102 protein-coding genes, 3 tRNA genes and 14 pseudogenes (2 of these 119 running past the window's edge) are annotated in these 115,343 nt (G+C 35.6%); 59 read left to right on the top strand and 60 right to left on the bottom strand.

Annotated features, from left to right (window positions below; translation table 11 throughout):
• The 22 genes and pseudogenes from AAGD91_RS04875 to AAGD91_RS04980 all read right to left on the bottom strand — a co-directional run.
• Nucleotides 1–582 carry the beginning of an ankyrin repeat domain-containing protein gene (locus AAGD91_RS04875; RefSeq protein ID WP_341820827.1) on the bottom strand. The gene continues 1,026 nt to the left of window position 1, outside the view, so 582 of the gene's 1,608 nt are visible here — the first part of the coding sequence; it begins with the start codon at nt 580–582; its stop codon lies off the left edge, out of view.
• 195 nt (nt 583–777) lie between these two features.
• Nucleotides 778–2,691, bottom strand: coding sequence for an excinuclease ABC subunit UvrB (uvrB, locus tag AAGD91_RS04880; protein WP_341820828.1), 1,914 nt, complete (start codon nt 2,689–2,691; stop codon nt 778–780).
• Nucleotides 2,692–2,975: 284 nt separating this feature from the next.
• Nucleotides 2,976–3,200: a hypothetical protein gene (locus tag AAGD91_RS04885; protein WP_341820829.1), complete on the bottom strand. Its 225-nt coding sequence runs from the start codon at nt 3,198–3,200 to the stop codon at nt 2,976–2,978.
• Nucleotides 3,201–3,412: 212 nt separating this feature from the next.
• Nucleotides 3,413–3,967, bottom strand: a complete 555-nt coding sequence (locus tag AAGD91_RS04890; RefSeq protein WP_341820830.1) for an ankyrin repeat domain-containing protein — start codon at nt 3,965–3,967, stop codon at nt 3,413–3,415.
• Between the two features lie 194 nt (nt 3,968–4,161).
• The gene (locus AAGD91_RS04895; protein WP_341820831.1) at nt 4,162–5,322 is read right to left on the bottom strand and encodes a phage tail protein; all 1,161 of its coding nucleotides are present in this window, start codon (nt 5,320–5,322) and stop codon (nt 4,162–4,164) included.
• Nucleotides 5,322–6,113: a baseplate J/gp47 family protein gene (locus AAGD91_RS04900; protein ID WP_341820832.1), complete on the bottom strand. Its 792-nt coding sequence runs from the start codon at nt 6,111–6,113 to the stop codon at nt 5,322–5,324. The genes AAGD91_RS04895 and AAGD91_RS04900 overlap by 1 nt, the downstream gene beginning before the upstream one ends.
• Nucleotides 6,114–6,115: 2 nt before the next feature.
• The gene (locus AAGD91_RS04905; protein WP_341820833.1) at nt 6,116–6,451 is read right to left on the bottom strand and encodes a GPW/gp25 family protein; all 336 of its coding nucleotides are present in this window, start codon (nt 6,449–6,451) and stop codon (nt 6,116–6,118) included.
• Nucleotides 6,452–6,455: 4 nt separating this feature from the next.
• Nucleotides 6,456–6,710, bottom strand: a complete 255-nt coding sequence (locus tag AAGD91_RS04910; RefSeq protein WP_341820834.1) for a PAAR domain-containing protein — start codon at nt 6,708–6,710, stop codon at nt 6,456–6,458.
• A gap of 8 nt (nt 6,711–6,718) precedes the next feature.
• Nucleotides 6,719–7,182 (bottom strand): annotated as a pseudogene (locus AAGD91_RS04915) (phage baseplate assembly protein V).
• A complete protein-coding gene (locus tag AAGD91_RS04920) occupies nt 7,169–7,642 on the bottom strand; it encodes a hypothetical protein (protein WP_341820835.1) in 474 nt (157 codons plus the stop codon). Before AAGD91_RS04920 ends, AAGD91_RS04915 begins: the two are co-directional and overlap by 14 nt.
• 20 nt (nt 7,643–7,662) lie before the next feature.
• Nucleotides 7,663–8,133, bottom strand: coding sequence for a phage tail protein (locus AAGD91_RS04925; RefSeq protein ID WP_341820836.1), 471 nt, complete (start codon nt 8,131–8,133; stop codon nt 7,663–7,665).
• Entirely contained in the window at nt 8,134–8,439 is a 306-nt protein-coding gene (locus AAGD91_RS04930) for a hypothetical protein (RefSeq protein WP_341820837.1), read from the bottom strand.
• A gap of 102 nt (nt 8,440–8,541) precedes the next feature.
• A pseudogene (locus AAGD91_RS04935) lies at nt 8,542–9,537 on the bottom strand (major capsid protein).
• Nucleotides 9,538–9,596: 59 nt separating this feature from the next.
• A pseudogene (locus AAGD91_RS04940) lies at nt 9,597–9,955 on the bottom strand (head decoration protein).
• A 109-nt stretch (nt 9,956–10,064) separates the two neighbouring features.
• Nucleotides 10,065–11,150 carry a S49 family peptidase gene (locus tag AAGD91_RS04945; RefSeq protein ID WP_341820838.1) on the bottom strand — a complete coding sequence of 362 codons (1,086 nt, stop codon included), beginning with the start codon at nt 11,148–11,150 and terminating at the stop codon, nt 10,065–10,067.
• The gene (locus AAGD91_RS04950; RefSeq protein ID WP_341820700.1) at nt 11,147–12,574 is read right to left on the bottom strand and encodes a phage portal protein; all 1,428 of its coding nucleotides are present in this window, start codon (nt 12,572–12,574) and stop codon (nt 11,147–11,149) included. The genes AAGD91_RS04945 and AAGD91_RS04950 overlap by 4 nt, the downstream gene beginning before the upstream one ends.
• Complete coding sequence (locus AAGD91_RS04955) at nt 12,574–12,798, bottom strand: gpW family head-tail joining protein (RefSeq protein WP_341820699.1); 225 nt, start codon at nt 12,796–12,798, stop codon at nt 12,574–12,576. Before AAGD91_RS04955 ends, AAGD91_RS04950 begins: the two co-directional genes overlap by 1 nt.
• A pseudogene (locus AAGD91_RS04960) lies at nt 12,791–14,511 on the bottom strand (phage terminase large subunit family protein). Before AAGD91_RS04960 ends, AAGD91_RS04955 begins: the two are co-directional and overlap by 8 nt.
• A complete protein-coding gene (locus tag AAGD91_RS04965; protein ID WP_341820839.1) occupies nt 14,508–15,989 on the bottom strand; it encodes an ankyrin repeat domain-containing protein in 1,482 nt (493 codons plus the stop codon). The pseudogene AAGD91_RS04960 and the gene AAGD91_RS04965 overlap by 4 nt, the downstream one beginning before the upstream one ends.
• A gap of 3 nt (nt 15,990–15,992) precedes the next feature.
• A complete protein-coding gene (locus tag AAGD91_RS04970) occupies nt 15,993–16,466 on the bottom strand; it encodes a hypothetical protein (RefSeq protein ID WP_341820840.1) in 474 nt (157 codons plus the stop codon).
• 28 nt (nt 16,467–16,494) lie between these two features.
• A pseudogene (locus AAGD91_RS04975) lies at nt 16,495–17,707 on the bottom strand (DNA modification methylase).
• Between the two features lie 90 nt (nt 17,708–17,797).
• A complete protein-coding gene (locus AAGD91_RS04980; protein ID WP_341820841.1) occupies nt 17,798–18,253 on the bottom strand; it encodes a Holliday junction resolvase in 456 nt (151 codons plus the stop codon).
• Between the two features lie 1,065 nt (nt 18,254–19,318).
• On the opposite strand from AAGD91_RS04980, the gene AAGD91_RS04985 reads away from it, so the two are divergent.
• The 24 genes and pseudogenes from AAGD91_RS04985 to AAGD91_RS05100 all read left to right on the top strand — a co-directional run bounded on the left by AAGD91_RS04985 (nt 19,319) and on the right by AAGD91_RS05100 (nt 39,255).
• Entirely contained in the window at nt 19,319–21,349 is a 2,031-nt protein-coding gene (locus AAGD91_RS04985; RefSeq protein WP_341820842.1) for an AAA family ATPase, read from the top strand.
• Nucleotides 21,350–21,395: 46 nt separating this feature from the next.
• Nucleotides 21,396–21,914: a sigma-70 family RNA polymerase sigma factor gene (locus AAGD91_RS04990; RefSeq protein ID WP_341820843.1), complete on the top strand. Its 519-nt coding sequence runs from the start codon at nt 21,396–21,398 to the stop codon at nt 21,912–21,914.
• Between the two features lie 37 nt (nt 21,915–21,951).
• Nucleotides 21,952–22,761, top strand: a complete 810-nt coding sequence (locus AAGD91_RS04995; RefSeq protein WP_341820844.1) for an ATP-binding protein — start codon at nt 21,952–21,954, stop codon at nt 22,759–22,761.
• A 23-nt stretch (nt 22,762–22,784) separates the two neighbouring features.
• Nucleotides 22,785–23,594 carry an AAA family ATPase gene (locus AAGD91_RS05000; protein WP_341820845.1) on the top strand — a complete coding sequence of 270 codons (810 nt, stop codon included), beginning with the start codon at nt 22,785–22,787 and terminating at the stop codon, nt 23,592–23,594.
• 22 nt (nt 23,595–23,616) lie between these two features.
• Nucleotides 23,617–24,072 (top strand): hypothetical protein, encoded by a 456-nt coding sequence (locus AAGD91_RS05005; protein WP_341820846.1) that lies wholly within the window; start codon nt 23,617–23,619, stop codon nt 24,070–24,072.
• 281 nt (nt 24,073–24,353) lie between these two features.
• Nucleotides 24,354–25,034 (top strand): hypothetical protein, encoded by a 681-nt coding sequence (locus AAGD91_RS05010; RefSeq protein ID WP_341820847.1) that lies wholly within the window; start codon nt 24,354–24,356, stop codon nt 25,032–25,034.
• A 17-nt stretch (nt 25,035–25,051) separates the two neighbouring features.
• Nucleotides 25,052–26,989 (top strand): annotated as a pseudogene (locus tag AAGD91_RS05015) (DUF4815 domain-containing protein).
• A 13-nt stretch (nt 26,990–27,002) separates the two neighbouring features.
• Nucleotides 27,003–28,199, top strand: coding sequence for a hypothetical protein (locus tag AAGD91_RS05020; protein ID WP_341820848.1), 1,197 nt, complete (start codon nt 27,003–27,005; stop codon nt 28,197–28,199).
• A gap of 5 nt (nt 28,200–28,204) precedes the next feature.
• Nucleotides 28,205–28,399, top strand: coding sequence for a hypothetical protein (locus AAGD91_RS05025; protein ID WP_341820849.1), 195 nt, complete (start codon nt 28,205–28,207; stop codon nt 28,397–28,399).
• Nucleotides 28,396–29,823: a hypothetical protein gene (locus AAGD91_RS05030; RefSeq protein ID WP_341820850.1), complete on the top strand. Its 1,428-nt coding sequence runs from the start codon at nt 28,396–28,398 to the stop codon at nt 29,821–29,823. Before AAGD91_RS05025 ends, AAGD91_RS05030 begins: the two co-directional genes overlap by 4 nt.
• A gap of 9 nt (nt 29,824–29,832) precedes the next feature.
• Nucleotides 29,833–30,393: a hypothetical protein gene (locus AAGD91_RS05035; RefSeq protein ID WP_341820851.1), complete on the top strand. Its 561-nt coding sequence runs from the start codon at nt 29,833–29,835 to the stop codon at nt 30,391–30,393.
• Nucleotides 30,386–31,565, top strand: a pseudogene (locus tag AAGD91_RS05040) (phage tail sheath subtilisin-like domain-containing protein). The gene AAGD91_RS05035 and the pseudogene AAGD91_RS05040 overlap by 8 nt, the downstream one beginning before the upstream one ends.
• Nucleotides 31,566–31,576: 11 nt before the next feature.
• On the top strand, nt 31,577–32,083 hold the full coding sequence (locus AAGD91_RS05045; RefSeq protein ID WP_341820852.1) for a phage major tail tube protein: 507 nt from the start codon (nt 31,577–31,579) through the stop codon (nt 32,081–32,083).
• A 61-nt stretch (nt 32,084–32,144) separates the two neighbouring features.
• Entirely contained in the window at nt 32,145–32,345 is a 201-nt protein-coding gene (locus AAGD91_RS05050; protein ID WP_341820853.1) for a hypothetical protein, read from the top strand.
• The gene (locus AAGD91_RS05055) at nt 32,329–32,610 is read left to right on the top strand and encodes a type II toxin-antitoxin system RelE/ParE family toxin (RefSeq protein ID WP_341820854.1); all 282 of its coding nucleotides are present in this window, start codon (nt 32,329–32,331) and stop codon (nt 32,608–32,610) included. Before AAGD91_RS05050 ends, AAGD91_RS05055 begins: the two co-directional genes overlap by 17 nt.
• Nucleotides 32,611–32,700: 90 nt before the next feature.
• Nucleotides 32,701–32,958: a phage tail assembly protein gene (locus tag AAGD91_RS05060; RefSeq protein WP_341820855.1), complete on the top strand. Its 258-nt coding sequence runs from the start codon at nt 32,701–32,703 to the stop codon at nt 32,956–32,958.
• Between the two features lie 109 nt (nt 32,959–33,067).
• Nucleotides 33,068–35,374 (top strand): phage tail tape measure protein, encoded by a 2,307-nt coding sequence (locus AAGD91_RS05065; protein ID WP_341820856.1) that lies wholly within the window; start codon nt 33,068–33,070, stop codon nt 35,372–35,374.
• Between the two features lies 1 nt (nt 35,375).
• Nucleotides 35,376–35,723 (top strand): phage tail protein, encoded by a 348-nt coding sequence (locus AAGD91_RS05070; protein ID WP_341820857.1) that lies wholly within the window; start codon nt 35,376–35,378, stop codon nt 35,721–35,723.
• Nucleotides 35,720–35,929 (top strand): tail protein X, encoded by a 210-nt coding sequence (locus AAGD91_RS05075; RefSeq protein WP_410541912.1) that lies wholly within the window; start codon nt 35,720–35,722, stop codon nt 35,927–35,929. The genes AAGD91_RS05070 and AAGD91_RS05075 overlap by 4 nt, the downstream gene beginning before the upstream one ends.
• Nucleotides 35,930–36,880 (top strand): phage tail protein, encoded by a 951-nt coding sequence (locus AAGD91_RS05080; RefSeq protein WP_341820858.1) that lies wholly within the window; start codon nt 35,930–35,932, stop codon nt 36,878–36,880.
• Nucleotides 36,881–36,913: 33 nt separating this feature from the next.
• A complete protein-coding gene (locus tag AAGD91_RS05085; RefSeq protein ID WP_341820859.1) occupies nt 36,914–37,426 on the top strand; it encodes an ankyrin repeat domain-containing protein in 513 nt (170 codons plus the stop codon).
• A 47-nt stretch (nt 37,427–37,473) separates the two neighbouring features.
• Nucleotides 37,474–37,701 (top strand): hypothetical protein, encoded by a 228-nt coding sequence (locus AAGD91_RS05090; RefSeq protein WP_341820860.1) that lies wholly within the window; start codon nt 37,474–37,476, stop codon nt 37,699–37,701.
• Between the two features lie 27 nt (nt 37,702–37,728).
• Nucleotides 37,729–38,649, top strand: a complete 921-nt coding sequence (locus AAGD91_RS05095; RefSeq protein ID WP_341820861.1) for a patatin-like phospholipase family protein — start codon at nt 37,729–37,731, stop codon at nt 38,647–38,649.
• Nucleotides 38,650–38,652: 3 nt separating this feature from the next.
• A complete protein-coding gene (locus AAGD91_RS05100) occupies nt 38,653–39,255 on the top strand; it encodes a hypothetical protein (protein WP_341820862.1) in 603 nt (200 codons plus the stop codon).
• A gap of 94 nt (nt 39,256–39,349) precedes the next feature.
• Here the strand turns inward: AAGD91_RS05100 and AAGD91_RS05105 are convergent, their stop codons facing one another.
• From AAGD91_RS05105 to mutL, 6 genes and pseudogenes are all read right to left on the bottom strand, one after another.
• Complete coding sequence (locus tag AAGD91_RS05105; protein ID WP_341820863.1) at nt 39,350–40,333, bottom strand: helix-turn-helix domain-containing protein; 984 nt, start codon at nt 40,331–40,333, stop codon at nt 39,350–39,352.
• Nucleotides 40,334–40,394: 61 nt separating this feature from the next.
• Nucleotides 40,395–41,315, bottom strand: coding sequence for a helix-turn-helix domain-containing protein (locus tag AAGD91_RS05110; protein ID WP_341820864.1), 921 nt, complete (start codon nt 41,313–41,315; stop codon nt 40,395–40,397).
• 72 nt (nt 41,316–41,387) lie between these two features.
• Nucleotides 41,388–42,605, bottom strand: a pseudogene (locus AAGD91_RS05115) (hypothetical protein).
• Between the two features lie 177 nt (nt 42,606–42,782).
• Nucleotides 42,783–43,457 (bottom strand): annotated as a pseudogene (locus AAGD91_RS05120) (JAB domain-containing protein).
• Between the two features lie 169 nt (nt 43,458–43,626).
• Nucleotides 43,627–44,565 carry a helix-turn-helix transcriptional regulator gene (locus AAGD91_RS05125; protein ID WP_341820865.1) on the bottom strand — a complete coding sequence of 313 codons (939 nt, stop codon included), beginning with the start codon at nt 44,563–44,565 and terminating at the stop codon, nt 43,627–43,629.
• A gap of 68 nt (nt 44,566–44,633) precedes the next feature.
• Nucleotides 44,634–46,460: a DNA mismatch repair endonuclease MutL gene (gene mutL, locus AAGD91_RS05130; protein ID WP_341820866.1), complete on the bottom strand. Its 1,827-nt coding sequence runs from the start codon at nt 46,458–46,460 to the stop codon at nt 44,634–44,636.
• Nucleotides 46,461–47,202: 742 nt separating this feature from the next.
• Here mutL and AAGD91_RS05135 point away from each other — a divergent pair.
• From AAGD91_RS05135 to AAGD91_RS05150, 4 genes and pseudogenes are all read left to right on the top strand, one after another.
• Nucleotides 47,203–47,337, top strand: coding sequence for a hypothetical protein (locus tag AAGD91_RS05135; RefSeq protein WP_341820867.1), 135 nt, complete (start codon nt 47,203–47,205; stop codon nt 47,335–47,337).
• 29 nt (nt 47,338–47,366) lie between these two features.
• Nucleotides 47,367–48,133: pseudogene (locus AAGD91_RS05140) on the top strand (IS5 family transposase).
• Nucleotides 48,134–48,186: 53 nt separating this feature from the next.
• On the top strand, nt 48,187–48,606 hold the full coding sequence (locus AAGD91_RS05145; RefSeq protein WP_341821518.1) for a group II intron maturase-specific domain-containing protein: 420 nt from the start codon (nt 48,187–48,189) through the stop codon (nt 48,604–48,606).
• Nucleotides 48,603–48,760, top strand: a pseudogene (locus tag AAGD91_RS05150) (transposase); the annotation flags it as partial. The gene AAGD91_RS05145 and the pseudogene AAGD91_RS05150, both read left to right, overlap by 4 nt.
• Before the next feature lie 277 nt (nt 48,761–49,037).
• Here AAGD91_RS05150 and AAGD91_RS05155 read toward each other — a convergent pair.
• Nucleotides 49,038–49,616 carry an IS110 family transposase gene (locus AAGD91_RS05155; RefSeq protein WP_341820868.1) on the bottom strand — a complete coding sequence of 193 codons (579 nt, stop codon included), beginning with the start codon at nt 49,614–49,616 and terminating at the stop codon, nt 49,038–49,040.
• Between the two features lie 21 nt (nt 49,617–49,637).
• Nucleotides 49,638–50,054: an IS110 family transposase gene (locus AAGD91_RS05160; RefSeq protein WP_341820869.1), complete on the bottom strand. Its 417-nt coding sequence runs from the start codon at nt 50,052–50,054 to the stop codon at nt 49,638–49,640.
• Nucleotides 50,055–50,175: 121 nt separating this feature from the next.
• Between AAGD91_RS05160 and AAGD91_RS05165 the strand changes: the two are divergent.
• Nucleotides 50,176–50,838 (top strand): annotated as a pseudogene (locus tag AAGD91_RS05165) (Rpn family recombination-promoting nuclease/putative transposase); the annotation flags it as partial.
• Here AAGD91_RS05165 and AAGD91_RS05170 read toward each other — a convergent pair.
• From AAGD91_RS05170 to rpmE, 4 genes are all read right to left on the bottom strand, one after another.
• Nucleotides 50,835–52,634, bottom strand: coding sequence for a hypothetical protein (locus AAGD91_RS05170; protein WP_341820870.1), 1,800 nt, complete (start codon nt 52,632–52,634; stop codon nt 50,835–50,837). The pseudogene AAGD91_RS05165 and the gene AAGD91_RS05170 overlap by 4 nt on opposite strands.
• 876 nt (nt 52,635–53,510) lie before the next feature.
• Complete coding sequence (locus tag AAGD91_RS05175; RefSeq protein ID WP_341820871.1) at nt 53,511–54,878, bottom strand: hypothetical protein; 1,368 nt, start codon at nt 54,876–54,878, stop codon at nt 53,511–53,513.
• A 92-nt stretch (nt 54,879–54,970) separates the two neighbouring features.
• Nucleotides 54,971–55,765 carry an NAD kinase gene (locus tag AAGD91_RS05180; protein WP_341820872.1) on the bottom strand — a complete coding sequence of 265 codons (795 nt, stop codon included), beginning with the start codon at nt 55,763–55,765 and terminating at the stop codon, nt 54,971–54,973.
• A 38-nt stretch (nt 55,766–55,803) separates the two neighbouring features.
• Entirely contained in the window at nt 55,804–56,016 is a 213-nt protein-coding gene (gene rpmE / locus AAGD91_RS05185) for a 50S ribosomal protein L31 (RefSeq protein WP_265032789.1), read from the bottom strand.
• A gap of 128 nt (nt 56,017–56,144) precedes the next feature.
• Between rpmE and fabD the strand changes: the two genes are divergently transcribed.
• Nucleotides 56,145–57,125: an ACP S-malonyltransferase gene (fabD, locus tag AAGD91_RS05190; protein ID WP_341820873.1), complete on the top strand. Its 981-nt coding sequence runs from the start codon at nt 56,145–56,147 to the stop codon at nt 57,123–57,125.
• A gap of 47 nt (nt 57,126–57,172) precedes the next feature.
• Here the strand turns inward: fabD and gpmI are convergent, their stop codons facing one another.
• The 3 genes and pseudogenes from gpmI to AAGD91_RS05205 form a co-directional block, all read right to left on the bottom strand.
• Nucleotides 57,173–58,693 carry a 2,3-bisphosphoglycerate-independent phosphoglycerate mutase gene (gene gpmI / locus AAGD91_RS05195; RefSeq protein ID WP_341820874.1) on the bottom strand — a complete coding sequence of 507 codons (1,521 nt, stop codon included), beginning with the start codon at nt 58,691–58,693 and terminating at the stop codon, nt 57,173–57,175.
• 33 nt (nt 58,694–58,726) lie between these two features.
• Nucleotides 58,727–58,798: transfer RNA gene (locus AAGD91_RS05200), tRNA-Asn, on the bottom strand.
• A gap of 19 nt (nt 58,799–58,817) precedes the next feature.
• Nucleotides 58,818–59,172, bottom strand: a pseudogene (locus tag AAGD91_RS05205) (transposase); the annotation flags it as partial.
• 98 nt (nt 59,173–59,270) lie between these two features.
• Between AAGD91_RS05205 and gatA the strand changes: the two are divergent.
• Complete coding sequence (gene gatA, locus AAGD91_RS05210; RefSeq protein ID WP_341820875.1) at nt 59,271–60,740, top strand: Asp-tRNA(Asn)/Glu-tRNA(Gln) amidotransferase subunit GatA; 1,470 nt, start codon at nt 59,271–59,273, stop codon at nt 60,738–60,740.
• A gap of 826 nt (nt 60,741–61,566) precedes the next feature.
• Here gatA and alaS read toward each other — a convergent pair.
• Entirely contained in the window at nt 61,567–64,266 is a 2,700-nt protein-coding gene (gene alaS / locus AAGD91_RS05215; protein ID WP_341820876.1) for an alanine--tRNA ligase, read from the bottom strand.
• Nucleotides 64,267–64,440: 174 nt separating this feature from the next.
• Between alaS and AAGD91_RS05220 the strand changes: the two genes are divergently transcribed.
• The 5 genes from AAGD91_RS05220 to purH all read left to right on the top strand — a co-directional run bounded on the left by AAGD91_RS05220 (nt 64,441) and on the right by purH (nt 68,086).
• On the top strand, nt 64,441–64,884 hold the full coding sequence (locus AAGD91_RS05220; RefSeq protein ID WP_253309455.1) for a PAS domain-containing protein: 444 nt from the start codon (nt 64,441–64,443) through the stop codon (nt 64,882–64,884).
• A gap of 98 nt (nt 64,885–64,982) precedes the next feature.
• Nucleotides 64,983–65,189, top strand: a complete 207-nt coding sequence (gene rpmI / locus AAGD91_RS05225; protein WP_064125368.1) for a 50S ribosomal protein L35 — start codon at nt 64,983–64,985, stop codon at nt 65,187–65,189.
• A gap of 20 nt (nt 65,190–65,209) precedes the next feature.
• Nucleotides 65,210–65,575, top strand: a complete 366-nt coding sequence (rplT, locus tag AAGD91_RS05230; RefSeq protein ID WP_341820877.1) for a 50S ribosomal protein L20 — start codon at nt 65,210–65,212, stop codon at nt 65,573–65,575.
• 19 nt (nt 65,576–65,594) lie between these two features.
• Nucleotides 65,595–66,494 carry a methionyl-tRNA formyltransferase gene (gene fmt / locus AAGD91_RS05235; RefSeq protein WP_341820878.1) on the top strand — a complete coding sequence of 300 codons (900 nt, stop codon included), beginning with the start codon at nt 65,595–65,597 and terminating at the stop codon, nt 66,492–66,494.
• 80 nt (nt 66,495–66,574) lie between these two features.
• Entirely contained in the window at nt 66,575–68,086 is a 1,512-nt protein-coding gene (gene purH, locus AAGD91_RS05240; RefSeq protein ID WP_341820879.1) for a bifunctional phosphoribosylaminoimidazolecarboxamide formyltransferase/IMP cyclohydrolase, read from the top strand.
• A gap of 601 nt (nt 68,087–68,687) precedes the next feature.
• Here purH and gltX read toward each other — a convergent pair.
• On the bottom strand, nt 68,688–70,127 hold the full coding sequence (gene gltX / locus AAGD91_RS05245) for a glutamate--tRNA ligase (RefSeq protein WP_341820880.1): 1,440 nt from the start codon (nt 70,125–70,127) through the stop codon (nt 68,688–68,690).
• Between the two features lie 147 nt (nt 70,128–70,274).
• On the opposite strand from gltX, the gene AAGD91_RS05250 reads away from it, so the two are divergent.
• Both AAGD91_RS05250 and AAGD91_RS05255 read left to right on the top strand, forming a co-directional pair.
• Nucleotides 70,275–71,030: an ankyrin repeat domain-containing protein gene (locus AAGD91_RS05250; RefSeq protein WP_341820881.1), complete on the top strand. Its 756-nt coding sequence runs from the start codon at nt 70,275–70,277 to the stop codon at nt 71,028–71,030.
• Between the two features lie 80 nt (nt 71,031–71,110).
• The gene (locus tag AAGD91_RS05255) at nt 71,111–73,189 is read left to right on the top strand and encodes an acetyl-CoA carboxylase biotin carboxylase subunit (protein ID WP_341820882.1); all 2,079 of its coding nucleotides are present in this window, start codon (nt 71,111–71,113) and stop codon (nt 73,187–73,189) included.
• Here AAGD91_RS05255 and AAGD91_RS05260 read toward each other — a convergent pair.
• Genes AAGD91_RS05260 through AAGD91_RS05290 form a run of 7 tightly spaced genes read right to left on the bottom strand, consistent with a single transcriptional unit; the run spans nt 73,172 to nt 77,754 of the window.
• Nucleotides 73,172–74,203, bottom strand: coding sequence for a COX15/CtaA family protein (locus tag AAGD91_RS05260; protein WP_341820883.1), 1,032 nt, complete (start codon nt 74,201–74,203; stop codon nt 73,172–73,174). The two genes, AAGD91_RS05255 and AAGD91_RS05260, sit on opposite strands and share 18 nt — an antisense overlap.
• A complete protein-coding gene (locus tag AAGD91_RS05265; protein ID WP_341821519.1) occupies nt 74,152–75,573 on the bottom strand; it encodes a glycosyltransferase family 2 protein in 1,422 nt (473 codons plus the stop codon). The genes AAGD91_RS05260 and AAGD91_RS05265 overlap by 52 nt, the downstream gene beginning before the upstream one ends.
• Before the next feature lie 18 nt (nt 75,574–75,591).
• Nucleotides 75,592–75,768: a hypothetical protein gene (locus AAGD91_RS05270; protein ID WP_341820884.1), complete on the bottom strand. Its 177-nt coding sequence runs from the start codon at nt 75,766–75,768 to the stop codon at nt 75,592–75,594.
• Between the two features lie 5 nt (nt 75,769–75,773).
• A complete protein-coding gene (locus tag AAGD91_RS05275) occupies nt 75,774–76,250 on the bottom strand; it encodes a hypothetical protein (RefSeq protein WP_341820885.1) in 477 nt (158 codons plus the stop codon).
• A gap of 8 nt (nt 76,251–76,258) precedes the next feature.
• Nucleotides 76,259–76,738, bottom strand: a complete 480-nt coding sequence (locus AAGD91_RS05280) for a hypothetical protein (protein WP_341820886.1) — start codon at nt 76,736–76,738, stop codon at nt 76,259–76,261.
• 3 nt (nt 76,739–76,741) lie between these two features.
• Nucleotides 76,742–76,969 carry a F0F1 ATP synthase subunit C gene (locus tag AAGD91_RS05285; protein WP_250294934.1) on the bottom strand — a complete coding sequence of 76 codons (228 nt, stop codon included), beginning with the start codon at nt 76,967–76,969 and terminating at the stop codon, nt 76,742–76,744.
• Nucleotides 76,970–77,028: 59 nt separating this feature from the next.
• Nucleotides 77,029–77,754 carry a F0F1 ATP synthase subunit A gene (locus AAGD91_RS05290; RefSeq protein ID WP_341820887.1) on the bottom strand — a complete coding sequence of 242 codons (726 nt, stop codon included), beginning with the start codon at nt 77,752–77,754 and terminating at the stop codon, nt 77,029–77,031.
• 230 nt (nt 77,755–77,984) lie between these two features.
• On the opposite strand from AAGD91_RS05290, the gene AAGD91_RS05295 reads away from it, so the two are divergent.
• Entirely contained in the window at nt 77,985–78,272 is a 288-nt protein-coding gene (locus AAGD91_RS05295) for a hypothetical protein (protein ID WP_341820888.1), read from the top strand.
• Nucleotides 78,273–78,392: 120 nt separating this feature from the next.
• Nucleotides 78,393–80,789: a phenylalanine--tRNA ligase subunit beta gene (gene pheT, locus AAGD91_RS05300; protein WP_341820889.1), complete on the top strand. Its 2,397-nt coding sequence runs from the start codon at nt 78,393–78,395 to the stop codon at nt 80,787–80,789.
• On the opposite strand, the gene AAGD91_RS05305 is transcribed toward pheT, so the two are convergent.
• The 4 genes from AAGD91_RS05305 to hemJ form a co-directional block, all read right to left on the bottom strand.
• Nucleotides 80,786–83,470: a hypothetical protein gene (locus AAGD91_RS05305; RefSeq protein ID WP_341820890.1), complete on the bottom strand. Its 2,685-nt coding sequence runs from the start codon at nt 83,468–83,470 to the stop codon at nt 80,786–80,788. The genes pheT and AAGD91_RS05305 overlap by 4 nt on opposite strands.
• Before the next feature lie 68 nt (nt 83,471–83,538).
• A complete protein-coding gene (gene ileS, locus AAGD91_RS05310) occupies nt 83,539–86,865 on the bottom strand; it encodes an isoleucine--tRNA ligase (protein WP_341821520.1) in 3,327 nt (1,108 codons plus the stop codon).
• A gap of 72 nt (nt 86,866–86,937) precedes the next feature.
• Nucleotides 86,938–88,260 (bottom strand): tRNA (N6-isopentenyl adenosine(37)-C2)-methylthiotransferase MiaB, encoded by a 1,323-nt coding sequence (gene miaB / locus AAGD91_RS05315; RefSeq protein WP_341820891.1) that lies wholly within the window; start codon nt 88,258–88,260, stop codon nt 86,938–86,940.
• A 276-nt stretch (nt 88,261–88,536) separates the two neighbouring features.
• The gene (gene hemJ, locus AAGD91_RS05320; RefSeq protein WP_341820892.1) at nt 88,537–88,965 is read right to left on the bottom strand and encodes a protoporphyrinogen oxidase HemJ; all 429 of its coding nucleotides are present in this window, start codon (nt 88,963–88,965) and stop codon (nt 88,537–88,539) included.
• Nucleotides 88,966–89,030: 65 nt separating this feature from the next.
• Between hemJ and pdhA the strand changes: the two genes are divergently transcribed.
• On the top strand, nt 89,031–90,011 hold the full coding sequence (pdhA, locus tag AAGD91_RS05325; protein ID WP_341820893.1) for a pyruvate dehydrogenase (acetyl-transferring) E1 component subunit alpha: 981 nt from the start codon (nt 89,031–89,033) through the stop codon (nt 90,009–90,011).
• 87 nt (nt 90,012–90,098) lie between these two features.
• On the opposite strand, the gene AAGD91_RS05330 is transcribed toward pdhA, so the two are convergent.
• The gene (locus tag AAGD91_RS05330) at nt 90,099–90,245 is read right to left on the bottom strand and encodes a hypothetical protein (protein ID WP_341820894.1); all 147 of its coding nucleotides are present in this window, start codon (nt 90,243–90,245) and stop codon (nt 90,099–90,101) included.
• 149 nt (nt 90,246–90,394) lie between these two features.
• Between AAGD91_RS05330 and AAGD91_RS05335 the strand changes: the two genes are divergently transcribed.
• Entirely contained in the window at nt 90,395–90,688 is a 294-nt protein-coding gene (locus AAGD91_RS05335; protein ID WP_253309376.1) for a transposase, read from the top strand.
• Between the two features lie 158 nt (nt 90,689–90,846).
• Nucleotides 90,847–91,335, top strand: a complete 489-nt coding sequence (locus AAGD91_RS05340; RefSeq protein ID WP_341820774.1) for a transposase — start codon at nt 90,847–90,849, stop codon at nt 91,333–91,335.
• 180 nt (nt 91,336–91,515) lie between these two features.
• On the opposite strand, the gene AAGD91_RS05345 is transcribed toward AAGD91_RS05340, so the two are convergent.
• Together AAGD91_RS05345 and AAGD91_RS05350 are read right to left on the bottom strand one after the other, a co-directional pair.
• Nucleotides 91,516–92,271 carry an SDR family oxidoreductase gene (locus AAGD91_RS05345; protein ID WP_341820895.1) on the bottom strand — a complete coding sequence of 252 codons (756 nt, stop codon included), beginning with the start codon at nt 92,269–92,271 and terminating at the stop codon, nt 91,516–91,518.
• Nucleotides 92,258–93,073 (bottom strand): YihY/virulence factor BrkB family protein, encoded by an 816-nt coding sequence (locus AAGD91_RS05350; RefSeq protein ID WP_341820896.1) that lies wholly within the window; start codon nt 93,071–93,073, stop codon nt 92,258–92,260. The genes AAGD91_RS05345 and AAGD91_RS05350 overlap by 14 nt, the downstream gene beginning before the upstream one ends.
• 135 nt (nt 93,074–93,208) lie before the next feature.
• On the opposite strand from AAGD91_RS05350, the gene AAGD91_RS05355 reads away from it, so the two are divergent.
• Entirely contained in the window at nt 93,209–93,550 is a 342-nt protein-coding gene (locus AAGD91_RS05355; protein ID WP_341820897.1) for a TrbC/VirB2 family protein, read from the top strand.
• A 1,134-nt stretch (nt 93,551–94,684) separates the two neighbouring features.
• Here the strand turns inward: AAGD91_RS05355 and AAGD91_RS05360 are convergent.
• The 3 genes from AAGD91_RS05360 to AAGD91_RS05370 all read right to left on the bottom strand — a co-directional run bounded on the left by AAGD91_RS05360 (nt 94,685) and on the right by AAGD91_RS05370 (nt 98,946).
• Entirely contained in the window at nt 94,685–95,536 is an 852-nt protein-coding gene (locus AAGD91_RS05360) for a ParB/RepB/Spo0J family partition protein (protein ID WP_341820898.1), read from the bottom strand.
• A complete protein-coding gene (locus AAGD91_RS05365; protein ID WP_006280226.1) occupies nt 95,533–96,375 on the bottom strand; it encodes a ParA family protein in 843 nt (280 codons plus the stop codon). Before AAGD91_RS05365 ends, AAGD91_RS05360 begins: the two co-directional genes overlap by 4 nt.
• Nucleotides 96,376–96,465: 90 nt before the next feature.
• The gene (locus tag AAGD91_RS05370; RefSeq protein ID WP_341820899.1) at nt 96,466–98,946 is read right to left on the bottom strand and encodes a response regulator; all 2,481 of its coding nucleotides are present in this window, start codon (nt 98,944–98,946) and stop codon (nt 96,466–96,468) included.
• 160 nt (nt 98,947–99,106) lie between these two features.
• Here AAGD91_RS05370 and hemF point away from each other — a divergent pair, with 160 nt between their 5' ends.
• The 8 genes and pseudogenes from hemF (at nt 99,107) to sucD (ending at nt 104,856) form a co-directional block, all read left to right on the top strand.
• The gene (hemF, locus tag AAGD91_RS05375; protein ID WP_341820900.1) at nt 99,107–99,931 is read left to right on the top strand and encodes an oxygen-dependent coproporphyrinogen oxidase; all 825 of its coding nucleotides are present in this window, start codon (nt 99,107–99,109) and stop codon (nt 99,929–99,931) included.
• 48 nt (nt 99,932–99,979) lie between these two features.
• Nucleotides 99,980–101,311, top strand: a complete 1,332-nt coding sequence (locus AAGD91_RS05380) for a hypothetical protein (RefSeq protein ID WP_410541913.1) — start codon at nt 99,980–99,982, stop codon at nt 101,309–101,311.
• A gap of 45 nt (nt 101,312–101,356) precedes the next feature.
• Nucleotides 101,357–101,428, top strand: a tRNA-Glu gene (locus tag AAGD91_RS05385).
• Between the two features lie 28 nt (nt 101,429–101,456).
• Nucleotides 101,457–102,144, top strand: a pseudogene (locus tag AAGD91_RS05390) (16S rRNA (uracil(1498)-N(3))-methyltransferase).
• A gap of 225 nt (nt 102,145–102,369) precedes the next feature.
• Nucleotides 102,370–102,443: transfer RNA gene (locus tag AAGD91_RS05395), tRNA-Pro, on the top strand.
• 155 nt (nt 102,444–102,598) lie between these two features.
• The gene (rpsU, locus tag AAGD91_RS05400; protein WP_341820902.1) at nt 102,599–102,796 is read left to right on the top strand and encodes a 30S ribosomal protein S21; all 198 of its coding nucleotides are present in this window, start codon (nt 102,599–102,601) and stop codon (nt 102,794–102,796) included.
• A 32-nt stretch (nt 102,797–102,828) separates the two neighbouring features.
• Nucleotides 102,829–103,980 carry an ADP-forming succinate--CoA ligase subunit beta gene (sucC, locus tag AAGD91_RS05405; protein ID WP_341820903.1) on the top strand — a complete coding sequence of 384 codons (1,152 nt, stop codon included), beginning with the start codon at nt 102,829–102,831 and terminating at the stop codon, nt 103,978–103,980.
• Nucleotides 103,981–103,983: 3 nt separating this feature from the next.
• Complete coding sequence (sucD, locus tag AAGD91_RS05410) at nt 103,984–104,856, top strand: succinate--CoA ligase subunit alpha (RefSeq protein ID WP_341820904.1); 873 nt, start codon at nt 103,984–103,986, stop codon at nt 104,854–104,856.
• Between the two features lie 851 nt (nt 104,857–105,707).
• On the opposite strand, the gene AAGD91_RS05415 is transcribed toward sucD, so the two are convergent.
• Both AAGD91_RS05415 and AAGD91_RS05420 read right to left on the bottom strand, forming a co-directional pair.
• A complete protein-coding gene (locus AAGD91_RS05415) occupies nt 105,708–106,184 on the bottom strand; it encodes an RDD family protein (RefSeq protein WP_341820905.1) in 477 nt (158 codons plus the stop codon).
• A gap of 22 nt (nt 106,185–106,206) precedes the next feature.
• The gene (locus tag AAGD91_RS05420; RefSeq protein ID WP_341820906.1) at nt 106,207–106,590 is read right to left on the bottom strand and encodes an RDD family protein; all 384 of its coding nucleotides are present in this window, start codon (nt 106,588–106,590) and stop codon (nt 106,207–106,209) included.
• A gap of 259 nt (nt 106,591–106,849) precedes the next feature.
• Between AAGD91_RS05420 and icd the strand changes: the two genes are divergently transcribed.
• Nucleotides 106,850–108,277, top strand: coding sequence for an isocitrate dehydrogenase (gene icd, locus AAGD91_RS05425; RefSeq protein WP_341820907.1), 1,428 nt, complete (start codon nt 106,850–106,852; stop codon nt 108,275–108,277).
• A 27-nt stretch (nt 108,278–108,304) separates the two neighbouring features.
• Nucleotides 108,305–108,943, top strand: a complete 639-nt coding sequence (gene nth, locus AAGD91_RS05430) for an endonuclease III (protein ID WP_264732591.1) — start codon at nt 108,305–108,307, stop codon at nt 108,941–108,943.
• A 115-nt stretch (nt 108,944–109,058) separates the two neighbouring features.
• On the opposite strand, the gene AAGD91_RS05435 is transcribed toward nth, so the two are convergent.
• Together AAGD91_RS05435 and AAGD91_RS05440 are read right to left on the bottom strand one after the other, a co-directional pair.
• On the bottom strand, nt 109,059–109,547 hold the full coding sequence (locus AAGD91_RS05435) for a transposase (protein WP_341820774.1): 489 nt from the start codon (nt 109,545–109,547) through the stop codon (nt 109,059–109,061).
• Between the two features lie 158 nt (nt 109,548–109,705).
• A complete protein-coding gene (locus AAGD91_RS05440) occupies nt 109,706–109,999 on the bottom strand; it encodes a transposase (RefSeq protein WP_253309376.1) in 294 nt (97 codons plus the stop codon).
• Nucleotides 110,000–110,117: 118 nt separating this feature from the next.
• On the opposite strand from AAGD91_RS05440, the gene AAGD91_RS05445 reads away from it, so the two are divergent.
• The 5 genes from AAGD91_RS05445 to AAGD91_RS05465 all read left to right on the top strand — a co-directional run.
• Nucleotides 110,118–110,378 (top strand): GIY-YIG nuclease family protein, encoded by a 261-nt coding sequence (locus tag AAGD91_RS05445; RefSeq protein WP_341820908.1) that lies wholly within the window; start codon nt 110,118–110,120, stop codon nt 110,376–110,378.
• Between the two features lie 177 nt (nt 110,379–110,555).
• On the top strand, nt 110,556–111,806 hold the full coding sequence (locus tag AAGD91_RS05450; protein ID WP_341820909.1) for a hypothetical protein: 1,251 nt from the start codon (nt 110,556–110,558) through the stop codon (nt 111,804–111,806).
• A gap of 713 nt (nt 111,807–112,519) precedes the next feature.
• A complete protein-coding gene (locus tag AAGD91_RS05455) occupies nt 112,520–113,041 on the top strand; it encodes a cytochrome b (protein ID WP_253307207.1) in 522 nt (173 codons plus the stop codon).
• 5 nt (nt 113,042–113,046) lie between these two features.
• Nucleotides 113,047–114,087 (top strand): nitronate monooxygenase, encoded by a 1,041-nt coding sequence (locus tag AAGD91_RS05460; protein ID WP_341820910.1) that lies wholly within the window; start codon nt 113,047–113,049, stop codon nt 114,085–114,087.
• Nucleotides 114,088–114,205: 118 nt separating this feature from the next.
• Nucleotides 114,206–115,343, top strand: partial view of a hypothetical protein gene (locus AAGD91_RS05465; protein ID WP_341820911.1) — the 5' portion only. It continues 167 nt past the right edge of the window; only the first 1,138 of its 1,305 coding nucleotides appear in the window; its start codon is at nt 114,206–114,208; its stop codon lies beyond the right edge, outside the window.

Below are 115,343 nucleotides of genomic sequence, written 5' to 3' on the forward strand. Positions count from 1 at the left end.
TTCACCTACCGAACCATCAGGTGTTGTCGGATTCCCTTCATTTTCATGAGAATCATCTAAATCATAACCCAAATCCTTAATAGCTTGACGGCACTCACGTTCAGTAACATATTCAAATGGAGTCTTTCCACTTTGATCTTGCACATTTGGATCAGCTTTTATTACTCCTAAAAAATACCTTATACCGCCAATATCGTTACGTTCAGCAACGTAATGTAACAGAGTTTTTCCATTTCGGGTTTGTGTATTTGGATTAGCTCCTGCTCCTAGAAGAAACATTATATATTGAGTATAATTGTAATCGCCTAATAAATTGCTATTGCTTTCTAACAAATTTAAAATGCCACGTAATTCTTCATTTAAATAATCTAACGGAGTTTTTCCATCTTGGCCTTTTGTATTTGGATCAGCTCCTGCTTGTAGAAGAAACATTATATGTTGAATATAATTGTAATCGCCTAATGAATTGCTATTGCTTACTAACTGATCTAAAATATCACGTAGATTTTTAGTGTTTGGTGACTGATCTGAAATATCATATAATTCCTTATTTAATCCCTTGTTTGGTACCCCACCATTCATATTCTATAACCATTACTCACTAATTCTTCAGTGATTACCGTAATACACAGGTAAGTCAATAAAAAAATACCCTTTTTCTTCTTCAGTTCTAAGAAATTGTCAAAAGTCTCAAAAAGATGAGTTAAAATAAAAAGAAGAATAGTGGAAGTTTAGTTGTTTACACTTTCATGCTATGCCCATAGCATCATATATTACTTAACCTTGCAATAATTTTTTTATTCTTGCTGCTTCTTCAAACTCTAAATTTTCAGCATGCTCTATCATTTGCTTTCTCAAGTCATCCTTATTAGTATTTACTTTTGGTTCTGCTATTGCCCTCTCCTGTAAGGTGTTTGATATAGGTTTTATTATAGTCTTCGGGACAATATTGTGCAATATATTATGTTCTTCTTGTTTTTTTCTTCTTCTTTCAGTCTCTCTTAATGCACGATCTAAAGAACCAGTGATTTTATCTGCATACAAAATTACTCTACCTTCAGCATTACGCGCAGCACGACCGATCGTTTGAATGAGCGATGTTTCTGATCGCAAAAATCCTTCTTTATCAGCATCTAAAATTGCAACCAAACCACACTCTGGAATATCAAGACCTTCCCTAAGCAAGTTAACACCTACTAAAACGTCAATTTCTTTAGATCTTAATTTACATATAATTTCTATTCTCTCCAGCGCACCAATATCAGAATGCAAATAACTCACTCTCATATTTAATTCACTCATATATTCAGCTAAATTTTCAGCCATTTTTTTTGTCAGTGTAGTGATTAAAACACAAAATCCCTTTCCTATTGTCACTTGTGCCTCATGAATTACATCATCAATTTGACTCTCTATTGGTTTCACAATGCAGATTGGGTCTGTAAGCCCTGTTGGACGGATAACTTGCTCTATAAATACGTTATTGGTTTGTGCTAACTCATACTTTCCGGGAGTAGCTGAAATGTAAATAGTCTGCGGCCTAACTTCCTCCCATTCTTCAAATTTTAATGGACGGTTATCAAAAGCAGAAGGAAGCCTGAAGCCATAGTCAATCAATTTCTTTTTACGTACCTCATTACCACTGTACATCGCACCAATCTGAGGAACGGTGACATGACTTTCATCAACAAACAAAATTACATCTTTGGGTAAATATTCAAACAAAGTAGGCGGTGGATCCCCAGCTTCCATTCCATAGAGATAACGCGAATAATTTTCAATACCTTTACATATTCCTGTTGTTCTCATCATTTCAATATCAAAATTAGTGCGTTGCTCGAGGCGCTTTGCTTCAACAATCTTGTTTTGCAAGTAGTAATAATCCAAGCATTCATGCAGCTCTTTTTTGATTAGCTCAACTGTCTGCAACAGAGTCTCAGGTGATGTAATGTGATAGCTGTTTGGAAAAATGGTGATTGTATTTAGGCTTTTGGTAATATTACTCGTTATAGCATCAATTTCAGAAATTTCTTCTATTTCATCACCAAGCAGCGATAAACGCCAAGCTTTATTTTCATAATAGGCAGGAAATATATCGATAATATCGCCACGCACTCTGAAATATCCTCTCTCAAACCTGGTATCAGAGCGCTTGTATTGGAGATCAGCTAAGTTACTCAAGAAATCATTAACATGAATTTTATCTCCAACACTTAAAGATATAGTCATGCTGCGGTAGCTTTCAGGCGAACCAAGACCGTATATGCAAGAAACACTGGCAACTACGATCGTGTCCCTGCGCTCCAAGAGGGAGCAGACGGCAGAATAACGCAGCATGTCAATTCTGTCGTTGATTGCAGAGTCTTTTTCGATATAAGTATCAGTTTGCGGCAAATAAGCTTCGGGCTGATAGTAATCATAATAAGAAATGAAATATCCAACAGCATTATTGGGAAATAATCCTTTCATTTCCTCATAAAGTTGTGCTGCTAAGGTTTTATTGTGTGCCATGATCAGCGCAGGTCTGTTTGTCCTTGCTATAACATTTGCCATAGTGAAAGTTTTCCCAGAACCAGTAACCCCAAGTAAAACTTGGTCTCTTTTATTGCTATTTAGCCCCGCAATTAAACTATCGATTGCCTGCGGTTGATCTCCAGCGGGTTGAAAATGTGTAGTGATTTGAAATTTCATAGACTTTACTTACTATCTTTGATTCATTGCATAGTGAACACTATATTGCTTTTAAGATAAGTTGTATAGCTATAAACTTTCCGTAAAGGCATAAAACATTAACCAACAATAGACTTCTTGCATAACCATATAACAAACTTTTATTGGGAATAGAAACGAAAAACTTCCTTGACAAACTCCGCCAGCCCCCTTATCATGAAACTGAAGCTATTTCATTTAACTTCACAATCTGTGCAGATTAAAACGACAAGAAAACTTGTATTTGGCGTACTATGCTTAATTTTTTACACGATGACACTCTCGCATATAAACTCACTACTTTCATTTGTTTCTTTCTCTCTATTTTCTTTTTTTCTCTTTATCAATCTCTCTATCAGTTGCCCGTATACATCCGATAAGCGTTTATCTGCTAACTCATCAGGCTCATATCGACAAGTTACAGTTAATACCTTTTTTCTCATTGTTTCTCCTGTAAATATTTTTATAGTTCGGGCACTCCTTTTTTCCATAAATCCATTACTCTTCCGAAAAAGACGCAACTGTTAACCTTCGTTTTGTTTTACTTTTATGCACAATTTTGGAAACACATAGCTGCATCCGCTATCTTTCATCAATTGAGCACTCTCCCAAATCATTAAATAATTGTGCCTTTTCCCTCAGCTCTGCCAACGGTTTTCTCTCTAATGACAACACCTCCTTTTCCACCATTTCCTTCCTTTTCTCAATCAACTTCCATAACCTTCTGCTTCGCTACTAACTCTCTCATTATTTCCTCACTATTTGCCACATATGCTAGATCTATTGGTGTATATCCTTTTTGGTCTCTCGCATTTACTTCTCCTCCTCCCTCTAATATTGCTCTCACGTTCCCTATTTCCCTCATAAATACTGCTTCATGTAGGGGGGTCCTTCCTATGTAGTTCCCAGTATTAACATTTGACCCTGCTTTTATTAACTCCCTTACCGTCTCTTCATATCCCATTAGGCTCGCATAATGTAATGCCGTATTTCTCTTACCGTTTCTAGCATTTACATATGCTCCTTCTTCCAACAGTACTTTTACATTCTCTACCTTTCCATAGAATGCTGCTAGGTGTAATGGTGTTTCTCCGCTATTGTTTTCTATATTTACTTTTGCTCCCTTTCTTATTAGTAACTTTATATCAGAAAGGTATGCTGCTAAATGCAACACAGTGTTACCATCTTCTCCTCTCTCATCTATTTTTCTAAATGAATTCTCCTTTAATTTTTCCAGTCTTTTATTTAAATTGAACATTTTAGTTACCCCACTATAAAAACATACATAAAGTCGCCAATTTGGCTCACTTCAGTGCAAGATCAATTTCTTATGTTTACCTACACCTACCTAATTTATAGCTGTTTTGGCATGGAAAAGTAACTTCTTTTTTTCAAAAAACACACATTTTTACCGAATGTTAATGTAATATATGAAGATATAAATATAAGTATTTAGCGTATTAAACATATAACTTGCGTCTCTTCCCAACTTCTGTTTAAATGACGACGTTCGTGCCATGTTAGTACACCTGGGTAAAACACTAAAATGTAATTTTCCGGTTCATGTATTGCATCCTTTTGTTTTGAATCTAAATCGCTTTCATAATGAATATTGTGTTCTGCTAAACTATATCTTGTAATCCTCTGACCAGTAAAATTCTCTACCTTGTAATGATGAGTAACGCTAAATCTTTCTAAAATTGGCTTGTACTTTAAGTTCCACAGTTCTTCAGACAGTTTACTACTTCCTAGTAAAAATTTACTTCCTTTTTCTTCCACACCACCAACTGGAAAACATGCGTTTATTTTTCCTAAACTCCAACTGTCCGATAATACTATCTGCGCTTTAGCAAACTTAATCTCAGGTAATAAGCTCTGTGGTAGAGGATATAACGTTTTTAAATTATTCCACTGATGACTTCTTTCATAAATACCGTTATAATTCTTTGTGTGAGGCTCGGTTTCTCCAAGGATTGCTACATCTAGCCTATACAGATCATTACTTAATGCCTGCTCATAATGATCGCGTAGATAGTTTTCTACAATCCTAATAACTGGACCATGAGACATGAAAAAATTTACTCTTCCAAATGACAACACTGGCCTATCTTTTTCTATTTTTACCCCTGAATAATCCGATAACAAACTGCAAAAAAAACTTTCATCTAAAATAAATCTTCCAATATTATAGTGGTCATTGAAAAGCCTCATTAGCTGTGATCTTGCAGGTAATGATAGTTTTGCTAGTTCTACTACTGCATCAACAAAGAAGTCTTTTGGAACATCTTTTATCCCTATCTGTAATTCAAAAAAGTGTTCTCCGGGTGGCTCTTCAATAATTGTAATATCTTCTATATTTGCCCATTTTAATGCTATTTTTAGTAACGCTGGTGTTCCTCTTAAACGCTGAAATTCTACCCCTTCTTTTATCGCTCTTCTTTTCTCTTTTGCCCAACGCAGAATCTCTTCTAACCCATATTCCTCTATTATCCACGGCAATACTTTTTCCCCTGGGCTAAATTTAAATCCTTTTACACAGCTTGGGTTTACTTTGTAATCGATTCCATCAATCAGCGCTTTTTCTTGCTTTGTTGCGTTTGGTGGTAATAGCATTAATTCAACTCAACATTTAAACTTTTTAAGAAAGCACACTCATTCCCCAGTACCACAACATGCTCTCTTGGCTCGATTAATTCCACGTTTTCTACCCCATCCACAAACAGGTTGGCTATAATCCATGATTTCGTTACTTTCCATCCTAATCTTTTCGTTGTTTCAAATTTTTCTATAAATTGCTTCTTCACCGTTTCAATAATATCTGGTCTTTTAATGCTAATTTTACTGTGGATATCTATTTCTATAATATTGCAACTTACCACTTCAATTGTATCTGTTAAAATCCTCACATCCTCCCTGTTTAGCTGATTTCTGACAATTTCTAGTAATTCTTCTGGGGGTATGCCAGTTGTGGATAATTCTGTGGATAAGATTGAAACTTGTACTTTTCCTGGTACATGTGATTCTACTAATGCATCTTTTACTCTCGTATCTGCTGATAATGCATAATACCGATAATTTCCTCCTGTTGACCAGCCAACTATCTTTGCTTTAATCCTTTTCCTAAAACGTTCGTCATCTTCTTCTTTTTCTCTTTCAACTCCGTAAAATTCAGCTAAATTATCAAGATCGTTTCCCGTCGCAAACTTAAGTAAATTACTTTTTACCGCTTCGTTTATTCTTTGTCTCACCAAAAGCTCTCTCCAGGCTGCCACTTCCAAAATCTTTATTGCTGGATCATTTTCTACCAATGCTGTGAAACTTGAGTCTCGACGTATCAACTCCTCCTTCATACGTGAAAAGATTTCTTCGAAGTTCAGTGGCTCAATAATGTTAGGCTGCTCCATCTTTATACCACAACTCCATCAAAGCGAATCTTTTCCCCATTTGGTAGATAAATCCCATCCAAAGAAATTGTGACTTTCCCTTCTTTTACCTCTGTAATTTTTACCTTTTCCAGTTTGAGCCTCTTTTCCCATTTCTGCAATGCCTCAGCGGTTGCTGCGTAAATTTCTAATGTAAAATCACGATTTACTGGCTTATCTACTAATTCAAATAATCGAGAACCATACTCTCTTCTCATAATACGTGATCCAATAGGAGTGGTTAAAATATCAGTAATTGATTGTTTTAAATGTTCCAAATCTTCTAATTCCTTACCTGTTTCAGCACTCATTCCCTTCATATCTTTATCCAGAAAAAACGCTGCTACTTCCGCTCATTACCTTAAATCCACAGGAAACTGTATCTCCAACTCTTCCTATACCATGACCATTTGCAAACACTGTTTTTGACCCTTGTGCCATTACCTTACCTTCTGTAAAACTATCTCCTTGCCGACAAACTGGTCTTCCGTTTACAAATATATCTCTGCTTCCACTTATACAAAAATGCGGCAACGCTTCCCCGCAGTGATCTCCTAGGCATATAACTGATTTATTCATTCCTTTTTCTAATTTAGATTTATTCTTTGTGCCTTAAGTTTTATTCCATCCTTTGTCATCTCTACGCTTGATCCTTCTACTTTCAACGTTATTTTATCTACTACATCAATCTCAAGATGATGATTCTCCTTGTCGTACGATAATTTTGTTCCATCTTTAAATACTACACTACTTACTTCTTTTTTACTTTCCGGAGGAGGATACTTTTGCTGATATATTGCCGGTAACACCACCCCTAATGACAACTCTCCAAATGGCGATAATACCATCACCTGCTCATCAATATCTGGGGAAAACCAACTTCTATCTTCTCCCGTTCTTGTTGTTATCCACGGCAACCAATCGGTCAAAATTCTCCTATTTTTACCCGCACTCTCGCTTTTTCATAGTCTACTTCTTTAACTAGACCTATACGAATAATGTTCGCTAGCCTTCTATTTAGCTCTGCAATGGCAAAATTATGGTCCAACATTTTCCCCTACACTGATGATATGCGGTATAATACCAGTTTCTAACCACATTGATTGACCTATATGTAGCTCATGAGTCCACTCCACTAACCACACAAGGTATGCATCCAACTCTGGCTTAAAATCGTCTACTTCCGCTGATAAAAACTCTCCAGGTGCAATATTTTTCACGTTCCAAGTATTTTTACTTACAACCCTTGCAACTTCCGCTGCCAGTGACCTTACCACTACCTGAGAATCTTCAACTGTTCCATCAACTACAATTCTCGCTTCAAATCTTGCCCTCAACGCTAATTCCTCAGTCCCCGGATCTTTTCCTGGCTCTAAACTCACAAGCTCTACAAACACTGCTGGCGCTATTATTTCCCGACGTTCTGTTGGATACATTTCGCACGTTTGTATTGCTGGGATTTCTTCCCTGAGCTTATTACAGATTGCTTGATATAAATTTCCCCAGAACATTATTTCATATAACTCATTTGCTAATCAAAATACTTCTCAAATACTCTTTCTACTTCATTATCAACTAACTCTTTCATTATTTCCCGAGCTTGCGTGTTTACTTTAATTTCATCTATTGGTAACGGTGTCATGTACCTTCTTTTGAATATTCCTATATGACCATTTTTCATTGTTGCTATAAATGCTCCTTCATACGTACGGCTTCCTACCTTTGCTCCTATCTTTGTCTGTTTTATACTCCCAAGTTTTGCTACTCCTATCCACTGCGAACTCAGCTTCACTACTGACCATAAACGCTTTCTATTTGCTTTATCCACACTTAACTTTTTTCTCATTGCTTTTTTTGGTATTTGTTTTGCTTGTTTGACAGTTTGCGATCTTACCCATAGTACTGTTTTGTTTAATGCACTCACCGCTGCTTTTTCCACTTTTTTCCTTTCAGCATCTATACTTTGTATAATACTACCGGTAACTTCAACGTTAATACGCATTCACACCCCCGATGCTTGAATTTTCCACAATACTCCTGAATTGTCCCTAAGCGGCAGTGAATGTACTTTGTATCTACGGTTACCAATAACAAAAGTATCTCCTACCATTGGCTTTAATACATCAAACACACTTACTTCTAAAGTCAAAATTTCTCCTACAAATTGTCCTTCACCAATTCCATATAATTTATCTGGCTGTTGTTTTAATACCTGTACCATGTATGACTTATCCCTTGATTCATACAAAGCTTGCTCTCCCAGATGTGTAAAACAATCTGCAAATAATCTTTTTATTTTTTCTTGCATATTTTACCTTTATGCACTAATCTCTACATGGACGCTAAGAAGGGGCATACTGGTAGAGCATTCTCATGCCTCACCACTTTTATAGTTGCTCTACCAGTATTGTTATGCTGCAACGACTTTGATTAATGTTCCTGGAAGATGGCACATTGGTAAAGGATTTGACTGAGTATGTAAATCGGTCCCTCTATCAAATCTTCTTGGCTCTTGTTTTGCATATAATGGCTGTCCTAGGGTATTTACCGTCTCATTAAAGTCCGCTGGCGCAAAGTAAGTAGTAAATGTGCTTGCTGTTCCTAGTGAAAAATAATGTCCTGTATCTTTTTCTATAAACCTTCTCACAATTCCTTCAGGATCGGTTGCTTGTCCTCTGTACTCCTCAAATGTTATTCCACAGAACGTAAATCCTGATCTCATATCGTTCCTTAGCGCTGCTCCTTCTTGCCATCTCTCGTATGCTTATTTTACTTTGGTATGAGAAGTTAAAGCGTCAAAAAACTCAGGACTTACCAGCGCATGAATCCCGGTCATGTACTCACCACTTAAGTTATCCTCAACATGACGCAATACTTCCAGACACTTACGCTTTACATCAGTTGTTGCTGTTCCCAGTGCAAAATTTACTACCTTTGGCGTAATTTCAAATTCGTTGTAAAGGTTTAATAACTCTGACCCATTTGCATCAAGAATGATTCCCTTCAACGCCCCCATCCGCAAATGTTCTAACGTTATCGCGTGTTTGTTTCTCATCAACTCCAGGTGATCTGTTACTACACTCGCCAACGCTTTCAGTTCATTCTCTGACCCAAATGCCCTTATCCCTTGCACTTCCTCAGGTAACACTACGTCATCATGGGGAATATGCGGAATCGTAAATGTTCTTATTTTTCGTTTTCCCACTTTTGCTTGCGCTCCGGGAACTTGCGTTGGTAATAAAGTTAAAACTCCGTGGTGTTCTTCTATCGTAATATGACGAAATCTTACTGACCTACTTGGAAATAAATTTAAATTTTCTGTTCGACCATAATTTATCGGCAATATGTTTATTGCTTTAGTTAATTCCGTCATACTAAATGCTGGATTTGTAAATGGATTTTGCATGTTTTTCCCCCTTTAATGCTGTGTGTTTTAAGTTGGTTTTGCTCTTCAGTTGAGCAGTTTTAAACTCCCTTACGAATGATGATGCCACGTGCTTCAAGTTGCTTTATTGCTGCAGTTTTTTGCTCTTCTGTTATATTTGCTGGCCACACCACTGCATGATCTGCTAGCATTGCTATACGTGTATGATTACTGCTTTGGTTGCGTTTACATCACTTGTTATTACACCTATCGCTGTTTGCGTTCCATCCGTGGCTGCTGGATTTATAATCTTAATTACGTTATCCTTATCACAACCAACAACCGTACCAAGCTTCAGGTTTTGCCCCTTTGCTACTGTTATTTGGTCTCTTGAATATAGATTTGATGCCTCATACTTTAATAGGTCACCAAGGTTATTTTGTTCAGTTATACAACTCATAAATGTTTCTCCTTAATTGTTTTACCGCCGCTTTTGTTAGTGTTATATACGGCAGTTGTTTTACCGCGGCGTTTATTATTGCTATATTCCGCGGTAAAAGATAGATTGCTTATAATTGCCTATTCTGGCGTGTTTTGGCCACTTGCATCATTAAATCTTCTGATGAACTTTGTGGTATTGTGCTCAGTATCTCTGTCTTCTTCGTTCTCTCCGCCAGTATCGACATTAATATTTCCTGTGCTTGCTTTGCATTTACATCCTGCTCGATAAATTCTCCTATTTTCTCTGGCATCTTTGATAAATTACATAATCGTATTACCTCTAATACTTCCGTGCGGCAGCTCTCACACCCTAAACATCTTCCTTGTTCAATTAGATCATCAATATCTATTGCTTGTTCTTTTATCTCAGTTTTAGTCATATTACTCCTATAATTGTCAATAAATTCTGAAAATGTCGTAATTCCATCAGCAAGTCCTATCTCTATTGCTTTCTCGCCAAAATATAGCCCTGCTTCTGTTGATTTGATTTTTTCCGTTGAAAGATTTCTGTTTCGTGCTATGAGCTGGACAAACATCTCATATAGGCGGTCTACTTCCTCTTGTAAGCTTTCCACACTTTCAGATATTATTTGCTCATGCGGATTTAAATCGTTTCTTCTCTTTCCTGCAAATACTGTGGTATATTTTATCCCTTGCTTTTCATCAAACCCACTTTGATCTATATGACTTGCTATTACTCCTATACTTCCCACTCCTGATGTTCTACTCACAAATACCTTTTCAGCGCTAGAAGCTATAGCGTACGCTGCAGAATATGCATCATCATTTGCTATCGCTATTATCCTCTTTTTTCCCCTTGCACTGTAAATAAAATCAGCAAGGTCAAACACTCCATTGACCTCTCCTCCAGGACTGTCTATATCCAACAGGATTGTTTCTATATCACTATCTTCTATTGCTTGTGTAATTTGTGCTTCTATTTGATTATAGGAAGTCATTCCAAAAATATCATCAAAAGTTTCTGACTTTTTTGTCAAGATTCCATGTATCGGTATTATTCCTCTTTCACTATTTCTTACTGCATGTTTTATATTTTTAAAGATAGGCTGCTTTCCTGTTTGTAGTGACAGTAATTCAAAGCTCCTTGGTTCTACCATTACACATCTGTTTAGCCATATTGTTTGTTGTTTCATATCACCTCTTGATTGGCCGTAACGTCAGAATCAAAACTTAAGCCCAGTTCACTTGCACGTCTTTGATCTTCAGCAATTTCCTGCTCAATTTCTTCTACATCGTAACCCATTTCTGATACTACTTCTGATCGACTCTTAAATCCATTTCTTACTGCCATTTGCTGTGCTTGCTGATCTTTTAGCGGATCGACCCAATCAAATCCCTGTGGTATCCATTTTACTTCTTTTTTTGCTCCTTCTTTTCCCTTTGTCCATTCTTCACCTATGTCTAGCTCTCCAGAAAGTAGTGCTAACTCTAACCACCTATCCCATACAGGACGGCAAAACTGAAATACCATAATGTTATGCTGTAACATCGTGCACCTCCTGCGAAACTCTATCAATCCTGCTCGAATGGATGAATAATTAACGCCTGTTAAATCTCCTGTTAGCTGTTCATATGTTATCCCTGTACCTATTGCTATTGCCCTGAGTTGCTGTCTCATAAACGCTTCATAACTTCCTCCTACATCTGACGGCTCTGAAAATTTTATATCTTCTCCTGGGTCTAAAAGCTGCATTGTTCCAGGTTCTAGGCCAGATAGTGCTATTCCTTGCTCATTACTTTCACCTTCTCCCATGATATTTGCTTCAGGATCAAGTCTCGTAATAAACCCTGCAAACATCGCTGCTGTTTTCTTTCTTACCAGCTCTGCATCGTCGTATTGATCAAGCTCATAGAGCTTTAGCAGTATATTAGAAAGCCATGGCTCTCCTCGGATCTGACCAGGTCTTAGTGGTCTATAAATATGTAAAACATCATTTGCTGGCACTCTCACTGACTCTCCAAATGAGCCTTCTCCTGGATGTTCTCTAAATAAGTAATATGCCTCTCTTTGCCCAACCCTGTTAAACTCAATCCCGTTTCTTATTACATTACCATTTGCTAAAGTTTGATTTGTTTTATTATCTAAGTGTTCAGATTCAAGCACTTGTAATTGCAACGGTACACACAGACCATCTCCAGGTTTTCTTGTTCTTAACCGTATGAAACATTCCCCGCCTTCTATCATGCTCCTACAAACCAGTGCTTGCAGTCCATAAAAATCATTTACTCCACTACTGTCTGCTTCATCTGTCCATCTCAGCCATAACTCTTGCACTCTTTTCCGAAACTCTGGATCTTTAGCTTTTGATTGCGGTTTTATTCCTGTTCCAATCGAGTTACTTACTATTGTATCAATGATATTTGCTGCATATGGATTTTTTCTTACCATATCACGAGAGCGGCTACGCAAGTGCTCAAGGCTTTGAGAGAGTAAATTATTTATGCTTCCCGTTTCTCCTTGCCAATACATTACCCTTCTTCCTGAGCCAGATGCATCCCAGGCTGAGCTTTTGATTTTTGGCTTGCTAAATAGTTGTTTGAATGATTTTAGTAACATTACAAAACTCCCTTGTTAGTAGCAAAAATAATTTTCCTCTTCGGCTTCATTCCAACAATCTTTAGTTCAGCCTTAATACGTTGTCTTAAGCTTAGTAAATCATTTATATCTACTTCGGCATATCTTACCACATGGTCACCATATGCAATTGATACTACTCTTTCGCCACTTTGCAGCTTCTTTATTGCTTGTTCAACCTGAAACAAATACTCTTCGTTATACATTTTCCAACCACTTACTCTGTCTCACTTTTTTAGGTTTTTTACTTTCTGGTTTTTCACTTAAACTACTCCATTTAACCTCTTGCCATCTATCAATCCCCAATGCTATCGATGCTGCTCTTGCGTAAATTCGGCAATCTAGTACTTCATTTCTTTCTCTTACCTTTTGCCACTCCTGTTTGGTATAACCTTTCACTACCTTGCTGACTAATTGCTCTGCCGTTAGCTGTTTAAAATATTCAGGTGTATACTCGGGAAAATGACAATATCCTGCTGGTACTTTCTCTTCTTCTTTTAAAACATTAAGTAATTGAAAAAGTTCTGACTTTAATATTGATACTCCTACTGGCCATAACTTTATTCCTCTTTTTAACTTTTGACCACCAACTGTTATATCTACTCTGCTTGGGCTACTAAGTGGCACTAGCGCTTTATTTACACCTTTCACTGCCATTACTCTTCCAGAGCCCTGATGACCTCTTACCCAGTTGTATACTTCCTGTGTTGCATACCCAGCATCAACCGCCATCATACTTATCATATATTCAAGACCATTTTCACCGATAAAATGATGACTCAGAAGCTCTGAAAGCTTTTTCCATACTTCTCCACTTCCTGTATCTCCTTCAAATACTCGGTAGTCTATTGACCAATTTTCACGGCTTTTTCCCCATGCTACAACTTCTACTTCTAAACGATCTTTTTGGACATCTACTCCTGCAGTAAGTACCACTTCTCTCCTAGGTACTGTGCCTACGGGAAAAAATTCTCTCCTGTTAAATAATTGCTTCCAATCTGGTACTTCTCCCTTATCTACCCAGGTTTCTCCAAGCGTTGTGTTGATCCAAACTTTCAGTAATTGTTCACTTTCTTTTGCATGCAAAAAATCTTCTACTGCTTGTTGCCAACTATACCATCCAACTGGGCTATAAAGACTTGAAAGATGAAATCCTTTTTTCTCACCTTTCATTGGATTAGTAGGCCTCCATTCTCCACATTCAAGCATCTCTGTCTTTTGATGATTTTCTATCTTTTCACCACATTCTATACATATATAGTGTGCTGTTCTTGAGTCGTTATTTTCCCATTTTATTTGTGACCACTTTAGAACTTGATAGTAATTACAATGCGGACATGGTACAAAAAAATATCTCTTATCTGTTGCTTCAAATTCTTTCTCAATTCTGCTTATTCCATGAATCGTTGGTGTTGATACTAAAAAAATCTTTCGCCTTGCAAATGTATTGGTACGAGCTATGCTGAGAAAACTGGATCTCCTTCTCCTCCTGAATCTCCAGGGTAAGCATCTATTTCATCAAGAAAGAGATACTTTACTGGCATAGATCTAAGTCCTACACTGCTATTTGCTCCAGTTATTACTACTATTTCACCTGGAAATTCCTTACTCTGTACAGTATTGCCTGAATCTCTTGACCTTGGGTCTTTTACTTTACTTTTTAAACATGGCGTACTCTCTTTATTTCCTGCTTCTGTTCCTCCAATCTGCGCTCCCTTCATAAATACTACTTTTTCAGCCTGTGAAGAAGGAGATAGTGAATCCATGATTTCTTTAAGGTATGGTGTTCTCTCCGTTCTCCATTTACCTGGCTCTGATGCTGCAGTTGCTGCTAGAACTCGATACTCATTTGCCCACTCTGACACCTTAAGTTGTGGATCTGGTCTTAAACCTTCAGAAAAAGATGTGGCGTATATCATATCGCTAGCTCTTCACCATCATTAGATGATATTTCCACATCACTTAAAACGGAACTGCACTCACTTGTTTTCTCACTTTCGAGTTCAGTAAACATTTTCTTTTCCAGTGCTTCTTCCATGTACTTCTGAGTTAAATTACTCATTGTTATTGCAGCTATGAGCGCAACTATTCCCACCATTACCGCAGCTACGATGTTAGGGTAAATTCCTACTATCGCTATTGCGCATACTGTTATAGAAACACAGATGATATTGTTATATTTCTTTATTTTTTTACCTGCTATTTTCCTTTCTTCCAAATATTTGTTACTCAGAACGTGAAACGTTGGAAAGTTCTTCTGTCTTCCAAATAATACTATTTCCTTCTCTTTACTCAGTAGTTTTATTAATTTTGCGTTGTTCGTTATTATTGCATACTGAAAGACATCTGTGGCATCTGCTCCTCTCTTTAGCAACAAATTGACTACGCTAAAGTGACCTTGCTTTGCAGCAACATAAATTCCCGTTTTTCCACTCTCATCTACAGCATCTATTTCAACTCCTTCATCTAGAATACTTTCTATTAGGTCTTCATATCCTTTTCTGGCAGCTAAATGAAGCAAACTGTTTTTATCAGCTCCGTATCTATTACTTACTAAAATCTTTACTATATCTAATCTATTTGCTTCTTTCGCATAACAAAATGGTGTTTTGCCATTATCGTCTTTAATCAAAGGACCTATATCTTCTCGAGTTAGTAATACTTCTACTGTTTTAAGTCTTTCAGCATAATGTAATGGTGTTTTATTTTCATAGTCTTGTAAATTAACTACAGCATTAGGAACATTTATTAAGCATCTTACAATATCTAAACATAAGTCTCTTTCGTCATAATTACTACTACTTATAGCTACGTGCAAAGAAGATAATTTCATTGCATTTCTGCCGCTACCAGCTACATTGACATTCGCACCAAGATTTGAAAGTAGCTTTACTACTTCTAGCTTCTTATTGTTTACTGCATAATAAATTGCTGCATGATTTCTCATGTCAAGAACATCTTTGTCCGCATTTCCTTCTCTAATTAAAATTTCTACGATTTCTTCATGCCCAGCTCCTGCCGCTAAGTGTAAGGGTGTATGTAGTAAAGCATTCTGCTCATTAACATTAACCCCTTTGTCGAGTAAAAACCTTACAGCACTTGCTTCATTCAACATCGCAGCTAAGTGAAGTAAGCTATCTTTCTCTGATCCATATTTATGATTGATTAGTGCTTGTAATATTTCTTCTCTTGCACAATCCAGCGCACTTTTACCATCATCATCAGTGATTAGTGGATTAATATTTTTCCTGTTCAGTAAGAGAGCAACCATGCTAAGCTCGTTAATTTCTACTGCATAATGCAGCGGTGTCTTTCCATTTAATCCTCTAACATTTACATCCACTCCCGGTTGATTGATGAGACACTTTATTAATTCTAAACTTAAGTTGGCAGTCATTATTTAAAATTTTATGTTAGATAATTCTTCAAGTGAGTTTGTAATCTCTTCAGTTAGCGTCTGATGAATCTTTTCAGTGTCACTCAGTGATGCAAGCAGCGCTGAAACTCTATTTGGAATATTAAGCAAATTATTACGTACAACTCTTGCTACGTTAAATGCTTCAGTTTTTACTTCTTCTACTGCTACAAGTTCTCCTATCTCAGCCTTAGCTTTCGCCTCAAGCAGTTTACCACGTTCCATTTCATTTTTTATTCGCGTTTTTAGCAACATCGTGGAAAGGTTACTTGTGCTTTCTGGATTTTTCCTCCTCAGCGGCTGACTTGGATCTCTTATTGCTGCCACCGCTTCATTTGCTTGTCCTCTATTGATCAAACCATCCTCCAACTCAACTATTCCTTTCTTTACTAAATAACAGACATATTGCTTTGAAACTCCTAGCTCTCTTGCCCATTTTGTTTGCGTTATTTTTTCCACTCTTTTCCTCCTCTCTTTTCGCTCTTTTTTACGAATTTTCTTCTTGAATTTGCGTAAAAGTCTTACCAACACCAGCAAGAATAGCATCTCGCCCAGCGTATACTTGCCAACGTTTTATGGTTACATCTACAAATTTTGGATCTAACTCTATTGTCCTGCAGATTCTTCCTGTTCTCTCACATGCAATTAGTGTACTTCCAGAGCCGCTAAATGGATCAAGAACTATGTCTCCTGGTCTACTGCTATTAACTATTGCTCTCTCCATTAGCTCTACTGGCTTCATTGTTGGGTGTAGTGTATTGTGTGTTGGCTTATCATAAAACCACAGATCACTTTGATTTCTACCACCATGCCACTCACGTTTATTGCCACTCTTCCACCCATAGAGCATTGCTTCGTATTGTCTTTGATAATCAGATCTGCCTAGCGTAAAGTGATTCTTTGCCCAAATGATAAATGTCGACCATTTTCCTCCTGCCTCCTCAAATGCTTTTTGCAACGTTGAAAACTCTGATGATGATATGCAGATGTAAATTGCTCCTTTGGTGTATACTAAAATATGAGTGCAAGTATTATAGAGAAAAAGTTCGTACTTTTCACCTTGATTATCGTTTAATATCTTTTTATCTTGGCTACTACCATAGTCAACGTTATATGGAGGATCACAAACAGTAATGTCTGCCATTTTATCATCTAACAGCGCTTTATATGATTCAACCAGACAACTATCGCCACAATAGATTCGATGATTTCCTAAAATCCATAAATCCCCTGGTTTTGTTACTTCTACCTTTTTGTCATCATCAGCTAAGTCAGAAAGATCTTCTTCTTCACTATCTAAATCATCGAGAAAACGTTGAACTTTTTCTAGATCAAATCCAGTCATTTTAAGATCAAACTGCAAATCTTCTAACTCTTGAATTTCCACCTTCAAAAGATCATCATCCCACTTTGCCCAATTAGCTGATTGATTGGCAAGTAATCCGAAAAGCTTTGGTTTGTGGTTCATTTAGATTATCACTTAAGACTACGGGAATACTCTCCATACCAAGTTTTCTTGCTGCTTTAAGTCTTAAATGACCATCAACCACAGTTCCATCGCTTTTTGCAACTATTGGAATACGAAAACCAAACTCCCGAACAGAAGCACACATTTTGTTTACTACATCGTCATTTTTATGTGGATTACGCTCATATTCAACTAGGTTTCGAGTAGGATAATAGTGGATTGCTAAATTCATAAAAGTTAATATTCAAAATATCTCTGACACTAAAGAAGGCCTGGGGTCGAACCCACTAAACCCGCCAGTATGGCCGAAAGGACCCACTTCCTATGGGATTTTTAATGCATTAAAATCTTTACTAACATAGAACATCAATGCTAAAGCATCTGCTTCATTATCATCTCTAGGTGAAAAATTTTTGCCTCTAACAGCTTCAATGACTTCACTCTTACTTGCATTACCTTTACCTGTAATAAAACGTTTTATCGTCTTCACCGGAACACCTTTGTAGGGAATTTTCTCCCCCTCACACCAAGCAGTTAGAACAGCAAGAAAACCACCATAACAATGGGCTGCATCAGTTCCAAGATGTCTTCTCACTTCTTCAAAATACACTGCAGAGATGTCTTTCAAAGAATTAAGCCAATTACGAAAGTTTAAGAAGCACATTCCACCTACACTGAAACGACTACCATGAAAACTTTTGCTCCCACTTTGAATTACTCCATCTGTTAAAATTGCCCAGCCCGTTTGCTTGCAGAGGTCGAATGTTAGGATTGACATTTGCTATAATTTTATTATTTAAGACTGCAAGTAGCACTGATTCCTAAATATCGTTTGGTTCCTTCAACGTACTATCAAAAAGCGGTTTATAGTTTTTTTGTTCGCCAACAACGGAAATCCAAGAATCATGTGCTACTCTTGTGAGGTATTGCCCCTATACTAATATATTACCGTGTTTCTAATGGGTTTTTATGATGGATTTAAAAAAAAGGTTAAAACAATTTTAAGTTGCAAGTCGACTACGTAGCTGTATCTTTACAATTTTCATATTTTTCTTTATAAAAGGCAAAAAATGCTAGAATAGCTAGACGTTTTCTTTTTCAATAGTAAAATACCCTTTTATTCAAAATTAGCGTTACAGCATGCGTTCTTTTGTTAGGATGCTTTCTACCTTAAATTCACACTTGGCTTTAAAACTTGTTTTTTTTTAATTGAAAGCTTCTTCTCAAGGTTAAGGCCTATAAAGAAATTAGCATTTAACTGAAGGTCTTACGCACTTGTTCTCATTTGAATTTTAAGATTGAGTAGATAAGCTTTATTCATGTCTTAAAGTTCAATGTTATTAAGAATTTAAATAATATAAAAACATAAGTATATAGAGTATGTATATTAGGTACATACTTTATATTATTATTTATAATAATAGGGTTTTTCTCGAAACTAAGGTATAGGACAAAGTACGCCAAATATCAGCGTTTCATAGTGATTGAACAGTTTTTTTGCTCTGTAATCTTAAATTGTACCAAAACCCTCCAGAATAGCCGACTTTTTCATTTAGTAAGATTTCGTTTTGGAATCTAAACTGGCCAAAACTAGCCAAAATTAGCGTAGTCTGAAATCTGGTCTTCAACTCTTCTCAACTCTTTTTTCTCACGCTCGTCATAAAATCAAGTGAGAAATACGGTAATACATTAATATAGGGCAATCTATTAACTTACACATTCTTTTCATTTCACTAAAAAATTAAGTTACGCCTAAAAAGGGCTAGAAGTAATTAAACAAGCAGGTTCATAGGTGAGAGCTTTAGTAGTGTTTTGCAAATATCTTTATCGAAGGGGGTTTAATATGCATGACAAACAAGCTTTATTTGAGAAGTCAACGGAAGTAAAAGCAGAACTACTTTCAAGAATTGATTCGTGTTTATCCTACTTATTACCAAATGGCACTTTTCATGGTGATAAATTCTATGTCGGTAACATTAGGGGAGAGAGGGGAAAAAGTTTAGTAGTAGAAACAAGAGGAGAAAAAGCCGGATTATGGCACGATTTTGCTACAGGTGAAGGTGGAGATATAATTACTCTATGGCAGAATGTTACTGGCAAGACTAAGTTTCTTGATACCGTAGAAGATATAGAACAATGGCTTGGTCGTTCAACATTTCAAACAAATAATTCAGAATACTTAAATAAATCAGAGATACATTGGGATTACCATGATGAAAACAACCAAGTAATAGCTAAAATTTATCGTTATTATGATGCTGCAGGAAGAAAACGATATAGCTGTTTTGATGTAAAAAACTCAAGTGATACTGCTCCAAGTCCAAGACCTTTGTACAATATTCCAGGTGTAATCAAGTCCGATAAAATTGTTTTTGTTGAAGGTGAAAAATGTGCTGAGAGCTTAATAAATCAGGGCATAACAGCAACAACGAAAATGTTTAGAGCAAACGCACCTATTGATAAAACCGACTGGACTCCACTTAAAGGTAAACATGTAACTATATGGCCGGATAACGATAATCCAGGTCATCAATATGCTGAAAAAGTTGCAAAAAAGCTTTTAGACCTTGGAGTTGCATCACTTGCTATTCTAAAAATTCCACAAGACAAACCAAAGGGCTCGGATGCTGCTGATTGTAGACAAGACGTTGAAAAGTTTTTAACTACAACTGTTCGCATACCATGTAGAAAAAACGTTACCTTTTTCCTTGCTGATCAATACTTAAACGAAAAGTCTTCTGGACCAGGGGATATTATTGAGCCAAGGGTTTTAACTCCAGGTGGTCTTTTAGTATTCGGCGGAGCACCAAAGGTTGGTAAAAGCGATTTTCTCATTTCGTGGCTCACACACATGGCAGCAGGCAAATCGTTTCTTGGCATGTCACCTACCAAACCTTTGCGGATTCTTTATCTTCAGACAGAGATTGGCTATTACTATATGTGCGAGAGCATGAAACAACTTAAACTTGATTCAGAGGTTATTGAGTTAGTCTCCCATAATTTAGCTATTACCCCACAAACAAGGCTGCTTTTAAATGAAGACGGCATTAAGGAGATCATCACTGAAGCAGAAAAGATCTTTGATCCAAATACAGTTGATGTCATTGCTATTGATCCATTGCGTAATATCTTTGATGCCGATGAACATGGTAATGAAAATGACAATAATGCCATGATCTTTTTTCTTCAGGAGAGAATTGAAAAGCTGCGTTCTCTAATCAATCCAGATGCTGGAGTAATTTTAGTACATCACACAAAGAAAATGCCAAAGAAATTACTGGAAGAAGATCCATTTCAAAGCTTTAGTGGCGCTAGTAGTCTCCGGGGATTTTATACTACTGGAATGGTCATGTTTAGGCCAGACGAGAAAAACAGTAATCGTCAATTGGTATTTGAGTTACGTAATGGTCATTCAATTTCACCAAAATGTGTCGATAAAGTCAATGACCATTGGTATGAAGTTGGTTCTGAATCACATAGACTAGTGAATAAAGATTATGGCGAAAAGCTAGATGCTGAGCGTTCCCGCAGGCACGACATTATTCTGGATTTAATCTACGGAGAAGGACGTAAGGGCAACGTTTATACGATTAATCAATTTTGCCAGGCATTTGAAAACAAAGAAGGTCTTGGCAGTACACACTCAATTCGTAATCGTCTCGATGTTCTTGCTACGAAAGGCTACGTAAAATTTAATAAAGAAGGCAAAAATGCCGCAAGAAACAAATATGGAATACTCTGTGTTGAAGGCATGGAGCTTGAAGAGAAAAACAAGAAGGCCTACAGTAGGTTACTACCAACACACTACAAATCACCACACTACGGCAGTGTAATTTCTGTAGAGAATCCAAGCGTTTGGGTTTATCACAACTGAATCTCCCAATATTAACATCTCTTAAAAATTTTTACTAAGGATCATTATGACTTCAAAAAATTCCTATACTGGCATTGACTCAAGATTTGTCAAAACTATAAGATATTATGCAAAACGTCTTCAGAAGTGTAAAGCTTTTGCTCATGAAGATATCGAGGATACTGAACAAGACCTCTTACTTGACTGTTTACCTGGTCTTAAGAATTACAATGAACTTGAAGAGAAGTACGATGCTTTAATCGCTCAGTACATAAAATGTCGTGCTCTCAATTTAAAGGAAAAACGGCTGCGCAAAAAACGTGCAATTGATTTCGTTGACGATGAACTAGGTGAAGAAGAAAGTGAGAACTTCGAATACGACTCTGCGGTGCATATTGATGTAAATGAAACAATTGGAAAACTATCTCCAAAGGCAAGAAAGATATGTAAGCTACTCATGAAATATGAAGTGAGTGAAATTTCTAGAAAGACTGGCATACCGCAACAAACAATCTACAGCGTAATTAAAGCATTACGTAAGGACTTTGCCCATTTGAAACTGTATCTATTCAAGCAAAATCTTTAAATACACCATAAAAACGTTCTTTTAGAGGTATTACAGAATGAAAATAATAAACAGTGAAAAAAGGACAAAGATGGTCACAGGTGTGAAGATAGTAATCTTTGGACCTTATGGAATCGGTAAGACCAGTCTACTTAAAACTCTTGATGAGTCGGCAACACTCTGTCTTGATTTTGAAGCAGGACTATTAGCTGTACAAGACTGGAAGGGAGATTCAATTAGCATGCGTACCTGGAATGAGGCAAGAGATATAGCTTGTCTTGTTGGCGGACCAAATCCTGCGCTAAAGTCTGATCAAGCATATAGTCAAAGGCACTATGAGCATGTATCTGGCAAGTATAAAGATCTTCTTTCTGAAGCTTCTAAATATCGTTATATCTTTATCGACAGCATAACTGTTGCATCACGTTTATGTCTTTCATGGGCAAGGATGCAACCTGAAGCTTTTTCCGATAGATCGGGAAGAGAAGATAAAAGAGCTGCTTATGGCACACTTGCTCAAGAAATGATGGCTTGGCTTAATCAGTTTCAACATATTCTGAATAAAGACATCATAATAGTTGGTACACTGGGCCAGTATCTTGATGATTGTAATCGTTCAACGTGGTTGCCTCAATGTGAAGGTGCTAAAACTGCCAGTGAAATTCCTGGAATTGTTGATGAAGTAATCAGCATGGTTGGAATCAAGAAGGATAATGGTACAGAGGTACGTTCGTTTGTCTGCCAGACCATTAATACTTGGGGATATCCAGCTAAAGATCGAAGTGGATGCCTGAATATGGTTGAAGAACCGCATCTGGGTAAATTACTTGCGAAAATTAAAGCCAAAACTTTGGCTCCTATTGCTTAATTAAAAATTGGAGAATAATTATTATGGAACAAAGCTTTTTCAATATCGGTCAAAAAATTCCTTTTTACAGCGTAAAAGAGTATTTAAGTGACAAAGCACCAATCCCGGAAGATATCATCTACCCTAGAATTTTGACGAAAAGAGGCCTGTTGGTATTTGGTGGCCCACCTAAAATTGGCAAAAGCGATTTTCTCATTTCATGGCTAATTCACATGGCAGCAGGTAGATCATTTCTTGATATGACTCCAAGTAAACCTATGAAAATTTTTTATCTGCAAAATGAAATTGAGTATGAATACATGAAAGAACGTTTGCAACAACTTCAACTTGATAAAGAACTTTTGGACGTAGCTGCCAATAACTTAATTATCACACCAAGAGTGCAATTATCATTCAGTAGTGAAGAAATAGATGAAATCAAAAATGTTGTCAAAGAGCGTTTTAAGCCTGATATTATTGCGATAGATCCTCTGCGTAACATTTTTAACTCAAGTGAGTATGGCAACGAAAACGACAACAGTGCTATGCTATTTTTCTTGCAAAAAACACTTGAAAGACTGAGAAATGTTATAAATCCGAATGCAGGCATAATACTCACCCACCATACAAAAAAACTGTCCAAAAAGATGCTAGAAGATGATCCATTTCAAGGCTTAAGTGGTGCTGGATCTTTGCGGGGATTTTACAGTACTGGCATGATAATGTTTGCTCAAGATGAGAAAAACACCGTACGTCAGATAGTATTTGAACTGCGAAATGGTGAACGTGTAGTAAGTAAGCTTGTCGATAAAATAGATGGTCATTGGCAGCTTGTGGACCAGTGGAACAACTAGTTTTTAATTCATAGGAGATTTTATGCTACAGACTGATTTTAACACAGCAAAGTCGCAAAGTAATTTAATACCGAGAGGTACAATGGTGAAAGTCAAGATGGCGATTAAACCTGGGGGCTATGAAGATTGGTACACCAAAAGCTATACTACTGGCAGCATCTATTTAAATGCTGAATTTACTGTCACTGAAGGTCCATATGCAAAACGTAAGATTTATCAAGTCATTGGTATTAAAAGTGGCAAAGCAAACGTTGAAAGGGAAGATGTCTGGGGAGAAATGGGTCGTTCTATGATTCGAAGTATTTTAGAGTCAGCACGGAATATTCACCCACATGATAATTCAGAAAAGGCAATACTTGGCCGTAAGCTAAACTCTATTGCTGACTTAAACGGGTTAGAATTTAGAACAAAAGTAGGTATTGAAGCTGATCGCCACGGAGAAAAAAATAAGATTGTTATGGTTATTACGCCAGAGTAATCTGAAATTGATTACGTCCCATTTTGAAATACGAAGAATCTGGATTGCTGTCATTGAAATGGCTGTTAAAGATGCAAAAGGGAAAAATTGTAAGTTAAAAGAAGAAAATGCAGAGTCTTTTGAAACTGTTTGTGAGCTATTGATTTTAAACTTGTGAAAGAATGCTTTTCTCAAAAGCTGCTTGCGTGAGAAGGAAAAACTTATGAGCGCTTAAAAAAATTTCTACTTTTTTCATAAAAACCCGTGAGAAACACGGTATATATATAGTACAGGGGTCAAACATGTCAATACTCACCCAGTCGGGAAGAGCAGCAATAGCAGCAAGTATAAAAGAGCAACCGATACATCTTGCCTGGGGAAGTGGTTATGCAAGATGGGAAAGCAGCCATAAAGTAGAAAATTTTTTCACCCCTGATGGCGAAATAACCTTAGATCACCATACTATTAAAAACGTAAAAGTTTTTACAGGACAAACGACTTACAAGTCAAGTATAGATTACATAATTGATGGAAATGTTATTCAGCGTATGGAAAACAGTTCTATTTCTACAGGTGGAACAGTTACCATAGAGTATACTCAAAGCACGCCACCAGAATCCATTATGTCAGAAAAACTGCTCAATGAACTTGGCAGACGCACTGTTGATGAGGTTCTATTTTGCAGCGGTGATAAGAATGGAGAGCTTGTTACTCCTTCTGGAAGGTTTAGGCTCTCAAATGTACCAACCAATAACTTGTACCTCAAATTTACTTTCGATTTCACGGACGCAGCAAATCAAGTGATAAGGGAGCTCGGGGTTATGGTTGGTACTAAAGTAAAAGAAGGATTACCTACAGGACAGAGATATTTTGAGCCAAAAGACGTGGAAAATCCTGGAATTTTGTTAGTTTTAGAATATACGGTACCACTTATCAGAACTGCTGCTACAAGAGAGACTTTTTCATTTGTTGTAACCTTTTGAATTTTTCTAAAATAAAAATGACTTTAAACGCCTATTATAACCGTTTTAATCCTGATAAAGAATACGAAAAAAGCTTGTTCCTTGCAGGAAGAGGTCTACAGTCGGCAGAATTAAACGAGACGCAAGAATATGCTCTTTCAAGGCTCAAAGGCATAGGTGATGCAATATTTCGTGATGGTGATGTCATAACTGGAGCTAATTGTATTATAGATGGGGAAAAAGTTACACTTGAAGCGGGAAAAATCTATCTGCGTGGAGCGGTTAGAAAAGTTGAAAAAGAAGAATTTGTTATTCCGCTTAATACTACAGTTCGTATAGGTGTTTATTATGTAGAATCTACCATTACAGAACTTGAGGATGAAAATCTTCGTGATCCTGCAGTTGGTACACGTAATTATCAAGAAGTAGGTGCAGCAAGACTTAAAGCAACGATTACTTGGAAGCGCGAAGGTTCTTTTTCCTCCGCTGCAGGAGAATTTTATCCAATTTACAACATTGAAAACGGAGTATTAATAGAGCATTCACCGCCACCACAAGCAAACATAGTAACTACAGCGCTTGCTCGTTATGACAAAGAGGCAAATGGCTCCTACGTCGTAAATGGGCTAGAAGTGATGTTCCTCCACAAAGAAGAAAAGGGAGAAGAAGGGGTAAAAAAGGGTAAAAAAGAAATTTTTGTGATTAATGAGGGTAAAGCTCATGTTGATGGTTATGAAATTGAGTTACCTCATAGTATTCGTGTCTCTTTTGATGAAGATCCAGATATAAAATCAGTTGAATCAGAACCCCATACTTTTCAGCCAAACAGCCAAAGAGTAATGGAGCTTAAAGTTAATGATTTTCCAATCAGCGAAATCAAAAAGGTTGATATCACTGTTCAGAAAACAGTTACAGTTACTCATGGTTCATATTCTGGAGCTATTGATCCGATACCTGACTCTGCAGTACTTGAGATTATTCAAATCAAATAAGGCCATGTTATTTATGAAAATAGTACAGATTATAAGTTAAATTCAGGAAATGTTGATTGGTCATTACCTGGCAAAGAACCAGCACCAGGAAGCAGTTACTCGATAACCTATCGTTTTCGCAGCCATGTAAGCCCTGAAGATATAAGTGAACAGGGGTGCAAAGTAAAAGGAGCAGTTGATAACAGCTTGGTTCTGATTGATTACACCTGGAAAATGCCCCGCTTTGATTTAATTACTATAGATGCAAAAGGAGTGGTAAGAAGAATAAAAGGAATTTCCCACCCTTGGAGACCATCAATGCCAAAAGCACCTAGTGGACAACTTTTGCTCTGCTACATTCATCAGACATGGAAGGAGGGCGAAAAAGAAGAGGTAAAGATAGTGAATAATGCTATTCATGCTGTGCCGATGAATGAACTTGAAGCAATGAAAAAAGGAATAAATGATCTTTATGTATTAGTTGCAGAGGAGCGTTTACGCAGTGATGCAAATTCAAGAGAGCCTACAACCAAAAAAGGAGTATTTATTGATTCATTCTTTGATGATGATATGCGTGATCAAGGAATTGTTCAGTTTGCAGCAATAGTAAACAAGGAACTAATATTGCCAATAAACGTGGAAATTATTGATGTTGAAAGAGGTAAAGAACCTTATTTGTTGCCGTATGAACTTGAATCGTTATTGGAACAGCTTTTACAGACCAGTGAGGTAAGAATTAATCCTTATCAAGCTTTCGATCCAGTACCGGCAAAAGTTACAATCACCAAGAACATCGACCACTGGACGGAGGTAAAAACAAATTGGTCAAGTCCAGTGACAGGAGAATTTAATGCTAGAGAAAGAACAGAGCTATTGTCAAGTAGAACATACGAAGCTGAATTTATGAGAGAAGCAGTACAAAGTTTTGAGATTGAGGGTTTTGAGCCAAATGAAAAGCTCAAGGAGGTGAAGTTCGATGGTATTGTCGTTCAGCCTATGGCATAAGAGGTAAAAAAATATGCTCACAGCTAACAACCAGGGAAAATTAAAGGGAAAGGTAAAGATACCGGCAAATATCCCAGCAGGTACTAAATTAGTGCAATTTTACGGGGATAAGGGAAGCTATGGAGAAGCAACGTATACTGGTAAAAAAACAATTACCATAGAAGAAAGAAGAAGAGTTATAGCAGCAAGACGAGTTGATCCTTTAGCACAGACATTTACACTGAATGAGAGCAGGCACATAGGAGGTATCGAATTATGGTTTACAAATAAGGGCAAAAAACGTGTTGTTGTGCAAATTAGAGAAACAGCAGTGGGAATGCCTTCTCAGATTGTCATTGCTGAAAGTTATATTAACCCTGAAAATATTAATATAAATGGCACAGCAACACGAATAACTTGGTCACCAGTGTTTTGTCATGCAGGACAAGAATATGCAATAGTAATACTTACCGATGATGCAGACACAGCAGTAAAAGTAGCAGAGCTTGGCAAATATGATGCAGTAAATAGCCGTTGGGTAACAAGTCAACCATATCAAGTAGGAGTATTACTTTCATCAACCAATGCAAGTACGTGGACAGCACATCAAAATTTAGATTTAACGTTTCGGCTTTTAGCAGCAAAGTTTACTGAGGTTTCTTACGTTATTGATCTTGGTAAAGTTACAGCAAATGACGTATCAGATTTAATAGTTTTGGCGAACGTTGAAAAAGTAGCATTTGATACCAATGTGGAATTTATTTTAGTAGATGAAAAAGGGGGAGAGAGTTTTCTGTCTGATAATTTGCCACTAGCGCTGCGCGAAAGAATAAATGGGGAATTAACGTTAAAAGTAGCGCTGAAAGGATCGAGGGAAAAAAGTCCAGTACTTTACCCTGGTTTACAGCTAGTTTTAGGAAATATAGGGGAAAAAGGAGATTATGTTACAAGAAGCATTACAGCAGGATCAAACACTAAAATTACCATAACATATGATGTGCTAATACCTGGCACTGCAGATGTAAAAGCATATATGGAACAAAGCGCCAAAGGGGGAGAAAAATTGCAATTAGTAAATTTAACATCAGGAAAACCAATTGGAGAAAATTGGGTAGAGAGGACTCATGTGCTGACAAACTTTAATGGCAATGAGACAAGGATAAAATTGGTTTTAAGTGGAACGGTTGTCTATCGTCCAAAGGTAAAAAACTTGCGGGTTGTTATAACATAAAAAAAATGCCAAATGATAAAACGAGGCGCGGATATCCTTTGCCACATCCAGAGAATATTGCAGCGGAAGATGTAGTACGTATTCGCAAAGCGGTAGAAAAAATAGATGAAGATATGAGTGAGAGGGAAAATAAACACAATGATCTTCAAAAAGCATTTGAACGACTGAATTTTGAAACTTTTTTGAATTTTTGGGAATGAATATTACTAAAGAAGCAATCGATGCATTGCACCAAAGAATTAAAGATTTAGCAGTAAGTAGCACACCTGATCAATTGGCATATCTTGCAAAATCGCTGGAATTGATAATAGATAAAAAAGCTATTTCTGATATTGTGCAAATGACTAAAGTAAAAGAAATAATTGATGCACTACAGAGAAGGCTTAAGGATTTAGCGGTAAATAGCACACCAGACCAGATAGCATATCTTGCTAAGGCATTGGAATCAATAGTAGATAAAAGTTCGGTATCTGAAATTATACAGATGACCGATGGTAAGCTAAAAGAACTTCTTGATAGTGCAAAAAAACACTTGAATGACATAAACAGCAATAAAGCAAACTCAATATCGGCAATAACTGCAGCAAAAACAGAGTCTATAGGTGAAATCAATACGCTAAAAACTGATACTTTGAATACTTTAAAAGCGTCATCAGATTCGTATGTATCACTGCTTGATACGAGAAAGGATGTAAATATTGCAGCAATAAACGGTGTTAGCAATGATCATAAAGATGGTCTTAAAGGTTTAGTAGAAGATTTTCGTACTGTTAATAATGTACCACCTGGCTCGTCAATTATAGGAGAAATAGAAACTCGAGATGATCAACTAAAATTGTATCTTATAAACGAAATAAGAAAGCGCAATATGATTGAACCAGGGTCATTACCTTTCTTATTTGGAGTACTGAGTAGAAAAAATAATTACTTTGGCCACGGAACTTTTACGACAGAGCTTGGAAAGTGGAGTAGTAAAACCGACTGTATGTTGCAACTACTAGCAGGTAGCCAAACATACGATACAGATTACGTTAGTTTTTATCGGCCAAGACAACTCAGTTTTATAGAGGGAAATAAAGGAACATTCATTTACGGAGAGTTATACACAAACAGTTTTTCGAGTAGTCATGATGAGATATACTACTACCCATATGCTGCACTTGGAGTAATATTTGTAAAGAATACAACCAGTGTGAAGATAAATAAAGCAATAGAATTTGTTGGATCATCGTATTGGAGTACGGAGTATGGGGGTGCAGGGTTATTTGTAGGAACTCCTGATAACACAAACGCTAATAAGTCAAGAATTTCGAGGATAGCATGGAAAAATGTTTACAGATACACGGATTATAGTAGCAGTTTTGTTGGATCTGGCAATATAGAAATTCCAGCTGAAAAGACTGTTGCAATTTTACTCTATACATCATCTTATTTAGATTCGAGAGGAAAAGTTAGTCAAGGTATGCTTTCAGGTGATGTACATATTTATAGTCAATTTATCCAGTGGGGAATATATAACGTACGTAACAATTTTCTAACCGCAGGACTTGAGATAGATGTGGAAAGGACGCTAAGGGCTTGGCAATGTCCAGGATTGGAAGCTACATATAAAATTTGGGTGTGAGGAGAAATTGTGACCATTTACATACGTTTTGAAAACAACAAGCAAATTGAAACAACAACCCTTGAAAGCAATCCAACTGGGAATAATTGGTACGAGGCACCAAAGAATTTTGACTGGCAAAAAAGTTATTGTCTAACAGAAGGAGGAGAAATTGCTCAGCGGAATCAAGAAGATATTGAATTGGAGTTACTACAAAATGCGAAGTTTTCTGCACTTTCTAATCTTCGTGCTTATTATGATAACTATACTAACCAATACACAGGAGTATCTCATCAAAAGTCTAAATCGTATCAAATACAAGAAAAAGCCGCAAAAAGCATTCTAGCAGCACCAGAATCTATTAATGAAAAGGATAAAGAAGTTATAGAGCCTTTAGCAAAAGTCCGTGGTATTACAGTTATCGAAATGGCAAGAATAATTGAGGAAAAAGTGAAAAAAGCAGCAAAAGCAATAATTAAATGTGAAGAGCTTGAAGATACAGTCAAGAGGAAAATTGAAGAAGCCAAAAGTGAAAATGATCTAGAGGATTTACTGAACGATTTTAAACAAAAGATGCAAAGAAATGGCTGAAGAATTTTTACACGGAGTAAATGTTATAGAGGTTACCTCAAGAGCAAGATCAGTACGTACAGCTAAATCATCAGTGATAGGTGTAATTGGTACTGCTCCGGAAGCTGACGGGCAAAAATTTCCACTAAATAAACCAGTATTAATAGCAGGAAGCGTAAAAGAAGCGGCAAAATTGGGAAAAAGGGGAACTCTTTCCTCTGCAATAAACGGAATATTTTCCCAAATTGGCGCAACAGTAGTAGTTATCAGGGTTGAGGAAAGTGAGAATAGCGATCCAAAATTAAAGGAAGAAGAAACGCTGAAAAATGTAATTGGAGGAGTTGATGAAGAAACTGGAGAGTATCAAGGGATTCAAGCATTCCTAAGTAGTGAAAGCATAGTTCATGTTGCCCCAAGAATATTAATTGCACCTCAGTTTACTCATCAATTACCTAGCGAAGTTTCTGCAAACCCAGTGGTTAGCACTTTAATTCCCATAGCAGAAAAGCTCAGGGCAATCATAGTAGCAGATGGTCCAAATAACCAATGATGAAGAAGCAATAAAGTGGAGAAAGAGTGTTGGCAGCTCAAGAGTTTATGTAGTTGATCCATGGGTTAAGGTTTTCAAAGGAGAGGAAAAACCACCTAGTCCATTTGTAGCCAGGTTAATAGCGAAAGTAGATAGTGAGCAAGGATTTTGGCACTCACCTTCAAATAAAGAGATAAATGGTATTGTTGGAACAAGTAGGGCTATTGATTTTACGCTCGGTGATGTAAGCTCTCGAGCAAACCACTTAAATGAAAATGAAGTCACGACAATCATTCATCAAAACGGGTATAGGCTTTGGGGAAACAGAACATGTTCAAACGATGAAAGGTCGGCTTTTCTGTCGGTTAGGCGTACTGCAGACGTAATCAACGATAGTTTACTTAGAGCTCATTTATGGGCAGTTGATCGCAATATTACCAAAACTTACATAGATGATGTAATTGAGGGGGTGAATTCTTATTTGGCCAATTTAAAAGCCCAAGGAGCTATTATCAGTGGAAGATGTTATGCAAATCCGGAACTCAATGCACCGACAAACATTGCAAGTGGAAAAGTATATTTTGACTTTGAGTTTACACCACCATATCCGGCTGAGCAAATAATATTCAGATCTCATCTTGTAAATAATAGTGTAATAAGTTAGGAGAAAGTGAAGTGTTACCCAAAATACTGAGAAATTTTAACGTATTCGTAGATGGCCGAGGTTATGCAGGGAAAATAGATGAGATAACTCTGCCAAAGCTTACCATAAAAACAGAGGGGTATCGCGCTGGTGGTATGGATATTCCAGTAAATATCGATATGGAGATGGAGAAACTTGAAGCAGATTTTACTTTTGCTGAGTATGATTCAGAGCTATTTAGACTTTTTGGTTTAATAGATGGAAATTCAGTAGCTTTGACGCTCCGTGGTGGAATGCAAGGTAGTGGTAGCAATGATATTGAAGGAGTAATTATCAACCTTAGGGGAATATTCAGAGAATTTGATTTTGGTAGCTGGAAACCTGCTGAGAAAGCAACGCTAAAGTGTACTGTAGCTGCCCATTATTATAAACTCACCATCTCTGGTAATGAACTGATAGAGATCGATGCTGAAAATATGATTAGAAAGATAAATGGTGTTGATCAAATGGCTTTGTTACAGACGATTTTAGGGATCTAATATAGTTGACAAAATTACATAAAAATGTTAAAATACAGGAAGTTGTAGGTATATAGTTAATATGGATTCTAAAGCTCATACAAATTCCGTAGAGCAGCTAGCTAATTTACTTGTTAGTGTAGCTCAATCTCAAGACAAGTCCGTTTTAAAATTACTAACTGAGTTAATGGAAGAAGAAATTGAAGATATGGAATTGTCTAAGATTGCTGACGAACGCTATAAAGAAAAGAGGGTTAAGCATCAAGATGTCTTCTGGGATTAAACCTTACAATATAGACTATTCAGAATCTGTTATAAAGAAGGACATTCCAGCTCTTCCAGCAAAAGTAAAGTTGATGATTAAGAAGGCAATAATGGAGCGTCTAACAGTTGATCCAATTGGACTTGGAAAGCCATTAAAGCACAACTTAAGTGGGCAACGTAGTCTACGGGTGAGTACCTATCGTATACTTTATTATATAGATGTATCAGAACATACAGTAGTTATTACTTCAATTGAGCATAGAAAAGATTCTTATCAAAGCTAATCCTATTTATAGCATCATAATCATAACAAAGAAATTAGTTATGTAAAAGCCGATATAGACTTTTATTTAATTAACTTTTTAAGGAGAAGTATGCAAGCTATAACACTTAATAACCCAATAACAGTTGATGGAATTTCTGTTTCAGAACTTACCGTTAGACGTCCAAAAGTTAGAGACTATTTGGCAATAGAACGCATTAATGGTAGTGACCTAAATAAGGAAGTAACTTTGACTGCCTATTTGACATCAGTTGCAAAAGAAGCAATTGAAGAGTTAGATATTGCTGATTATGTGAAAGTGCAAGAGGTATTAAAGGATTTTTTTTCACTGATTATCCAAAAGACTTGAGATTAGAAGTACTCGTGCTTGGCTCTATCATAGGTGGTGGAGTTGAGCACATTCTTGATATGGAGATTAGTGAATTTATTTCATGGAGCAAATCAGCAAAGGAGCTTAAATGTCAACGTTATCTATAAAAATCGGAGCTATTTTAGATGGAAGCTTTAATACTGTAATAAAAGGAAGTAGCAGTCAACTTACTCGTCTTGGTGAGAATATAAGAAAGCTTGATTCATCTTTAAAATCAGTATCAAAGTTTAAGCAGTTGGGTAGTGATGTTTTGACTAGCAAAAGGTCATGGAAAGGCTTTGAAGATCAAGTAAAATCTTTAGCTAAACAAATGAAAGCGATAGAGAAACCAAGCAAAACTTTAAAAGCAGAATTTGACAAGGCCAAAACCTCCGCAACAAAAGCAAAAGAAGCATATTTGAAAAAGAGAAATGCTTTACATTCATTCAATGAAGAAGTAAGAAAAAGTGGAAGAAATATTAAATCATTAGTAAGTGATCAATATAAACTTGGCTCTTCTATTGAAGTACTAAAAGGTAAGTATGGTAAGTTTGGGTCTGCAATACGTATTCACCAAAGTTTTTTAGCAAGCAAAGCACATTTCAAGTCACAAATTATAGAGACTGTTGGACTAGGTCTTTCACTTGCAGCACCAATCAAAGTTGCTATTGATTTTGAATCGGCCATGTCTGATGTAAAAAAGGTTGTCAATTTTGATAATGAAGCAAAGGAAGCTGATAAATTTGCCAAGAAGTTAAAAGAGATGTCACGTACTATACCACTATCGGCCGCAGAACTGGCACAAATAGCTGCAAGTGGTGGTCAACTTGGTATTGACAAAGATGATCTTATTAAGTTTACAACAGTAGTTGCTAAAATGACCACAGCGTTTGATATGTCGGCAGAAGAAGCTGGTAATGCTATTGCGAAAATATCCAATGTCTATGGAATTAAAGTTGATGGTATGGAAAACGTAGGTAACATAATAAACCATCTTTCAGATAATACTGCTGCTAAAGCAAAAGAAATGGTTCTTACACTAAATAGAATTGGCGGTAATGCTAAACAGTTTGGTTTAGAAATTGATCAAGCAAGTAGCTTAGCAAGTGCATTCATAAGTTTAGGTAAACAACCTGAAAAAGCAGCAACTGCTATAAATAACTTTCTTAGTAAACTACAGACCGCAAGGGAGCAAAGTCCTGAATTTCACGATGCATTAGATGAGATGGGAACAAGTATAGAAGAGCTAGAACAAACCATTAAAAAAAATCCTCCAGAGGCAATATTACAATTCCTTGAAACCTTAAAAAAAATAGATGATCAAGAGCGTGCTGGTATTCTTATGAATCTATTTGGTGCTGGGTTTCAAGATGACATTGCTCTTTTAGTAGGAAGCTTAGACATTTACAAAAAAGCTATTGAACATTTAGCTGATAAAGAAAAATATAACGCTTCAATGCAGGACGAATTTAACAATCGTGCAAATACTACAGCTAATAAATTACGACTCCTTCGAAATGCAATAGCTGAAGTTGGTATGAACCTTGGTTCAGTGATGCTGCCTACTTTAAATGCTGTAGCTGGGTGTTTAAAAACAATAACAGAACATATAGCTTTATTTGCAGAAAAACATCCAACTTTAACTACGGCAATCATGAGTACTTTAGCAGCTTTGATAAGTTTAAAAATTACAGCAGTAGGACTAGGATACGGATTTACATTGCTAGGAAGTACGATTTTTGGTCTGAAAGCAAACCTACTTGGAGTATTTTCATTTTTATCAGCTACAGTTTTTCCTGCAGTAATAACAGGACTAAGAGCAGTAACGCTTGCTGTAATGAGTAACCCAATTGGACTTTTAATAGCAAATCTTGTCACTGGTGCAGCTCTTGTTATCACTAACTGGCAAAAGGTGAAGGAATTCTTTGCTAGCTTTTGGAAATCAATCGTAAGACCGATAGGAGAAGCTTTTTCATGGATAGGGGAAAGTGTATTTGGAAAAGTATTGGAAAATAGCCCACTGAAAGAATTTGAAAAAAGAAAAAGTATTGTCACTGAAATAAAAGCAGTACATAGTCCCCTAAAGAGTAATATTCTCAACAGTGGAAATCCTTTGCTAGGTAACAGTATAATTAAAGAATTTTCCAATAGAAATCAGAATAGCTTCAGAATCAAAAGCCTTATTGAGGAGAAAAAGTTTACAGAGAGCGATAATGATAAGATATTTGCAGATTTTGCAAGGAGTAAGTTTGAAAATAAAGAACAAAATAAAACTCAGAACATCACTAATAATTACACTATCAGCATTAAAGTAGAGCCAAATCAAGATATTCGTAGCCTTGCTGATGAAGTAATAAAAAGGATAAGAGAAAAATCGCGTGATGTTCTGTTTGATACCATAGACCCCGTTTATTAAAATGTTGTCTCTTGGTCCATATAAATTTACTCCGATAAGTTTGAAGTATAGTAAAGAAAATCGTTGGAGTACAATTGAGTGTATTGAAAATATGCCACTATTGCAAAATATCGGCCAAGGCGTAGAAAATATAGATTTGGAAGGAATGATTTATCTGCATAATCTCAACAGGCCAAATCAACTAAAGAATATGAAAGAAGCTAAAAAACCACATGTTTTAGTAGATAGTCTAGGTAATATTTTAGGACAATTTATAATTACTAGGTTAGAAGAAAAGCAGATGTATTTTTTACCTAATGGACTACCAAGAAAAGTTGAATTTAGTTTGAGTTTGAAGAGCTATAGATGACTATATATTACTTAGCCAAAGAAGGAGAAATGCTAGATCTGATTTGCTGGAAACATTATGGATTTACCGATGGAATAGTAGAATTAGTACTAGCAGAGAATTTAGGTTTGGCAGAATATGGAAGCTTTTTGCCTGCTGGATTAAAGATAAAGCTTCCTACTATTCAGAAAACAGTACAAAAGTCAAAATTAAAGGTCTGGGAATAAATGCAGCCAGATTTTATAATAGATAAATGTGAATCAATTAAAGATAGAGTTATATCATTGCGCTTTACAGATGAATCTGGGACAATAGACGATGTAGTTGAAGTGTATGTTGATTACAGAGATGAAAACTTAAATATCCCAGATGAATTGAATATTTCTTTAGGGTATAGGGAAATCGGAGTGACGCCCATGGGTGTATATACAATTAATGAAATTACGGTACAGAGTCCACCTAAAACCTTACTAATAAAGGCTCATGCAACAAATTTAAGACTCTCATTAAAAGAGAAAGTATCAAAAGAATGGCACCAAATTACTTTAGGTAACTTGGTTAAGGAAATAGCAGAAAAGCACGGATATGGGTGCAGAGTTGCAGAAGAATTTGAAAATGTGTTGATTCCACATATTAACCAAACAGAAGAAAGTGATATAAGTTTACTAACAAAAATAGCAATAGAAAGCGAGGCCATGGCAAAGTTAGCTGGCGGATATATACTCTTTATTCCAAAAGGCAAAGCCAAATCAGCAACGGGGAAAGCTTTAGGAACAACAACTATTACACCACAAGACACGATAAATTGGAAAGTGCACTTTACCGTAAGCAGGTACAACTCAGTGATTGCAAAATGGCATAGCTATGAAAGAGGTGAAACTATATCAGAAACAGTTGGCTCTGGTAGTCCAAGTTATACTATACAAACGCTTTACTCTAATGTAGAATCAGCATTAAGTGCAGCAAATGCTAAGTTAAAACAACTGAAGCGAAATAATGCAGTATTGGATATCACTATGCTTGGTAATCCAGAACTATTTGCAGAGGTGAAACTTAGTTTATTAGGGTTTCATCAAGATATAGACGGTGAATGGATAATTGACAGAGCAGAACATGTGTTAGATAGTTCAGGTTATCGCACTGTGTTATCAGCATCAACGTTAAGGGAAAATCAGTAAAACAAATGTTTAATGTTGAAAAAAGTATTGAATATGAATAGAGACGCAAGAAATAAGCTACATTTTTGGTGGTTTATAGTAACAGTAGTATGTGTTATTATTACCTATTGCTATATGAAAGCAAAAGCTACAGATAATTATAAAACAATATTGCGGATTGCTTCTAAGAACTGTAGCCTAGAAGTAGTAAAATTTTCAGCAAATAATCTATTAGATATTAATACACAGATTCCCGAATTAACAGCATTACATTATGCATCCGGTGCAGGATGTGTGGAGGTTATTAAATTTCTAATAGAGAAAGGAGCTGATATAAACACAGCAAAATATGAAAGATGGACAGCCTTACATTCTGCTGCATACAGAGGAAATTTAGAAACAATTAGGTTTTTATTAGACAAAGGTGCAGACCCTACCATTAGAGATACAGATAGAAAAACGCCAAGAAAAGTTGCTATACTAAGATCAAGGAACAACAAAGATAAACCTTACAGAGAAATTATTAAGCTACTTGCAAATGCAGAGGAACAGCATAAATCAAAATAGTAGTTACTAAATTAGCTATCCATAATAAATTCACATTTTAAATCATTATGCAAAATCAAAAAATCCCAATTACGGTAATTATTACCATGTTAATCCAAACCGTAGCATTCATATGGTGGTTATCCAAGTTAGACTCAAGGGTACAACTTCACAATAAGCTCATTGAATATGGTTTAATGGAAAAGGTACTCGTACTTGAGGAAAGGGTAAAAAATCTTTCTGAGGAGTTAGATGAGTTTAAATTACAAGTTTTAAGCGGAAAAATTAAACCTTAATATCTTTATCTAAATTTTCATTTCACAATGACCAAATATATCTTGTCCGTGGACGGCGGAGGCATAAGAGGAATCATACCAGCAATAGTATTAGCAGAAATAGAAAAAAGAGCAAGAAGACCGATAGCTGAAATCTTTGATCTGATGGCTGGTACTTCAACTGGTGGAATTGTTGTAGCTGGATTATGTAAAAAAGATGAACGGGGAAATCCTCAATACTCTGCCAATGATTTGGTTGAACTTTACCAAGAGTACGGAGCATATATTTTTAAGTCTTCATTTTTTAGGCGATCAATACTATCTTGGTTTAACTGTGCACAATACCCACATAAAAATATTGAATCTGTACTGGATAAATATTTTGGTGATGATACCCTACAAAACACTTTAAGTAATGTACTGATTACAAGTTATGATATTCATAATAACTGTCCATTTTTTTTCAAAAGCTGGAAAGAGGACAGGAATTTTATCAAGTTGAAAGATGCACTCAGAGCCACAACAGCAGCACCAACATACTTTGCACCTAAGTACTTAGAAGTTAACCAAGAAAAAAGAGTATTAGTGGATGGAGGGGTATTTGCCAATAATCCAGCGGCATGTGCGTACGCAAATAGCAAAAAACTTTTCCCCAATGAAGAAATAGTGCTAGTGTCAATTGGCACTGGTCGACTATCTAATCGAATAAAGTACAGGAAATTAGGAAAAATAGCTTGGATAAAGCCTCTATTAAATGTGATGTTTGCATCGAGCCTTGATGTAGTGAATTATCAACTAGGTAATGTAATGGACGACAGATACATCAGGATACAATCACAACTGACAATAGCGTCGGCTGAGATGGATAATGTAACACCTAAAAATATTAAATGTCTTCAGCAAGAAGCAAATGCGATGATAGAGGACAACCAGGAAGTAATAGATAGATTCTGCAATATTGAACTATAAACAATGCCAAGCAAACTAAAAAAATTATGCCACAAAGCAAAGAAAGGTTTAAAAAACATAGTTTCGCCCAAAAAACATACTAAGGATCAAGAAGCTAAAATTTCAAACGATAAGCCAAAACCGCTCTCCGAAATTGTGGTGAAACCTAACCTATGCTCGAAAGTAACCTCTAAAGCAGAAAATATCAAAAAAGATAAAAAAGGAATAAAAGAAAAAATAAAAAGCTTAAAAACAAAACCCGTAGAAAAAGAGCTAAAAAAGGGTAACATATTCAAAAAAGGCTTCAAAAAGCTGAAAGGGAAAGTAAAAAAATTAAACCCCATAAAGGTTAAGAAAAATAAGATAATCGGGAGCAAGAAGTTAGCATTTTTACTGACTTCTGGCACGATTGTGGCAATTTTGCCGATATTCAATTTAGCTCCTCTACCAGCATTAGCCATAACTTCGGCATGTGTTTTCAGTATCAACTTCATCGCGGTCAAAACATTGAAGAAAGTTATCAAACAACGCAAATTGGCGGCAAGATCCGAAGCTGAGCCAGAAAAACTAGAAGAGGTATCTGTTGAACAAGTGAAATCTAAGCAAATTTTCAGAGATGTTAAATAGATATATTAAGTATGTAACTACTTTCACTTATATTTTAATATATTACTTCTCAGCACTCAACTGTTTTTAATCCAGCATTCAAGTTGTTACTTCATCACTCACTCAACTCATCAGCAGTTAGGCCAGATGTTCTCAAGATAATATCAATAGCAATACCTGCCTTAACTAGATCTTTTGCAATCTTGATTTTCTCTGCTTTTTTAACCTTTTCTTTACCAGTTTGCATTCCTTCAGATAAAGATTTGACTACCGCATCCAGTAATTCTTGATCCTCAATTTTTTCGCATTTACCTATAAACCTCAATGCTGGCTCATTTTCATATTCTGTTAGTCCAAGAAATAGAGCTTTAATGTTAACTGATAATGCCTTTGCTATCTTATGTAATATTTCAATTGGAATGTCTGTGTATCCTCGTTCATAGTCGTGTATTTCTTTAGGTGTTAACCCGATTTTATTTGCCAAGTCTTCCTGGGTATATTCCCGTATTAACCTCTGCTCTTTTATCCTTTTCCCCACTTTGTAGAGTATAGAATCAGTACAAATTTCTTTCTCTATATCATCATATTCGTAAGTAGATAAGCGAGTCGCTTGGAAAATAATATCAACTGAAACTCCTTCTTTCACTAGATTCTTTGCTACTTCTATTTTCGCTTCTTCTTGACTAATTTTTTCGCTAATATATACAAACCTCACTAATGGATACAGCTTCTTGCGTAATTCCTGATCCTTAACTTCTGTATGTATTTTTGTTAAATAGACTATTTCTTTATCCTCATCTCCATACCAACTGTTTTCTCTTAGTACTGTTGGTCCTAGAAGTAGATCTACAACATTAACTGACAATGCTCCTGCTATTATATACGATTCTTTGATTGTAATAGCCTTACACCCTAGTTCAAAGTTATGTATTTCCTCATGTGTTAAACCAATTTTGCTTGCTAATTTTGCCTGAGTATATCCTTGTACTATCCTATAACCTTCTATTTTTTTCCCTAACTCGTAGCTTACTGAGCCAATATGCTTTAAGTTATCATAGATAAATCCTCTAAAAGCTGTTTTTCCTACAGAAGCAAACATATATAAAACCAATGTATATTCTATCACACAAAAGTCCATTATTGGCTAAATTTTTATGAGATCACAAAAGTTTCTCAATCATACAATTTGATAGGCCTGTCGTTTGCAAGATAATATCAACAGAAATTCCTTCTTTAACTAAATTCCTTGCAACTTCAATCTTCTTTGCCTCTCTGACCTTTTCCCTACAAACATATATACCTTCAAATAAAGACTTGATTAGCACATTGCGTAACTCCCGACTCTCAATCTTTTTATATTCTTCTATCAAATTTGATAGCTTTTCTTCCGCTTCACTATCCTCATCTAATTCGGGAAGTAGATCTATGATACTGATTGATAATACCTTTGCTATTTCATCTAACATTTCAAGTGAAACAGCAGCTCGCCCTTGTTCATACTCATATATTCCTTGATTTGTTATGCCAACTTTATTCGCTAAATCTTTTTGAGTATATCCTCGTATCAACCTCCACTCTTTTATCCTTTGCCCTACTTTGTATGGAATCGGAATTTTGTTCTCCTCATATTCACCAATAGATAAGTTAGTTGTTCGAGAGATAACATCAACAGAAACTCCTACTTTAATTAAACCCCTTGCTATTTCTATTTTTACCGCTTTTCTGCTTCTTTCCTCGCTCAAACGAATAAATTTGGTTAATAGACAAAATACCTCGCGTAATTCTTTATCCTTATATCCCTTTACTAAATTTAATATTTCTTCATCTTCAAAATATCTTTTTTCATTTGGTAGTGTCTCTTCACAAATTAGACCTTTAACATTCACTGATAATGCTTCTGCTATGGCATATAACTTCTTAATTGGAATTTTACGGTTCCCTTTCTCATATTGCAGTATTACCCAGTACTTTACACCAACCTTCTCCGCTAAATCCTTCTGAGTATACCCTCGCTCTAACCTCCAACTTTTTACTTTTTGCCCTACTTCATAGTCTAGACTTCTTTCCACGAAAAGAACCATACATATAATATTTTCTACTATAGCTCAAAGGCTCCAGTAAAAGAAAATCTCTGGAACCTTAAAGTTGATGAATCAAAGTTCCCTAAAGGTTTCTTTACTACCTCCACATACCCTATTTACCCATGAAGATGGAGACAATACTTCATCATTGCTAACCTCTCTTATTTCTTTTATAGCATACTTTTCACTCCATATGCCACACCTCATAAAACTTCCTTTTTCTACTGCTTCTTTGACTGTCATTCCCCCGAAAAGGCAGTTTTTCCCTACTTCTTCTCCTTTTTGTTGTAATTCAGCCCACATTTCCTTGTTTGCTATTCTCACTTGTACTTGATCATATTTTTTTACATCTTGGTACAATATAATATTTAGCTTACCAAGGCTTGTAGGAAATTCTAATAGAATAGAGCTTCCATTTGACATATCGGTATAGTTTCTTATATCTCCTTTCTCGCTTTTAACCTCAACTGCATTATTGCCCATTCTTAAAATTAAACCTCTGTTTGGGCCCGTACCTTACAGTATCTTGGCTACCTCTACCTTGCTATCCTGAGAAAATTCTATATACGATGTTGTATTGTCTATCTCGATATCTATTAATTCCCCTTCTTGAACAGCACTTTCGCCAGCTTTTTCTAGTTCTTCTAGTTGCCTATCTATCTGTGGCTGAACTTCTGGTTGTAGCTCATTATAGATTTCACTTATCAGCTTATTCTGCAATAAAGTATCATGAAACTCTGCACCACTTAGCATTAGCTTACGCATTATCTTTTTTCGATCACTTTTTTCTAATCTGTGAAAGTGTGTACCCAATACTACATATTCTGCGAAGCTCCACTCTCCATCATTACATGCATTTAGCCTTGCTCCAGAAGTTAGTACTTGGTCTATAGTTTTGTGTAATTCATTTACGCTTTTTGCCTCTACCACAGTACTTTTAAACCAACTTAACTTTTCTGCACTTGGCTTTATTTTTTGCAAAGATGAAGCAAATGGATTTAACCCTTCTGGATAATCTGCTTGATCGCTTACAGGTTTTGTACCATAAATATAGTCAAGCCCTTTTCCGTAGTTGATTTTGTTTTCGCAAACGTTTCTGCTAGGAAAAGGCACCTCTCCAAGCTTTTTAGCCTTATTAGTTTTGCTTACAAAGGTGGACTGCTCCTTAGTACGACCAATTCCTACAATAGCATTTAACACCTCACCTTTTGATAATCTATCAAGATCAATGTTTAACTTGTAAGTACCTCCCTCTTTATCATTAAAAGGTACAATTATTTTATTACTCATATTAGCCTCCGCTATTAAATATACTTTACTAAGTCTACAACCTATTTTATTACTTTATTATTAATTCAATATATATTTTCTCATTAATTATAAGTAATGATTAATGCACTTGCAAATACTTTCTTCATTCAAGTAGTTAAACAACTCATGAAAAGAAAGACTCTTCAAACATCTGCTTTATAACAGTCCTTGCTCTTTAAAACTAAAATACCCAACACTTGTGATGATAATGTGATCCAGTAACCTAATCCCTATAGTCTGACAAGCTTCAGCCAAGCCTTTAGTTACAGCTTGATCCTCATCAGATGGCTTTAACCTTCCTTCTGGGTGGTTATGCGATATTATTATTGACGTTGTTTTTCTTATTAATGCCTTTCTTGTTACTTCTCTTATGTAAAAAGGCACCTGATCCACTGTACCAGTAAACACTCCTTACCCCTTTAAACGGCACTTTTGATCAAAATATATTATTTTCATCTTTTCCTCCTCTGAATAACCAATACTCACCCTCAAATATTTTACGATGGTTTCCAAGTTATCCATTACAGGTCCTTTCTTTAACTCTTCTCTTGGTACCCTATTTGAAGCTTCCTTTAGGCATAAAATTACTGCTACTGTAGAGTCGGTTATCCCTTCTATAGTTTTCAAGTCATCTATTTCCTGGCCTAAAATTCCTCCTATTCCAAAATTATCAATTAGCTTTCTAGCAATAATACGAGCTTCTTCCCTGTCATGCACTGCACTTAGAAACGTTTCTATTACTTCACGATCAAGTAGAGCTTTACCGTTGCTTTCTAATGCTCTGAATTCTATTTCTTCTCTACGATCTTTACTACTTTCCTTATTATTCATAAAAATTACCCTTCACTAATAACAAAATGTTTTTATATATTTACTGCCATTTTTTAGCAGTCTTGGCATAAAGCCATAGCTTTCGGGTGAAGTCAAATCAATTTTTCAATCTTTTTTATTTATTTTTTCATAAAATAGTAAAAATATTAAAAGATATGATTTCTTTATTTCAAACTTGTTGAATTTCGTCCAAAGAGATGCCTACTGTTTTTAAAATAATATTGATAGAAATTCCTTCCTTAACTAAATTCTTTGCAATTTTCATCTTTTCTACTTTCTTCACTTTCTCTTTGCAAACTTGTATGCTTTCAAACAGAGATTTTATTAATACATGACGTAGTTCTTGGCTTTTAATCTTTTTGTATTCTTCTATTAACCTTGATAGTTCCACTTCACTATTCTCATTTTCTGTCGTTTCTGGAAGTAGATCTATAATATTAATTGATAGTACCTTTGCTATTTCATCCAACATTTCAAGTGAAACAGCAGCTCGTCCTTGTTCATATTCATATATTCTTTGATTTATTATGCCCACTTTACTTGCTAAATCTTCCTGAGTGTATCCTCTTCTCAACCTCCATTCTTTTATTCTTTGACCTACTTTATACGGAATAGAAATTTTTTTCTCATCATTACCATATTCGTCAATAGATAAATTGGTTGTTCGAGAGATAACATCAACAGAAACTCCTACCTTAACTAAACCCTTTGCCACCTCTATTTTTACTGCCTTTCCACTTTCTTCCTCACTAATACGGATGAATTTAGTTAATAAATAAAACGTTTCACGTAATTCTTGATCCTTAATCTCTTTATGTTTTCTTACTAGATTTAGTACCTCCTCTACTTCATACCCTTTCTCATTTGATACTTCTTGTCCGCAAGCTAGATCTCTAGCAGTTGTTGATAATGCTTCTGCTAATTCATATAATTTCTTAATTGAAATTCTGCGTGTTCCTTTTTCATATTGTAGTATTACCTGATATGTTGTTCCGATTTTTTTTGCTAAATCTTTTTGAGTATATCCCTTTGCTAATCTACGATTTCTTACTTCCTGTCCTATTACTTTGTAATCTAAAAAATTAGAGCATTTATTCTCTTTTTTCACATTTTATACTCCATAACCAGAAGAGCTGTTACGTATACTTAATTGGGAACCTTTTTGACAAACTGAACTCATCTCCTTTCAAACAATTTTTCTATATCACTTAGTTTCATTTCTATATACGTTGGTCTTCCGTGATTGCATTGCCCAGCATACGGTGTTTCTTCCATTTGTCTCATCAACTCATTCATCTCCTCCAACTTCATTTCCCTTCCAGCTCTAATTGACCCATGGCACGCAATGGTAGCTAATATCTTGTTCACTTTTTCTTCTATAGGTAGAGTATCTCCTATCTCCATTAATCTATCAACTATATTCATCACCATCTCTTTCACATTTATTATTCCTAAAATTGCAGGTATTTCTTTCACCCTTACTTTATCTTCTGATTCTATTTCAATACCAAAACCCATTTCAAAAAGCTCATCTTTATAAGTTTCAACCATCTCCATTCCAGCTTGGTTTTTAATTTCAACTGTTTCAGGAAGAAGAAGTTTTTGTCTTTTTATGCTTGATTTTTGCTTTAAGCACTCGTATATCAACCTCTCGTGGGCTGCATGTTGGTCTACTATAATTAGCCTGTCTCCAGCCTCAGCAATAATGTAAGTGTTGTAGACCTGACAGCGTGCATACCCTAGAGGATGATCCGCTATTAAATCAATTTGCTCTCTTTCTAGAACCATAACTCCTTTCTGTGATGTAGATTTCTCTATACCTTCATACTTAAAACTTCCTGATAAGCTTTGCTTTCTTTCGTCTGGCGCGTTGAATTCTTTCATTAGACGATTTTCTAAAAGACTTGGTCTCTTCTCATAAAACTCTTTTTGATTTTTTTTCTCTTTACTATCAATCTGCTCTTGGTTTTTACTATCATTAAAAATCAGCTTCTCTTCAATACCTTGACCACTTGCTGCAAACCTCGTTGATAATGCTTTTATTATCCCTCTTCTCACTATTTCATATATTAGCCTTTTATTCTGAAATCTTACTTCTGATTTATTTGGATGCACATTTACATCTACTTGATCATATGGTGTCTCTAAGTGCAGCACTGCAAAAGGATACCTCCCACTTAGAATAAAATCTTGATACGCATATCTAATTGCACCAATAAATAGATTGTCTTTTATTGGCCTGTCATTAACAAACGTATAGATCTGTGTTGAATTGCCACGATTGATAGTTGGTTTACAGATGTGTCCCGTAAGTTTGATGCCGTCTTCTTCCTCTTTAACTTCCAGCGAATTGCTCTGAAATTCTTCTTCTATTTCACACAATCTGTTAAACAATGAAGTTTGCTTAACATATTTTAAGAGCTTTTTATTACCGGAAGTGAGAGTAAACCCAATACTATAATTAATCATCGCTAAGTTATTTACAATATCAACTATAGCTTGTGTTTCTGCCCTTTCAGTTTTTAGAAATTTTAGTCTATTTGGTGTGGCAAAAAATAAGTCACGAACTTCAATATACATACCTTCCAATAGAGAACAAGGGATAACCTCTCCTACTTTTTCTCCTCCTTCATAACTTATAGACCATGCTTCCTTTGCTCCACTTGCCTTAGATGATAATTTCATTCTGCTTACTGCTGCAATTGAAGGCAAAGCTTCTCCACTAAAGCCAAGATGTTTGATTTCTATTAACTCACTATCGCTTAATTTTGAAGTGGCATGCCTCATAAATGCTAGTTCTAGATCGTTCTTTTCTATTCCATTTCCATCATCTGTTACAGTGATAAGATTACGCCCACCACTTTCTATCTTGATCTCTATCTCTGAACTTCCAGCATCTATTACATTTTCTACTAATTCCTTTACTACACTTGCTGGCCTCTCTATTACCTCTCCCGCTGCTATATGATTTATAGTTTTTGTGTCTAAAAGAATTATTGTCATATTTTCAACTCTCAGTCTGATCAGTTTAATATCAATTAAAATCAGGTTGTCTATTAAATTCTATTCTAAGCCCTTTCATGAAGATCATTCTTTGACTAACATGTTTGAATTTTAGTTGAATATTTCTTCAGAATTGTGTATAATTATTAATGTTTTTCTCGTTAATTTCCTATGGCTTTATCTAAATTTCTAGATCCAAAAAATGACTGTGTGCTGCAGCAATAAGCAGAATAATGTTTGTGAGAAGCTTTATTGAAGATGAAGGAAGGTCCTTCGAAATCGGTTTTCAGGAGCAGGTTTCAAACCACCTTAAGTGGCTCTATTTAAGAGATAGGGTTATAAGCGTTAAGGAAAAATCAGCGTAAGAGTTGGAAGGTGAGGATCAGAAAGGCGAACGTAAGTGAACCACTGATGAACGTGTCGAAATGGGAAGTGAACATCGAAAGGGGGAGTGAGTCGTTCTCCTCTTAATGAGCTTACAAGAAACCTGATTACTGTGTAGGTGGTGTTCGGCATAAAGGTGGCGCGAGTCTGATCTGGGCTTTAACAAGGAACTGCAGGAACCAGTCGGTTTGATGAAAAGCGAGATAAGCAAGAGGCTAATCCTCAAGCTTTAGAGTAGCAATGCAAATCACTGGGGCGGATCAACTCGTAGTAGTGAAGAAGTGGTTGTAATGACCATGGAGCAAAGGGGTTGAACTAGTTGACTTTAGTAAATCATTCAACTTGAAGGAGAATGAAAATGATTGAACGAACAAAGCCGTTTGACATACCAAAATCTCTAGTGTTTTTGGCTTATAAAAAAGTTAAAGAAAACAGAGGAGGAGCAGGTATTGATGATCTAAGAACCTGTCTTGAAAAGAAAAAAAGGGTATGATGAGGTAAGTTAAAAATAGGAGGTAAGAATTGTATCCAAGCGATATAAGTGATAAGGAATGGGAAATTTGGGAGCCAAATGTTGCACAAGGAGCAATAGGGAGGCCAAGGAAGCACAACATCAGAGCAATTATTAATGCAATAAGGTATATAATGAGAGGTGGCTGCCAATGGCGAATGCTGCCAAAAGACTTTCCGCCGTGGAAGACTGTGTATGATCATTATTTTAGATGGCGTAATAACGGAAAATTGCAGGAAATACATGACACTTTGGTGAAAAAGGGAAGAGAAATGGTTGGTAAAAATGATACACCATCGGTTGGGATAATAGACAGCCAGTCAGTAAAAACGACTCAAAAAGGGAATCCAGAGGTTACGATGCTGGCAAGAAAATAAAAGGCCGTAAACGCCATATTATTGTAGATACATTAGGCCTAATCAATGTAGCTGACGTTCATAGTGCAAGCATTCAAGATCGTGACGGCGCTCTGAATCTTTTTTCTCAAGCTAAACAGAAAACTCCAACATTACAGAAGTTTTTTGCTGATCAAGGATATACAGGTGAGCTTCAAAATTGCTGTTTTCTGAAGACAAGATGTCTACTCACAATTGCCAAAAAAGCTAGTGATTCTGTAGGTTTTTAGGTCATTCCTAAACGATGGATTGTTGAAAGAACTTTCGCTTGGCTTTCGAATTTTAGGCGCATGAGTAAGGACTATAAACACTCGCCACTTACTTCAAAAATTAATATTTTCTTTGATATGATTACTATTATGCTTACTAAATTAACCGTTTAAATCTTTTCAAGACATGCTCTCAGGCTATAGTAATTAAGTCACTCAACTCTCTACTGAGAGGATGGGGAAATTACTATCACCATGTGTGTGCTAAAAAAGCGTTTAGAAAGATCGACAATGAAATTTGGCATAGTTTATGGAAATGGGCAAAGAAAAGACATCCTCGTAAAGGATTACGTTGGATAAAGAATCGTTACTTCAAAGTAATGGGTCAACGCCAATGGGTTTTTGCTGCACCCATATGCAAGAACAAACCAAAAGAGATACGGTATTTAAGACTGCTTAAGCTGATTGATATACCTATCAGACGACATGTTAAAATCAGAGCGGATGCAAATCCCCTTGACTTAAAATGGAAAAAGTATTTTGATGAGAGAGTGAAACGAACAAGAATGTTAGCAAGCTCCTTTTCAAGAGAAGGTTCTCTACTGTTAGTGTCACCACTAAAGTTGATGTATTCTGAGGATTTATGAAAGACAAGCCGGTTCTAGAAAAGAAGAACTTAGATAAGGGGCTCAAGCGTAGTGTGGGGAAACCTGCATGCTGCGTTTCTAAGGGAGGGAGTAGTAGTATACTGCTTCTTTACTTGACCATCTCGCTCGTGATAAAGGCTTTGAAAAACGTTCTCTAATTGCACATAAGTCAACAATAATTTTTATATAAATCAAAATAACATATTTCCCGCATAATCTTTAATAATTTTACATACAAGAGCAGTGTGCTTCCATGGTTCTCTCCGCGGTCTGATATGGCAACAAATTTGCCAAGCCGCATTATACTCGTTAGGTGGAAGTGGACGGCAACATGTGCTCAACGAAGTCTAGGCTTCAAGGTTTTTTCTTGCTTATCCCTTCCATCGGCATTACTACCTCAAGTAAAATTATTGTTTATGCTCCTCTTAATTTTAATAACAAAATTCTGTTTTATTGACCAACATTCTGTGCATAATTACGGCTAATTTTCTTGCTACTGCTACAATCGCTTTCTTCATTCCTTTTTTCTTTGCAAGTTTTAACCCCCAGCTTTTCAACTTAAAAATTTTCTTACTAACTGTAAGTAAGACTTGTGCAGCTTCATATAACATACTTCTACATTCCATGGACCCCATTTTTGATATACTACCATGCCGATCAATTTCTCCAGAAGCATATTGTCTTGGTGTTAGCCCCATATATGCTCCAACTGTACTAGATCTTTCAAATCTATTTGGATCATCCACTGTTGCTTTATATGTCATTGCTACTATATTACCAACACCTGGAGCAGTAGTTAATAATTTGCAATCCTCATCTTTTTTGCCTTGTTCTGAGAGCATCTCATCAAGCTTCTCCAATGACTTTTCTATTGCCTCTAAACTATAAACTAACGCTTCAATTGAAGCCTTGCTTACTTCATCCAAATCTTTAATTGCTTCTTCTATTCTTAAAGACAAGTTTTCAAATTTTGATCCTTGATCAAGCTTTATCCCATATATCTTCAGCAATCCTCTTATTGTTCCAATAATCTACTGTTTACTGCATATTAACTGTCTTCTGCTTCCAAGTGCTATTTTAATTTGACAAGATTCATCTGATTTTACTAGTACTTCTTTATATATTTCAGCTCTTATCATTTGAGCTATACCTCTTGCATCATTTTTATCATTCTTGTTTATCCTCGCAGATAACACTGCTTCCATATGCCTTGCATCTACACAAACTACCGGTAAGTTAAAACTTCTTAATTCTTTACACATTGGTATTGAAAGTTGTCCACTTTCTATTCCTATAGTTTCGTAATTTTTGCTTTGTTCAAGCAAGTACTCTGCTATTGCCTTACTTTCGCTTGCAACAACTCCTTCTTTAACAATTTTTCCTTTCTCGTCAACGATACTAACAAAAGTTTCTTTGAGTGAGATATCTAACCCGCTATAATATTTCATGAGACTACTCCTACTGTAAAACTTTAAATTATTTTTGAAGAACTAGTTCCATTGAGCTCGTTACTTCGTGCTAAGATGATGGAGTATGTCTCTCCATCATTCAATCGCAATTACAGTATGTGCTCAACTTTATGCCGCTAAAGCTTACTCAAGGCAATTAGATAAATCTGGTAATTACACTGATCTTCAGAAAGTCTTCTTTATTGCTATTTCCAATTGTAACCCTCTGCCTGAAGAAGTTGACTATATTTCTACTCATAATATACGTGATATCAAAACCAATGGTCATTACTTAAAAGATCTATAATTTGTCTTTATTGAATTGCCTAAATTTACAAAAAATAGAGTAGAGCAGCTAGAGAACACTACAGAGAGATGGTGTTTCTTTTTTAAATACGCAGAAGAAACAACTGCAGAAGATCTGAAAAAGATAGCAGCAGAAGCTCCAATAATAAAGCTAGCATATGATGAATTAGACAGGTTCCGCTGGAATGAAAAGGATTTGATAGCATATGAAGAAAGAATATTGAGCGTGCAGAAAGAAGCTGCTATTTGGGAACAATGTCTTGATGATGCTAAACAAGAAGGTAGACAAGGAGGCATCCTAATCGGCCATGAAAAGGGCAAAGCAGAAGGTAGACAAGAAGGCAGGGAAGAGGGCAGAAAACAAGCTAAAATAGCTGTGGCCAAAAACCTACTTAAAGCTGGCATCTCCATTGATGTTGTTTCTCAGACAACTAACCTTCCTAAAGCTGAAATTGAACAACTCAAGGAAAAAGCCTAATGCCCTGGTGATTTTTGCAGCTGATTATCTACTATTGGATCATTTAAATAAGTTTCAGGTTTGTTGTCTGCTTTTCCTGGCAATTGACCCTCTGACCTACCAATATTAGCAAGGAAAACAGCGGCAAATGTAGAATTAATAGTTCCTTTAACCAACCGCTCCAATAAAGGTTGTTTTGGCCTGCGTGCTTGCTCTGCTTCTTCAATTTCACGTTTCGAACCTATAAAAGGAATTACTTTGGTTGCTTGTATAACTTCTTCTACATTTTTGCTATCTTTCAAGTGGTCAAGATATTCTCTAGCTGTCATACTCACTTCTTTTTTATCTAGATGATCTTGGAATTTTCTGCTGCTTAAACTCATTTTAGCATTGATAAGCAATGGCACACTACCTTCTACATTAATTTTAGTTCCAAAATCATATAACTGTACTCTGGATAATTCTTGACTATTAATCTTGATAAGACCAAGCTCTTTATCTTGCTCTGCTAGCAGTTGACGTTCTGTTTTGATTTCTTTTGCTAAAATTTGTTTATCTTTATCAGGCAATAAATTGTTAGCTTTATAAACATCAAAGTGTTCAACAAGAAAACCTTTTTCTTCTACTTTATAGCCAGCATATTCTACTCCTTTCTCTACAACTTGCATAAGCTGATCAACACTTTTTAGTCCAGAAACAAATGCTGCATTACTGTCAAAATAAGCATAATTGTTACCTGTTCTATAAATAGCAACAACGTGATTACTGGCAACTAAATGAATAACAAAACCACCTTTGATTCCAGCTACATAATGTGATAAATCATCAAGTGCTTTATATGCTTCAGTATAAATTAAGTTCGAAGGCAGACTATTTGTAGGTGAACCTAGTTGTTGTTCGAAACTGTCAAGTAATTTACTAAAAGCAAAGACTTCTCTTTCTTCTCTTCTAGATACCTGCTTACCTTGCACTATGCGCTCATAAACTTCAGTTGAAGTTTCTAAATTGTTCAAAAATGATTTGTTACTCTGTAAAAATAAAGCTTGAGACAAGCCACGTGTAATTGGTATACACATACCATCAATTTCAATTCCACGTTCTTCAAATGAAGGTAAATAAAGCCCCTGCTTTACTGATTCAATGGATGACACAAATTTTGATAAGCACAATTGTTCTTTCTTATTATAGCATGTTGATTGTATTTGTTTTTTCCTTGCTCCTCGTCTCGTGGATAAATCTCTTGAGCTGCCTGCTACTGTATTCAAAATTTTATCATCTTGCCTGCTCTCACTTCGGTTAGTGATACTCTTCCGGGTTTTTCTCTTAACTTTAGAATCATTTTGTTGTGAACTATCAAGCTTTTCTATTGAAGCAGCGATGTGCTCTATAGCTATTGTATTACTTTCATTACTATTTTCGCATGGCTCAAGATATTCATGTTCTATAGATTCTTCAAGACTACTTTTATTACTATTTTCATATGCGTTAGCCGGTGTCTCGATATTACCGATAGTATCTTGAAGCACTTTTTCACTTCTAGCTGTAGTAGTTTTGGCTGTTACAACAGTGGGCTGCTGCTCTATAGTTATTTCTAAAGGTTTGTTGGCTTCTTCTCCGCTAGAAACTTTTGGCTTTTGTATCGCAGTTTCTTTGGAAGTAGTGGTAAATCTATCATTCCAATTTTTGAATTTTTTAGCAATAGCTTTCCCTATCTTTTTCATAATGTTTTTCTCTCTATTAAAATTTGTTGATTTAGTTGTAGTAATTGAAATAGCAAACCGGTTAGGTTGCCTAGTTTGGTTCTTTCTTTCAATCAAAGGTATTCTACTGTTTTAAATTCCCTGTAAAGATTTAGCTTATCTTTTACATCTAAACAGCATTAACACGATTTGGCTTTTTGTAGATGAGTAATTCTCTAGGGATTATCCTATTGAATTCTATGATATTATTTTTTGTAACATTGTTATACACGTCATGGAAGTGAAGCTATTGTATTTGCTTTCGCCAATCTGCAGATTAAAAGGTAAGGATTACTTAATGTATCGGCGTCTTATGTTCAATTTTTTGCAGTATATAGATACTGTATGTCTTTACAAAACTTCATCTACATCTAGATTTTTATCTAAATAAGCTGAACGCGCTTACAAAGCGTTACAAGACATCAAAAAATGCCAATACTCGACAAAGATAGTAAAGGACTAGCTAACTCGGGGATTCTTTGTCTTTTTTTCTGCTTGGTAAATTTCTTAAACATTTGCAGCGTAGGTTAGTTGCAATTAAAAGCAGCTTAATCTCGCTTATCAAGCGTTTAAAACATAAAAAACGCCAATATTTTAAAGCGGATAATAACCACGGGGCTTCTTTGCCTTTTTTTTCATTTGGTAAATTTCTTAATGTTTATAGCTAAAAGAGCCCAAGAGAAGTGTCATTCCAGTGCTTGACACTGGAATCTAGAAAAAAAGAAGCTGGATCCCAGTGTCTGGGCACTGGGATGACAAAGAAATAGGCACTGGGATGACGAGAAAGGAGTACTGGGATGACACCTACGCACGCTCACTTTGTCATTCCAGCGTGTGACCAGAAAAAACATAGACCCCAAGTGTCAGCTACTTTCATGACATCATTATAAAGTGTCACGCGCTGGGATGACGAAGAAAGAGCATAAGGCATTGTGTTTTACGTTGTGCATTTTATTAACCGACACTATAAACAACATCCTTACAATTATGAGATTGGACTACAACTTGCTCAAGCGTTAAGCTGTTGCGTTTAGCGTCTTTACTGTGGTTTTCTCCAAGAACCTCTGTTCTTTCTTGTTTTATTTCTTCAATGAATTTCTTGTTAACGCTTTCAGTGTTAATCTTTTCCTGAGAATATATAAGGTTAGTGCAATTTGTTTTTCTATAATAATGCACGCCAAGACATATAATTGATAATGCAAATATACCAGAACCTATAGGTAATGATAATCCTATGTTATTAGTCAAAGGGTTTTGGTAAAATTTTTGTATATTATTAACACCACCTTCCGCATACAGCAATAAAGGAAGTGCTACATTTGCAGCAACTACACCGTTCAGTAATGCAGTAAATAGTGGCCTATTGTTAATTACTGATTCTATTTTATTAGTTCTACTAACTACTTTTTCGTCAATGTTAATGAAGTTGTTTTTAGCTTCCCAAGCATTAAGTACAAAATTTGAATGAGTGCCATTGCTATATTCCAGTCTTACAGATTTTATAGCTTTATTTTTTAGCTGATGCTCCAACACATCAGCTAAAATTTCATTCGCATCTTCTTTTTGAATGTGATGTTCTTCAGTATTTCTAAACTGTTTTATTGCAAAAAATATTGGACTAATTGCAAGCAACGCAGCAAGTGCGATAACTGGTATAGTGATATATTTTGGGCTGTTTGTAAAAAATGCAATAAATTTTGCTTTATCTTGTAAATACACTAAAGCTGCAGATGTGCTGAGTATAATAGCAGTGGGAGTAAAAATTATAAAGCCCTTCTGCTGCATGGCATATTTTGCTCTTGGCAAGAATCTGTTTGTTTTTTTATTTGTTGTGCTACCTATATCAGAATTTAGTGACAAAGACTCTTCAGAGTCCTCTTTGCTTTTATACGATGGTAAAGTATTTGAAGACGTATCTAAACTATTGCTGTGTTGACTTGATTTTTCATAAAAATTTTTCTTACTTTCTTTATTATTCCCAAATTGATCAAATACTTTTCCTTCAGAAACTGATCTTTTCATTCCTGGGCTTTGATCATCTATTCCACTATCTAAACTCTTTTTCGAAGATTTTGTATCTGGGTTTATAGTTGCATCCATAGGTTCTTCTGGTCCATTATCAGATGATCCTCCTAAACCTAAACTTGCTGTTGGTGATAGTGTATCTGAGGTAAAATTTTCTGCTTCTTCAGGCGATGCTTGTTTGGGAGTACTTGTCCTAAGTGCTGTTATTGGTGGAATTCCTGGCTTCGTCCCGTCATCTTTACCTGTTGGCGTATAAGAAAGTGGTTTTACTGTATCTTGATCTTGTGTTCCTGGCATATCTGCTCCAAAATTAATTACTATGTTGCGTTAATTACGCTATAGTTATTAAGATATAGTAAATACCAGTTTATGGATAACTCTAGAAAAGCTTAATATAGGAATTGTCTATCAAAGATCCTTTCATTGAGTGAGTCATCTTTGTCAAAAAGCAGAGTGATTGTGTTCTCATGGTCTTTTTGTATTTTTATCTGTGATATATTATGAAACTCTTTGTAATCTGATACTACAAGCGCTGGACGGTTTTTTGTGTCGTTAATGTCAATTTGTACGATCGTATCATTTGAGATTAGTGCTCCATTCCAATGCCTTGGGTAATAGCTATTGATGGAGGTCAGTGCAAGTAAGTTTGAATTTAGTGGCAAGATTGGGCCACCGGCAGAGAAGTTATATGCAGTGCTGCCTGTGGGAGTAGATAATATTACTCCATCCCCTCTAAATTTTTCTACTTTTAGTTTATCATTAATAGTAATATTCATCTCTACTATTTGGTTTGCTTTCCTAAAAACATATACTTCGTTTACCGCTATATAGTGGTATTTCTTGCCACTTGTGTCTGTTGCTTCCATTTTTAGTAAAGTTAACTGAGTTGAAGTTGCGTGCTCTATATGATCAATTAAATCTTCACTGCGGCTAAAGCATTTATTCATCAAAAACCCAACATTGCCAGTATTTACTCCGTATACGTGTGTGTTTTTGTTTTCTATAACGTAATTATGCAAGGTGCGTAGCATAAAGCCATCACCGCCAACAACTATCAATAGATCGATTTCGGACTTATTTCCTTCTGTTATATTGATAAAATTAAGTTTCTTTAATAGTTTAGATACTTCCTGCGATTTTGGTGATTGAGAAGCAACATAGCCTATATTTTTGTATTTATGCATGCTTCAGTAAACTCTCTAAAACTTAAAGAGGAGGAAAATTAGAAAATGCTTCCATATTTATCGTTAAACTTAGCTAATTTGCTAGTTTTACTTGCTGACCCGCTTGTCAAACTTCCAGTCCATGCAGGGTGAGTGAGAGGATCCCTATCAAGTTTTATCTTATCACCTTCCTTTCCATAAGTGGAACGAGTTTCAAACTCTTGACCATCTGTCATGACTATAGTAACCTTATGATAATCAATTTCTGCCATTGTTGCTTATAAACTTTTAGTCAGTTAATATTCTAGTGAACTTAATTCACTAAGTCAATCATTATTCTAAAATATTGACAAAAAATAAATAAAGTAGTATATTTAATAAGGAATAAATAATAACTATCATGATTTTTGCTTTCCCTGGTCAGGGCTCTCAGTTTGTAGGAATGGGAAAGAGATTATATAGTGAGTTTTCCGTTGCAAGACAAGTATTTAATGAAGTGGATAGCATATTGGGTAGAAAGCTGTCTCATTTAATCTTCAACGGTCCTATTGAAGAATTAACCATTACAGAAAACGCTCAGCCAGCTATAATGGCAGTGTCAATCGCGACGCTACGTGTTATCGAGCATGTGTTTGGTGAATCTCTTTTTTCTGGTCATAATGTTAAATATGTTTGTGGGCATTCAGTCGGTGAATATACAGCGCTATGTGCTGCAGGGGCATTGACTCTTGAGTCTGCAATCAAGCTGCTGAAAGTTCGCAGCGAAGCAATGCATGAAGCTTCTTTGAAATGTGAAGGGGGAATGGTTGCATTGCTTGGAGCGGAGCTAAACGAAGTGGAAGATGTTTTAAAATCAGTCCAGATTGATAGAGTTTGTGAAATTGCAAATGATAACGGTGGTGGGCAAATAGTGATAAGTGGTACTAGAGAGGGTCTTGAAATATTACCCGATTTGCTCAAGAACTTGAACATCAAGAGATTAGTTAAGTTACAGGTTAGTGGACCTTTTCACTCATCTCTTATGAAACCTGCTGATGAAAAAGTTTTGGAATTTTTGGAGGGTATTAAAATAACCCGTCCTATAGTTCCTTTGATATCAAATGTTACAGCTAAAGAGGAGAGTGATCCCAAAGTTATAAAAGCTTTACTTGCTAAACAAGTCATAAGCAGAGTGAAATGGAGAGAAATGGTTTTGTATATGGCAAGCCGTGGCATTAACAAATTTGTTGAAATTGGCCCTAATAAAGTTTTATCTAATCTAGTTAAAAGAATTGACCAATCTATCAGTACAAAAAGTATAGGTAATATTGGTGATATTGACGGCTTCTTTAATGAATCATTAATATTGACAGCAAAAAATTTAAAAGTTGGATTAAGTTAAAGCACATCTATTTGATGTCATTCCAGCGCGTGACGCTGATCCAAATCCTAGCTGGAATGACAGAGGGTAATGCAAGAAATCAACGAACTGCCTGTCATTTCATCCGGTTTCTTAATTCCAAGTAGCTGTAAAATAGTAGGGGCAATATCAGATAACCTTCCGTCTCTTAGTTTTAGATTATCGCAAGACACAATAAATGGCACTTTATTTAGAGTGTGTGCTGTATGAGGTGTATTATTTTCTTCATCGAACATACATTCCACATTACCATGGTCTGCAGTAACAATTAATGCAGTGTTGCTTGACTTTTTAACAGCACTCAGCACTTTCGCAAGACAATCATCTACAGCTAGCACAGCTTTCTCGGCTGCTTTTATATTACCTGTATGCCCTACCATATCAGGATTAGCGTAATTTACAACTATCAGTGCGAATTCTTGGGAGTGAATTTTTTCTACAAGCTTTTCTGTGAGCTTGAAGGCTGACATTTCGGGTTGCAAATCATAAGTTTGAACTTTTGGTGAGGGAATGAGTATTCTTTCTTCACCAGAGAAAGGTTCTTCTTTCCCACAATTGAAAAAGAAAGTCACATGAGCGTATTTTTCGGTTTCGGCGATGCGTAATTGTTGCAATTTATTGTCTTCTATTGTTTGTCCTAAAGTGTTAGCAAAAGATATAGGAGGAAAAATATAAGGAATTTTGAGATCTTCTTTATATTTCATCATGCTTAAAATTGAAGAGAGTTTTGCTATTTCAGTATGGTTTGTTTTACTAAGCAAAATACTTGCTAATTGTATCATTCGATCAGCACGAAAGTTAGCCAACAGCACTCCATCTTCTGGTTTTATACCTTGATAGTCACCTATTACTGCGGGCCTGACAAACTCATCAGTTATGTTATTTTGATAATTTTCATCAATCAACGATACTGCATTATCATGACGAGGTGCCTTTGCAAATGCGATAGCCTCATAAGCTTCAATTGTTCTCTCCCACCTGTTATCACGGTCCATAGCATAGTAACGCCCAGAAACAGTAGCAATTCTTATGTCATTTCCCTTTATACTCTTTATAAATTCTTGAATGCATTTTTTTCCTGAATTTGGTAATGTGTCTCTGCCATCTAAAAATGCATGTATCACCACTTTGATTCCATGCTGTGATATTTTATTTGCTAAAGTCGAAATATGCTTTTGATGCGAATGAACACCGCCATCTGACACTAATCCCATTATATGGCATACTCCGTTCTTACTTTTTAGATTACTAATAAAACTTTGTAGATTTACATTGTTTTCTATTGTTCCAATCTCTTGATTAATGCGCTGAAGGCTTTGCATTACTACTCTACCACTGCCAATATTCATATGGCCAACTTCTGAATTACCTATTTGACCACCAGGTAACCCAACATCAGTTCCACAGGCGGACAAACTGCATTTTGGATAATTAGAGCTAATATATTGCCAACAGGGTGGATTTGCGTTGCTAATAGCATTATATTTACTGCTTTCTACTCCATTTCCCCAGCCATCTAGTATACATAAAACAACTGATTTAATGCCCATATAAGATTAACACTAGAATTTCACAGAGAAGAGCTCCCCGGGCCGGATTCGAACCAGCGACCAATTGGTTAACAGCCAACTGCTCTACCACTGAGCTACCGAGGAATAAACCGTCTTTAATTTATCACGTTGAACGTTGATTGTAAACGTTTTTTGTATACTTTGTAAGATCCTGTTCAAATTCACTTCGCTTTATTACTTCAACAGTTGCACCAATAATATCTTTTATTTGAGTTGCAAAATTCTCTCCTGTATAGCCCGCATCAACCAGTATATTTTTAACTCCAGAAAGGTTTTCTTTTGCATTGTTGACCATTCTCACAGCACTGCTGCAGTCAGTTGTTCCTGCAGTTGTTACATAAATTGCATGTGGTAAATCTTGAGTATCAACTGCGATATAGCCCTGAGATTTTTTTACCAGCGTCATAGCCTTTTTCTTCAGCAGTATCTGCGTTCTTTACACTCTGAGCATCAATTATGTACAGGTTCTTAGCTATATTTCTAGCTGTAACTATAAATGTATGGATTTTTTATCGTGCCATGTTATAATTAACTTCTTGCTAAAAATTAAATATTGATGAATGAACTAAAAAAGTTAAGTATTACACAAATGCATGACGGGCTCAAAAAAAGGAGTTTTTCCGCTGTTGAACTCGTGGAGGCGCACATCAGTGCGGTTGAAAATGAGAAATTAAATGCATTTATAACAAAAACCCCAGAGATAGCAATGAAAGCTGCTAAAGCTGCAGATGAACATTTCTCTAGGCAAAAGGATGATTTAATCTCGCCGCTCATGGGTATACCAGTTGGCATCAAAGATCTATTCTGTACAAAAGGAATAAAAACAATAGCATGCTCAAAAATGCTGGAAAATTTCGTTCCGACTTACGAATCTACGGTGTCTGACTTGCTTTTAAAAAGTGGAGTAGCCATGCTCGGTAAGCTTAATATGGATGAATTTGCTATGGGTTCTGCGAACACAAACAGCTATTTTGGCCCTGTTGAAAATGTGTGGATTAGAAAAAGTGATGGGGAAAAAGTTGTTCCTGGTGGATCATCTGGTGGATCTGCAGCATCGGTTGCTGGATTTTTATGCGCTGGAGCGTTAGGAAGCGACACCGGTGGATCTGTACGCCAACCAGCAGCTTATTGTGGAGTAGTTGGAATAAAGCCAACTTATGGAAGATGCTCGCGTTTTGGTATGATTGCATTTGCGAGTTCTCTGGATCAAGCAGGAGTCATTACTCGTTCTGTCTCTGATTCAGCATTAATGCTGGAAGCAATTTGTGGCTATGATAAAAAAGATTCAATATCGAGCGAAAAGCCAGTGCCTAAATTTTCTAGCTTTATAAATGGTGATGTCAAGGGTAAGTGTATTGGTATACCAAAAGAATATAGGATGGATGGAATTTCAGAGGAAATAGTTCATAATTGGGAAAGAGTTGCTTCCTATTTAAAAGAAAATGACGCTGAAGTTGTTGACATTACTCTGCCACATACTAAATATGCAATACCGGTCTATTATTTAATCTGTTCTGCTGAAACTTCATCCAATCTTGCTCGTTACGATGGTGTGCGTTATGGATTAAGGGTTGATGCTGATACCCTTGAAGAAATGTATTCACTAACAAGAGCAGAAGGTTTTGGTAAAGAGGTGAAAAGAAGAATTTTAATTGGCGCTTATGCGCTTTCTTCAGGTCATTATAATGAATATTACGAAAAAGCGCAGTGCATTAGAGCATTAATCAGAAATGATTTTATAAAAGCGTTTGAAAAAATAGATTACATACTTGTGCCATCTGCTCCAACAGAAGCTTTTGGCTTAAATGAAAAGCCAGATCCGCTAATTATGTGCATCAATGATGTGTTTACCGTGCCAGCAAGCCTTGCAGGATTGCCTGCTATTTCTGTTCCTGTTGGGCTTTCCAATGAGGGTTTACCACTTGCCTTGCAAGTGATTGGAAATTATTATGACGAAGCTGGAATATTAAATGTGGCAAGTGTGATAGAGCAAAATTGCGGCAGAATAATTAGACCTCTTGCATAATCTATTTTCTGATAGTAATTTTTGCATTAAAATTTGCTTATGCTCATCAACGTACTCTATGGTTCCATTTTTAGATGAATAGCAAAAACAGGGCATATTAATCTGTTTACAAAATTTTCGTGTAACAGTTCACACTTAATTAAACAGACTAAATTCTGTAATTTTGGGATGTTGAAAAATTTACCTTACGTTGTCATTCCAGCGCATAACGCTGAAATCTGGATTTATAGAAACGGATTAAACGAAAAAACTTGCTTGACATCCTTCGCCAGCCCCCTTATTATGAAAATAAGGGTATTTATGACTCAAAACTTGTTTTTGACCTGCAGGCTCAATGACAAAATTCAGTAAAAAACTCAGGGTATTTATTGGCGGATTACATAAAATTATAGCGGCTGCATGTCTTTTTTATTTTTTCTACATTCAGCCAAATCGCGCTTATTTTAAGGGTTAGCACATTATTACAGCGCCAGTTTAAATTATTATAGGGTCAAAACTCGCACCATGGGGCTTCTTTTGCCTTTTTTTTCGTTTGGTAAATTTCTTAATGTTTGTAGCTAAAGCAATTTAAGAGACCGAAAATGGTGTCATTCCACCGCGTGACGCTGGAATCTAGTCTTTATTATACAGCCACTTATTTAAAGTTAAGTTTTCTGGATCCAAGTAGTCTGGGCACTGGGATGACACCCTCTTGGATAGAAACCAGTGTCAGCTACTTTCATGACACCATGACAACCGTCATTCCGCTGCTTGTTAGCACTGCGGCAGTATGACGGTCTGCGGCGGTATGACGGTTCGCGGCAGCATCTCGTCATCCCGCTATGTGTTAGCGGGATTTAGAGATACCGCGGCGGTATGATGTAGAGTGCTTAGAAGCGGTTATTTTACTATAAATGGCTGTAATGGCATCATCTATTTTATTGCTATCACAGCCTGTTTGTGCAAGTTCAGTATTCCCACCACAGTTCTTTTCAACTGCTATTGATATTAGTTCTTTTGCGCTAATCTTATTGATTAAGTCTTTACTTACTTTAATAATCAAGACTGTTTTATCTTTTTCTGTTGCCGTAAAAGCTATTACCGTTTTTGGTTTTTGTTGCTGCAAAACAAACTTTCTTATTACATTTGCTGGAATATCAGTGAAAGTGTGGCTTATAAAATTTATTCCATTTATTTCAGTGCTTTTTATATTCTCTGCACTCACAAGCTTTTTATATAGGTTTCTTATTTTGGTTTCGGATTTTTTGTGTTCTTGACTTAAAACACTTAATCTGCTTGTTATTTCACTTACTGGCAATTTTACGAATTCTGCAACTTTTTTTAAGTTAATTTCATTATCACGTACATAATTGATTGCTTCCTGACCAGTTAAAGCTTCAATTCTCCTCACTCCAAAAGCAACAGAACTTTCTGTTACTATCTTAAATAAACCAATTTCTCCAGTATGTTCAACGTGCGTGCCACCACATAGCTCTTTCGAATCTCCAATATTTACAACTCTAACCTGATCACCATATTTTTCACCAAACAACGCCATGGCTCCTTCGTCTATTGCCTGATTCATGCTTTGAATTTTTATAGATGCAGAAAGATTTTCTCTGATTAGAGAGTTTACCATATCCTCTACCCAGAATAACTGATCTTGAGTCACTTGAGTGTTATGGCTGAAGTCGAATCTCAGTCTATCTGGTGCAACTAGGGAACCTTTTTGAGTGACATGATCACCCAAGATTTTCTTTAATGCAAAGTGTAGAAGATGCGTAGCCGAATGATTTCTTCTTAAGGTTTGCCTTCTTTCCTTGTCGATGCTTGCTGTAACTACATCACCTTTACAAATTGAGCCGAATTTAACTATGCATCTGTGCAAACATAGGTCATTAATCTTATTGGTATTTTCCACTATAACCATACTTCCAGCAATGCAATCTGTCGTCATTCCAGCGCTTGACCACGTGTTTTCTTCTTTCTGGATCCCAGTGTCCGCTACTTGGATGACAGAAGGGACAATGAAACTTCCAGTATCCCCCACCTGTCCACCTGACTCGCCATAAAAAGGTGTTTTATCAAGTATAATGGTTATCTTTTCTCCCTCCTTTGCAGAATCAATTACTTCATTTTTAGAGGAAACTATAGCTAGTATTTTCGCATCACTTACTTCATTGAACTCATAACCAACAAATTTTGTTTTGCCAAATTTATTGATCAAATCAAACCATACTTGCTCAACAGATTTTTCACCAGATCCAGCCCATTTAGCACGTGCTCTCTCTTTTTGTTCTCCCATTGCATCATCAAAACCCTTCTGGTCAAAATTTATTTTTTTCTCTTTTAAAACATCAAGTGTAATATCCAAAGGAAACCCATAGGTGTCATATAGCTTAAATGCTGATTCTCCAGGTAAAGTATCGCCCGATTTTAAATCTGTAGTGAATTTCTCCAGAAGATTGATACCTTTCATCAAAGTGTCTTTAAAGTTTTCTTCCTCTGATTTTAACGTCGTTTCTATTAAGCTTTTGGCTCTGACTAATTCAGGATAAACATCTCCCATATAAGCCGAACTCGTGCTATCTATCAGCGCCGGAAAAATGCGATGGAGTAGAGAATCATTATATCCAAGCAGGTGGATATAACGCGCGGCTCTCCTAATTAATCTGCGTAATACGTAATTCCTGCCCTCATTTCCAGGAAGCACTCCTTCTGCGATGAGAAATGCAGCCGCGCGAAGATGATCTGCTACGATCTTATGCGCTATTTTATTTTCCGTCCTTCCACAGTACTCTTGAGATTTATTGATCAGAGCAGAAAATAGATCAATATCATAGTTATCATGGACATTTTGCATTACAGTAGCTATTCTCTCAAGACCCATTCCAGTATCGATGCATTTTTTTGGCAATTTGTGTAAATTACCTTCTTCATCTTTGTTAAACTCCATGAATACCAGATTCCAGATTTCAACAATTCTATCGTCATCTTGTAAATTAGGACTCCCATGGTCATAAAAAATTTCAGAACATGGACCGCATGGACCAGTGCTTCCCATACTCCAAAAGTTATCATCCGTTGTAATTCTTATGATTTTATCACTTGAAAAGCCACTGATCTTACGCCAAATCTCGTACGCCTCATCATCAGTATGGTAGACGGTTATGGATAGTCTGTTTTTATCAAGAGATAACTCCTTAGTGATAAATTTCCACGCAAATTCTATCGCAGTTTCCTTAAAGTAATCACCGAAGCTAAAATTTCCGAGCATTTCAAAAAATGTGTGATGCCGAGTTGTATAGCCAACATTTTCAAGATCGTTGTGTTTACCGCCTGCTCTTAGGCACTTTTGACTTGAGACAGCACGTTTCATTTCAGTTTTTTGAGCACCAGTAAAAATATTTTTAAACTGCACCATACCAGCATTTGTGAACATGAGCGTTGGGTCATGTTCTGGAATCAAAGGAGAAGAAGAAACCTGCTCGTGGTCATTACTTAAAAAAAATTTTATAAATCTTTCTCTGATTTCACTTAACTTCATTATTTTTATTGAGATTATTCATGAATAATAAGCTGCAATGGAAATAAAATCAATTACAATACCACCTCTCTCTAGATCTCAGAACTTCTAGTGATATACACCTTGTGGTAAGGAAAAATCAATATATTCACGATAAATTTACCTCATATCTGTGTTTTATATGTGGAAATTGGAATGGAAATTTATGTAGGCAAAGAAAAAAGAATAGCAAATGTGGTAACTGAGCACTGGAGTGACATAAAAGGACCAGACAGAGATTGGCCAGAAAGGCACGAAATAGACACTGCAGAAATAATGGAGTCATGGCAGCATTGTTTTATCATTGAAGTCAAGGATCAAGGTTATATTTGTGAAAATGCAGGAGAAAAGGCTGTTGAATTCTATGGTTTTGAGAAAAAGACGCGCATTGATAATAAGTATGCAATTGATGCACCATTTTTGCGACTATATAAAATAGATGCAGTTATTGATAAACTTGATGCTGTAATAGAGAGTAAATGCCCAATCAATGAAGAGGAAGAAAGTGAAAGTGTTAAAATGAGGCAAGTATTGTTACCACTTGGGAATAAAGAAGGTATAACACACATATTGGGCGTAATTACTTTTAAACTCCTTTAATATACAATTTTAATTTGATTCTTTAATAAAATTATTTATACTAATGCTTAATTACTATTAAAGAACTCAATAGTAGTGTTTGTAAATTTATTTGGAATATGAAGAGAATAAAATTAAAAACCAAATCTTCTGTTAAAAAGCGCTTTCACCTTACAGCTAAGGGTAAAGTCATTTCTACTCAGTCAGGCAAAAGGCATGGCATGGTAAAGAGAAGTAAATCTAATATTCGTAATCAGCGCGGTACAACGATTCTTGGTAAATCTGACTCGCGTATAGTTAAGCTTTATATGCCTTATGGTATTTAACAAAATGGAGGTAAAATAAAATGGCTCGGGTAAAACGTGGAGTCACTACTCACGCTCGTCATAAAAAAATATTGAAACTGGCAAAGGGTTATAGAGGACGTGCAAAAAGCTGTTATAGAATTGCATTACAAAGAGTTGAAAAAGCACTACAATATGCTTACAGAGACAGAAGAACCCGTAAACGTGATTTCCGTAGCTTATGGATAATACGTATTAATGCAGCAGCAAGAGAGCATGGGCTTACTTATGGTAGGTTTATGCATGGTCTTACACTTGCCGGCATTGATTTAAATAGAAAAATTCTTGCTGAGATGGCCGTTAATTACAAGGATGATTTTGCCAAATTAGTAGAAGCTGTAAGTGGTAAATTAGCGAAGAATTCTTAAAGCAAAAACACTTGAAAGCATGAGAATTATTTTCATGGGATCACCAGGATTTGCTGTTAATTCTCTGAGCTTGTTACTGAAATCAAAGAGCGAAGTGGTAGCAGTATACACCAAGGCTCCAAAACCTTCAGGACGTGGACAGAAGCCAACGAAATCTCCAGTACATGTTATCGCTGAAGAAAGTAACATAGAGGTATGTACTCCTATCTCTCTAAAGTTTTTGGCAGAGCAAGAAAAATTTAGAAATTTCAAACCAGACGTTGCAGTTGTTGCTGCGTATGGATTGATACTTCCAAGAAAAATTTTGAATATTCCTAAATATGGTTATATTAATATTCATCCTTCATTACTACCAAGGTGGCGTGGTGCAGCTCCGATACAGCACACAATTTTAGCAGGAGATCAAGAAACCGGGGTTAGCATTATGCAATTGGATGAAGGATTAGATTCCGGCCCTATTTTAAAACAGGAAAAATTTCTTATCGAAAAGAACGATAACTACAAGACATTGCATGATAAATTGTCTGAATTAGGCAGTGATTTACTGCTGAAAGTGCTAAACGAAATTGAAAAACAGGTTCCCTTAAAACAGAACGATAATGATTCATGTTACGCTGACAAAGTGGAAGACTATAAAATTTATGCAAGTGATGCTTGTGAGGTTGCTTATAGAAAGGTTAAAGCGTTTTACCCAAAAGCGTTCATCAAGATAGAGAATAAACGTATCAGGATACTTGATGCTGACTTTGAAGCTCTCGCTTCAGAACAAGGTAAGATTGTTAACGATAATATGCACATAAGTTTAAAAGGTGGCACTTTAATTCCTAAAGTTGTACAAATGGAAGGGAGAAATCCTTGCAGTATTGAAGATTTTATTCGTGGCTTGAAATCAAGCATGGTAAAAAAATTTATAGAATAGACTGCTTTAAATTAGTGTAGAAATGTAATAGCTAAATTTCCTTTTCTTAGATATAATCTTAAAAAACTTTCTGTACAAAAATGAAAATAAAAAGAGCTTTAATATCAGTATACGACAAAACGAATATAATTGATCTTGCATCGTTTTTAATGCAGCAACAAATAGAAATTCTCTCAACGGGAAATACTTATAAAGCACTATCTGATGCCGGAATAAAAACACAAGAGGTCTCAGATTACACACAATTTCCAGAGATACTGGGTGGTAGAGTAAAAACTTTACACCCTAAAATTCATGGAGGAATACTTTGCAATAGAGAAAAGCACAAAACGGAAATGCAAAATCTAGGTGTTGAGCCAATAGACCTGCTTATAACTAACCTATACCCATTTTGGGAGACAGTAAATAGCGGCTCAAATGAAGATCAAATTATAGAACAAATTGATATCGGCGGAGTGGCGTTAATTAGAGCTGCAGCAAAAAACTTTTGTTTTACTTCAGTTATTTCTAGCATTCAAGACTATAAAGCACTAAAAGCTGAGATGATAAAAAATAACAATGAAACAACATTGGAATATAGAAAACATTTAGCAACCAAAGCATTTGCTCTCACTGCACACTATGATTCTAATATTCACAGTTGGTTTTTATCCCAGAGTAAAAATAATGAGTTGCCAGAGTTTTTTGCACTATATGGACATAAAGTACAAGAACTCAGGTATGGTGAAAATCCCCATCAAAAAGCTGCATTTTATAGTAATCAATTTACCAAATATCCGCTAGAAAAAATACATGGGAAAGAGTTGAGTTATAATAATATAGTAGATATAGAGTCCGCACTTAACATAATTTCTGAGTTTAAAGAGCCTGCAGCAGTGATAATAAAGCACAATAACCCATGTGGCACTGCTGTTAGTGATAATGCTTTGGAGGCATATGAAAAGGCCCTATCGTGTGATGAAGTAAGCAGTTTTGGTGGTATAGTAGCTTTAAATCGGGAGATAGATTTAAAGCTAGCAGAAAAATTAAACGAGATATTTTTGGAAGTAGTGATAGCACCTTCAGTCAGCAATGAAGCACTAAAAATTTTGCAAAGAAAGAAAAATTTAAGAGTGATTATTCATAAATCTTTCCAACAAAATGTGAAATACCAAACTAAAAATGTTGTTGGTGGGTTTTTGGTGCAAGAAAATAATGACAACACAATAAAAGCAGAACAAGTAACAGAATGCACTACAACAGAAAAAGAAAAGGAAGATCTTATTTTTGCCTGGAAAATATGTAAACATGTGAAATCCAATGCAATAGTTATAGCAAAAGATGGTTGTGCTATTGGCATCAGTGCAGGGCAAACAAGCAGAATAGATAGTGTGAACATTGCAGTAAAAAAAGCAGGTGAAAAATGTAAAGGTGCAGTGCTTGCTTCAGATGCATTTTTTCCATTCCCAGATAGCATAGTAGAAAGTGCAAAACATGGAATTACAGCTATAATTCAGCCTGGTGGCTCGCTGAAAGATCAAGATGTGATAAAAGCTGCAAATGAAAATAAAATTGCTATGTTTTTCACTGGCGTTCGCAGTTTTTTCCATTAGGCTTTGTGTCTTATGGCTAGAGATTTTTCCATATCATACCACCATAACTGTACGAACGTTGTGATTTGAGTCCACAAGGTAGGATGTCATTCAAGTAGCCTCCTTCTCCTGTCATCCCAGTGCCCTGACTATTTGGATCCAGAAAAGTTTGCTTGTAAGCAAGCAAACTAGCATAGAAAGTGGTTGTTAAAACACAACGTTTTCGATGAGATTATATGGAAAACTAGATTCCAGCGTCACGCGCTGGAATGACACCATTTTCGGTCTCTTAAATTGCTTTAGCTACAAACATTAAGAAATTTACCAAACGAAAAAAAGGCAAAAGAAGCCCCGTGGTTCGAGTTTTGACCCTATAATAATTTAAACTGGCGCTGTAATAATGTGCTAACCCTTAAAATAAGCGCGATTTGGCTGAATGTAGAAAAAATAAAAAAGACATGCAGCCGCTATAATTTTATGTAATCCGCGAATAAATACCCTGAGTTTTTTACTGAATTTTGTCATTGAGCCTGCAGGTCAAAAACAAGTTTTGAGTCATAAATACCCTTATTGTCATAATAAGGGAGCTGGCGGAGTTTGTCAAGGAATTTTCTTATTTCATTTAAATTGCTTGTAACCTTCTTATACACTCGTCTTTACCAAGAATCACCATGATATCGATGATTCCAGGTGCATCCATTACTCCAGTTATAGGGGCACGTAATGAGTGGTATACACCACTTATTTTCATATCATGTGATTTTGCACATTCCTTGATCTGAGAAGATAAAAAACCCTTATTCCAATTTTCATCATCGATCTTTGACAGAAATGATGCGAGTAACTTAATTATATTGAGGTTAGATTTGACAATTTGACAAGCTTCTTCACTTAAATCAAGTGGCGGATCTTGAATATAAAATTTTGCTAAATCCAATAATTCGGTCAGGTAGTTTGCTCTTTTTTTCAGCTCTGTCAGTCCCTGCAGTAAATAGCCCTTTTTTTTGTCAGTTAGAGTATTTTCTCTAAGCATTAGAGTCAGAATATCTTCATCGCTCATATTACTAATATAGTGGTTATTCAAATGCTCCAGTTTTTTGAAATCGAGCCGTGCAGGTGAACGACCAATACTTTCTAAATTAAACCACTCTATTGCTTGCTCATCGCTAATAATCTCATCGTTGCCGTGACTCCAGCCAAGTCTCAGCAAGTAATTACGCATCGCTTTTGGCAATATTCCCATCTTTTCATAATCGCAAACGCTTGTGGCACCATGCCTTTTGGATAGCTTATTCCCATCTTCCCCATGGATAAGCGGCACATGTGCAAAGCGTGGAATGTCAAAATCAAGAGCCTGGTATATTAGCAGCTGTTTAAAGGTATTAGTGAGATGGTCAGAGCCACGTATTACATCAGTTATTCCAGCATCATGATCGTCAACCACTACGGCAAAAATATATGTTGGAGTGTTATCAGAGCGTAAGATCACTATATCATCAAGCTGCTCGCTACTTACTTTGATTGGGCCGTATATTTTATCATCAACGACGATCTCTTGCGAGTCTGGCACTTTGAAACGGATAACTGACCTCACACCCGATGTCATTCCAGCGCGTGACGCTGGAATCCACATATTTTTTTCTGGATCCCAGTGTCGAGCACTGGGATGACAAGAAGGAGGTTTTGTAGTACATTTATGCTTGTATATCTTGCCCTCTTCTCTTGCTTTTATTTTCTTTTCTGTAACTTTATCTTCAGGGCAATAACAGTGATACGCCCTACCCTTCTCAACCAAAAGGTTTGCTACTTCTTTATGCCGCTCTATTCTTTTTGACTGATATACTATTTCCCCATCATAGCTCACACCGAGCCATTTTAGCCCTTCTATAATTGCATCAATTGCTTCTTGTGTTAAACGTTTTCTGTCGGTGTCCTCAATCCTTAGCAAAAACCTGCCACCATGGTGCCTCGCGTAGAGCCAATTAAATAACGCAGTACGAGCCCCTCCAATGTGCAAAAACCCTGTTGGTGATGGAGCGAATCTAGTGACTACGTCTGGCATGTTATTGTTACAGTAAAGTATAGGCTATGATACACAAAATCCACGTTTGTAACAATGTAGAATCTATTTATCCTGAGAGATTAAATTTTATTTATTTTTAATAAATCGTGTTGTATAATTTAGTGTTGGTTAATAGTCAGGTATGTTATGACTGGATCTGTAGATGAGATAAAAGAATTGTCCTCAGCTAATGAAGCTAATGTCAGTTGGCGTTACACCGGCCCATTTGATAAAACAAAACAAAGAGTACAGGCAGATAATCTCTTGCATCTAGCTGCAAGAACACCAAACAAAGATAAATTTGTAGACATTTGCAAGAAGAACATTGCTTCTGTAACTGTGCATAATGAATATGGAAATAATCCATTTCATGAAGCAGCAAGGAGTGGGATTTTGCTGCCTGCAGTAAAAGAGATTGTGCATTACTTAGAGACGGAAGCTGATAACAAAATTACAAAAGCAGAAGAAGCTGGAGATCGGAAAGAAGTAAGCAGATTGAAAGAGGAACTCAAATGTAATAAAAAATATATTAAAGATGCGCTCTGCAGTAAAGACCATGCTTTTAATAAGAAAAGGGAAACTCCTCTTTATTACTTAGATGCTGCACAACAGAAAGAAATTAAGCAAATCGCAGACATAAAAGACAGCTTTATATGTAATCAGAAGTTTCACCTGTATTTATATATAGTAGGGGCTATAGCGTGTATTGCTGCCTTGTGTTTATCTTTATATTTTCTGTATCTATCTTCTCAGACTTTTGCACTAAGCTCGATGGTTGCAATAGCTTCTGGCGGAGTCACATACCTGTCAGTTAAGGCATGTATCTCGTTACATGCCTTGCATAACGAAAGCACTTTAGTGGAAACTAATGTACAACTTGCAGGAGAAGGTTTGGGTGTTTGATGAAGCTAGAAATTACTTGCAGGCAATTATATAGGAATGTACTTTCTTAAGAGTGATTCTTAAGAAAGTATATTTATACGATGACAGAAAAGAAGTACAGTAAGATTTTAATAGCAAACAGAGGGGAGATTGCCTGCAGGATTATCAGAACTGCCCATAAGATGGGTATATCTTGTGTATGCGTATATTCGGATGCGGATATAAATTCTGTACATGTAAGGCAAGCAGATGAGTCGAGGTATATTGGCCCTTTGCCTTCTTGCCTTAGTTACTTAAACATCGAAAAAATATGCGAGGTAGCAGTCGAAACAGGTGCACAGGCAGTTCATCCTGGTTATGGGTTTTTAGCGGAAAATCCAGATTTTCCACGTGCTCTGCAAAAACACAACATAGATTTCATCGGGCCAAGTGCAAAAACAATAGAAGTTACAGCCAATAAAATAACGGCAAAAGAAGAGGCAAGAAAGGCTGGAGTAAATGTAGTACCAGGATATATGGGCAAGATTAAAGATGTCGCTCATGCAGCCATCGTTGCTGAAGAGATTGGTTTTCCAGTTATGCTAAAAGCTGCATCAGGCGGTGGTGGCAAAGGAATGCGAATTGTAAATTCCAAAAAAGAAATTGAACTAGCGTTCACATCAGCAACAAATGAAGCAGAGAAAAGTTTTAAGGATGGCAGTATCTTTATAGAGAAATATATAGAACTACCAAGACATATTGAAATACAAATCATAGCAGATAAATATGGCAATATAGTGTGTCTTGGAGAAAGAGAATGCTCGATACAAAGGAATAATCAGAAAATAATGGAAGAAACGCCAAGTCCATTCATTAGTGAAGAAGTAAGACAAAAAATGTATGTCCAATGTGTTTCTCTGGCAAAGCAAGTTGGCTATTTTTCAGCAGGCACTGTTGAGTTTGTTGTAGATAAAGACCAAAACTTCTATTTTCTTGAGGTAAATACGAGATTGCAAGTTGAGCATCCAGTAACAGAATTTATAACTGGAATAGACATAGTAGAAGAAATGATTAGAACTTCCTGTGGAGAGAAATTGAGATTCAATCAGGATGATATTAAACTTACTGGTTCTGCAATAGAAAGTAGAATTTGCGCTGAAGATCCATCGAAGAAATTTTTCCCTTCCAGTGGAAGAATAAAATATTATGATAAACCGGATGAAAATGATTATGTAAGAATAGATGATGGAGTTGCTGCAGGTTCAGAAATTAGCACGTTCTATGACTCAATGATTGCAAAAGTTATAACATATGGAAAAGATAGAGTAGAAGCGATCAGTAGAATGCAAAAAGCATTGTCTGAATGCTATATAGAAGGAGTAACAAATAATATAGAATTTCTAGAATCCATCTTCCATCACCCAAATTTTATTGCAGCAAAGCTCCATACGAGATTCATTCCAGACCATTACCCTAGTGGGTTTCACGGCGATTTTGTTACAGAGGAGTATATTAAAATATTTATTTTCACTGCGTTATATGTTCATTTGGAAAATGAAGAAAGTTACCATCATAAAGCAGTGAATGAAACACCTAAGGTGTCATTCCAGTGCGTGACACTGGAATCTAGTAAAAGAGAAGGGGCACCAGTATCAGCTACTCGGATGGCAGGTGACCGTGCAAGAGATTTATTCATAGTGAATATAAATGACAATGAGTACTCCGTAAGTGCAAGATATCAAGATAATATATTAACAACAGTATATAACCACAATACATACTCTGTAGTAGGCAAGTGGAAATCAAGTCATAAGTTACTATATATTACAATTAATGATGATGCTGATATAACATTTAAAGTAGAAAAACAAGGCAGCAAATACTTCATAAGACATGCAGGCATGAAAGCTGAGTGTTGTATATTTAAGCCTCATGTAGCTGAATTAAGTAGGTTAATGCTAAATAATGAAACAGAAGGGATTTCAGCAGATGCTGTAAAATCCCTAATATCTGGCTTATTAGTTAAGTTGCACGTAAATATAGGAGATCAGGTGGAAATAGGACAACCTTTATTTGTGGTGGAGGCAATGAAAATGGAAAATATCATATGTGCTGAAGCAGCAATGGTGATAAAAAATATTCTCGTTCAAGAAGGAAAAAATGTGCAGATTGGTGATGTAGTATTAGCTCTGCTTTCTTAAATAACACAAGAAGTATAAACTTGACCCAAATAAGATAAATGAAAACACTTGATGAGCTATGGCAATGGCTATTGGTATGTGCAATAATAGAGTAATTACACCCAAAATGATCTGAATGATAACGGAGAGCAGCATAATATATACCGGTTTTACGCTAGCATTTTTTACTGTGAGTATTACTACCAAAGCTAGTATTAGCAATGCCAGTGCTCGATGTATAAATTGCACTGTCGCTCTGTTCTCAAAGATATTCAGCCATATAGGGTGTAAGAAAAATAAATCTTCTGGAACGATTTGTCCGTCCATTAGTGGAAAGGTATTGTAAATCAAACCAGCATTTAATCCCGCAACAAACGCACCGAAAATTATTTGTATTACAATTAGGGCCAAAATCATCCCTGTGTAGTATATAGTGTCACTACTAATCTTAAGTTTAGTTTGCTTTGGCCTGATTAGGTAATCAAAAAATTGATATGACAATAATGCAAAGACAATTAATGCTAATAATAAGTGAAGTGCAAGCCTATAGTAGCTAACATGAGGTTCAGTTACTAAACCACTTTTAACCATATACCAACCAGCAAAAGCTTGTAAAGCTCCAAATAATAATGCCACAAATAGCCTTATTACTACCTTTTTATATATTTTTCTTCTTAATGTAAAATATATAAATGGCAGGACAAAAACTAAACCTGTTAGTCTTGCAACCAATCTGTGTACATATTCTATTAAGTATATAGCCTGAAATTCCTCCATACTCATACCATAGTTGAATGCTTCATACTCAGGTGTAGTTTCATATTTTAATTTTTCTTGTAGCCAATCTTGTCCACTCAGTGGTGGCAATGTTCCAGTGATGGGTTTCCACTCCGTGATTGACAATCCTGCTTTTGAAAGTCTGGTAAATCCACCAATCCCCACCATGAAAATTACCATAATACAGCAGAGAAAAAGCCAAATAGCTACAGGTTTTGATTGCTTTTGTTCCATAAACCATGCTGAGTTTTGTTCCATCGCTCAGGGTAAAGAATAAATTCCCACAAGGCAAGAAAAGCTGCAACACTATGTAGCAGACTATAGACCGGAAAAAATATCGATACTATATAAAAATAAAAAGGCATCTTTTGCTGTTTGACAGCTATTACCAAAAGAATCAGGTTAGTAACGTATACCACTACAAAGTAGTACAAAAATAATTCATTTAAAACTTTAGTTAATATCAATGAAAGCAGTAAAAATGGAGTAGTAAAAAATATAAAAGCTGCAGAGCCAACAAAAAGATTCAATAGCAAAATTCCCTTAAATCCAGTGTGTTTATAAAGAGACTTTATATTTTTTAAATGAACAATATAAGTTTGCATATAGCCTTTGATCCAGCGCGCTCTTTGCTTAATCCAAGCAAATACAGCAATTGGTGACTCTTCCAATGTTTCTGAGTCAATCATCCTGGTTTTATATCCCATTTGCGCAAGTCTCAAACCAAGGTCAGCATCTTCGGTAACACTATAAGCATCCCAGAAAAACAATTTTTTTAGAATTTTTACTGAAAAATGATTACTGCTAACACCCAAAGGCATTGGCATGTTCATTTTTTGGAATCCAGGCAATAAGTATTGAAACCAGTTCATATACTCCAGAGAAAAGGATTTTGTCAGAAAATTATGATCATAATTATAGTAATTCAACCTTGCCTGTACACAGGCTAACTTATCGTCGCCCTTATTAAATTCAATCAGTGCTTTTTTTAACTGCAATGGGTCTGGTTTATCATCCGCATCATATATTACTGCATACTTTCCTCTAGCAAAGCTCATAGCATAATTGCATGACTTGGCTTTTGTTCTAGGCAAAGAATGAGGCACTTTTATTACTTCAAAATACTGTGGTAAAGTGTACTTTTCTATAGCTGCTAGCGTTTCCTGGTCATCACTTTCTACCTGAAGCTTCACATCTAATTTCGATTTTGGATAATCCAAACTTTCAATGCTTTCGATCAATTGCTCTATCACTGCACTTTCTTTAAAAGCAGGCAATAAAATAGTATATATAGGAAAATCTTCTTCATTCAGCTTACTATAATCCACTTTTTGGTTGGAGGTTTCACATAAGTTAAAAATTGTAGCTATAAACTTGAATAAATAACTAGAACATCCGATTATAAATATCAACATCAAAGCAAAATATGTATATTTCTCTGTTAGTGTTAAAATTGAAGTTACAATAAAGAAAGAAGCAAAAAATATTGAGCTTAGTTTAATGCTTTTAGCTGAAAAATTAGCATTCTTGTAATATAAGTAGTTGCTTGCAAATTCTGAAATACCAAAGTGCGAGTTAAGAAGATTTAAAATCTGTTCGCTATCCACTTTTATTAATACATAGTCAATACCGTAATGAGCTTCGACCTAACGGTTGATATCTCGGCTTGTGTCTTCAACCATAAAAAAAGTAGTATCATTTAATTTTTGCCAAGGAATTATATTAAATTTATAGTAAAAAAGTTTCTCTTGCTCTTTGCATAAACTAGAATCAAACTTAATTTTTTCTACATTATCAGCTTGAAGTATAGGCAATTGTTGCATTAAACCTAATGCAATTTTTTATTTAAGTCACGTGAAAATGAAGATATGACCTCGCTACTACGCTTATCATCTTTACGTTCATGCATTATTTTTTTTACAGCATCAGCAGCTATATTTGCTGTGTTAGCCTGTAAGTCTCCAAGAGCTTTTTCAACTTGGTCAGTGACTTTCTTCAAGTTAGAATGGGCATTGTCATCTAATGTCTGATCTAGCTGCTGTCTATTGTGCTTAATGATACTATTAGCTTTATCAAGTGCTTCATTCATCATTTTATTAACTTCTGCATCTAATTCTTTGTATTTTTCAGAAGATTTTTTGTAATACTCCAACATATCTTTCCTGAATTTTTCAGTTTCTTCACTTGAAAATTTGCTTTTGTTACGCTTATTGTTAAGCGCATTTTTTATCACTTTCTTTAGCAATTTATACGAAAGGACAAAACTTACCAAGAAGGTAAGACCGATAATCAGTGATGTAGACATAAAAACCCCTAAAATTCTTTGGACACCAAGTCAGCAACAAACTCCTCTTCAATTTCAGAATTGGTCAATTTATTATAATAAATTAAAGCAATACTAGTAGCCATTTGTTTTAACTGATCAGTATATTCAGATTTAAATTCTGCCACTTTTTCTTCAATAAGTTTGCTCTTTTTTTTGTCTTCCTCTTCTAATATATTCTTAACATTAGCTCTCATTTCTTCTACCTGAGCAAGTGCATCATCTATGATTTTTTTTGCCTGTATTCTAGCTTGGTTTAAAGCGGCATTATGCTTGGCAATCTGATCTTCCGTAAGTCTTAAAAGATGAACAGAACTATTAAAAGAATCCAATACTTTTTTACTTCTAGTGCTTATTATTTTATCTAACTTTGGTAAAAATAAACAACTTACTACGAAAAAAAGTGAAGAGAAAAAAATTAAAAACCAAAAAACTTGAGAAAAGAAGGTTGAAACATCAAGCTGTGGCATGTGTTAAGCAACAAATATTAATAATACTGCAAGTAAAAACGCAAGCAATCCCATTATTTCAACCATAGCAGCACCAATATAAACGTAAGTTTTCATTTTACCTTCCGATTCAGGATTCCTCGCAATCCCATTCAGCATAGCAGAAAAGATATTAGCTATACCTAAACCAGCACCGAGCATTCCAAACGCAACTAAACCAATTGCTATAAATTTTAAAGCTACTAAATCCATATATTACCTTTAAACATTTCTTTATAATATAATTGTAAAATATTCTGCAAGGAAGTCAATTACTTTACTGCATCTGACAAATATACACATGTTAATATAGTAAATATATAAGCTTGCAAAACTGCAACAAATACTTCAAACCCTATCAATGCAATTATGAACAAAAACGGCGCAGGAGTGAGAAATATGTTCATATTTACAATAAACCCTGCTATCACTTTGATAATTGTATGACCCGCAATCATATTTGCTGCAAGCCTTATTGATAGGCTAATCGGCCTTACTAAATAAGCAAACAACTTAATAATAATTATTATAGGTGCAAGCCACGAAGGAGTTCCTTTTGGTAGCAATATGCGTAAAAATTCTACTCCCCTTTCTTTAAATCCAACAATCGTTATATAAATAAAAACCACCATCGATAAAGCGAAGGTGACTAACACATGACTTGTGACCGTGAAACTATAAGGAAGAACACCAACCAAATTACATGATAAAATGAAAATAAACACTGTAAATATCAATGGAATGTGCTGCAAGCCTTTGCTTCCAGTGTTACTTTCTATTATTGAAACAACAAAATCATATACATATTCAACTGCAGCTTGCAAATATCCTGGTATTACTGACCCCTTCTTTATTCCAAAAAGCAAAAAGAGTATCACCAATATCACCGAAATCATCATGAAAAGAGATGAATTGGTAAAGCTTACGTCATACCCAAATAACCTAGGTAACTCTATTATTGTATATACTTTAAACTGTTCCAGTGGATTTAATGCCATTTTAACCTGAACTATAAACAGTAAATAAAGTATGAATTTTATAGGACAAAGTCAAGAATTAAAATAAAGCCCTGTATCATTATAACATTGATACATTAACAAAATATGTAATTAGAGTGTTAATTACAGTCAGCTCTGTATTTTAAAACTTACTAATCTTATTAAATCATTCAATATCTTGACTTAACATCTTATTTTAATTATAATTTAATTTTTAGTGAGGTATTATTATGAACGAAATAGATTTTATTAACACTAATCATCCTTTAAATTTAGAGCAGGAATTTGGTAGTGGATACATTAAACTAACAGATGGCTCCTTTAACGAATATGCTGGCCATTATCAAATGGGAAGCGAAATACTAGATAAAAGCCATAATATGATAGGAAACTTAACTATTGATGGTTACATTCATAACTTCCATGAAGGTAACCACAATATGAATCTTAAGCTCTCTATGGAGATAGATTTAAAAGGTGATATCGAGAAGATAAATTCTCTCTACAATAATATATAAAATTACAAAAACTTCTGCATCCTTGTTTATGATGTAGAAGTTACCTTTTATTCCATTACAACAAGCTTTAAAAGCACTACATTTTATATTACAATAACTCTTTTATTTCTTTAAAGGTTCATGAAATTCACATTATCTTGGTTATTAGAACACTTAGAAACCAATGCTAGTTTAGAAGAAATTACCGATAAATTAACTCATATAGGGTTAGAAGTAGAAGATGTGATCGACAATACCAAATTAGCTGGTTTTATTGTTGCAAAAGTATTAGAAGTTGCACCTTATCCAAATGCCGATAAATTAAAATTATGTAAAGTAGATGACAGAAGTAAAACTCTACAAATAGTTTGCGGAGCAAACAATGTTAGAGAAGGTATGAAAACTGTGCTTGCATCTCTTGGTAGCACATTGCCAGAAAGTGATTTCACAATCAAGCCTACAAAAATACGAGGAGTGCTAAGTGAAGGGATGCTCTGCTCTGCTTCTGAACTTGCGCTGGTTCAAGAGGAAAGTGAAGGAATAATCGAGCTTTCCGATGATTATAAAGTAGGGGATAAATTTTTCAATTGTGACCCTGTAATTGATATAAATGTTACTCCAAACCGTGGAGATTGCTTAGGCATTTGTGGAATAGCTCGCGACCTTGCTGCAACTGGAATTGGGACATTAAAGACTTTAAGCATTCCACAACTTACCAGCTCCATAAATTCACCAATCGATGTTGAAGTGACTGACGGAGAAAGTTTTATTAGTGGAATATACATCGCCAATGTAAAAAATCAAGAAAGCCCAAAGTGGCTAAAAGATAAATTGGAATCGATAGGAATGCGCTCCATTTCTACAATAGTTGACATTACTAACTATATTATGATATCTTTTAATCGTCCAATGCATGCGTTTGATGCAAACAAAGTAGATGGCAAACTTACAATAAGAAAAGCAAATGATGGAGAAAGCTTCTTTGCTTTAAATGGTAAGGAATATTTACTGGACAATAATATAAACATTTATTCTGATAGTAAAAATATTCATGGAGTTGCTGGAATTATAGGTGGAAAGTGCAGTGAATGTACTCTTGAAACCACCAATATTTTTTTGGAATTAGCTTTGCTCGATCCAATCTCTATCACTAAATCTTCAAGACAGCTCAGCATCTCCACAGACGCTAGTTACAGATTTGCACGTTCAATCGATCCTGGATTTACCCTTGATGGACTCAATCTTGCAGCCAAAATGATTTTGGATTTATGTGGTGGAGAAGTCTCAAGCGTAGTGTCTGCCGGTAATCTAGATAAAGAATACACCTCTGTCATCCAAGTAGCTGACACTGGGATCCAGAAAAAACCATGCCGGAATGATGCTAAGATAAGCCTTGATTACCAAGATATAAACAAGTTTGGAAGTGTATCTGTATCACCTGATGAGACGTTCGATATCTTAACGAAACTAGGGTTTAGTATTGATAAAAAAACCGAAGGCAATTGGAATGTACAAGTACCAAGCTGGAGACCGGACGTGACTATACCTGCTGACCTAATTGAAGAAGTAACAAGAATATACGGCTATGACAAAATAAAAGAAGAACCACTACCAAATAATGTTGAAGAAGTAGATAGTACATACGACAATTTGCGTATTTTGATGACAAACAGAGGGTTTCATGAAGTGCTAACCTGGTCGTTTATGAGTGAATCAACAGCTGAAAAATTTGGTTACTCGAATAAGTTATTTATCATCGATAATCCGTTTAACAATAACTTTAATATGATGAGACCAAGTATTATGCCAAATTTATTGCAAGTCACTGCTGATAATATTGCCCATGGAGTATCTGATCTTGCAATCTTCGAAATTGGGCCGATTTACGATGGTGAAGCTCAGTCTAAACATGTCTTAAGTGGAATAAGAACAGGAAATAATTTGCCGCGAAACCATTATAATATTGATAGGAAAGTAGATGTTTTTGACGCAAAGGCTGATTGCATAGCAGCTTTGGAGTTTTTTAACGTCAATTGCGATAATTTAACGATAGAGAGAGCAGAAAAAGAACATTACCACCCAGGAAAGTCAGGCACTCTCTCTTTTAAGAATAAAGTAGCAGGTTATTTTGGAGAGTTGCATCCTAATATATTAGATCTTTTTGACATCAAGCAAAAAGTTGTAGGTTTTGAGGTAATACTAGAAAATATTGAAAATTTACCTGTAAGTAGAAAGAAATTTATCGATTATAAATACCAAAGTGTAAAACGTGATTTTGCATTTATTGTAAATAAGGATGTGGAAGTAGGTAACATAATCAATGTGGTAAAAAAAAGCTCAGAGCTCATCACAGAAGTTTTAGTATTTGACGTATACCATGGAAATAATATAGAATCGAATAAGATGTCTATAGCATTGTCAGTTACTTTCTGCTCTCCAATCCACACTTTAACTGAAAAAGAGATCCAAAAAGAATCAAGTGCTATAGTCAATTTGGTATATGAAAATACCGGAGGAACTTTGAGAACTCATCATTAATCCGCAATCATAGTGTTCTGCTTTTGCTGTGTCACACTTACTTCATCCAATCTATTCCCAATCTTGAATTCAATATCCTTAAAAAATCTATTCCACATTCCATGCAAATGCTCTTCTATTTTAGGCCATACATCATTCTTAAATGTTTCTCCATCATCAGAAAATAAATCACCTAAAAAAGCCCCAGCTTTCTTATAACTTGACTGAAAATGTTCAAGAAATGTCCTTACTTCATTATAAGTATCATGTGCCACATCTAACGCTTTTCCTTCTGTACTCTCATCCCCGTACATTGCAGTAACTAAGCCCGTCTTAATATACCCCCAACATGTCCAAAAAGATTTCACAGGTTGCAAAAGTGGACTCTTACCACTTTTTGGCACATTATTTATTATATTTTTCACCAGTCTGCCTATTAAAGGAGACAATAAATTTTGACTAAAATGTTTGATATTATCTTTTGTTTTAATTACAGGATATTTTATGCATCTTTCTGCTAAACAGTACTCCAGTTCTGCTTTCTCTAATAATTTCTTGATCTCTGCTTCATCAAAATTTTCTTTCTTGAGCACCTCCAACAACTTATTTTCTATTACTGCAAATTTTATTTTTTCGCGAGACGTCAGTTCTTCTTTGTAATCATTTCTTGTTTCTTCATTTACCAATGATTCTTTTTTGTCTGACTCTAATTGTTCCAATGCTTCTAAAATTTCTTGGTTATTTCGCAAGCATAACTCTATTAACTCCATACTTGAAGATTTCTCTTCTTTACTATTTTTCTCAACATCCAAATCCTCATTCTGCTTTCCTATTATTTCCTTCAGTCTTGTAGGTTGCGTAAAATATTCTCCAATTTCTTTTCGATAAGAAACAATCTTGTTTACTAGACGTTTTTCATCTTCTCTATTGAATAGCATGTCCTTATTATCTTCTACATTCTTTATACTTTCCCCTTGCTTTTCAAATAACTCTTGAATTCTACATCTTGTTATTTCTAAATACATCTTCTCTACAAAGTCATTCACTTTATCCGAAGTCCTTGTTTCATTTAATTCACTAAGATCTTCTGCTAAAAATTGCTCTATTTTGTTATCTGACTTATTCAGTAGAGTTTGAATAGTCCTTATTCTCGATTCTATTAGCCTTTCCTCAACTTTTTGATCATCATATTCAAATTTAAAAAGATCTTCTAATTTCCTTTTTAAAGCACCACCTTTTAAGTTACCGTTTTTCCTATTTTTATGCATCTCTTCTAATTTTTTACGTATTTTGTCATACCTTGTTTGCCCTATCTTTTTTAAGCACTCAATTTCTTCTTTCACACTACCCAGAGCTTCCTCTGTCGCCTGTGGATGTATATCTCTATAAACACCAATTATTGTTTTTTCAGCTATTTTCCCTTCTTTTATAAGCTGTTTCCATTTTGCTTTAAACATAGGAAGCCCTCTATCGTCCAAGTCATCTGGTACTTTTGCTCCTGCTTTTTTTAGATCTTCTAGTACCATTTCCTTTTCAGTCGGCAATTCCTTACCTTGGCTTTTCAGTTCTTGCTCCACTAATACCTCTTTCAGTCTTTCTTCTAATGAAAAATCTTCCTTTTCCTCTCTTCTTTTTTGTGCAAATTTAATTGCTTGTATAAAAGCAACTCGATAAGCATTTTGTATTAAGTAATTCACCAGTTTAGAATCTATACTATCCACCACTTTCAGTCTGAATTCGTTCAACAGTTCCTCCAGCTTATCATATGTAATATCTTTTCCTTCTAGCTTCATTAGCTCTTCCATAGTCTTTGCGAATTCCTGAATCGAAATTGCAAGCACATTCTTGATCTCATTACGTAAAGGCCTAAGGCCATTTTTTAAATTGATATTAGCTGATAATTTCAGTATGGTATTATGTTCTGAATCACGTGCAACATTAAACCAACTACCATCTTTATCTTCATATAAATCTCTAAGTAATTGTTCAAATTGCGGTGGAAACTTAACTTCCATATCCCACTTAATGTCTGACTTAACAGCATCTATTTCACGAAAAGACACTTCAATATTCTGGTGTTCATTCTGATATAACCCATTACTTATTTTTAGAGCAGCAACCAAAGAATGAGATAACTTTCTGTTTGTAAGATAAAAAGTAGCTAAGGCGGGTGTTGCAGGAATAATTAAGGCTATAAGCACAGCTATATCAACAAGAATTGCAATTGCAGCAAGAACGCCATATGCCAATCTTTTTGCTGTACTTACCTCACTCTTTTTTGTTTTACTTTCCTCTGAACTGGTTTGTGTTTTACTGTTTGTTTTATATATAACTAACCCCAATGCAACAGAAGCAACATAAGGAAACATTAAAACTGATAGAGCTAAATTTAATACTTTCTTCTCCAGGTAAGCTCTGTTTATTTCCTTAAATATTTTGCTTGATATATTATACCAGGAAGTAAAAAAATCGGAGCCGTAACCTTTATAATGAAATATACTTAGTGGAATGCTAAAATCAGCACCTATTTTTTTTAAATTACTAACAGATTCTTGCTCTTCCAAAGTAGCAACAGGTCCTTCCTGTTTTTCTGAAGTAGCAAAAGATTCTCTTTGTAAATTAGGTTGTCCATTTAATGCATCTAAATCACCACTATTGTTATTTAAGTCAACAACTTCCTCACAACCTACAACAGCATTCATACCATAACCTTATCCAATTACCTTAAGTATAGCATAAATACTGACAATCTTGCAACTTTATTAGAAATTTAATGCTCAATGCTAACATTTAAATCCTGATATTCCTTAGAATAAAAGTTAGTTCCAATTTCTGTATTAATGTCCAAAGATAAGGCAAGGGTCTGCTCTTTTATATATTCAATCCACGTATTTATTGCTTCCTTAATTTTCTCATCTTCTGTTTTGATTATTACTCTGATTCTATCGGACATATGAAAATCAGCTTGTTTCCTAGTTTCCTGAATGAGCCTCACTACATCTCTTGCAAGCCCTTCTAGAATCAATTCATCATTTAAAGTAGTGTTTAGGATAACAACCCCTTTGTTGTTATCAAATACAGAGGAGAATTCACTGTCTGCTTTTAATAATAGTTCATATTCGCCTTTTTCTATGATATAATTTTCTGACTCGTCCCCCAAAAATATGAGACCTCTTTCTGTCATTCCAGCGCGTGACGCTGGAATCTGCGTCTGGATCCCAGTGTCAGCTACTCGGATGACACCGGATTCAACTTGTTTCCACTTTCCTTGTTTAACATATTGAACCAGTGTCTTAATCTTCTCCGGAATTCTTTTTCCAAGCACAGGGAAGTTGAGTTTTAACTCTAGTGATGCAATATCTTCAAGTCTGTTTACTAACTTCAGTTTTTTTACATTTACCTCATCTTTTATCATCTCTTGATATTCATCTTCAAGAAAACCGCAGGAAGACTTATGATAAATCGTCATACTACTAAGTGGCTGTCTGATACGTATATTAAAAGTGTTTCTAATAGAGAGTGCAGAGTTACATATCTCTCTCACTAGATCCATTTTGGCAATGAGCTGACTATCAAACTTCTCTAATTGTGGAAAATCAGCCAAATGAACAGATGTTTCTTCATACTTAAGCCCTTGCCATATATTCTCTGTTATAAGTGGCAACAAAGGGGCTGCAGCTCTTAGTATGTAATAAAAAACCGTATATAGAACATTATAAGCATCAGTTTTATCCTGATCCAAATCACTTTTCCAAAAACGCTCGCGACTGCGACGAATATACAAATTATTTAGCACTTCAAAAAAGTTCATCAAAATTTTGCAAGCCTCTTGGGAGTTATAGCTGTTCATAGAAGTTTGGATACTTTCTACAGCTTCAAAACATTTGGAAATCATGTAGCGATCAATAGTACTTTGATAATCCTTACAAACTTCAGCTTTAATTCCATCTGCATTTGCATACATGCTAAAAAAGTGATAACTGTTCCAAATAGGTTTTATTACGTTTTTCAGAACATCTCGTATTGAGTTTCCTTTTTTATCGAGTAGCAAATCACCACCATAAACAATAGATCCAGAAAGCATAAGAAACCGCAGTGCATCAGAACCGTATCTATCAAAAACCTCCATTGGATCTGCATAGTTATTCAAACGCTTGGACAATTTTTGCCCTTTTACATCCAAAACAACACCGTGGCATATGCAGTTCTTAAATGGTTCCCTATCAAACAAAGCAGTGGACAATACAAAGAGCGTATAAAACCACCCCCTGGTTTGCGCTATGTATTCAGTGATAAAATCTGCAGTTTCAAACCACTCCTTATTTTCAAACGGATAGTGGACTTGTGCGAATGGCATCGAGCCAGATTCAAACCAGCAGTCAAATACGTCAGGCACACGACGCATAACTGATTTTCCTGTTGGATCATCAGGATTTGGCCTCGTTAAAGTATCGATAAATGGTCTGTGCAAATCATCTACTTTAACATTAAAATCTCGCTCTAGTTCTTCTATCGAACCATATACATCCACTCTTGGATATCTTGTATCATCTGATTGCCACACAGGAATCGGAGTACCCCAGAATCGATTGCGTGAAATTGACCAGTCGTGTGCCCCTTCAAGCCATTTTCCAAATTGACCATCTCTAATGTGTTTTGGTATCCAATTAACTCTCTTATTTAGCTCTACCATTCTGCTTTTGAATTTTGTAACGGCAACATACCAAGAAGGCATAGTGCGATAGATCAAAGGAGTGTCAGTTCTCCAGCAGTGTGGATAATTGTGAATATATTGTTCAGTTTTGAACCAGTTTCCTTGTTCTTTCAATTTTTTTATTACTGTATCATTGGTATCAAAAACATGAACCCCTGCCAAATCTGAAACTTCAGCAGTAAATTTTCCACTGTTATCAATTGGACAAATAACTGGAATATCATGGCTTTGGCAAAGGTAAAAATCTTCCTCACCAAATCCAGGAGCAGTGTGTACAACGCCAGTACCATCTTCTCCTGTAACATAATCAGCAACAAAAACACGGAATGCATTCTTTGTATCTTTAAAGTAATCAAACAGCGGCTTATAGGAAAGGCCTGCAAGATCATTCGCTTTAAGTTTTATATTGCAGTTTTCATATGGAATATTGTTTTGTTCAGAGTGGCTGATAAATTTTTCTAGGTAGCTTTCAGCGAAAATATAAATTTCACTCTTCACTGAACTCCTTTCATTAACTTCTGTCATCCCAGTGCTTCGACACTGGGATCCAGAAATAGATTCCAGCGTCACGCGCTGGGATGACACCAAAGAGTGGACTGACACTGCACAATACTTGATGTCCTTTCCTATCGCCAATGCCAGATTGCTAGGAAGAGTCCAAGGAGTTGTAGTCCAAGCAAGTAATTTACATTTTTGTTTAACACTTTTAAACTGCTGTGGGTTTTCTAAAAGCTCAAATGCAACAGTTACAGCTTTGCTAGTCTTTTCTCTATACGCGTTATCAAGCCTTGTTTCAAAATTGGATAATGGAGTTTCGCACGCCCAGCTATATGGAACAACGCGTACTGATTCATACACTAGACCCTTATCATAAAGCTGTTTAAATGCCCACATGACCGACTCCATGAATGATTTATCCATGGTTTTATAGTCATTATGAAAATCCACCCACCTTGCCTGCCTATTTACATATTTTTCCCACTCTGATGAAAATCTCATTACAGAAGTACGACAATGGTTATTGAATTTTTCAATGCCGAATTTTTCTATCTCAGTTCTACCAGATATTCCAAGTTCTTTTTCTGCACCCATCTCAGCCGGTAATCCATGGCAATCCCAACCAAATCTACGTTCAACCCTTTTTTGAAGCATAGTTTGATATCTTGCAAATGCGTCTTTGATGAAACCAGTGAGTAAATGTCCATAATGTGGAAGTCCATTTGCAAACGGAGGCCCATCATAAAACACAAAACAATTATCCTTGGAACGTTCTCCAACTGACCGCTCAAAAACTTTATTTTCCTGCCAAAATTTTATGATTTCTTTTTCTAACGACGAAAAATTAGGACTACTTACTGTATCAGGATAATGCTTTGACTTCATGTTCATTTTGACCGGATAAAGCCAAAGAATATAGGGCTTTCTAGAAAATTACAAATGCAAAAAGAAACAAACTTATTCCTGCACCCCACGCCCCAACAAACTGTTCTGCCGAGCTTCCAACACTTTCACGTTTACTATTTTGTCCCTGTATTTACCTTCAGGATCATCAATGCACACTGATTGCATATATGGGCTTTTACCAATAATTTGGTTTTGGTGTTTGCCTTTTTTATCACTGAACAGAACAGGTATAGTTTTGCCTACCATACTCTGGTTAAACTCAAGTTGTTGCTTACTAATTAATTTCTGTAAACGAAGAAGGCGTTCTGTTTTAACCTCTTCTGGTACTTGATCTTTTCTTTCTGCTCCTGGTGTACCTGGTCTTGGGCTATATTTAAAGCTATAAGCCTGAGCATATCTAATTTTTTCTACTAATTTTACAGTTTCTTCAAAATCTTTTTCGGTTTCTCCAGGAAAACCAACAATAAAATCAGAAGAAAATTCGATTTCAGGTTTCAATTTGCGAAATCTGTCTATTATTTCCAAATACTCCTCTGCAGTGTGCTTTCTGTTCATCGCGTGCAATATTTTATTCGAACCTGACTGCACAGGCAGGTGAATAAATGGCATGAGTTTTGGCTCTTCCGCATGTGCCAAGTAGAGAGATTCATGCATATCTCTTGGATGAGAAGTTGTATAACGAATCCTCTCTAGCTTTTCAATTTTAGCAATATGACTAACTAATTTGCCTAAATCCCACACTTCCCCTTCGCATTTCCCATGGTAAGCATTGACGTTCTGACCAAGCAAATTGATTTCCTTCGCCCCATTTGCAACTAATCTCAATGCTTCACGAAATATTTCATTCACTGGCCGTGAATACTCAGCTCCACGAGTATATGGTACTACACAAAACGTACAAAATTTATCACAACCTTCTTGTATGGCAAGAAACGCAGAAGACCCCTTGCTATTGCCATAGCATTCATCTGGCAATTTATCAAACTTTGCAACTTCAGGAAAATCAGTGTTTATTACATGACCTTTACTTCTGCTTGCTTTGACTATCAGCTCCGGTAAGGTAGCGATACTCTGCGGACCAACAACAATATCAACAAAAGGAGCCCTTCTGAATACTTCTTCTCCCTCTGCTTGCGCTACACATCCAGCCACCACTATAGTAATTTCTTTTCGTGACGAATGAATCTTCCCGAGCTCAGAATAAAGCTTTTCTGCTGCCTTCTCTCTAATGTGACAAGTGTTCAGTATCACCAAATCAGCTTTTTCTGCATCACTAACAACGTTGAACCCCAAAGGTTTAATTATATTTTCCATTAAAACGGAGTCATAAACATTCATCTGACAGCCGTAAGTTTTAATATATAGGCCTTTCATATTTGGTATGTCTTTTTCAAAACCCTACATACAATCACATTAAATGTCCAACAGACCAGCGCGTGACGCTGGAATCTAGTGAACTTGCTAGCACAATAGATTTTTATAAAATTGGATCCCAATGTCAAGCATACAGCTATTGCAACTCGACTTCACCAGTATCCCTGTAAAAATCATTGGTAAACCTCAGTAACTTTAGCTTATGTTATTTTCACAAAAGTCAAAAATGAAAGTAGAAGAGTAGCTGAGCTTTCTGCTTTTTTTGGGTAAGGTCAGTCAAAAAGGTTTTACAATAACCATAATAACTATAACTATTATTAACACTGTCACTGCTTCATTTAAAACGCGAAAATAAATATGTGACTTCTTATTCGAACCCATTGCAAAATTTTTCCTATATTTTGCAAGTAGCATATGAATAATTAACATCAAAAGTATTGCAAATGCTTTTACATGAAACCATCCTTCACGATATGCTTCCCTAATAACCATTAATGTGATTCCAAGACCAAGTGAGAAAAGCATTGCAGGGTTTATGATATATCTAAGTAGCCTCTTTTCCATTGTTTGAAGCAAGCTATCATTTTCCGATCCCGGTTTTACAGTTGCGTGGTAGACATAAAGCCTGGGTAAATAAATCATACCTGCCATCCACATAATGGCGGAGATAACGTGAAAAGCTTCAAGCCAGTGGTAGTAATCCATTGAGATTTATTACAAAATGTTAAAAATTTCTGATACTATTTTAGTTTAATGAAAAAGAAATCGATATGAAAGCAGAAAATTTCACTAAAGAACAGATAATTGGATTCTACAGGAAAATGCTACTCATACGCAGATTTGAAGAAAAAGCAGGACAATTATATGGAATGGGATTAATAGGCGGGTTCTGTCACCTATCAATAGGGCAAGAAGCAGTTGCAGTTGGAACTCAAGCTGCATCAAAATTAGGTGACGCTTTTATCACAAGTTATAGAGACCATGGCTTAATGCTCGCATGTAATTCTGATCCAAATGTTGTAATGGCAGAACTCACTGGCAAAGAAACAGGATGCTCGAAAGGTAAAGGTGGTTCGATGCACGTATTTGACGTTGAAAAAAAATTCTTCGGTGGACATGGAATAGTGGGAGCACAAGTTCCAATTGGCACAGGAATAGCATTTGCTAATAAATATAAGAAAAGAGATAACGTGGTATTCACATATTTTGGTGACGGTGCTGCAAATCAAGGACAAGTATATGAATCATTTAATATGGCATCTTTGTGGAAGTTGCCTGTGGTTTACATCATAGAAAATAACGAATATGCAATGGGAACTTCTGTGCAAAGATCAACTTTAGTAACAGAGTTATATAAAAGAGGAGAAAGTTTTGGTATTTCTGGAAAACAAGTTGATGGAATGGATTTTTTCTCTGTTTATGCGGCTACAAGCGAAGCAGCGGAACACACACGCAGCGGAAAAGGGCCTATCCTGCTTGAAATGAAGACATATCGATATCGCGGCCATTCGATGTCAGATCCTGCTACTTATCGCTTAAAAGAAGAAGTTGAAGATATGAAGCAAAATCATGACCCTATAGGCACTTTAAAGAAATACATGATAGATAATAAAATTGCTTCAGAAGAAGAATGTAAAGTAATTGATAAGGAAGTACGTGATTTAGTAAAAAAGTCGGAAGATTTTGCCAAAAATAGTAAAGAATCAAGCGTTGATGAGTTGTATACTGATGTTTATAAATTTGTTAGCTAAGTAGGCTTCTTTTTTTTTATCCAGGTGGTAACTAACTGTACGAACATTGTATAGTAAACGATGTCATTCAAGTAGCTCCTTCTCCCTTCATCTAAGTAGCCTTTTTCTTGTCATCCGAGTAGCTGACACTGATTCCTTTATGACGGCCCAGTGCCCTCTTCTTTTCATCCCAGTGCCCAGAGACTGGGATCCAGGAAACTTAATTGCAAGTAATGCATTGGGTTTGGTGAACATGGGTTTTGCGTTATAGAATGAAGCACTTTTGGTGAATTTGTAAAGAAAACTGTGTCCCAGTGGGCTTTGTTGCATCGCTCAAGTAAAAAGAACTGGCAGTTACTGACAAAATTCATTATAAATAGCCATTTAGCTGTTGAAGAAAAAATATGCCACAAAAAATGAGAGTCAGTAACTGCCATGAATATAACAAATTTCTCCAAGAAAGAGGAAGCATTTTTTGTTATATCAATGATGCCATAGAAAATTGGTACGAGAATTGTCCAAAAATGCAGGGCGGCAACTATATTTATAGTGATAAAGTTGTGATTTTGGTGCATATAATCGTCAGTTTCTTTAGAATTGGTTTAAGACAAACAGTCGGGTTTATAAAAGGGTATTTGCAACAAATAGGAAGAGATTTGGCAGTTATCAGCTATTCACAAGCATCAAAAGAAACTTAATATTAAGATAAATGATTGCAGAATTGATAAAAATAATATGGAAGATATCGAAATTGCTATAGACAGTACAGGAATTAGTATATACAACAACACACAGCAAGGAAAATAGCACTGACAGAAAATATCGTGACTATGAGAAAACGAGAAAATTGCACGTAATGTTGAATATAAACAACAAAAAAGCCATAGCTGTAAAATACAGTAACGGTGTCTACTCTGATCACTATGGAGCTTGTGATTTGCTAAAAGAAGTTGATTTTCAGCATGCCATAAAAGCACTATATGCAGATAGAGCATGTGATAGGCACAAGTTTTATAAGTTGTGTAACGAATATGATATAAAGACAAAAATTCCACCAATAAACAATGCGGCAGAACATCCAGAAATAGATTATATGTCTGACAGGAATGCTGCTATTACGTTAATAAAATTATACGGTGAAGATGGCATGAAAGAATGGAAAAAAGAAGTAAATTATGGGAAAAGATCTTATATTGAAGGGTTTTTCTCAAGATTAAAGCAAATATTCGGATTTAGTTTTAGGAATAAATCTGAGATAAATCGAGAAAAAGAACTGCTAATCAAATGCTATTTGCTTAATAAATTCACTGATATTGGTATGGCTAAATTTGAGATAGTTACATGAATTTACCATAAATCACCATCTCATAAAGTGTGATGCAACAAAGCCCACTGGCATCCAGAAAACTTTGATTGTAAACTAATTTGGTAAGCATAAAAGTAAAACACAACGTTCTTGATTATGTTAAATTAAAAACTAGATCCCAGTGTCTGGGCACTGGGATGACATCCTTTCTAGTGTAATTTATTCGGGAGATTTGCTAAGCGGTAAGATTTTTCCTGATACGCTGCAATCGTTAGAAGCTAACTCCACAAATTTGTCTGTTAGTTTATCAGGTGACACCAATTCAGATCCAGGAAATGCCTGCTCACTACCCACAGGTCCTTTCGTGTATACAGCATTTACACATAATTTTGTATGTTTTGTCTCAGGTGCATATATCTGCACCATTATTTCTAGTGCAACTTTACTTGCAGCATACGGCATCCAATATGGATAAGAGGAAGGAGAAAGTGTCACCTCTGAGGTCATGAATATCACTCTTCCAGCATTAGACTTCTTTAGCATTGGATCTAAGTTTTTTAGTAAGTACCAATTTGCAGTAAAATTTGTATTCATTACGTTCTGTAGCTCTTCAATCTCACAGTCGTGAATAGGGTTCAATTTGCCTAAAATTCCAGTACATGCAACTAATATATCAAGTGCTCCAGATTCTGATAATTTCAGGCTTTCTATCATGTTTGTTAGTATCTTTACATTCTCAAAGTCTAAAAGATCAAGCTGAATTAGTTTCACAGAGCCTTCTTTAAATTCTTCAAGCTCTTCAATTTCATTATATAGTGGCTTGAGATTATCAAGAGATCTTGAAATCAGAATCACACATGCACCTTCTTTTACAAATCTTTTTGCAACAGCAGAGCCTATTTCACATGAAGCTCCGGTGATTAAAGCTACTTTACCTTCTAACTTACTCATTTCTTTCTCCTTAGCGAGATTCATTGAAATATTTTAGCTGAAAATTAAATTTTGCTCCATATATAAAAATCAAACTTAACATATAAAAAAATAGTAATGACACTACCATACCACCTAAACTTCCATATATCAAATTCAGTTGATCAAAGGAAGCTTTTAAGTATTGCTTGAAAGCTGAAGCAGAAATTGTCCAAAGAATAACAGCCACACAAGATCCAGGAAAGACGTCTGATAAATTTTGTTTTATGTTTGGCAACATAAAATATAGCCAAGAGACTACTGTGAAAAGTACAAATTCAATGAGGAGATATTTAGTATAACTAATCCCCTGATAGGAAAAATCAATTAGCATTGGCACTAATGTAGAGAACACTATAGTTAGAGTTATAATAAGCGTGATCACTAAAAATTGTAGTATACTTAACAACCTTCTTAATATATAAGGTGGCGAAACCGGAACTTTATAAGCTTTGTTCAATATTGTTCTTAGCCCTTCAATTGTTGACGAGGCGGTCCAAACAGCGCCTACAATTGCTAAAGTTAGTAAGCTTTGCGGCGGGCCTGATATTATCTCTCTGATACGCGGTATCAAAGATGATAAAATATCCTGTGGCATGTTATCAATGATAAATACCCAGCCAATGTTATACTGGTCTAAGAAATTTGCGAATGTTGACGCCACAGCCATTAAAACGATGAGAAAAGGGAATATTGATAACAGGATTAAAAATGATAGATACCCTGCGTGCTCCACTCCATCATTATAAATTGTGTCAATCAAAGCACGATAAAGGCAATAAACGATGCTGTAAAATTTCTGTAGCACTGTAATATAAACGAACCAAGAAAAGTATTCTAAATGAAATAAAGGATACTTTTAAGCAAAAAATCCTTACCGTTTACTTAAATTTAATCAAAGTGATAGATAATCAAATATGAAACAGAAATTATAGGAGGCATAATGAAAAATTTTCTTCTACTTGTAGCTTTAATTCTCTCCTTTGCGTTTGATGCAAATGCTGTGAATCCGCCGGCTACGGTTAATAAATTTGTTGATAAAAATGATACAACATCATCAGTGATATGCAAGATAATAGGCTATACTCATGGCATAGGTGGACCAATGATCACAATAGTGATAATTGGTGCAGCGTTGCTTGCGATATTTGGCAGAATGCCATGGCCAGCACTTTTTGCACTCGGTGCATTCACTGCTGTGTTTTTTGGCGCTCCTGTAGTCGTTTCAAAAATAACACCAGGAGGTGTGATTTGTAAAGACGGTGCAGTAGAGAATAGGCCATAGAAATTATCGGAGGCATATTGCCCTGATGGTAAGACATGGAATGCAACAGAAAATAAATGCGCATAATAAGCATTAAAGCTTCAGAAAAACATAGCTAAATGGTGCTTCTTAAAGGAGCACCATTATTTCACAATTATACGAACTTATGATTTGAGAGCAATTCTCACCATGATGGTGTCATCCAAGTAGCTGACACTGGTTCATTCTATAATAGTATCATCCCAGTGCCTCCTTCTCCTGTCATTCCAGTGCTCCTTTCTCGTCATCCCAGTGTCTGGGCACTGGGATCTCATTTCACTCTATAATGTCAGTGCTCCTTTCTTGTCATCCCAGCGCCTCCTTCTCCTGTCATTCCAGTGCTCCTTTTTTTGTCATCCGAGTAGCCCCTTTTTTGTCATCCCAGTGCCCAGACACTGGTTCACTCTATAATGGCAGTGCCTCTATGATGTAAGGAATCCAGTTTTTATGCAATCTCATCAAGAACGTTGTGTTTTAACGTAAGGTTGGCTACTTTTACACTCACTAACTTAGCTAGATCCCAGTGTCTGGGCACTGGGATGACAAAAAAAGGAGCACTGGAATGACACCTTCCTGCCCAGTTCATGTTGCTATAAATATTAAGAAATTTACCAAGCGAAAAAAAAGGCAAAAGAAGCCCTGGGGTTATTATCCGCTTTAAAATATTGGCGTTTTTTATGTTTTAAACGCTTGACAAGGGAGATTCAGCTGCTTTTAATTGCAACTAACCTACGCTGCAAATGTTTAAGAAATTTACCAAGCAGAAAAAAAGGCAAAGAAACCCCGATTTAGCTAGTCTTTTACTATCTTTGTCGAGTATTGGCATTTTTTGATGTCTTGTAACGCTTTATAAGCGCGTTCAGCTTATTTAGATAAAAATCTAGATGTAGATGAAGTTTTGTAAAGACATACAGTATCTATATACTGCAAAAAATTGAACATAAGACGCCGATACATTAAGTAATCCTTACCTTTTAATCTGCAGATTGGCGAAAGCAAATACAATAGCTTCACTGTCATGATAAGGGGGCTGGCGGAGTTTGTCAAGTGATTTTTGTCTCTCCATGCTACTTGGGTGACACCAACAGTTGTATTTTATATTACCTTTTTGCTCTACTAGCACTCAAGTTTCCTATTTAAAATTTTTAATATTAAATCCAATTCATTTGGATTATTATACCGTATCATAACTTTACCCTTAGAATTACTGTCATTAATTTTGATCTTTAAACCAAGTTGAGAAGATATAGCACCTTCTAGTGCTGCCATATCTTGATTTTTGGTATATCTCTGCTCTTTTTGGTTGTTACTTTGATGTAAGTCTTTTATCAATTTTTCAGTTTGCCTAACGCTTAAGCCTTGGGAAATTATTTTTTCTGCAATACTTTCCGCATTTTCAACATTAATCAACGCTCTTGCATGGCCCATAGATAGCTTTTTTTCGTTGATCATTGTTTTTACTCCATCAGGAAGTGACAACATCCGAATCATATTGGTTATGTGACTGCGGCTTTTGCCTATAGTTGAAGCTAATTCTTCATGTGTATAGGAAAACTCATCTATCAGTCTCTTATACGCTTCACCTTCTTCTATTGGATTAATATCTTGCCTTTGTATGTTTTCAATAATGGATACTTCCAAGCATTCCTTGTCGCTCAGATCTTTTATGATAACGGGTGCACTATCAAGATTTGCAATCTTGCCTGCTCGCCAACGACGTTCCCCAGCTATTATTTCGTAACCATCATCATTTGAATCTTTGCGTACCACGATAGGCTGTATAATGCCACTTTTCTTTATCGAATTTGCAAGTTCTCTTAATGACTCCTGGTCAAAATGTTTCCTCGGTTGAAATTTGCTTGGGTGCAGTAATGAAATAGGCAAATACTCTTGTCGATCTTCTTTATTATCATAATTATCGCCTATGAGGCCGGCAAGACCTCTGCCGAGGCGTCTATCATCCTTCATACCACGCCCTCACTCACTAGCTTCTTCTCCTTACAACTGCTCGCGTGCTTTTTTAAAATTTCCCTTGCCAAACTTATATATGCTTGTGCACCAGGACACTTAAGATCATACACAATAGCGGGTTTTCCATGAGAAGGCGCTTCTGATAACCGTACGTTACGTGGAATAACAGTCTCATACAATGGGATGATAGTTTTGTATACTTTATCATTTAAATACTGGCAAATATCGTTTTTAATCTGTTCACTGAGTTTGTTGCGCCTGTCATACATTGTTAACACGATCCCTTCTATTGCCAAAAAAGGGTTTAGGTTATTCCTTTTTATCAGTTCTACAGTTTTAACTAAATGGCTTAATCCTTCCAGAGCAAAAAACTCACACTGAAGAGGAACAATAATAGAATTAGCAGCAGTCAAAGCATTTATGGTTAGAAGCCCAAGTGATGGAGGGCAATCGATGATTATATACTCATAATTATCGCGTATCTTCTCTAATGCGCTTTTTAGCACAAATTTTCCTCGCTCAAGTTGCGATAATTCAATTTCTGCAGCTGACAGATCAACTACTGACGAAATTAGTGATAAATTTGGAATTTCCTTTATATTGAAAATTGCCGATTCTATCAATTTATTTTCGCTGCTCAGTAGTATTTTGTATATATTTTTTTCTTCCCTACTACGATAAGAAATCCCGAGTCCGGTGCTAGCATTTCCTTGAGGATCAAGATCTACCAATAAAGTGCTTTTTCCCACAGCAGCAAAGGCTGTCGATAAATTTATACTAGTTGTGGTTTTGCCAACTCCACCCTTTTGATTTACTATTGCAATAATCTTGCTCACGCCTTTTATCTTATGTATAAAATAATTCTATTGTATATATGCAAGAAACTTTTGCATTAGAAAATTTTTTTGTTGCTAATCACACTAAAATTAGACTGTCTTTTTTGCTTTGTGTAACACACTTTGAACCTTGTTTCCTAATTCATTCAGAGTGAATGGTTTTGGCAAAAAGTGAAAATCTTCTATATTGATGTCATCACTCTTTAAAAAAGCATCTTCTGCATACCCAGAAATAAAAATAACGTTGATATTTGGCCTATGGATCAATGCTTCTTTAACTATTTCTGGACCACTCACCTCTGGCATGATTACATCAGTGATTATTAGATCTATGTGTTGATTTTTTTTACTGATTATTTCTAGCGCCTCGCTGCCTATGCTCGCTTCTATTACATCAAATCCTTTTCTTTTGAGTGCTTTAGAGATGAATTCCCTTACTGAATTTTCATCTTCAATCAATAAAATTATACCATTACCTTTAATTTCACTTACTACCGGTCTTTCTATTTCTTCACTATCTTCCTCTATCAGATTTTCATCTGATATGTAAACCATGGGCAAAAATATGCTAAATTTAGTTCCATGATTTACTTTGCTAGCAACATAGATGTATCCTTCAGTTTGTTTAATAATGCCATATACAGTAGAGAGGCCAAGACCTGTACCAGAGGTAATATCTTTGGTAGAAAAAAATGGGTCAAATGCCTTTTCAATTGTATCACTTGTCATTCCACATCCAGTATCAATTACTTCAATCACAACATAATTTCCATGTTCGATCGTTTCCTTGTCTGGAGAAAACATGTCCTGAGATGTAGAATTTAATGAGTCAATCTTTTGATTAAAGGTTCGTATAGTTAATTCTCCGCCCTTTTCCATAGCAGCACTAGCATTGACTGCTAAGTTAAGTATAACTTGCTCTAATTGCCCTTGATCAGCCCTAAAAGCACCCAAGTCTCTACCATAATAAATATTAAACTTTATATTTTCACCTATTAATCTTTTTATCATTTCATAAAGATTAGCTATAGTACTATTTACATCAATAATTTTTGGCTGCAAGGTCTGTCTTCTTGAAAAAGCAAGCAATTGTCTTACTAAATTTGATCCACGCTTTGCATTTTGCTGTATCTGTATTATATCTCCAAAAGATGGATCACCAGCTGAATGTTGGAGTAAAAGCAAATCGCAAAATCCTATTATCCCAGTCAATATATTGTTGAAATCATGCGCAATACCACCTGCTAACTGCCCTATAGCTTGCATCTTTTGATAATGCTCAAGCTTTATCTCTAGGTTTTTGTGTTCAGTATTGTCAATAAAATAACAAAGTATGAAGATCATTTTATTATGAAGAAACTTATTGAAATATATTTTTATGTTATTATCGCCGTTGAGCTGTACATCAAAGGACGCATTATTTATTCTATTACTCGAAAAATATTCACGTATTTTCACATGATAACTATCTAATATCAATGTAAAGATTGAATTATTATCTGACCCTGCAAGCTTTATTAGTGCCGTATTTTTCTTTACAAAGTTGCCGTTTATGTCACATTGTGCAATAGCAATTGATGAATTTGCAAAACAAGGGTGTAATTGATAATCAACAATATTTGATTCGGTTGGTGTTATAAAGCCATATATATAGCTATGGTTGTATTTATCACAAAATATAGCAGTGCTCATATAAGCCTTGAATGGAATACCACTTATAGTAAAAAACAAAATTTCATTATCGGTTGTTGTATTGTTATATTTAGATTGAGATATAAAATCACTGATTGAGCTACCTTTTTCCAGTTTTTTCAGTTCAAATATATCTAAAAATCTTTTATTTACAGCTAAAATCACCCCTTTGGCATTTGCAATGTAAGTTCCTATACTGTGTTTTTCTATTAACTCTTCATATATCTGCTCCTTGTTTATCTGTGTTGCTTTTAACACAAAATACCCATCTGGCCTTGCTATTGGCACTAATGATAAATTTAAAATCTTATTACTATTTATAGCAATTTGGGGATTATCTGGTATCGGCTCAAAGAGCAAAAGAAAGTTAGATACTCTATTCTTCTTGTTTAAGGAAATGCATACTTGTACAGAAGAGTTATTTTTTAGTGCATGATAGAGTACTTTTTTGTCTTCTTCTGAAACATCTACTATTTCAAAAATCTTGCCTAACGTAATGTCATCATCTATATGATCTTTAAACCTTTCGTAGAACCTTGCATCAGCATAAATAATACCCTCATCTCTATGTAAAATAAGGCAAAATTCTGTATTATGATTTAGTGCATTTGCAAATATTGCATTTTGAAATTCTATAGTATTAAGTAGGTGTCTGTAGCGCTTTACATTATATATCATAAAGAGAGTTGTTAGAATGCTAACTAATAAATTAATCTCTATATTAATATGCTGACTATATATATCAAAAAAGTAGAGTATCGATATTGCTACTGGAGGTAAGAGCATAATAACTGCCATCACAACAATTGACATTCCATAATTTCTTAGTATGAAGTCAACCCTGTTCTCTTTTTTGTTATCTATGTATCTTTTACTCATTATTGTTACTTGGCATCGTTGTACATACGAAAATGTTTTATTATATTGATTTAATTATTATAGATTTATTAACGTCTTTGATAGATAATTATCATCCAAATCTAATTAAGTTCCTTAAATATCAGATATAACAATGTTAATAAGCTAGCGAGAGGATATTATGGAAAAACAAAGAACACAAGCATTTAAGTGGTTCTGTGCACTAAGAGATAAGATCATAGAATCTTTCTTATTAATTGAAAAACAATCATCCGCAGAGCCAAAGATCGAAAAAAGAAAGTGGGATCGCCCAGGTGGTGGAGGTGGTGAATCTACAATTATTTTTGGCAATGTTTTTGAAAAAGTTGGAGTAAACGTTTCAAAAGTACACGGAAAATTTGCAGATTTAGCCATTAATGAAATTCCTGGTGCAAGTGAAAGTAACGGAGAGTTTTGGGCAAGCGGTATATCTTTAGTGTCTCATATGCAATCGCCCCTTATCCCTGCAGCACATATGAACACAAGGCTGATATATACTTCAAAACAATGGTTTGGTGGAGGGATGGATTTTACGCCAATATATAAAAATGAAGAAGATTGCAAGTATATTCATGAATCAATCAAAATGACATGTGATAGATTTGACACCGGATATTATCCAAAATTTAAAGAGCAATGTGACAACTATTTTTTCTTACCACATAGAAAAGAGCCGCGTGGCATTGGTGGTATTTTCTATGATAATCTGAGTTCTGGCAATTGGAGAAATGATTTTGAGTTCACAAAAGCAGTAGGTGAAGCCTTTTTGGAAATTTATTTGCACATCATACGTAAACATATACAAAAATCTTGGACAAAAGAACAACGAGAAAATCAATTAACAAAACGTGGCAGATATGTAGAATTCAATCTGTTATACGATCGTGGCACAAGGTTTGGTTTAATGACTGACGGCAATCCAGATGCAATTATGATGTCAATGCCACCACTTGTTAAGTGGTTATAGAGAGCTGCTATTAGCAGAAAATAAATCATCATGGTTTAAAGTTGTACCATGATAGTGAGCTTTTATATAGGGGGTATAATCATGGGTATAATAGATAATTTTTTAATTAAATCTGTCAAAAACAATGATATAAAAGGTGTTAAACTGACTCTAAGTCTCTACAATGCACTAAATAGTTTTAGAAAATTCTTTTCAAAGACTATGTCTTTCAAGAATACAGGATCATTTGATATAAATAATAATCAAGCTTTAAATCAGGCTTTAGGATATGCAGTAAAAAGCCTTGATTATGATGTAATGGAATTACTTATTAATGCTGGCGCCAACGTTAATGCAATAGGCAGCGACGGTATAAGAAGTGTAATCTATAAATACGAAAGAGCACTTGCTCATGAGAAAGAGGTTATGCCCGTCCTAGGCAAGGAGTATCTCAAAGACTATAAGGAAAAATGTTGTTTAATACTTGGTGAGTTAGTAATAAATGGTGCAATGCTTCGAAATGTTGCAGAAAAGGAAAAAATATTGAACATTTTCAAAGAAAGAGAGGGTTTTGATGAGTTTAAAGAAGTAGTAAAGCTGAAACTTGAGGCTAACTCAGTTGGTAACATGATACCACCTAAAAAACCTCCTAGAACCTTTGAATATGAGCCAATAACTATGTATGCTGAGGTGAGCAACAATGTAATACCACCTAAAAAACCTCCTAGAACTTTTGAGTATGAGTCAAAGAGTACTGGCCATGGTAATTTTCTTTTAAAAGAGTCTATTTACGCTGAGGTGTATGACACTAAGGTTAGTAACTCATTAGGGGAGTTGAACGTATCAGAAAAATCTATTTATGCTGAAATATATGATTCACATAAAAAATCTACTGAAAATTCATCATTGGACGATAGTGGTTATTTGAGTATATCAGAAGAACCTATTTATTGCACTATAGATGATCTTTCAGAACAAAAAAAGCCTGCTAGCCTAAAACAGAAAGAGCCAGAACAATCGTCAGAACCTATTTATGCTAGGGTAGATTTCTCCAAGAAAAGAGCAGAAAAAAAAGCAAAAGATGTAAAAGCCAATTCTGGAACTTACCATGGGTTAGTGCAGGATAAAGTGAATGATTGGCAAGAGCAAGTGAAGGTAAGTGCTAATAAGCCGATAAGTCAGCAACAGACTAATGATCAAAAAATTAAGACCAAGGCTGGCTTTAGTGTAGAAGAAATAAAGCAGAAATATGAGCGTAGAGATTCTGGCTACGATTCTGGCTATGATTCCGATACAAAAGTTGAACAACAATTAGAATTAGGATCTAAAACTCCTAAATCTAAAATAAATTCAGTGAATATCAAATATGGAATAGAGAAAGACGTTTGCGCCATAAAATAATTGACTTTATGTGCATAATCAATATAACTTGAGTTAATTCGCATTGACTCTTTCGTCTAGTGGTTAGGACACCACCCTTTCACGGTGGTAACACGGGTTCAAATCCCGTAAGAGTCACTCAAGTAGAATATAATTAAAGTTTTGAATGGGAAAAATTAGGCTTTATTTTGAAGAAGCTTTATCACAAGGCGTGAGTTTAGCATTTAATCCACAACAAAGTCACTATATTTGCAATGTAATGCGGCTTAAGAAGTATGATAATCTCTCTCTTTATTAATGGAAAGGATGGAGAATGGTTAGGAGAAGTAGTTAATATATCGCGTAAATTAACAAAAGTTACACTCAAAGAATGCACTAAACAACAGCAATATGAGGAAAATTTATACTTATATTGTGGCATGGTAAAAAGTGGTGCTTTAGGCAACATAGTAAGACAGGCAACTGAAATGGGAGTAACCTGCATTCAATTTATTTCAACGGAACGTACAGTAGTAAAAAACATTAACCTAAGTAGAGCAAAATTACAGGCAATCGAAGCTGCGGAACAATCCGGTAGGATGAGTATACCAGAGATTTTGCCTCCTATTAACTTTTGTGAGTTACCTGATTCCCAGAGTAAAAATTTTGTTTTATGTGATGAAACAGGTAAAGCTGATAAAGTGCTGAAAGGTAAGAAAAATGTTGCTATTATTGTTGGCCCTGAAGGTGGTTTTTCATCTTATGAACTTGATCTTGCCGATAAGTTTTGTCAAAAATTGAGTCTAGGAAAAAGAATTTTAAGGGTCGATACTGCTGTGGTTGCTGCACTAACTTTCACCAATTGGTGTAGCTAGATTTTTAAATATGGCTAAGGTTTGGGCCATAGAGAAATCTGATTCAGTGTTGCACGCGCTAACTGTACAAACTCTATAGGCCGCCTGCGAAGCAGTTTGCTACTAAAGAGGAGCTAATAAAAAACATATTCTAAAATAATATTAAATCTTATATTATATTTTTTCTAAAATAAACAAATGAATCTTGCATTTTGCCTGAGTTATTGATACTCTGAGTAAAGAAGTCGGGGCGTAGCGCAGCCTGGTAGCGCATTTGGTTTGGGACCAAAGGGTCGGGAGTTCAAATCTCTCCGCCCCGATGCTAGCAGAAGTTTTAACGCTTTTAATAGTTAGAGCTTTTAAAGGCATTTGGTTCATATTGCAGTTTAACGCTCAAGTTTATAAAATAATTGACAATGTTAATTTTCTAATTTATAAATAAATTTTGAAATGATTACCGAAGGAGGTATAGAGTTTGATTGAAGTATCAGTCCATTATGGTGATGTAGACAGAGCTCTTCCAGTATTGAAAAAAACAATTCAAAAGGAAGGAAGAGGGTTGAAAATGAAAAAACAATATCATGAAAAAAAATCAGAAAAAAGAGCTAAAAAGAAAGCTGAAGCGAGAAAAAAGAGGTACCAGCAAGAATGCAGAAGGCAGCGTTACGGTTAGTAATTTTTTAATAGTTTATCATTGGTTGTTTTATGAATATTCACGAATATCAAGCAAAAGAGATTTTGCATAAATTTAATGTCCCGGTGCCAAAAGGTTTTGTCACTATATCTGCAGAAGGAGTAAAGACTCAAGTAAGTCAATTAAAATCTGACGTGTTTGTGGTTAAAGCTCAAATTCATGCAGGTGGTAGGGGTAAAGCCGGTGGCGTAAAGCTAGCAAAGTCATCTGAAGAAGCTCAACAGTTTGTAAAAGACATGATTGGTATGACTTTAGTTACTCATCAAACAGGGCCAAGCGGGCAGCAAGTAAGAAGAGTATATATTGAAGAAGGCTCAAGCATTAAGAAAGAGTATTACTTAAGCCTGGTAATTGACCCGAAGCTCAGTAAGCCAATATTCATATTTTCCTCAGAAGGTGGAATGGACATCGAAGAAGTGGCGAAAAATTCTCCCGCAAAAATTGTGAAATTTGATATTGATCTTGCTACAAGTTTTAATAGCAGCAAGTTAAGCAGCAGTTTTAATTTGAGTTCAGAACAAATAGAAAAAATAACAAATGTTGCAAAAAATATATATGATGCGTTTATTGCAACTGATGCGATCCAAATTGAAATTAATCCACTGGTTGAAACAAGTTCTGGAGATTTTATTGCGCTCGATGCGAAAATTAATTTCGATGACAATGCTTTATATCGTCACCCAGAAATTATGGAACTTCGTGATTATGATGAAGAAGTGAAAGAAGAGATAGAGGCTTCAAAGTATGGGCTCAGTTACATCAAAATGGATGGCAGTATTGGTTGCATGGTAAATGGTGCAGGTCTTGCTATGGCAACAATGGATATAATAAAATACTACGGAGCAGAGCCTGCTAACTTTTTGGATGTTGGTGGTGGAGCGAGTAAAGAAACTGTAACTGAAGCATTTAAAATCATATTGTCTGATAGCAACGTAAGAGGAATTTTGGTTAGCATATTTGGTGGTATAATGCGTTGCGATATTATCGCAAGTGGAATTGTTGCGGCTGTAAAAGAAATGAGCATTAAAGTTCCTCTAGTGGTTAGATTATCAGGCACTAATTTCGAAGAAGGAAAAAGAATTTTAGAAGAGTCAGGATTAAATATTATTGCTGCAGATGAACTGGGCGATGCTGCGCAGAAAATAGTACAAGAGGTGAAATAGAGTATGTCCGTTTTAGTAAACAAAGATACAAGGTTAATATGCCAGGGTTTTACTGGTGCGCAAGGTACATTTCATTCAGAGCAAGCTGTTAGCTACGGAACAAAAATGGTTGGTGGTGTAACTCCTGGCAAGGGTGGTAGCACTCACCTTAACTTACCAGTTTTTAATACTGTAGCAGAAGCCAAAGAAAAAACTGATGCGAATGCCACGGTAATATATGTACCTGCTAAGTTTGCAGCTAATGCAATACTTGAAGCAATAGATACAGAGATAGAGCTAATAGTTTGCATTACAGAGGGCATTCCTATACTTGACATGGTAAAGGTGAAGCATGCTCTTGCTCGTTCAAAAAGTCGATTGATTGGTCCTAACTGCCCGGGAATTATTACGCCCGAAGAGTGCAAAATAGGGATTATGCCTGGCCATATCCATAAGCGTGGACATATAGGGATTATGTCTCGTTCTGGAACTTTAACTTACGAGGCAGTAGCACAAACAACCGCTGTTGGTCTTGGTCAATCCACGTGTATCGGAATTGGGGGGGATCCAGTTCATGGTATGACATTTGTCGACTGTATGGAGCTCTTTTTAAAAGATGACGATACTCATGGTATTGTAGTTATTGGTGAAATAGGTGGAAACGAAGAAGAAGATGTATCACATTTTGTGAAAACAGAAAAAACTAAAAAGCCAATCGTTGGTTTTGTAGCAGGTCAAACAGCACCTCCAGGAAGACGTATGGGACACGCTGGAGCAATCATCTCTTCCAGTGGTGGAAGTGCTGGTGCAAAACTAGAAGTTATGCGGAGCGCCGGGATTGCAATTGCTGAAACCCCTGCAGTGATTGGTAAGAAGGTATTGGAAGTAATGCATTAGTGCCTAATCTAAAACGCAGCTGTACGAACGTTGTGATTTGAGGAGCAGTTTCTGCTAGAAAGGGTGTCACTCAAGTAGCTGACACTGGTTCACTTTATAATGGTGTCATCCGAGTAGCTTGACTACTTGGATCCAGGAAAGTTTGCTTGTAAGCAAGCAAACTGATTTGGTGAGTATAAAAGTGTTGTGTTATAGCTAACGCTGACTCTACGTCATACCGCGATTCATTCGCGGTATCTCATCCGCTAACACGTAGCGGGATACTTGACCTTTACAGGGATGACGGTTGTCGGTAGGCCTAAATTACTTTAGTCATAAATATTAAGAAATTTACCAGGTAAAAAAAAGGCAAAAGAAGCCCCATGGTTGGCTAGTTATTTATATGTACTTCAAAATATTGGCGTTTTTTATTCTAAACGCTGCAATTTAGCTGCTTTTAAATGCGACTAACCTAAATTATAAACGTTAAGAAATTTACTGAGCGGAAAAAAAGGCAAAGAAACCCCAGGGTAGCTAGTATTCAAATTCTCCCTTGTCTATTTGACGTCTTTTACTGTCTTAAACGCTTTATAAGCGCGTTTCGGCTTATATAGGTAGAAACCTAAAAGTTTTATAAAGACATGAGGTACACATAGTGCAAAAAATTAAGCATGATTTACGCCAAATACATTAAGTTTTTTTGTCATTAATCCACTGCAGAAATTGCGAAGATAAATAAATAGCTTCAGTGTTATGATAAGGGGGCTGGCGGAGTTTGTAAAGTAATTTTTTGTAGCTCTCATGGTTTTTGGATTCTAACTAACGTCACGCGCTGGAATAACACCCTTGGTGGTAACAACTAAAGAAAAATATCAACTAGGTTTATAATCTATCACTACCGTGTTTGCAATTTTGTCATGAAAAGCTTGTTTATGTTCATCATCTACTGCACATACTAAAACTAGGATTAGTATAGCTAAAAGTAAAATAGGATTATAAAGCGATATACAGTAAATTATGAAAAAAGCGATGGTTCTTTTTATTGCTTGTATTAGATTGATCTGCTCAAGTGTATCTTTGTCTCTTACACGCATGCTAAATAACAAGTGCCCTAGAGTGCCGCCAAATTTTACCAGCATGAATATATGAAATATACATGGTATCATTAAAAATAAAGAAAATACAATCGTGGTGATTACAATTATTGCACCCATGATCCCTTGTATTATGTGTGTAAGTGAGAAACCTACCGCCATTAAAGCAAATGGTATTGCGATAAATAAAATACAATCAACTATAAATGCTAGAATACGCCTTGTCATTGTTGAGTAGTTTACGTTTTTATCCATACACTGCCTATAAAGAAAAATATCAACTAGGTTTATAGTCTATTACTACTGTTTTTGCAATTTTATCATAAAAAGTCTGCTTGCGCCGGTCGAATATCGCAAATATTAAAACTAAAATTGGTAAAATTATAAACCAATGAGAAACATAGTGAGTCAGCAAAAAAGAAATAATCAAGAAAACTGTCTCAGAAATACACCTTATTGCTGCTTGCATAAGAGTAGTATTTTTAAATGTGTCTGCATCTTTGATATACATACCACACAACAGTTGTCCTGGCGTACCTCCCAGTCTTGTTATTATTAATATTTCTAATACTGTACACAGCACTGATGTAAAGATTGTATAAGGAGATGTTAACTGTTCAATTTCGTCAAGAAAATTATTAACCTCATTATTGCCCAACAATGCAATTTATAGGATGAATGAAGGAAAGAAAAATATTATTTGGTCAAGTATTGCTGTTACAGTACGCCTTGTAAATCCTACATAATTTACTTTAACATTTATTTCAGTATCCATAACCCCACCTATATTTCATAATGTCATCATATAATATAAAAGCACGTTGTTAAATAACCATAAATATACTAATTTGGGTAATATTAGCTACTTGTGCCACTCTATTATTTGAATTAACATTAAATCATTTACAGTTAGGGAAGTTATGTCAACACCAATCACAGTTGCGTATGGTGATGGTATCGGACCAGAAATTATGGAAGCGGTGCTGTCGATATTGCGCAAAGCGGAAGCAAAAATCTCAATAGATATTATTGAAATAGGTGAGCGTGTTGATAGTAAGGAATGGTCTCACGGAATTTCTCCAAGTGGTTGGGAATCAATTGAAAGGACAAAAATATTATTAAAATCTCCAACAACAACTCCTCAAGGTAAAGGCCACAAGAGCTTGAACGTTGCACTCAGAAAAAATCTAGGGTTATATGCAAACATCAGGCCGTGTATTTCATATCATCCTGTTATAGAAAATAAATTCGATAAGTTTGATATCGTAGTGATACGCGAAAATGAAGAGGACGTTTACACCGGAATAGAGCATAGGCTCACTGGTGATTCTTACCAATGCACTAAAATTATTACTAGATCTGGCTCAGAGAAGATATGCAGGTATGCTTTTGAATACACGAAAAAACACAACAGAAAAAAAGTAACTTGCCTGACTAAAGACAACATAATGAAAATGACTGACGGAACTTTCCATGCAGCGTTTGATCGCATTGCAAAGGAATACCAGGACATAAAGGCAGAACATTATATAGTTGATATTGGAATGGCACGTATTGCCACAGAACCGGAGAATTTCGATGTTATAGTAACTGAAAATCTATATGGCGACATATTATCAGACATAGTGGCACAAACCTCTGGATCTGTGGGACTCGCTGGAAGTAGCAATATAGGTAATGAATATGCGATGTTTGAAGCGGTTCATGGTTCTGCTCCTGATATTGCAGGAAAAAACATAGCTAATCCTTCTGGTCTTTTAAATGCTGCAGTGCATATGCTAATTTACATAGGTCAAGTGGGTACTGCAAAACTAATCTACGATGCATGGCTGAAGACTTTAGAGGATGGAATACACACTGCCGATTTGTATAAGGAGAAAAGAAGTAAACAGAAAGTTGGTACAAAAGAATTTGCAGAAGCTGTTATAGATAATCTAGGAAAGAAACCTGCAACATTACCTGAGCTTATAATTAGCAGTGGTTCAGATAGTAAAATAAATAAAGTACAAGACAATTACGAACAAGATTACAAAGTTAAAAAGCTAGTGGGTAGTGATATAACGCTTGCTTGGGACAAATCCAGCAATTTTGATCAAATAGTAGGATTATTTGAATCAAGTAATCTGCAAATTATAGCAATATACTCAAAAGGGCTAGCGATTTGGCCAGGAAACTCAAAATCTTTAAGTGACCAAATAACCTGTAGGTTTATCGCAAATAATGAAAAGCAAGCTATTACAAATAGTGATGTAAATAACTTGCTAATCAAACTCGAAGAAAATAGCTTTGACATGGTGAGAATGGATAAGTTGTATTTATATGATGGGAAAGAGGGGTTCTTTTCTTAATTCTTTAAAAGAGGTGTGATAAATGAAATGGATTCAAAAAAAATAGAACTAATATTTAAAAAGTTTCAACAATCAAATCCTGCGCCAAAAATAGAGCTAAATTATACCAATCATTTTACACTACTAGTTGCGATAGTTTTATCAGCACGGACAACCGATGTAAGCGTTAATAAAATTACAAGAGAACTATTTAATATCGCTGATACGCCAGAAAAGATGCTGAGTTTTGGGCAAAATGAGCTGAGAAAATGCATAAGCAGTATTGGTTTATATAATTCCAAAGCAAAAAATATAATCGGGCTCAGCAAAATATTGATTGAGCGGTACAATAGCGAAGTGCCTACTGATTTCGATGATTTGGTATCTTTACCAGGGGTTGGGAGAAAGAGCGCTAATGTGTTCTTAAATTCAGGACTTGGTATTCCAACATTGGCAGTTGATACTCATGTTTTTAGAGTAAGCAATAGACTTGGACTTGTGAGAGAAAAAGATGTGTTTAAAACAGAGCAATCTCTTTTAAATGTAGTTCCAAAAGAATACCTGCTTTATGCTCATCACTGGCTAGTTTTGCATGGTAGATATGTTTGCAAAGCGCAAAAGCCTTCTTGTGAAACGTGTATAATTCATGATTTGTGTGAGTTTGAATGCAAAAGGTATAAAGTCTAGCACACTATGACCCCTTTCTTGTCACTCCGATATTCCTTCCTTTTATCATCCGAGTAGCTGATGCTGGGATGGCTTTGTTGCATCACACTTTATGAGATGGTGATTTATGGTAAATTCATGTAACTATCTCAAATTTAGCCATACCAATATCAGTGAATTTATTAAGCAAATAGCATTTGATTAGCAGTTCTTTTTCTCGATTTATCTCAGATTTATTCCTAAAACTAAATCCGAATATTTGCTTTAATCTTGAGAAAAACCCTTCAATATAAGATCTTTTCCCATAATTTACTTCTTTTTTCCATTCTTTCATGCCATCTTCACCGTATAATTTTATTAACGTAATAGCAGCATTCCTGTCAGACATATAATCTATTTCTGGATGTTCTGCCGCATTGTTTATTGGTGGAATTTTTGTCTTTATATCATATTCGTTACACAACTTATAAAACTTGTGCCTATCACATGCTCTATCTGCATATAGTGCTTTTATGGCATGCTGAAAATCAACTTCTTTTAGCAAATCACAAGCTCCATAGTGATCAGAGTAGACACCGTTACTGTATTTTACAGCTATGGCTTTTTTGTTGTTTATATTCAACATTACGTGCAATTTTCTCGTTTTCTCATAGCCACGATATTTTCTGTCAGTGCTATTTTCCTTGCTGTGTGTTGTTGTATATACTAATTCCTGTACTGTCTATAGCAATTTCGATATCTTCCATATTATTTTTATCAATTCTGCAATCATTTATCTTAATATTAAGTTTCTTTTGATGCTTGTGAATAGCTGATAACTGCCAAATCTCTTCCTATTTGTTGCAAATACCCTTTTATAAACCCGACTGTTTGTCTTAAACCAATTCTAAAGAAACTGACGATTATATGCACCAAAATCACAACTTTATCACTATAAATATAGTTGCCGCCCTGCATTTTTGGACAATTCTCGTACCAATTTTCTATGGCATCATTGATATAACAAAAAATGCTTCCTCTTTCTTGGAGAAATTTGTTATATTCATGGCAGTTACTGACTCTCATTTTTTGTGGCATATTTTTTCTTCAACAGTTAAATGGCTATTTATAATGAATTTTGTCAGTAACTGCCAGTTCTTTTTACTTGAGCGATGCAACAAAGCCCACTGGGATATAGTAAATTCATTTACTATATATGAAAAGTTATTATGTTTATATACTTACAAGCAAGCACAATAAGGCTCTGTATATAGGTATAACGTCAAATTTAACTAAACGAATTTGGGAACATAAAAATAAAGTTATTTCTGGCTTTACATCAAAGTACAATGTGCAGAAATTAGTTTACTTTGAGGTATTTCAAGATGTAGGTTCAGCTCTGAACAGAGAAAAACTTTTGAAAAGCTGGAAAAGAGAATGGAAAATTGATTTAGTTGAAAGGGAAAACCCAAATTAGGCTGATTTGTATGATGAAATTACAAAATAAAATGAGATCCCAGTGTCATGGACTGGGATGAAAAGAGAAGAATTCTAAAATGAAAAGTTTCAAGGAAATCTTATGTAAAATCTAGCATTAACGAAAATTATACTATTTTCATGCATGCTATGGTTTTTATAATTAATGGAGGGTGATATGCCGGCTAATTTGAGTTTTAAAGATGGTGCAGATGCGCCAATAGTAAAGGCTAATATTAAAAAGATAGTTTATGAAGATGGTACAGGTAACAAGTATACCTTTGGTGTAGATAATAATAATGTTTTCAACACTTTTAAGTATGACCCTAGTGGCGCTGGTCCTGAAGTAGATTATAGCTCTATAGCAACAAACTTCATGACTGGTAGTGCAGTTGCTACATTATTAGGTAAGCTAACTGCAATCCCAAATAACTTAGGAGCTGATGTTACTGCTATAAAAGATGTTACAAGTGCCGCTAATTTAGGGAATAAGCTTAATGAAATAAAAACTAAGACTGATACTATTCCAGCTAACTTAGGAGCTGATGTTACTGCTATAAAAGATGTTACAGGTGCCGCTAATTTAGGGAATAAGCTTAATGAAATAAAAACTAAGACTGATACTATTCCAGCTAACTTAGGAGCTGATGTTACTGCTATAAAAGATGTTACAAGTGCCGCTAATTTAGGGAATAAGCTTAATGAAATAAAAACTAAGACTGATACTATTCCAGCTAACTTAGGAGCTGATGTTACTGCTATAAAAGATGTTACAAGTGCCGCTAATTTAGGGAATAAGCTTAATGAAATAAAAACTAAGACTGATACTATTCCAGCTAACTTAGGAGCTGATGTTACTGCTATAAAAGATGTTACAAGTGCCGCTAATTTAGGGAATAAGCTTAATGAAATAAAAACTAAGACTGATACTATTCCAGCTAACTTAGGAGCTGATGTTACTGCTATAAAAGATGTTACAAGTGCCGCTAATTTAGGGAATAAGCTTAATGAAATAAAAACTAAGACTGATACTATTCCAGCTAACTTAGGAGCTGATGTTACTGCTATAAAAGATGTTACAGGTGCCGCTAATTTAGGGAATAAGCTTAATGAAATAAAAACTAAGACTGATACTATTCCAGCTAACTTAGGAGCTGATGTTACTGCTATAAAGGCTAAGACTGATAAGATGCCTGCTGACTTAAACACTGAGTTAGGTAAGTTAACTGTAATAGGAAATGCTATAAATAGTAGTGGTAGCGTAGCTGATGCTGCTAAATTTGTACTAGAAAACAGTTTCAAGCAAGCTATTACAGACGCTGGAGAAAAGGGTAGTGATTGGCTTAAAAAGAGTCTGACAGATATAGTGTCACAACCGAAATTTGACATTCCAGCAAGTGATGATGTTGCACTTAACTGGACTTGGTAATACAGCTCAGATCCAAGTAGTCACGCTACTTGGATAACACCTAACACCCCAAAATGTCATTCCAGCGCTTGACGCGCTGGAATGACACCATTTTCGGTCTCTTAAATTGCTTTAGCTACAAACATTAAGAAATTTACCAAACGAAAAAAAAGGCAAAAGAAGCCCTGTTCATTGTCTATTTTCTGTATTGGCGTTTTTTAAAGTCTTAAACACTACAATTTAGCTGCTTTTAAGTGCAACTAACCTTAGTTCAAATGTTTAAGAAATTTACTAAGCAGAAAAAAAGGCAAAAGAAATCCCGTGTTAGCTAGTTGTCACTCTCTAATCCTGCAAATTGGCGTACTATACTGTCTTAAACGACTTATAAGCGCGTTTCAGCTTGTGTAGGTAAAAACCTAGAAATATTGTGAAGACATAAGGTGCACATAGTGCAAAAAATTAAAAATAAGACGCCAACCACGTTGTTTTCTTGCTGTTTAATCTGCATAGATGAAGATAACTGAATACCTTCAGTTTCATGATAAGGGGGCTGGCGGAGTTTGTCAAGGAAGTTTTGCATTTAATCCGTTTATGGCTTAGGTGCCGGCCAGCTACTTGACTCCCGGCTGGGTCGAATTTGTATAGCTAAATTGTCGGTAAATCTAAATTGCTTTAATAATTTTGATTGAAAAATAGTTTTTCTATTATATAAATGCTACTTTAGGGTAATCAAAATGGAAGACGATAAATATAGTCTAGGTTTAAGAGTTATCCATTGGTTGATGGCTGTTTTTATTATTGGTATGCTTTGCTCTGGACTTTATATGAAAAGCTTACCACTTAGCAATGAGATTAAGTTCAACATATACGCTATTCATAAGGCTTGCGGTATCACTATTCTTGGACTAATCATAGTACGCATATTTTTTCGCGTCTTTACTTATGTTCCACGACTTCCAGCAAATTTTTCTCGGTTTGTAATCAATGCAAGTAAAACAGTACACTTTGGTTTATATTCTTTAATGGTGCTAATGCCACTATCTGGCTATGTTATGTCTTCTGCTTCTGGCAAAAAGATCAAGTATTTTTTTCATATCCCTTTGTTGATTAATCAAAACAAAGATCTAGCTAACACGGCTAATCAGCTACATTCGATGCTTGCATGTTTTATGGTACTCTTTATAATCTTGCATATACTTGGCGCTTTGAAACACACATTTATAGATAAGCAAAACATTTTTAAACGTATGATATAGGTTATATGTTAAGTAGCCTCTGGAAAAAAGGAACAGATTTTCTTGGTAGTGAGTTTGCGATAATGGGTGGTGCTATGAGCTGGGTTTCAGAGAGAAACTTGGTTTCGGCAATCTCAAACGCTGGTGGTTTCGGTGTAATTGCATGTGGTGCAATGTTTCCAGACCTATTAAAAAAAGAAATCATAGAGACACAGAAATTAACTAACAAACCATTTGGTGTAAACCTAATTACTATGCACCCAAAGTTGAGTGAGTTGATAGATGTGTGTATTGAAACGAAAGCAAGCCATATAGTGCTTGCTGGCGGATTACCAACGAAGCCTAATATAGAAAAAATTAAGAGTGCAGGCATTAAAGTTATGTGCTTTGCACCAGCATTAAGCCTTGCGAAAAGGTTAGTAAAAATGGGAGTAGATGCGTTAATAATAGAAGGAATGGAAGCAGGCGGGCACATAGGGCCAGTTAGCACTTCTGTTCTCGCACAAGAGATATTGCCTCATTTTAAAAATGAACAAATACCAGTGTTTGTTGCAGGTGGAATAGGAAGAGGTGAAATGATAGTTAATTACTTAGAAATGGGGGCAAGTGGCTGTCAAATAGGCACATTATTTGTCTGCACTAATGAGTCAATTGCCCACAAAAATTTTAAGAAAGTGTTTATTAAATCAGCCCCACGTAATGCAATACCTTCTGTACAGATAAGTGCTGATTTTCCTGTAATTCCAGTAAGAGCTATAGCTAACAAAGCAAGTGATGATTTTATGAAGCATCAAAAAAAAGTTATTGATGAATACCAAAAGGGACAGATCTCAAAAGAAGATGGGCAGCTTGAAATAGAAAAGTTCTGGGCTGGAGCTTTAAGAAGAGCAGTAATTGATGGAGATGTTGAAACGGGATCTTTAATGGCCGGTCAAAGTGTTGGCATGGTTGATAGGGAAAAGCCTGTAAAAGAAGTGATAGACATATTAATTCAACAGGCAAATAATTATATTGATAGCAAATCTGTAGAAGTAGAAAACCCAGTAGTTAGCAAAGCAAATGGTTAAGTGACTTTCCAATAAGCAAGTTGCTATAATTATCCATAATATGGCATAATTGCCCAGTTTTAATGTAAAATTAACGCTAAAAAGGTATCTATACATTTTATTTATATGGAGAAATGTTATGCACAGTCCTTTAAAAAAATTTCAGAAGAATAAAAAAGAAGATATTGATCAACAATTGTTCAACACTATATACAAAAAGGTAACAGCAGAAAATTATCAAGAAAATCAAGATGAGACTTTCAAAGAATGCAAAAGGTTGTTCAAGCAGGGAGCTAGTCCTAAAACATTGGCTAAATTGGAAAACATACTGAGAGAACGACAAGATGAGCAGACTATCACAAAACAATTAAAGTTATCCAAGCCAGGAAATAGTCCTAAATCATTAGCTGAGTTAGAAAAATCAGTGAAAAAAAAAAGAGAACATTATAATAATTATACCCAACGCTTTCTCCCAGCGTTGAAAGCAAAAATAACAAAGTCAAAAAAGCTAAACCCAACAGAAAAAACGGAAATAGAAAAAATAATTATGAAACTAATAACTTTAGATGTTGTTAGCAAGAGCAGCAGTGTAAGCTCAATACCAAATGCTGTTGAAGAAAATATTGAAGATCAAATGCAGCTAAAACATATTGAAGAGCAAAACAACACACAAGAAACACCCTTGAATGTAGCTGAGAAAAAAAGTGGTGATAATAAAATACTTAGTAATTCAGATGTTACAGAGGAAGTGTTTGAAAAATATAGCAAGGTTGTGGAAGAAATAGATGAGAAGCAAACTTCTAAACTCAGTAGTGGCAATGACTCAGATAGTGGAATGGGTTCACGTGAACTATCAGTAACAAGAACTTCATCTGAGGAAAGTGTGAACTTAACATTAAACCCTGTTGAAGAAAAGAAAGACCCACAAACAGAAAATAAAAAAGAAACGATATTAGAACACCCAACCAAAACAAGGCCCAAAGAGCCAAGCGGACAAAGGTCTCCTTCCATACGTCATGGAAAGATTGAAAATCAATTGCAAACAGAGCAAGTCGTGAAAGAAGAGCTAAAGTTAAATAGTGAGAAATCTGGATCAACATTACCTGGGAAAGAGGAACTTAAACTTGAAGAACAAAAGAAGGAAGCTGTTTTAAGTGAACAAAGTGCTCCTGATAATAACAATAACGATAAAGAGGTTCTATCTAAAAAACAACCCAATAACAGAAATCTTCACGTTGCACTTGTAGCAGGTTGTGCTCTTCTAGCAGTGGGGTGTC

Origin of the sequence: Wolbachia endosymbiont (group A) of Myopa testacea, from assembly GCF_964027115.1 — a bacterium.
In the GTDB taxonomy this organism is placed as follows: domain Bacteria; phylum Pseudomonadota; class Alphaproteobacteria; order Rickettsiales; family Anaplasmataceae; genus Wolbachia.

Coding starts and splice junctions, on each gene's coding strand:
- uvrB (WP_341820828.1), bottom strand. CDS start 2,691: ATGAAATTTCAAATCACTACACATTTTCAACCCGCTGGAGATCAACCG.
- AAGD91_RS04885 (WP_341820829.1), bottom strand. CDS start 3,200: ATGGAAAAAAGGAGTGCCCGAACTATAAAAATATTTACAGGAGAAACA.
- AAGD91_RS04890 (WP_341820830.1), bottom strand. CDS start 3,967: ATGTTCAATTTAAATAAAAGACTGGAAAAATTAAAGGAGAATTCATTT.
- AAGD91_RS04895 (WP_341820831.1), bottom strand. CDS start 5,322: ATGCTATTACCACCAAACGCAACAAAGCAAGAAAAAGCGCTGATTGAT.
- AAGD91_RS04900 (WP_341820832.1), bottom strand. CDS start 6,113: ATGGAGCAGCCTAACATTATTGAGCCACTGAACTTCGAAGAAATCTTT.
- AAGD91_RS04905 (WP_341820833.1), bottom strand. CDS start 6,451: ATGAAGGGAATGAGTGCTGAAACAGGTAAGGAATTAGAAGATTTGGAA.
- AAGD91_RS04910 (WP_341820834.1), bottom strand. CDS start 6,710: ATGAATAAATCAGTTATATGCCTAGGAGATCACTGCGGGGAAGCGTTG.
- AAGD91_RS04920 (WP_341820835.1), bottom strand. CDS start 7,642: ATGTTCTGGGGAAATTTATATCAAGCAATCTGTAATAAGCTCAGGGAA.
- AAGD91_RS04925 (WP_341820836.1), bottom strand. CDS start 8,133: ATGCGTATTAACGTTGAAGTTACCGGTAGTATTATACAAAGTATAGAT.
- AAGD91_RS04930 (WP_341820837.1), bottom strand. CDS start 8,439: ATGCAAGAAAAAATAAAAAGATTATTTGCAGATTGTTTTACACATCTG.
- AAGD91_RS04945 (WP_341820838.1), bottom strand. CDS start 11,150: ATGAAACAACAAACAATATGGCTAAACAGATGTGTAATGGTAGAACCA.
- AAGD91_RS04950 (WP_341820700.1), bottom strand. CDS start 12,574: ATGTTACTAAAATCATTCAAACAACTATTTAGCAAGCCAAAAATCAAA.
- AAGD91_RS04955 (WP_341820699.1), bottom strand. CDS start 12,798: ATGTATAACGAAGAGTATTTGTTTCAGGTTGAACAAGCAATAAAGAAG.
- AAGD91_RS04965 (WP_341820839.1), bottom strand. CDS start 15,989: ATGACTGCCAACTTAAGTTTAGAATTAATAAAGTGTCTCATCAATCAA.
- AAGD91_RS04980 (WP_341820841.1), bottom strand. CDS start 18,253: ATGTCAATCCTAACATTCGACCTCTGCAAGCAAACGGGCTGGGCAATT.
- AAGD91_RS04985 (WP_341820842.1), top strand. CDS start 19,319: ATGCATGACAAACAAGCTTTATTTGAGAAGTCAACGGAAGTAAAAGCA.
- AAGD91_RS04990 (WP_341820843.1), top strand. CDS start 21,396: ATGACTTCAAAAAATTCCTATACTGGCATTGACTCAAGATTTGTCAAA.
- AAGD91_RS04995 (WP_341820844.1), top strand. CDS start 21,952: ATGAAAATAATAAACAGTGAAAAAAGGACAAAGATGGTCACAGGTGTG.
- AAGD91_RS05000 (WP_341820845.1), top strand. CDS start 22,785: ATGGAACAAAGCTTTTTCAATATCGGTCAAAAAATTCCTTTTTACAGC.
- AAGD91_RS05005 (WP_341820846.1), top strand. CDS start 23,617: ATGCTACAGACTGATTTTAACACAGCAAAGTCGCAAAGTAATTTAATA.
- AAGD91_RS05010 (WP_341820847.1), top strand. CDS start 24,354: ATGTCAATACTCACCCAGTCGGGAAGAGCAGCAATAGCAGCAAGTATA.
- AAGD91_RS05020 (WP_341820848.1), top strand. CDS start 27,003: ATGCTCACAGCTAACAACCAGGGAAAATTAAAGGGAAAGGTAAAGATA.
- AAGD91_RS05025 (WP_341820849.1), top strand. CDS start 28,205: ATGCCAAATGATAAAACGAGGCGCGGATATCCTTTGCCACATCCAGAG.
- AAGD91_RS05030 (WP_341820850.1), top strand. CDS start 28,396: ATGAATATTACTAAAGAAGCAATCGATGCATTGCACCAAAGAATTAAA.
- AAGD91_RS05050 (WP_341820853.1), top strand. CDS start 32,145: ATGGATTCTAAAGCTCATACAAATTCCGTAGAGCAGCTAGCTAATTTA.
- AAGD91_RS05055 (WP_341820854.1), top strand. CDS start 32,329: ATGTCTTCTGGGATTAAACCTTACAATATAGACTATTCAGAATCTGTT.
- AAGD91_RS05060 (WP_341820855.1), top strand. CDS start 32,701: ATGCAAGCTATAACACTTAATAACCCAATAACAGTTGATGGAATTTCT.
- AAGD91_RS05065 (WP_341820856.1), top strand. CDS start 33,068: ATGTCAACGTTATCTATAAAAATCGGAGCTATTTTAGATGGAAGCTTT.
- AAGD91_RS05070 (WP_341820857.1), top strand. CDS start 35,376: ATGTTGTCTCTTGGTCCATATAAATTTACTCCGATAAGTTTGAAGTAT.
- AAGD91_RS05075 (WP_410541912.1), top strand. CDS start 35,720: ATGACTATATATTACTTAGCCAAAGAAGGAGAAATGCTAGATCTGATT.
- AAGD91_RS05080 (WP_341820858.1), top strand. CDS start 35,930: ATGCAGCCAGATTTTATAATAGATAAATGTGAATCAATTAAAGATAGA.
- AAGD91_RS05085 (WP_341820859.1), top strand. CDS start 36,914: ATGAATAGAGACGCAAGAAATAAGCTACATTTTTGGTGGTTTATAGTA.
- AAGD91_RS05090 (WP_341820860.1), top strand. CDS start 37,474: ATGCAAAATCAAAAAATCCCAATTACGGTAATTATTACCATGTTAATC.
- AAGD91_RS05095 (WP_341820861.1), top strand. CDS start 37,729: ATGACCAAATATATCTTGTCCGTGGACGGCGGAGGCATAAGAGGAATC.
- AAGD91_RS05100 (WP_341820862.1), top strand. CDS start 38,653: ATGCCAAGCAAACTAAAAAAATTATGCCACAAAGCAAAGAAAGGTTTA.
- AAGD91_RS05105 (WP_341820863.1), bottom strand. CDS start 40,333: ATGTTTGCTTCTGTAGGAAAAACAGCTTTTAGAGGATTTATCTATGAT.
- AAGD91_RS05110 (WP_341820864.1), bottom strand. CDS start 41,315: ATGGTTCTTTTCGTGGAAAGAAGTCTAGACTATGAAGTAGGGCAAAAA.
- mutL (WP_341820866.1), bottom strand. CDS start 46,460: ATGACAATAATTCTTTTAGACACAAAAACTATAAATCATATAGCAGCG.
- AAGD91_RS05135 (WP_341820867.1), top strand. CDS start 47,203: ATGATTGAACGAACAAAGCCGTTTGACATACCAAAATCTCTAGTGTTT.
- AAGD91_RS05160 (WP_341820869.1), bottom strand. CDS start 50,054: ATGAAATATTATAGCGGGTTAGATATCTCACTCAAAGAAACTTTTGTT.
- AAGD91_RS05175 (WP_341820871.1), bottom strand. CDS start 54,878: ATGCCAGGAACACAAGATCAAGATACAGTAAAACCACTTTCTTATACG.
- AAGD91_RS05180 (WP_341820872.1), bottom strand. CDS start 55,765: ATGCATAAATACAAAAATATAGGCTATGTTGCTTCTCAATCACCAAAA.
- rpmE (WP_265032789.1), bottom strand. CDS start 56,016: ATGGCAGAAATTGATTATCATAAGGTTACTATAGTCATGACAGATGGT.
- fabD (WP_341820873.1), top strand. CDS start 56,145: ATGATTTTTGCTTTCCCTGGTCAGGGCTCTCAGTTTGTAGGAATGGGA.
- gpmI (WP_341820874.1), bottom strand. CDS start 58,693: ATGGGCATTAAATCAGTTGTTTTATGTATACTAGATGGCTGGGGAAAT.
- gatA (WP_341820875.1), top strand. CDS start 59,271: ATGAATGAACTAAAAAAGTTAAGTATTACACAAATGCATGACGGGCTC.
- alaS (WP_341820876.1), bottom strand. CDS start 64,266: ATGAAGTTAAGTGAAATCAGAGAAAGATTTATAAAATTTTTTTTAAGT.
- AAGD91_RS05220 (WP_253309455.1), top strand. CDS start 64,441: ATGGAAATTTATGTAGGCAAAGAAAAAAGAATAGCAAATGTGGTAACT.
- rpmI (WP_064125368.1), top strand. CDS start 64,983: ATGAAGAGAATAAAATTAAAAACCAAATCTTCTGTTAAAAAGCGCTTT.
- rplT (WP_341820877.1), top strand. CDS start 65,210: ATGGCTCGGGTAAAACGTGGAGTCACTACTCACGCTCGTCATAAAAAA.
- fmt (WP_341820878.1), top strand. CDS start 65,595: ATGAGAATTATTTTCATGGGATCACCAGGATTTGCTGTTAATTCTCTG.
- purH (WP_341820879.1), top strand. CDS start 66,575: ATGAAAATAAAAAGAGCTTTAATATCAGTATACGACAAAACGAATATA.
- gltX (WP_341820880.1), bottom strand. CDS start 70,127: ATGCCAGACGTAGTCACTAGATTCGCTCCATCACCAACAGGGTTTTTG.
- AAGD91_RS05250 (WP_341820881.1), top strand. CDS start 70,275: ATGACTGGATCTGTAGATGAGATAAAAGAATTGTCCTCAGCTAATGAA.
- AAGD91_RS05255 (WP_341820882.1), top strand. CDS start 71,111: ATGACAGAAAAGAAGTACAGTAAGATTTTAATAGCAAACAGAGGGGAG.
- AAGD91_RS05260 (WP_341820883.1), bottom strand. CDS start 74,203: ATGGAACAAAACTCAGCATGGTTTATGGAACAAAAGCAATCAAAACCT.
- AAGD91_RS05270 (WP_341820884.1), bottom strand. CDS start 75,768: ATGCAACAATTGCCTATACTTCAAGCTGATAATGTAGAAAAAATTAAG.
- AAGD91_RS05275 (WP_341820885.1), bottom strand. CDS start 76,250: ATGTCTACATCACTGATTATCGGTCTTACCTTCTTGGTAAGTTTTGTC.
- AAGD91_RS05280 (WP_341820886.1), bottom strand. CDS start 76,738: ATGCCACAGCTTGATGTTTCAACCTTCTTTTCTCAAGTTTTTTGGTTT.
- AAGD91_RS05285 (WP_250294934.1), bottom strand. CDS start 76,969: ATGGATTTAGTAGCTTTAAAATTTATAGCAATTGGTTTAGTTGCGTTT.
- AAGD91_RS05290 (WP_341820887.1), bottom strand. CDS start 77,754: ATGGCATTAAATCCACTGGAACAGTTTAAAGTATATACAATAATAGAG.
- AAGD91_RS05295 (WP_341820888.1), top strand. CDS start 77,985: ATGAACGAAATAGATTTTATTAACACTAATCATCCTTTAAATTTAGAG.
- pheT (WP_341820889.1), top strand. CDS start 78,393: ATGAAATTCACATTATCTTGGTTATTAGAACACTTAGAAACCAATGCT.
- AAGD91_RS05305 (WP_341820890.1), bottom strand. CDS start 83,470: ATGAATGCTGTTGTAGGTTGTGAGGAAGTTGTTGACTTAAATAACAAT.
- ileS (WP_341821520.1), bottom strand. CDS start 86,865: ATGAAGTCAAAGCATTATCCTGATACAGTAAGTAGTCCTAATTTTTCG.
- miaB (WP_341820891.1), bottom strand. CDS start 88,260: ATGAAAGGCCTATATATTAAAACTTACGGCTGTCAGATGAATGTTTAT.
- hemJ (WP_341820892.1), bottom strand. CDS start 88,965: ATGGATTACTACCACTGGCTTGAAGCTTTTCACGTTATCTCCGCCATT.
- pdhA (WP_341820893.1), top strand. CDS start 89,031: ATGAAAGCAGAAAATTTCACTAAAGAACAGATAATTGGATTCTACAGG.
- AAGD91_RS05330 (WP_341820894.1), bottom strand. CDS start 90,245: ATGTTCACCAAACCCAATGCATTACTTGCAATTAAGTTTCCTGGATCC.
- AAGD91_RS05335 (WP_253309376.1), top strand. CDS start 90,395: ATGCCACAAAAAATGAGAGTCAGTAACTGCCATGAATATAACAAATTT.
- AAGD91_RS05340 (WP_341820774.1), top strand. CDS start 90,847: ATGTTGAATATAAACAACAAAAAAGCCATAGCTGTAAAATACAGTAAC.
- AAGD91_RS05345 (WP_341820895.1), bottom strand. CDS start 92,271: ATGAATCTCGCTAAGGAGAAAGAAATGAGTAAGTTAGAAGGTAAAGTA.
- AAGD91_RS05355 (WP_341820897.1), top strand. CDS start 93,209: ATGAAAAATTTTCTTCTACTTGTAGCTTTAATTCTCTCCTTTGCGTTT.
- AAGD91_RS05360 (WP_341820898.1), bottom strand. CDS start 95,536: ATGAAGGATGATAGACGCCTCGGCAGAGGTCTTGCCGGCCTCATAGGC.
- AAGD91_RS05370 (WP_341820899.1), bottom strand. CDS start 98,946: ATGAGTAAAAGATACATAGATAACAAAAAAGAGAACAGGGTTGACTTC.
- hemF (WP_341820900.1), top strand. CDS start 99,107: ATGGAAAAACAAAGAACACAAGCATTTAAGTGGTTCTGTGCACTAAGA.
- AAGD91_RS05380 (WP_410541913.1), top strand. CDS start 99,980: ATGATAGTGAGCTTTTATATAGGGGGTATAATCATGGGTATAATAGAT.
- sucC (WP_341820903.1), top strand. CDS start 102,829: ATGAATATTCACGAATATCAAGCAAAAGAGATTTTGCATAAATTTAAT.
- sucD (WP_341820904.1), top strand. CDS start 103,984: ATGTCCGTTTTAGTAAACAAAGATACAAGGTTAATATGCCAGGGTTTT.
- AAGD91_RS05415 (WP_341820905.1), bottom strand. CDS start 106,184: ATGGATAAAAACGTAAACTACTCAACAATGACAAGGCGTATTCTAGCA.
- icd (WP_341820907.1), top strand. CDS start 106,850: ATGTCAACACCAATCACAGTTGCGTATGGTGATGGTATCGGACCAGAA.
- nth (WP_264732591.1), top strand. CDS start 108,305: ATGGATTCAAAAAAAATAGAACTAATATTTAAAAAGTTTCAACAATCA.
- AAGD91_RS05435 (WP_341820774.1), bottom strand. CDS start 109,547: ATGTTGAATATAAACAACAAAAAAGCCATAGCTGTAAAATACAGTAAC.
- AAGD91_RS05440 (WP_253309376.1), bottom strand. CDS start 109,999: ATGCCACAAAAAATGAGAGTCAGTAACTGCCATGAATATAACAAATTT.
- AAGD91_RS05445 (WP_341820908.1), top strand. CDS start 110,118: ATGAAAAGTTATTATGTTTATATACTTACAAGCAAGCACAATAAGGCT.
- AAGD91_RS05450 (WP_341820909.1), top strand. CDS start 110,556: ATGCCGGCTAATTTGAGTTTTAAAGATGGTGCAGATGCGCCAATAGTA.
- AAGD91_RS05455 (WP_253307207.1), top strand. CDS start 112,520: ATGGAAGACGATAAATATAGTCTAGGTTTAAGAGTTATCCATTGGTTG.
- AAGD91_RS05460 (WP_341820910.1), top strand. CDS start 113,047: ATGTTAAGTAGCCTCTGGAAAAAAGGAACAGATTTTCTTGGTAGTGAG.